This window comes from Leptotrichia wadei (assembly GCF_007990545.2).
GTDB lineage: Bacteria > Fusobacteriota > Fusobacteriia > Fusobacteriales > Leptotrichiaceae > Leptotrichia > Leptotrichia wadei.
Genome location: NZ_AP019829.2, coordinates 2,076,172 through 2,191,514 on the forward strand (window position 1 = coordinate 2,076,172; position 115,343 = coordinate 2,191,514).

The 115,343-nt window shown below is 29.4% G+C and carries 116 protein-coding genes, 4 tRNA genes, 1 other RNA gene and 2 pseudogenes (1 of these 123 running past the window's edge); 31 read left to right on the forward strand and 92 right to left on the reverse strand.

The window, feature by feature from the left end; genetic code table 11:
* Positions 1-52: 52 nt before the first annotated feature.
* The 10 genes from FVE73_RS09460 to FVE73_RS09505 all read left to right on the forward strand — a co-directional run bounded on the left by FVE73_RS09460 (position 53) and on the right by FVE73_RS09505 (position 5,566).
* Positions 53-226 carry a hypothetical protein gene (locus FVE73_RS09460; protein ID WP_018498213.1) on the forward strand — a complete coding sequence of 58 codons (174 nt, stop codon included), beginning with the start codon at positions 53-55 and terminating at the stop codon, positions 224-226.
* 504 nt (positions 227-730) lie between these two features.
* Entirely contained in the window at positions 731-1,066 is a 336-nt protein-coding gene (locus FVE73_RS09465) for a hypothetical protein (protein ID WP_018498215.1), read from the forward strand.
* Between the two features lie 12 nt (positions 1,067-1,078).
* Positions 1,079-1,300, forward strand: a complete 222-nt coding sequence (locus FVE73_RS09470; RefSeq protein ID WP_018498216.1) for a hypothetical protein — start codon at positions 1,079-1,081, stop codon at positions 1,298-1,300.
* Positions 1,301-1,396: 96 nt separating this feature from the next.
* Entirely contained in the window at positions 1,397-2,305 is a 909-nt protein-coding gene (locus FVE73_RS09475) for a hypothetical protein (RefSeq protein WP_018498217.1), read from the forward strand.
* A complete protein-coding gene (locus FVE73_RS09480) occupies positions 2,295-2,447 on the forward strand; it encodes a hypothetical protein (RefSeq protein ID WP_018498218.1) in 153 nt (50 codons plus the stop codon). Before FVE73_RS09475 ends, FVE73_RS09480 begins: the two co-directional genes overlap by 11 nt.
* The gene (locus FVE73_RS09485) at positions 2,419-2,619 is read left to right on the forward strand and encodes a hypothetical protein (RefSeq protein ID WP_232058512.1); all 201 of its coding nucleotides are present in this window, start codon (positions 2,419-2,421) and stop codon (positions 2,617-2,619) included. The genes FVE73_RS09480 and FVE73_RS09485 overlap by 29 nt, the downstream gene beginning before the upstream one ends.
* Positions 2,620-2,641: 22 nt before the next feature.
* Complete coding sequence (locus tag FVE73_RS09490) at positions 2,642-2,824, forward strand: hypothetical protein (RefSeq protein ID WP_018498220.1); 183 nt, start codon at positions 2,642-2,644, stop codon at positions 2,822-2,824.
* Between the two features lie 127 nt (positions 2,825-2,951).
* Positions 2,952-3,104: a hypothetical protein gene (locus tag FVE73_RS09495; protein WP_018498221.1), complete on the forward strand. Its 153-nt coding sequence runs from the start codon at positions 2,952-2,954 to the stop codon at positions 3,102-3,104.
* 522 nt (positions 3,105-3,626) lie between these two features.
* On the forward strand, positions 3,627-4,379 hold the full coding sequence (locus FVE73_RS09500; RefSeq protein ID WP_018498222.1) for a protein rep: 753 nt from the start codon (positions 3,627-3,629) through the stop codon (positions 4,377-4,379).
* Positions 4,380-4,495: 116 nt separating this feature from the next.
* The gene (locus tag FVE73_RS09505) at positions 4,496-5,566 is read left to right on the forward strand and encodes a tyrosine-type recombinase/integrase (protein ID WP_018498223.1); all 1,071 of its coding nucleotides are present in this window, start codon (positions 4,496-4,498) and stop codon (positions 5,564-5,566) included.
* Positions 5,567-5,950: 384 nt separating this feature from the next.
* Here FVE73_RS09505 and FVE73_RS09510 read toward each other — a convergent pair whose 3' ends face one another.
* The 12 genes from FVE73_RS09510 to yqeK form a co-directional block, all read right to left on the reverse strand.
* Positions 5,951-6,121: a FeoB-associated Cys-rich membrane protein gene (locus tag FVE73_RS09510; protein WP_018498224.1), complete on the reverse strand. Its 171-nt coding sequence runs from the start codon at positions 6,119-6,121 to the stop codon at positions 5,951-5,953.
* A 34-nt stretch (positions 6,122-6,155) separates the two neighbouring features.
* Positions 6,156-8,351 (reverse strand): ferrous iron transport protein B, encoded by a 2,196-nt coding sequence (gene feoB / locus FVE73_RS09515; protein ID WP_018498225.1) that lies wholly within the window; start codon positions 8,349-8,351, stop codon positions 6,156-6,158.
* Positions 8,348-8,566, reverse strand: a complete 219-nt coding sequence (locus FVE73_RS09520; protein ID WP_018498226.1) for a FeoA family protein — start codon at positions 8,564-8,566, stop codon at positions 8,348-8,350. The genes feoB and FVE73_RS09520 overlap by 4 nt, the downstream gene beginning before the upstream one ends.
* 296 nt (positions 8,567-8,862) lie before the next feature.
* Positions 8,863-9,147 (reverse strand): chorismate mutase, encoded by a 285-nt coding sequence (locus FVE73_RS09525; protein ID WP_018498227.1) that lies wholly within the window; start codon positions 9,145-9,147, stop codon positions 8,863-8,865.
* Between the two features lie 25 nt (positions 9,148-9,172).
* Positions 9,173-10,408 (reverse strand): aminopeptidase, encoded by a 1,236-nt coding sequence (locus FVE73_RS09530; RefSeq protein WP_018498228.1) that lies wholly within the window; start codon positions 10,406-10,408, stop codon positions 9,173-9,175.
* Positions 10,409-10,437: 29 nt separating this feature from the next.
* On the reverse strand, positions 10,438-11,040 hold the full coding sequence (locus FVE73_RS09535) for a hypothetical protein (protein WP_018498229.1): 603 nt from the start codon (positions 11,038-11,040) through the stop codon (positions 10,438-10,440).
* 64 nt (positions 11,041-11,104) lie between these two features.
* A complete protein-coding gene (locus FVE73_RS09540) occupies positions 11,105-11,707 on the reverse strand; it encodes a hypothetical protein (RefSeq protein WP_018498230.1) in 603 nt (200 codons plus the stop codon).
* Between the two features lie 143 nt (positions 11,708-11,850).
* Entirely contained in the window at positions 11,851-12,876 is a 1,026-nt protein-coding gene (gene galE / locus FVE73_RS09545) for a UDP-glucose 4-epimerase GalE (protein WP_018498231.1), read from the reverse strand.
* Between the two features lie 80 nt (positions 12,877-12,956).
* Positions 12,957-13,274 carry a thioredoxin family protein gene (locus FVE73_RS09550; RefSeq protein ID WP_018498232.1) on the reverse strand — a complete coding sequence of 106 codons (318 nt, stop codon included), beginning with the start codon at positions 13,272-13,274 and terminating at the stop codon, positions 12,957-12,959.
* Positions 13,275-13,410: 136 nt separating this feature from the next.
* Positions 13,411-13,860, reverse strand: a complete 450-nt coding sequence (gene smpB, locus FVE73_RS09555; RefSeq protein WP_018498233.1) for an SsrA-binding protein SmpB — start codon at positions 13,858-13,860, stop codon at positions 13,411-13,413.
* Positions 13,861-13,887: 27 nt separating this feature from the next.
* Positions 13,888-16,164, reverse strand: coding sequence for a ribonuclease R (gene rnr, locus FVE73_RS09560; RefSeq protein WP_018498234.1), 2,277 nt, complete (start codon positions 16,162-16,164; stop codon positions 13,888-13,890).
* Between the two features lie 22 nt (positions 16,165-16,186).
* Positions 16,187-16,762 carry a bis(5'-nucleosyl)-tetraphosphatase (symmetrical) YqeK gene (gene yqeK, locus FVE73_RS09565; protein ID WP_018498235.1) on the reverse strand — a complete coding sequence of 192 codons (576 nt, stop codon included), beginning with the start codon at positions 16,760-16,762 and terminating at the stop codon, positions 16,187-16,189.
* A 223-nt stretch (positions 16,763-16,985) separates the two neighbouring features.
* Here yqeK and FVE73_RS09570 point away from each other — a divergent pair, with 223 nt between their 5' ends.
* A complete protein-coding gene (locus FVE73_RS09570; RefSeq protein WP_018498236.1) occupies positions 16,986-17,639 on the forward strand; it encodes a Crp/Fnr family transcriptional regulator in 654 nt (217 codons plus the stop codon).
* A 213-nt stretch (positions 17,640-17,852) separates the two neighbouring features.
* On the opposite strand, the gene FVE73_RS09575 is transcribed toward FVE73_RS09570, so the two are convergent.
* The 6 genes from FVE73_RS09575 to hemW form a co-directional block, all read right to left on the reverse strand.
* Positions 17,853-18,524, reverse strand: coding sequence for a DUF1269 domain-containing protein (locus tag FVE73_RS09575; RefSeq protein ID WP_146997895.1), 672 nt, complete (start codon positions 18,522-18,524; stop codon positions 17,853-17,855).
* 72 nt (positions 18,525-18,596) lie between these two features.
* Positions 18,597-20,240: an ABC1 kinase family protein gene (locus tag FVE73_RS09580; protein ID WP_018498238.1), complete on the reverse strand. Its 1,644-nt coding sequence runs from the start codon at positions 20,238-20,240 to the stop codon at positions 18,597-18,599.
* Positions 20,241-20,267: 27 nt separating this feature from the next.
* Positions 20,268-21,455 carry a M50 family metallopeptidase gene (locus tag FVE73_RS09585; RefSeq protein ID WP_018498239.1) on the reverse strand — a complete coding sequence of 396 codons (1,188 nt, stop codon included), beginning with the start codon at positions 21,453-21,455 and terminating at the stop codon, positions 20,268-20,270.
* Positions 21,456-21,568: 113 nt separating this feature from the next.
* Entirely contained in the window at positions 21,569-22,111 is a 543-nt protein-coding gene (locus FVE73_RS09590) for a cell division protein SepF (RefSeq protein ID WP_018498240.1), read from the reverse strand.
* A 6-nt stretch (positions 22,112-22,117) separates the two neighbouring features.
* Positions 22,118-22,801, reverse strand: coding sequence for a YggS family pyridoxal phosphate-dependent enzyme (locus FVE73_RS09595; protein ID WP_018498241.1), 684 nt, complete (start codon positions 22,799-22,801; stop codon positions 22,118-22,120).
* A 126-nt stretch (positions 22,802-22,927) separates the two neighbouring features.
* Positions 22,928-24,193 (reverse strand): radical SAM family heme chaperone HemW, encoded by a 1,266-nt coding sequence (hemW, locus tag FVE73_RS09600; RefSeq protein WP_018498242.1) that lies wholly within the window; start codon positions 24,191-24,193, stop codon positions 22,928-22,930.
* Between the two features lie 201 nt (positions 24,194-24,394).
* On the opposite strand from hemW, the gene ssrS reads away from it, so the two are divergent.
* Positions 24,395-24,597, forward strand: a non-coding RNA gene (ssrS, locus tag FVE73_RS09605) — 6S RNA.
* Between the two features lie 139 nt (positions 24,598-24,736).
* On the opposite strand, the gene tgt is transcribed toward ssrS, so the two are convergent.
* The 7 genes from tgt to nadN all read right to left on the reverse strand — a co-directional run bounded on the left by tgt (position 24,737) and on the right by nadN (position 33,269).
* Complete coding sequence (tgt, locus tag FVE73_RS09610; RefSeq protein WP_018498243.1) at positions 24,737-25,918, reverse strand: tRNA guanosine(34) transglycosylase Tgt; 1,182 nt, start codon at positions 25,916-25,918, stop codon at positions 24,737-24,739.
* Between the two features lie 102 nt (positions 25,919-26,020).
* Positions 26,021-27,688, reverse strand: a complete 1,668-nt coding sequence (locus FVE73_RS09615; RefSeq protein WP_018498244.1) for a bifunctional metallophosphatase/5'-nucleotidase — start codon at positions 27,686-27,688, stop codon at positions 26,021-26,023.
* 5 nt (positions 27,689-27,693) lie between these two features.
* Entirely contained in the window at positions 27,694-28,113 is a 420-nt protein-coding gene (locus FVE73_RS09620; RefSeq protein WP_018498245.1) for a MazG nucleotide pyrophosphohydrolase domain-containing protein, read from the reverse strand.
* Between the two features lie 22 nt (positions 28,114-28,135).
* A complete protein-coding gene (nadC, locus tag FVE73_RS09625; RefSeq protein ID WP_018498246.1) occupies positions 28,136-28,990 on the reverse strand; it encodes a carboxylating nicotinate-nucleotide diphosphorylase in 855 nt (284 codons plus the stop codon).
* Positions 28,968-30,269: an L-aspartate oxidase gene (locus FVE73_RS09630; RefSeq protein ID WP_018498247.1), complete on the reverse strand. Its 1,302-nt coding sequence runs from the start codon at positions 30,267-30,269 to the stop codon at positions 28,968-28,970. The genes nadC and FVE73_RS09630 overlap by 23 nt, the downstream gene beginning before the upstream one ends.
* A gap of 1 nt (position 30,270) precedes the next feature.
* A complete protein-coding gene (gene nadA / locus FVE73_RS09635; protein ID WP_018498248.1) occupies positions 30,271-31,167 on the reverse strand; it encodes a quinolinate synthase NadA in 897 nt (298 codons plus the stop codon).
* Positions 31,168-31,478: 311 nt separating this feature from the next.
* Positions 31,479-33,269 carry an NAD nucleotidase gene (gene nadN, locus FVE73_RS09640; protein WP_018498250.1) on the reverse strand — a complete coding sequence of 597 codons (1,791 nt, stop codon included), beginning with the start codon at positions 33,267-33,269 and terminating at the stop codon, positions 31,479-31,481.
* Positions 33,270-33,489: 220 nt separating this feature from the next.
* Between nadN and FVE73_RS09645 the strand changes: the two genes are divergently transcribed.
* The 5 genes from FVE73_RS09645 to FVE73_RS09665 all read left to right on the forward strand — a co-directional run bounded on the left by FVE73_RS09645 (position 33,490) and on the right by FVE73_RS09665 (position 36,185).
* Positions 33,490-33,750 (forward strand): hypothetical protein, encoded by a 261-nt coding sequence (locus FVE73_RS09645; protein ID WP_018498251.1) that lies wholly within the window; start codon positions 33,490-33,492, stop codon positions 33,748-33,750.
* A gap of 50 nt (positions 33,751-33,800) precedes the next feature.
* Complete coding sequence (locus FVE73_RS09650; RefSeq protein ID WP_018498252.1) at positions 33,801-33,968, forward strand: hypothetical protein; 168 nt, start codon at positions 33,801-33,803, stop codon at positions 33,966-33,968.
* Positions 33,969-34,087: 119 nt separating this feature from the next.
* The gene (locus FVE73_RS09655; protein WP_018498253.1) at positions 34,088-34,717 is read left to right on the forward strand and encodes an adenylate kinase; all 630 of its coding nucleotides are present in this window, start codon (positions 34,088-34,090) and stop codon (positions 34,715-34,717) included.
* Between the two features lie 279 nt (positions 34,718-34,996).
* Positions 34,997-35,770, forward strand: a complete 774-nt coding sequence (gene map / locus FVE73_RS09660; RefSeq protein ID WP_018498254.1) for a type I methionyl aminopeptidase — start codon at positions 34,997-34,999, stop codon at positions 35,768-35,770.
* 37 nt (positions 35,771-35,807) lie between these two features.
* Positions 35,808-36,185, forward strand: a complete 378-nt coding sequence (locus tag FVE73_RS09665) for a DUF1304 domain-containing protein (RefSeq protein WP_018498255.1) — start codon at positions 35,808-35,810, stop codon at positions 36,183-36,185.
* Between the two features lie 113 nt (positions 36,186-36,298).
* Here FVE73_RS09665 and FVE73_RS09670 read toward each other — a convergent pair whose 3' ends face one another.
* From FVE73_RS09670 to glmS, 5 genes are all read right to left on the reverse strand, one after another.
* On the reverse strand, positions 36,299-37,468 hold the full coding sequence (locus FVE73_RS09670) for a hypothetical protein (RefSeq protein WP_018498256.1): 1,170 nt from the start codon (positions 37,466-37,468) through the stop codon (positions 36,299-36,301).
* A gap of 88 nt (positions 37,469-37,556) precedes the next feature.
* Positions 37,557-38,438, reverse strand: coding sequence for a hypothetical protein (locus FVE73_RS09675; protein WP_018498257.1), 882 nt, complete (start codon positions 38,436-38,438; stop codon positions 37,557-37,559).
* Positions 38,439-38,823: 385 nt separating this feature from the next.
* Entirely contained in the window at positions 38,824-39,588 is a 765-nt protein-coding gene (locus FVE73_RS09680) for a site-2 protease family protein (RefSeq protein WP_018498258.1), read from the reverse strand.
* Positions 39,589-40,137: 549 nt separating this feature from the next.
* Positions 40,138-40,449: a hypothetical protein gene (locus FVE73_RS09685; RefSeq protein ID WP_015770275.1), complete on the reverse strand. Its 312-nt coding sequence runs from the start codon at positions 40,447-40,449 to the stop codon at positions 40,138-40,140.
* Between the two features lie 50 nt (positions 40,450-40,499).
* Positions 40,500-42,329 carry a glutamine--fructose-6-phosphate transaminase (isomerizing) gene (glmS, locus tag FVE73_RS09690; protein WP_018498260.1) on the reverse strand — a complete coding sequence of 610 codons (1,830 nt, stop codon included), beginning with the start codon at positions 42,327-42,329 and terminating at the stop codon, positions 40,500-40,502.
* Positions 42,330-42,730: 401 nt separating this feature from the next.
* Between glmS and FVE73_RS09695 the strand changes: the two genes are divergently transcribed.
* The 5 genes from FVE73_RS09695 to FVE73_RS09715 all read left to right on the forward strand — a co-directional run bounded on the left by FVE73_RS09695 (position 42,731) and on the right by FVE73_RS09715 (position 47,878).
* On the forward strand, positions 42,731-43,609 hold the full coding sequence (locus FVE73_RS09695) for a peptidyl-prolyl cis-trans isomerase (protein ID WP_018498261.1): 879 nt from the start codon (positions 42,731-42,733) through the stop codon (positions 43,607-43,609).
* 181 nt (positions 43,610-43,790) lie between these two features.
* Positions 43,791-45,344, forward strand: coding sequence for a hypothetical protein (locus tag FVE73_RS09700; RefSeq protein ID WP_018498262.1), 1,554 nt, complete (start codon positions 43,791-43,793; stop codon positions 45,342-45,344).
* 96 nt (positions 45,345-45,440) lie between these two features.
* Positions 45,441-46,190, forward strand: a complete 750-nt coding sequence (gene phnC / locus FVE73_RS09705; protein WP_018498263.1) for a phosphonate ABC transporter ATP-binding protein — start codon at positions 45,441-45,443, stop codon at positions 46,188-46,190.
* A 12-nt stretch (positions 46,191-46,202) separates the two neighbouring features.
* Complete coding sequence (locus FVE73_RS09710; protein WP_018498264.1) at positions 46,203-46,997, forward strand: PhnE/PtxC family ABC transporter permease; 795 nt, start codon at positions 46,203-46,205, stop codon at positions 46,995-46,997.
* A 74-nt stretch (positions 46,998-47,071) separates the two neighbouring features.
* Positions 47,072-47,878 (forward strand): PhnE/PtxC family ABC transporter permease, encoded by an 807-nt coding sequence (locus tag FVE73_RS09715; RefSeq protein ID WP_232058513.1) that lies wholly within the window; start codon positions 47,072-47,074, stop codon positions 47,876-47,878.
* Positions 47,879-47,970: 92 nt separating this feature from the next.
* Here the strand turns inward: FVE73_RS09715 and secY are convergent, their stop codons facing one another.
* From secY to FVE73_RS09850, 27 genes are all read right to left on the reverse strand, one after another.
* Positions 47,971-49,278 carry a preprotein translocase subunit SecY gene (gene secY / locus FVE73_RS09720; protein WP_018498266.1) on the reverse strand — a complete coding sequence of 436 codons (1,308 nt, stop codon included), beginning with the start codon at positions 49,276-49,278 and terminating at the stop codon, positions 47,971-47,973.
* A gap of 46 nt (positions 49,279-49,324) precedes the next feature.
* Complete coding sequence (gene rplO / locus FVE73_RS09725; protein WP_018498267.1) at positions 49,325-49,939, reverse strand: 50S ribosomal protein L15; 615 nt, start codon at positions 49,937-49,939, stop codon at positions 49,325-49,327.
* A 6-nt stretch (positions 49,940-49,945) separates the two neighbouring features.
* Complete coding sequence (gene rpmD / locus FVE73_RS09730; RefSeq protein WP_006806072.1) at positions 49,946-50,125, reverse strand: 50S ribosomal protein L30; 180 nt, start codon at positions 50,123-50,125, stop codon at positions 49,946-49,948.
* Positions 50,126-50,145: 20 nt separating this feature from the next.
* Entirely contained in the window at positions 50,146-50,655 is a 510-nt protein-coding gene (rpsE, locus tag FVE73_RS09735; RefSeq protein ID WP_018498268.1) for a 30S ribosomal protein S5, read from the reverse strand.
* A gap of 18 nt (positions 50,656-50,673) precedes the next feature.
* Positions 50,674-51,036 carry a 50S ribosomal protein L18 gene (gene rplR / locus FVE73_RS09740; protein WP_018498269.1) on the reverse strand — a complete coding sequence of 121 codons (363 nt, stop codon included), beginning with the start codon at positions 51,034-51,036 and terminating at the stop codon, positions 50,674-50,676.
* Positions 51,037-51,049: 13 nt separating this feature from the next.
* The gene (rplF, locus tag FVE73_RS09745) at positions 51,050-51,583 is read right to left on the reverse strand and encodes a 50S ribosomal protein L6 (protein ID WP_018498270.1); all 534 of its coding nucleotides are present in this window, start codon (positions 51,581-51,583) and stop codon (positions 51,050-51,052) included.
* 32 nt (positions 51,584-51,615) lie between these two features.
* The gene (gene rpsH / locus FVE73_RS09750; RefSeq protein WP_018451269.1) at positions 51,616-52,011 is read right to left on the reverse strand and encodes a 30S ribosomal protein S8; all 396 of its coding nucleotides are present in this window, start codon (positions 52,009-52,011) and stop codon (positions 51,616-51,618) included.
* A 21-nt stretch (positions 52,012-52,032) separates the two neighbouring features.
* Positions 52,033-52,320, reverse strand: a complete 288-nt coding sequence (rpsN, locus tag FVE73_RS09755) for a 30S ribosomal protein S14 (protein WP_018498271.1) — start codon at positions 52,318-52,320, stop codon at positions 52,033-52,035.
* Between the two features lie 30 nt (positions 52,321-52,350).
* Positions 52,351-52,905: a 50S ribosomal protein L5 gene (rplE, locus tag FVE73_RS09760; RefSeq protein ID WP_018498272.1), complete on the reverse strand. Its 555-nt coding sequence runs from the start codon at positions 52,903-52,905 to the stop codon at positions 52,351-52,353.
* 25 nt (positions 52,906-52,930) lie between these two features.
* Positions 52,931-53,314 carry a 50S ribosomal protein L24 gene (gene rplX / locus FVE73_RS09765; RefSeq protein ID WP_018498273.1) on the reverse strand — a complete coding sequence of 128 codons (384 nt, stop codon included), beginning with the start codon at positions 53,312-53,314 and terminating at the stop codon, positions 52,931-52,933.
* Between the two features lie 16 nt (positions 53,315-53,330).
* Positions 53,331-53,699 carry a 50S ribosomal protein L14 gene (gene rplN, locus FVE73_RS09770; protein ID WP_006806080.1) on the reverse strand — a complete coding sequence of 123 codons (369 nt, stop codon included), beginning with the start codon at positions 53,697-53,699 and terminating at the stop codon, positions 53,331-53,333.
* 98 nt (positions 53,700-53,797) lie between these two features.
* Complete coding sequence (rpsQ, locus tag FVE73_RS09775; RefSeq protein WP_018498274.1) at positions 53,798-54,058, reverse strand: 30S ribosomal protein S17; 261 nt, start codon at positions 54,056-54,058, stop codon at positions 53,798-53,800.
* Between the two features lie 11 nt (positions 54,059-54,069).
* A complete protein-coding gene (gene rpmC, locus FVE73_RS09780; RefSeq protein ID WP_006806082.1) occupies positions 54,070-54,261 on the reverse strand; it encodes a 50S ribosomal protein L29 in 192 nt (63 codons plus the stop codon).
* Positions 54,261-54,686, reverse strand: coding sequence for a 50S ribosomal protein L16 (gene rplP, locus FVE73_RS09785; RefSeq protein WP_018498275.1), 426 nt, complete (start codon positions 54,684-54,686; stop codon positions 54,261-54,263). The genes rpmC and rplP overlap by 1 nt, the downstream gene beginning before the upstream one ends.
* A gap of 1 nt (position 54,687) precedes the next feature.
* Positions 54,688-55,344 carry a 30S ribosomal protein S3 gene (gene rpsC / locus FVE73_RS09790; protein ID WP_018498276.1) on the reverse strand — a complete coding sequence of 219 codons (657 nt, stop codon included), beginning with the start codon at positions 55,342-55,344 and terminating at the stop codon, positions 54,688-54,690.
* Between the two features lie 25 nt (positions 55,345-55,369).
* Positions 55,370-55,708, reverse strand: coding sequence for a 50S ribosomal protein L22 (gene rplV / locus FVE73_RS09795; RefSeq protein ID WP_018498277.1), 339 nt, complete (start codon positions 55,706-55,708; stop codon positions 55,370-55,372).
* A gap of 64 nt (positions 55,709-55,772) precedes the next feature.
* Positions 55,773-56,042 carry a 30S ribosomal protein S19 gene (gene rpsS / locus FVE73_RS09800; protein ID WP_018498278.1) on the reverse strand — a complete coding sequence of 90 codons (270 nt, stop codon included), beginning with the start codon at positions 56,040-56,042 and terminating at the stop codon, positions 55,773-55,775.
* A gap of 199 nt (positions 56,043-56,241) precedes the next feature.
* The gene (gene rplB / locus FVE73_RS09805; RefSeq protein ID WP_018498280.1) at positions 56,242-57,069 is read right to left on the reverse strand and encodes a 50S ribosomal protein L2; all 828 of its coding nucleotides are present in this window, start codon (positions 57,067-57,069) and stop codon (positions 56,242-56,244) included.
* A 191-nt stretch (positions 57,070-57,260) separates the two neighbouring features.
* Positions 57,261-57,545, reverse strand: coding sequence for a 50S ribosomal protein L23 (gene rplW, locus FVE73_RS09810; protein WP_018498281.1), 285 nt, complete (start codon positions 57,543-57,545; stop codon positions 57,261-57,263).
* Positions 57,545-58,189: a 50S ribosomal protein L4 gene (gene rplD, locus FVE73_RS09815; protein ID WP_018498282.1), complete on the reverse strand. Its 645-nt coding sequence runs from the start codon at positions 58,187-58,189 to the stop codon at positions 57,545-57,547. Before rplD ends, rplW begins: the two co-directional genes overlap by 1 nt.
* A 22-nt stretch (positions 58,190-58,211) precedes the next feature.
* Entirely contained in the window at positions 58,212-58,838 is a 627-nt protein-coding gene (gene rplC, locus FVE73_RS09820; RefSeq protein ID WP_018498283.1) for a 50S ribosomal protein L3, read from the reverse strand.
* A 59-nt stretch (positions 58,839-58,897) separates the two neighbouring features.
* Entirely contained in the window at positions 58,898-59,203 is a 306-nt protein-coding gene (gene rpsJ / locus FVE73_RS09825; protein WP_018498284.1) for a 30S ribosomal protein S10, read from the reverse strand.
* A gap of 182 nt (positions 59,204-59,385) precedes the next feature.
* Complete coding sequence (gene tuf, locus FVE73_RS09830) at positions 59,386-60,570, reverse strand: elongation factor Tu (protein ID WP_060917639.1); 1,185 nt, start codon at positions 60,568-60,570, stop codon at positions 59,386-59,388.
* Between the two features lie 55 nt (positions 60,571-60,625).
* The gene (gene fusA, locus FVE73_RS09835; protein WP_018498506.1) at positions 60,626-62,710 is read right to left on the reverse strand and encodes an elongation factor G; all 2,085 of its coding nucleotides are present in this window, start codon (positions 62,708-62,710) and stop codon (positions 60,626-60,628) included.
* 240 nt (positions 62,711-62,950) lie between these two features.
* Positions 62,951-63,421: a 30S ribosomal protein S7 gene (rpsG, locus tag FVE73_RS09840; protein ID WP_018451569.1), complete on the reverse strand. Its 471-nt coding sequence runs from the start codon at positions 63,419-63,421 to the stop codon at positions 62,951-62,953.
* Positions 63,422-63,453: 32 nt separating this feature from the next.
* Positions 63,454-63,822 (reverse strand): 30S ribosomal protein S12, encoded by a 369-nt coding sequence (gene rpsL, locus FVE73_RS09845; protein WP_006806098.1) that lies wholly within the window; start codon positions 63,820-63,822, stop codon positions 63,454-63,456.
* A 393-nt stretch (positions 63,823-64,215) separates the two neighbouring features.
* A complete protein-coding gene (locus FVE73_RS09850; protein WP_018498507.1) occupies positions 64,216-65,727 on the reverse strand; it encodes a UDP-N-acetylmuramoyl-L-alanyl-D-glutamate--2,6-diaminopimelate ligase in 1,512 nt (503 codons plus the stop codon).
* A 344-nt stretch (positions 65,728-66,071) separates the two neighbouring features.
* On the opposite strand from FVE73_RS09850, the gene FVE73_RS09855 reads away from it, so the two are divergent.
* The 5 genes from FVE73_RS09855 (at position 66,072) to tsaD (ending at position 69,117) form a co-directional block, all read left to right on the forward strand.
* Positions 66,072-66,159: transfer RNA gene (locus tag FVE73_RS09855), tRNA-Leu, on the forward strand.
* 21 nt (positions 66,160-66,180) lie between these two features.
* Positions 66,181-66,257 (forward strand) — tRNA-Met (locus FVE73_RS09860).
* A 3-nt stretch (positions 66,258-66,260) separates the two neighbouring features.
* Positions 66,261-66,337, forward strand: a tRNA-Met gene (locus FVE73_RS09865).
* A gap of 436 nt (positions 66,338-66,773) precedes the next feature.
* Complete coding sequence (locus FVE73_RS09870; RefSeq protein ID WP_018498508.1) at positions 66,774-67,814, forward strand: glycosyltransferase family 9 protein; 1,041 nt, start codon at positions 66,774-66,776, stop codon at positions 67,812-67,814.
* 274 nt (positions 67,815-68,088) lie between these two features.
* On the forward strand, positions 68,089-69,117 hold the full coding sequence (tsaD, locus tag FVE73_RS09875) for a tRNA (adenosine(37)-N6)-threonylcarbamoyltransferase complex transferase subunit TsaD (protein ID WP_018498509.1): 1,029 nt from the start codon (positions 68,089-68,091) through the stop codon (positions 69,115-69,117).
* 277 nt (positions 69,118-69,394) lie between these two features.
* Here the strand turns inward: tsaD and FVE73_RS09880 are convergent, their stop codons facing one another.
* From FVE73_RS09880 to FVE73_RS09895, 4 genes are all read right to left on the reverse strand, one after another.
* Positions 69,395-70,219, reverse strand: a complete 825-nt coding sequence (locus FVE73_RS09880; RefSeq protein ID WP_018498510.1) for an HAD family hydrolase — start codon at positions 70,217-70,219, stop codon at positions 69,395-69,397.
* 51 nt (positions 70,220-70,270) lie between these two features.
* Positions 70,271-71,083, reverse strand: a complete 813-nt coding sequence (locus FVE73_RS09885; protein ID WP_018498511.1) for an HAD family hydrolase — start codon at positions 71,081-71,083, stop codon at positions 70,271-70,273.
* A gap of 160 nt (positions 71,084-71,243) precedes the next feature.
* Positions 71,244-71,606, reverse strand: coding sequence for a response regulator (locus FVE73_RS09890; protein ID WP_018498512.1), 363 nt, complete (start codon positions 71,604-71,606; stop codon positions 71,244-71,246).
* 240 nt (positions 71,607-71,846) lie between these two features.
* Positions 71,847-72,653, reverse strand: coding sequence for a Cof-type HAD-IIB family hydrolase (locus tag FVE73_RS09895; RefSeq protein ID WP_018498513.1), 807 nt, complete (start codon positions 72,651-72,653; stop codon positions 71,847-71,849).
* Between the two features lie 131 nt (positions 72,654-72,784).
* Between FVE73_RS09895 and FVE73_RS09900 the strand changes: the two genes are divergently transcribed.
* Positions 72,785-73,261 (forward strand): thioredoxin family protein, encoded by a 477-nt coding sequence (locus FVE73_RS09900; protein ID WP_018498514.1) that lies wholly within the window; start codon positions 72,785-72,787, stop codon positions 73,259-73,261.
* A 128-nt stretch (positions 73,262-73,389) separates the two neighbouring features.
* Here FVE73_RS09900 and FVE73_RS09905 read toward each other — a convergent pair whose 3' ends face one another.
* The 3 genes from FVE73_RS09905 to FVE73_RS09915 form a co-directional block, all read right to left on the reverse strand.
* Positions 73,390-74,169: a TraX family protein gene (locus tag FVE73_RS09905; protein ID WP_018498515.1), complete on the reverse strand. Its 780-nt coding sequence runs from the start codon at positions 74,167-74,169 to the stop codon at positions 73,390-73,392.
* Positions 74,170-74,378: 209 nt separating this feature from the next.
* A complete protein-coding gene (locus tag FVE73_RS09910; protein WP_018498516.1) occupies positions 74,379-75,323 on the reverse strand; it encodes a GNAT family N-acetyltransferase in 945 nt (314 codons plus the stop codon).
* Positions 75,304-76,044, reverse strand: a complete 741-nt coding sequence (locus FVE73_RS09915) for an MBL fold metallo-hydrolase (protein ID WP_018498517.1) — start codon at positions 76,042-76,044, stop codon at positions 75,304-75,306. Before FVE73_RS09915 ends, FVE73_RS09910 begins: the two co-directional genes overlap by 20 nt.
* Positions 76,045-76,465: 421 nt before the next feature.
* On the opposite strand from FVE73_RS09915, the pseudogene FVE73_RS09920 reads away from it, so the two are divergent.
* Positions 76,466-77,332 (forward strand): annotated as a pseudogene (locus FVE73_RS09920) (lysophospholipid acyltransferase family protein).
* A gap of 188 nt (positions 77,333-77,520) precedes the next feature.
* Entirely contained in the window at positions 77,521-78,861 is a 1,341-nt protein-coding gene (locus FVE73_RS09925) for an autotransporter outer membrane beta-barrel domain-containing protein (RefSeq protein ID WP_018498519.1), read from the forward strand.
* Between the two features lie 177 nt (positions 78,862-79,038).
* Here FVE73_RS09925 and FVE73_RS09930 read toward each other — a convergent pair whose 3' ends face one another.
* From FVE73_RS09930 to FVE73_RS09965, 8 genes are all read right to left on the reverse strand, one after another.
* On the reverse strand, positions 79,039-80,106 hold the full coding sequence (locus FVE73_RS09930) for a hypothetical protein (RefSeq protein WP_018498520.1): 1,068 nt from the start codon (positions 80,104-80,106) through the stop codon (positions 79,039-79,041).
* A gap of 290 nt (positions 80,107-80,396) precedes the next feature.
* A complete protein-coding gene (locus FVE73_RS09935) occupies positions 80,397-81,056 on the reverse strand; it encodes a methyltransferase (RefSeq protein ID WP_018498521.1) in 660 nt (219 codons plus the stop codon).
* Between the two features lie 252 nt (positions 81,057-81,308).
* Entirely contained in the window at positions 81,309-83,138 is a 1,830-nt protein-coding gene (locus FVE73_RS09940; protein ID WP_018498522.1) for a peptidylprolyl isomerase, read from the reverse strand.
* A 230-nt stretch (positions 83,139-83,368) separates the two neighbouring features.
* A complete protein-coding gene (locus FVE73_RS09945) occupies positions 83,369-83,914 on the reverse strand; it encodes a GerMN domain-containing protein (protein ID WP_018498523.1) in 546 nt (181 codons plus the stop codon).
* A gap of 45 nt (positions 83,915-83,959) precedes the next feature.
* Positions 83,960-85,087, reverse strand: coding sequence for an N-acetylmuramoyl-L-alanine amidase family protein (locus tag FVE73_RS09950; RefSeq protein WP_018498524.1), 1,128 nt, complete (start codon positions 85,085-85,087; stop codon positions 83,960-83,962).
* 324 nt (positions 85,088-85,411) lie between these two features.
* Positions 85,412-85,678, reverse strand: coding sequence for a preprotein translocase subunit YajC (yajC, locus tag FVE73_RS09955; protein WP_018498525.1), 267 nt, complete (start codon positions 85,676-85,678; stop codon positions 85,412-85,414).
* Between the two features lie 250 nt (positions 85,679-85,928).
* Positions 85,929-87,131 (reverse strand): phosphoglycerate kinase, encoded by a 1,203-nt coding sequence (locus FVE73_RS09960; protein WP_018498526.1) that lies wholly within the window; start codon positions 87,129-87,131, stop codon positions 85,929-85,931.
* Positions 87,132-87,321: 190 nt separating this feature from the next.
* Entirely contained in the window at positions 87,322-87,909 is a 588-nt protein-coding gene (locus FVE73_RS09965; protein ID WP_018498527.1) for a GNAT family N-acetyltransferase, read from the reverse strand.
* Positions 87,910-88,117: 208 nt separating this feature from the next.
* On the opposite strand from FVE73_RS09965, the gene FVE73_RS09970 reads away from it, so the two are divergent.
* A complete protein-coding gene (locus tag FVE73_RS09970) occupies positions 88,118-88,864 on the forward strand; it encodes an acid phosphatase (protein ID WP_018498528.1) in 747 nt (248 codons plus the stop codon).
* 307 nt (positions 88,865-89,171) lie between these two features.
* Here the strand turns inward: FVE73_RS09970 and FVE73_RS09975 are convergent.
* The 20 genes and pseudogenes from FVE73_RS09975 to FVE73_RS10065 form a co-directional block, all read right to left on the reverse strand.
* Positions 89,172-89,248, reverse strand: a tRNA-Arg gene (locus FVE73_RS09975).
* A gap of 22 nt (positions 89,249-89,270) precedes the next feature.
* Positions 89,271-89,528, reverse strand: coding sequence for a 50S ribosomal protein L28 (gene rpmB / locus FVE73_RS09980; RefSeq protein WP_018498529.1), 258 nt, complete (start codon positions 89,526-89,528; stop codon positions 89,271-89,273).
* Positions 89,529-89,744: 216 nt separating this feature from the next.
* The gene (locus FVE73_RS09985) at positions 89,745-90,131 is read right to left on the reverse strand and encodes a pyrophosphohydrolase domain-containing protein (protein WP_018498530.1); all 387 of its coding nucleotides are present in this window, start codon (positions 90,129-90,131) and stop codon (positions 89,745-89,747) included.
* A 24-nt stretch (positions 90,132-90,155) separates the two neighbouring features.
* A complete protein-coding gene (locus FVE73_RS09990; protein ID WP_018498531.1) occupies positions 90,156-90,740 on the reverse strand; it encodes a hypothetical protein in 585 nt (194 codons plus the stop codon).
* A gap of 93 nt (positions 90,741-90,833) precedes the next feature.
* On the reverse strand, positions 90,834-91,601 hold the full coding sequence (locus FVE73_RS09995) for a Bax inhibitor-1/YccA family protein (protein WP_018498532.1): 768 nt from the start codon (positions 91,599-91,601) through the stop codon (positions 90,834-90,836).
* Between the two features lie 232 nt (positions 91,602-91,833).
* The gene (thrS, locus tag FVE73_RS10000; protein ID WP_018498533.1) at positions 91,834-93,744 is read right to left on the reverse strand and encodes a threonine--tRNA ligase; all 1,911 of its coding nucleotides are present in this window, start codon (positions 93,742-93,744) and stop codon (positions 91,834-91,836) included.
* 260 nt (positions 93,745-94,004) lie between these two features.
* Entirely contained in the window at positions 94,005-96,098 is a 2,094-nt protein-coding gene (gene brxL, locus FVE73_RS10005) for a protease Lon-related BREX system protein BrxL (RefSeq protein ID WP_018498534.1), read from the reverse strand.
* Positions 96,099-96,144: 46 nt separating this feature from the next.
* Complete coding sequence (gene pglZ, locus FVE73_RS10010; protein ID WP_018498535.1) at positions 96,145-98,673, reverse strand: BREX-1 system phosphatase PglZ type A; 2,529 nt, start codon at positions 98,671-98,673, stop codon at positions 96,145-96,147.
* Between the two features lie 156 nt (positions 98,674-98,829).
* Positions 98,830-98,952 carry a hypothetical protein gene (locus tag FVE73_RS11075; RefSeq protein ID WP_018498536.1) on the reverse strand — a complete coding sequence of 41 codons (123 nt, stop codon included), beginning with the start codon at positions 98,950-98,952 and terminating at the stop codon, positions 98,830-98,832.
* Positions 98,942-99,121 (reverse strand): hypothetical protein, encoded by a 180-nt coding sequence (locus tag FVE73_RS10015; protein ID WP_018498537.1) that lies wholly within the window; start codon positions 99,119-99,121, stop codon positions 98,942-98,944. Before FVE73_RS10015 ends, FVE73_RS11075 begins: the two co-directional genes overlap by 11 nt.
* An 86-nt stretch (positions 99,122-99,207) precedes the next feature.
* Positions 99,208-99,467, reverse strand: a pseudogene (locus FVE73_RS10020) (Txe/YoeB family addiction module toxin).
* 4 nt (positions 99,468-99,471) lie between these two features.
* Positions 99,472-99,732 carry a type II toxin-antitoxin system RelB/DinJ family antitoxin gene (locus tag FVE73_RS10025; RefSeq protein ID WP_018498538.1) on the reverse strand — a complete coding sequence of 87 codons (261 nt, stop codon included), beginning with the start codon at positions 99,730-99,732 and terminating at the stop codon, positions 99,472-99,474.
* 122 nt (positions 99,733-99,854) lie between these two features.
* Entirely contained in the window at positions 99,855-100,256 is a 402-nt protein-coding gene (locus tag FVE73_RS10030) for a hypothetical protein (protein WP_018499193.1), read from the reverse strand.
* A 115-nt stretch (positions 100,257-100,371) separates the two neighbouring features.
* Entirely contained in the window at positions 100,372-104,091 is a 3,720-nt protein-coding gene (gene pglX, locus FVE73_RS10035) for a BREX-1 system adenine-specific DNA-methyltransferase PglX (protein ID WP_018499192.1), read from the reverse strand.
* Between the two features lie 300 nt (positions 104,092-104,391).
* Complete coding sequence (gene brxC / locus FVE73_RS10040) at positions 104,392-107,970, reverse strand: BREX system P-loop protein BrxC (protein WP_018499190.1); 3,579 nt, start codon at positions 107,968-107,970, stop codon at positions 104,392-104,394.
* A 93-nt stretch (positions 107,971-108,063) separates the two neighbouring features.
* Positions 108,064-108,642, reverse strand: coding sequence for a DUF1788 domain-containing protein (locus FVE73_RS10045; RefSeq protein WP_018499189.1), 579 nt, complete (start codon positions 108,640-108,642; stop codon positions 108,064-108,066).
* Complete coding sequence (locus tag FVE73_RS10050; protein WP_018499188.1) at positions 108,642-109,244, reverse strand: DUF1819 family protein; 603 nt, start codon at positions 109,242-109,244, stop codon at positions 108,642-108,644. The genes FVE73_RS10045 and FVE73_RS10050 overlap by 1 nt, the downstream gene beginning before the upstream one ends.
* Before the next feature lie 471 nt (positions 109,245-109,715).
* Positions 109,716-112,769, reverse strand: coding sequence for an alpha-amylase family glycosyl hydrolase (locus FVE73_RS10055; protein WP_018499187.1), 3,054 nt, complete (start codon positions 112,767-112,769; stop codon positions 109,716-109,718).
* 24 nt (positions 112,770-112,793) lie between these two features.
* Complete coding sequence (locus FVE73_RS10060) at positions 112,794-114,167, reverse strand: aminopeptidase (protein WP_018499186.1); 1,374 nt, start codon at positions 114,165-114,167, stop codon at positions 112,794-112,796.
* A 246-nt stretch (positions 114,168-114,413) separates the two neighbouring features.
* Positions 114,414-115,343 carry the 3' portion of a glucose-6-phosphate isomerase gene (locus tag FVE73_RS10065; protein ID WP_018499185.1) on the reverse strand. The gene runs 426 nt beyond the window's last position, so only the last 930 of its 1,356 coding nucleotides appear in the window; the start codon falls outside the window, past its right edge — the gene reads right to left on this strand; its stop codon occupies positions 114,414-114,416.

Here is a 115,343-nt window from a genome sequence, read left to right on the forward strand (position 1 = left end):
ACCTTACATAGTATAATTATAACGTAAGGACTTAACAGGAAAGGAAATAATTATGAAAACGGTAAGAAATGCGAAAGTTATTTTTAGCAAAATGGGAAATGGCAAAGGTGTAAGGCTGAACCTATCCGTACCGCTGTTAAAATCGTTAGGGATTGATGAAAATAATCGAGATGTAACGGTTGAATATGATGACGAAACAAAAACAGTTATCATAAAAAAATCATAAAAAAAACGTCCTTTATATCCTTACGAACACAAAGAACGTTGTAGTATAAACTACGTCGCAAATAGATTATACTACAAACTTCGCAAAAATGCAAAAAGAGTTTTGTAGTATTTTTTTATACCTAAATTTTAGAATAAGCAATTATAACACATATCAAAAAACAAATAAATAGGCATATTCAATATACTTCAGGCAATAAGAAAATACACTAATATTTGATTGTAGGTTAAGCGATGGGCTTAATAATTTTAAGATACAACGTGAACGGTGCTACGTAATGCTAGAACGGTTAAATTTAAATATTGAAATGGAGTGGTGGAAAATGAAACACAAATTTGAAGCATTGGAAATGGTAAACAAAAATAGCGAAAAGGCTAGAGAAAAAGAGGCTAAGAAAATCATTAACAGGCTAAAAAGAATGATTAAAGGCATTAATTAAGTTGATCCGAAGTTTTTGGGCGGATTTAATAAGCAAAATAAATTAAGATTAGGAGAGTGTTAGAGATGAAAATGAATGAAAGAAAAGAATTTTTTGAAGATGTTGTAATGGAAGTTACAGATGAAATATTAGAAAGTGGAACACACGGAGAAAGTGAAAGCCGTTTACTAAAAAAAGATGAAAAGATTAAAGATAAATTGGCTGAATTATTTACCTATGTAAAAATAGCAATAAACGAAATGAGAGATGAAACAAGCCGGAAAAGTGAAAAAGAAATATATGAAAAATACAGAAAAAATATTGAGAAAATGTATGTTGATGAAGTTTTGTGTAACAGTGTTATAGCTGTTGATATACTGGAAAAAGCAGAAAAAATAACAAAAAAGGCATTTAATAAATAGGAGTGATAGGGAATGGAAGCAAAAGCGGAAGGAATGGAAGAAAGTATAATAGAATGGGCAAGTTTTGAATTTGAAGTAGAGAACAAAGAAAAATTGGACATCATTTTTAATGAACTAAAAAGCAATAAAAAGGCAAGTGATTTATTGGTACATTTGATTAATGGCGTGCAAGATACGTTCTTTGAACTAGGGAAACAAGTGGCTAAAATAGAAAATATGAAAATGAGGGGATAAAAATAGAGTTATTAGAAATACTAGAAGCAGAACTATTGGAAATACCTGAAACAGAATTAATAGAACTAGAAAATATAGAAATAGGAGTGAATGAAAATGAAAGCGATCCAGAAAAATAAAACGATAACAAGCCTAGAATTATTAAAGAAAATCAATGAGTTAAGGGAAAAGGAATATTTAGAAAAGGCAAAGGCTGGAACATTAACTGAAGCTGAAAGAAAAAAAGGGAAAGCAGTTAAATTAAAACATAAAAGTTTTTTAAATGTGATAAGAGATGAATTTGAAAACGAAATCACTGGGCAAAATATTTTGCTTAGTGAAAACTTAGAAAGTAATAATGAAAAAACAGGTCTCCAAAATATTTTGGAGACCTCACAGCAAAAATTATTATCAGTAAATAAAAAAATCACTAACGTTAAAATTTACGTGAGTAAATACAAAGATAAAAGCGGAAAAGAAAATGAAATGTTTGTATTGGCACTTAATCAAGCCAAACAAGTGCTAATGAGGGAAAGCAAATATGTGAGAAAAGCCGTAATTGGATATATAGACTACCTAGAGAACCAAAACAGACAATTAGAGGAACTTGCAAGGCTTCAGGCAAGGGAATTGGCTAAAGCGACTAGGAACATTGAAACGTTGAATATAAAGGCCCTTTTATATTACGGCAAGGTAAGCAAACCTAAACAAAAGTTTCACTATATCCATTATACAAATTTAGCCAGAGATATAGCAGGAATACCGAAAGGGCTTAAAAGAGATGAATTGACACAAGGGCAACTAGGAATATTACAGCAAGTTGAATTAATAATGAGCGCTGTTATAAACGAATGTATAAACGAACAAATACCATTTACACTTATATATCAGGAAGTTAGAGAACGTACCGAAATCAAAGCCAGAGTGCTGTTAAAGGCATTGCAAAAGATTGAAAGTGTAGACAATGGGCCTGTATGGAGTTTGGAATATTCAGAAAATAAGGGGGGAAATAGTTATGAACAGTAATGAAAGAGCGAAAGTTATAATTGAAGGATTTAAAAAATTAACTTTGGAACAAATGGAACAAATGCTAATCAAATTAGGAATACCAACAGATAGGAAAATAGGGAGTGATGAAAATGGTGGAAAAGAATATGCAAAGCGTTAAAAGAAGTGTTAAAAGAATAATGGATCATAAAAATTACAACGAGGATATACAAGCCGTATTAGATAAACTTAACGAGGAAATAGACGATTATAGGCTATATGAACGGCATTTAAGAAGTGTTTACGAACTAATGGAACTAGGTATCAGAATAACAGTGGCGGCATATAATTAAAGCAGGATCGGAGAAATAAAAAATGATAGAATTTGAAATATTAAAAGAAGTTACATTGGCAATTAACCAGGATAGAGAAAAGAAAAAGGCAGAAAAGATTAAAGAATGGAAAGCACGGGCTAATAATGTGTCAGAGTATATATGCAGTCTGCCTATATCACACAGCCAAAGAAATCAATTAGTGGATAAAATACCGATTTATTAGATGTTGCATTGGACTGGAAAGCATTAGAAGCGGTAATAAACGAAAGTAATGCAATTATGAAAATATTTGATGAGGACAACGAAGACAATGGAGAAAAATTATCATAGTATAATGGGGGTGAATAAAGGTGAAAGAAGTACATTGTAAGCACTGCGGAGCATTTTTATTTGGAATTGAAAGCGATTGTAAATATTATGTTACAAAGTGTAAAAAATGCGGTGTAATAAACCGTGGAAGCACTTCGCAGGTATTTAAGCCAAAGAAAAAGAATGAAAAATAAAAAAATGGCTTGTTATAACAACGTAGAGGGGAGTTATAGCAAGCGATTCTAATAAGATTGGTGTGTAATTTTACATATCAATTATACCATATCACAGCAATTAAAACAATAAAAAGCCCCTATTTTTAAAAATGATAACAAATAAAAAATATTAAATACCATAACAAATTTTATAATTTTTGAATAAAAGGAAGTATATAAAAATGTAAGATTAATAAAATATTAAATAAAAATATATAAATAGAATTGGGTAAAATTTTTTTGTTTTCTTTATATAGTTATAATGGGATTGAATTTTACATTTTTAATCATTTTTCATTCAAAGATATAGCCTATATAGCATAAATAAAGGCTTTGAATATGAAATAAACTATATAATTCTAAGGAAAAGGCTAATAAAAAGATGATAATGTTGATGTTTTATTGTTGAAAAAAATAAGAGATAATTTATTCAGGAAAATGATTGGGAGAATGCACGACAAATTTAACATTTTGATAAAGATTGGGTAGGAAGTGAAAAGAATGGAAAAAAAGGGGAATTATCCTAAGCGTTACAGATACACAGAAGCGGAAACAGATAGGATAATAGAGATATTAGAAATCATAGAAGAATACAGAAAAACAAATGAAGTTGATGAAATAATGGAATGTATAAACAATGAACTTTTATACGGTTCAGGGGAAATAAATTATGTTACGAGATGTAAACGGCAAACGTGTCCATTATGCAGGGAAAACAGAAAATATAAGACATATTTAAAATTAAAAGAAAAGGTAGCCAAACAAAATGGAATCCGCTATATATTGATGACATTTAACGGCAGGGAAATAGGAGATTTAACAAAACTAAGTGATGAAGTTGGGGAAAATAATAGCATAGTGGCACGGATTGTGAGAAAAAAGAGCATACAAGCGATAATGTTGGGGTATATAAAGATAGTTGAAATATCGTACAACAAATATTCAAAGCGATTATTGCCACATGTACATTTATTGTTAGCAGTTAAAGAGGACTTTAAAGAACATTGGATCAGAAAAAAAGAGATAGACAAACTAGAAAAGACTTGGAAAAAATGGAAAAAGGAAACCATAACAAACGCTATTGATGTAAAAATAGTGAAAGATACTGAAAAAGATATTGATACAGTATTAAAGTACATAACGATAGTAAACAAAAAGCGTATAATGAATCTAAATGATATGGAAATAAGGGCCTTTTTTGAAATGATAAACGAAAGAAAAAGGCTTTTTACAACTTCAGGGATATTCAAATAAAAATAAACATAAGATATTACAAGTGATAAAAAATATATTGATTTATTAAAAGAATGATATTAAAATACAAAGGCAAGTAGTGCCTAATTAGTTAGATTTTTGGATTGGTGGGAAATATGAAAAGAAAAAAGAAAGCAAATAGGCAAGGGAGTGTAACAAAGACAAAGAAAAACAAGCCGTATTGGGTAAGGGTTACCGATCCAGCCACAGGGAAACGAAAATCGCTTGGAATGTATGCGACAAGGACAGAGGCACAGGAAATATTAAATAATTATTTGGTAAATCCTTATGAGATAGACAACAGCAAGATTATATTTAGCGAACTGTATAAACTGTTTATCAGCAACCAAAGGGAAATGGTAAAAAAAGCAACCCTTGACAGTTATAAGAACAGCTACAAAAGATGTGAGCCGTTACATAGCCTAGTATTCAGGGAAATAAAAGGCCCGCAAATGCAACAGGCTATAAACAACTTGAATACAAGTTCAGCGACAAAGCAAATAACGAAGAACTTTTTAACAACGTTATTTAACTATGGAATGGAACTTGAAATAATAACCGTAAATAGAGCCAAGTACATCAAAATACCTAAAGAATCAGTACAAAAGGAAAAAAATATATTTAGCAGTTATGAAATACAGAAACTATGGAATAATATTAGCACACAATGGGTTGACTATATTCTAATTATGATTTACACAGGAATGAGGATTGGGGAACTTGCTGGGCTAAAAAAAGAAAACGTTGACCTATTGCAAGGCTTCATAAATGGCGGGAACAAGACAGAGAAAGGAAAACACCGACAAATACCGATACACAAGGATATTTTCCAATTAATTAAAGGCTTGTATGAGAAAAGCCCAACAGATTATTTGCTATACAACCAAAATTGGGTTTTTAAGAAAAAGGAAAAGGAAAATAAGCCGTTACGGATTAATTTTTTCCGTGAACATTTTTACAAAACATTGGAATCTCTAGGAATGAACCACAAGCCACACGATTGCCGAAAGACCCTGAGCACTCTAATGAGCCGACAGCAATTAACAACAACAGCCATAACGAATATATTAGGACACGAAAACATTGAAACCACGAACAAGTTTTATATTAAGACAGATAAGGAAAACTTAAAAGCTGAAATGAACAATATAAAATTTTATTCGGATGAAAGCAATATGACAAATTAACAGACTTGAAAAGGTAACCAACGGGTAACCAACGGAAATAATATAAAAAGTTTACCCCGCATAAACACTACGTTTAATAATTGGGTAATTGAAATGAGATAAACAAAGTGGAAACCGCTTCAAAGCACCGTAAATACTAAAAAAAATACGCCACCCTTGTGATGACGTATTTAAAAAGGAGTTTTGAAGAAAAAAGTTTTCACTTTTTCTATTGGTCAAGTATTATTATACAGGAATATTCTTATAACAAAATTTTTATTTTCTTTGTTTTTTATTTGTATAATAAAAATAATAAAAATTAATTAAGCCCCATAAATACTAGAGTCATATGACTAAATATTACTGGGGCTTGAAAAAAATTATAAAATTTTTTGAATTTTTTTGCTACTTAGCGTGATTTTCTTTATGTGGACTGCAAGTTGAACCAGTTGAACAATGACAGCAGTCTGTTCCACAAAGATTTTTATTTTTTTTATAGTCCTTGTATATTTTTCTAAATACTGCAAATACGATTGCAGCTGCAATTATAGCGATTATAACTGTTTTTATTATCATTTTCTGCACTTCCTTTCAAAATTTTATTTCATATCTATATAAATAGCCTTGCGATATTGAAGAATAAGGTTGATACTACATAAGGCAGAATTAACAGCATTGACACTTGAAATGCTAATAATTTCCATCCAAATTCTTGTTTTAAAGCTCCCATTGCTACGGCACATGGCACTACCAAAAGGACATACAGCATAAATGAGTATGCTCTTAGCTGACCATATTTGTCATTCCACAAGCTTCTAATTGCTGGAATGATGTTTCCACCTGCATCTTGGTCAAGCTCCTCCTGACTTTTCATTTCCAATGTCGCAATTTTGAAGGTTGCAATATGTCCTAATGATTTTACTGACTCTACTGCTGCTCCTCCCAATCCAACTACTTGATCTTTTAAATCTGATACAAAATTATATTCTTTTTTATCATCATCTCCTTGAGATAATAAAATTTGTCCTAAAAATCCAACTACTGTTTCTTTTGCAATAATACTTGGCACAATAGAAGCTACAGGTTCCCATCTGTCACCAAAACCAGTTGGCTTGAATACAGGCTGAACAACTTTTGCTGCTTGACCTATATATGAACTTTCAGCATCTCCTTTATTTGGGAAATATTGGAAGAACCAGATAATTAACAGGATTCCTAAAACTATTGTAGTTGCTTTTTTTATGTAAGAAAAAGTTCTTGATCTCATATTGCTCCAGACAGCTTTTGCGCTTGGAAGTCTGTATGGCGGCAATTCTATAAGCAGCTCCGTATTATTTCCTTTAAAGTATTTAAATCTTTTTAATACAAAAGCTACTAAAAGGGCCATAAATACACCAAAAACATAGATTGAAACTACTACTAAAGCTGCATTTTTACTGAAAAACGCCGCTGCAAGCAATGAATAAACTGGCAGTCTTGCTCCACATGACATGAATGTTGCGATAACCCCTGTCAATCTTCTTGTTTTTTCATCTTCCAATGTTCTTGTTGAATAAATTGCTGGAACTGTACATCCAAATCCGATTAGCATTGGGATGAATGCTTTTCCTGAAAGTCCAACTTTTGTCATCATTTTATTTAAAATAAATGCAACACGAGCCATATATCCGCTTTCTTCAAGAATTGCCATAAAGAAGTAAATAAAGAACATAAGTGGAACGAATGTCAATACTGAACCTACACCAGCCAAAATTCCATCAAGTATAAAGCTGCTTAACCAATCTGGCACTCCTTCGATGGCGTGACCTACATATTTTATGACAAAGTCACTGAAGAAACCATCAATCCAGTCGATGAACGGTGAACTTCCATCAAATACAATTACGAAGACAGCATAAATTATAGCAAGAAATGCTATCCCACCGAAAAACTTATTCAAAAGAATTTTGTCAATTTTATCAGTTAATGCAAATTTATCTCCAGTCCCTCTTTTTAGGTTCATTGAGATAATTCCACGCACTATTCCGTATCTTTCTCTTGCCAAAGCATCTTGAGGTTCAAGTCCATAACGATTCTCAATATTTTTCTTTTCAGTTTCTCCAATATTTGAAACACTTACTCCAAATTCAGTTTTCACTCTTGCCGCTACATTAGTGTCATCTTCCAAGATTTTAATTGCTAACCATTCTACTGGATATTTTTCCAAAACTTTTTCATAAGATTTATCATTTTCCAATTTATCCTTCAAACTTTTAATATTATCTTCGATTTCCTTTTCAAATGGCAATCTATGCTGTATTTTTTTATCTGAAGAATTTTTTTTGTAAAGTTCTACAGCTTTTTCCATAAGTTTGTCTACTCCAGCTCCAGATCTTCCACTTGTGAAAATAACTGGCACTCCCAATTGCTTTTCAAATTTTTCTATATCCAATTGATAGCCAATTCTTTTAAATTCATCTTCAAAGTTAAGTGCCATCACAACTGGAATATCAAGTTCCTTTAATAAAGCTGTCAAATAAATATTTTTTTCAAGCGATGTGGAATCTAGTACATTAATTATCACATCAACTTCTTCATCCAGCAAAAAATCTCTTGAAACTCTTTCTTCTGCCGTACTTATTGATAAATTGTAAATTCCTGGCAAATCAATTAATTTTACATCTTCATCTCCGACCTTAAAAAATACTTCTTTTTTTTCAATTGTTACTCCTGGCCAGTTCCCCATTTTTAAACTTGCATGTGAAATTTGATTAATTAAAGCGGTTTTCCCAACATTAGGATTTCCGACAAATGCCACATTTATCATTTTACCACCTCAATTTGAATGTGATTTGCTAAATTTGTACTAATGACAATTTTAGTTTCAACTGTCTTTATAAGAACATTCCCATTTGCAATATTTTCAATTGTACATGCATCTCCTCTACAAACTCCTAGACTTAATAATCGTGTGTCCAATTTTTTTTGATCAATGTCCTTTAACAAAAATTTGTCTCCGACTTTTCCTTCTACTAACGTCATGTCAGAACATCTCCTTCCATTTTATGCTTTATGCAATATTTATTTATTTTCGATTTACAAATAACACTTTTATACCCAAACTAATAAAGAAATTTTCTTTATAATAAAGCACTTTATAATAATTACAAAAATGTAACAAATATTATGTTAATCGAATATTTTAATTATCAAATTAATTTTATACCATTTTTAAAAATTATGCAAGTTTTTTTTCTAAATAATAAATTAAATATTAAAATTAATTTTAGTAAAATAAAAAAGAAACCCTTAAATTAAAGTAGTTTCTTTTTTATTAACTATTTATTTTTTTCAAAAATTTTCATTTCTTCACCAATGAAATAATTTATCATATTCCTATAAATCAATTCCACAACATCTGGACTGCAATCATAAATTTTAGCCTTTTCCCTGACTTTTTTTATTATTTTCTCAATTCTATCAGCTGCTTTTACATCTGTTTTTGACTTTTTAAAATAAGCAGCCTGTTTTACATAATCTGAACGCTGTGCAATTAATTTTATAATTTTATCATCTATGCTATCAATATTTTCTCTTACTTCTTCCAAATTATTACATTTCATAATATTATCCCCAAAATTTTAAAATTTAAAACGCCCAATTTCCTTTTCTAAATACAGGAATTCTTGTTCCGTCCTCTAAAATTCCGTCAATATCCATTTCAGCGTCACCAATCATAAAGTCAACATGTGAAATTGATTGATTGATATGAGCTTCTTTTAATTCTTCTTCTGTCATTTTTGTTCCATCTTTTATTGTAGTTGGATATGCTGCCCCCAATGCTAAGTGATTTGAAGCATTTTCATCAAATAAAGTCTGATAATAAAGAAGTCCTGAATTTGAAATAGGTGAATCATTTGGCACAAGAGCAACTTCTCCTATTCTTCTTGAACCTTCATCAGTGTCAAGCAACTGTTTCAAAATGTCGTAACCTTCTTCTGCTTCAAAATCTACAACTTTTCCATCTTTAAAAGTCAATTTGAAATTATCAATAATATTTCCTTGATACGAAAGTGGTTTTTTGTTAGAAACATAACCATCTACACGATCTCTATCTCCAGCTGTAAACACTTCCTCTGTCGGCATATTAGGTAAGAAATCATCCCCTTTCGCATTCACGCTTCCAGCCGCTACCCAAATATGATTTTCAGGAAGTCCAACTGTCAAATCAGTTCCTTTTGAAGTATAATGAAGTGCCACGAAATTTTTGCTATTCAAAAATTCAGCTTTTTCATTCAAATTATTTCTATGTTCTTCCCAAGCCTTAACTGGATCAGCTTTATCAACTCTTACAGTTTTCAATATTGCATCAAGCAATTTTTCCTGTGCAATATCAGTATCTGTTTCATCTGGAAATACAAGTTTTGCCCAGTCTGCCGAAGGATAACTTGCAATTGTCCAAGAGTTTACATCTGTCATGATGCAAGTTCTGTAATACTTGTAGGCTTCCCCTGCATTTTTTGTCAATGCTCCCAGTTTTTCAGCATCAATTCCTGCGAATAAGTTTGGAGAGCTGCTTAAAATGTGTATAAATACAACATTATTGTCAAGATAGTCATTTCTTTCGTCAATTGCCCATTGCGGGATATGTGAATAAACTTCTTTTGACTGATATTCAGCATGCAGTCTTGATAATTTGTCATCAGTCAATTTTACGTGAACATCACTTGCCCCAACTTGATAAGCTAATTCTGTAACATTGTAAACCAACGGCAAAGCATCAGTTGTACAATTTACCCAGACTTTCTGTCCTTTCTGTACATTTGCCCCAATTTTTACAATTACTTCTGCATACTTATTTAATTTTTCTTCAAAGTTGTTCATTTTTATTTGTTCCTTTCAAATTAAAATTTTTAATCTTTATAATTAGGTTGATATCCAAATTCTAATGAGACCGTTCCATCTGTAAACTTGCTTTTATATTTTTTAGCAGGACTGTAGTATTCTCTTTTCAATTTTGGTGTTGTGGCAACATTTAATCCAAATGAAAATCTGTTTTTTTGAACTCCAATTCCCAAAGCAGCATATCCATTTAACGGCATAGCTTTTATTCTTCCGCTTCCACCATTTTTATCAGTCCATTTTACACTTCCGCCTGCAAGTGATGCACCAAACGAAAGTTTAGAATAGATTCCATTATCTGTTCCTGTTCCTATCATAAAATAAACTGGAATTGAAACTAAACTTCCTGAATTACTGTTTATATCTTTCCCTTTAACTTTTAAAGAATTGTATGTCAATCCCATTCCAAGCCCCATTACAACATCATCATCAACTCCACCTTTTCCTTCAAGCGAGATTTTAATTCCGCTTCCTGTAACACCTTTGACAGGAGCATTTTTATCATTATTGTTTTTTTGCTTACCATAAATAGGGCTTATGATAATTTCATTTCTTTCTCCATATGCCATAGTGAATGGTGTTAGCAACATAAACATTAAAAATAATTTTTTCATTTTAAATTCTCCTTATTGTATAAATATTTAGTTTTTGAAAATTCCTAATTTTATAATTTTTTTATTATTCGTACTTAAGAGCATATCCAAAATCTAGCGATATTGCAGCACCACTTAGCATAATGTTATCTCTGTAATGTTTAGTAGGGCTGGAGTATGTTCTTTTTGCTTTTGTTGATGTGCTGGCACTTACTCCAATTGAAAATCTGTCTTTTCTGACTCCGATACCAAAAGCGGCATATCCAGTTAGCGGTCTAGCCTTTATTTCCCCAAAACCTCCACTATTGTCAGTCCATTTTACACTTCCGTTTCTAACGGCAAGACCGGCTGAAATTTTTGTGTATATTCCATTATTTGTTCCTATTCCAAATATCAAATAAAGTGGAACTGAAACTAAATTTCCTGAATCACTCTTTACGCCATTTCCTTTAACTTTCAAAGAATTATATGAAACTCCTATTCCTGCCCCTATTACAGTATTACTTCCATCACCAAATGAAGCTATTTCTTCTTTTGAAACTTTAACACCACTTCCAAGTGCATATTTCCCAACTTTAGAGCCATTCTCTTTTTTTTGGGTAACGTAAGTTGGACTTACAACAATTTCCGATCTATCTCCATATGTTAATGGTGTTAATAACATAAATACTAAAAATAATTTTTTCATAAAATACTCCTTTAATAAATTTTTTATACAATATATATTTTAACTAAAAGTTGGAATTCTTTATTTTATATTACACCTAAACCCTATAAAAGTCAAATTAAGTAAGCTCTAAACCCAAATAATATCAACCAAGTGTATTATTTTTAATCCTTAAATCCATTTGGATTTTTCTTTTGCCAATTCCAAGAATCACGGCACATATCTTCAATTGTATATTTTGCTTCCCAATTCAATAATTTTTTAGCTTTTGAAGCATCTGCATAACAAACTGCAATATCTCCAGCTCTTCTTCCGTCAATTACATAAGGAATTTCTTTTCCAACAGCTTTTTCAAAATTGCTTAAAATTTCAAGAACGCTGTAACCTTTTTCACTTCCTAAATTTATCGCATCAAAACCAAGATTTTCATTATTGAATAAATAATTTAATGCTGCTGAATGTCCTGCCGCTAAATCATTTACATGAATGAAATCTCTTATGCAAGTTCCATCTGGAGTGTCGTAATTATTTCCAAAAATATGTAATTTTTCCAATTTTCCTACTGCAACTTGAGTTATGTAAGGTGAAAGATTGTTTGGAATTCCGTTTGGATCTTCTCCAATTCTTCCACTTTCATGAGCACCTAATGGATTAAAATATCTAAGAGCAATGATATTCCAAGTATTGTCAGATTTTGCCAAATCCATTAAAATATGTTCAATTATTACTTTTGTACGCCCATAAGGATTTGTAACTTCTCCCATCGGATCAGTTTCTACAAAAGGAACCTTTTCAGAAACACCGTAAACAGTAGCTGACGAACTAAATACGATATTTTTCACATTAAATTCTTTCATTACTTCAAGCAAAGTAATCATTCCAAATAAATTATTTTCATAATACATAAGCGGTTTTTCTACAGATTCTCCAACAGCTTTAAATCCAGCAAAATTAATAACAGCATCAATTTTATTTTCACTAAAAATTTTTCTTAAACCTTCTTTATTTTTTATATCTAACTCATAAAAATTTATTTTTTCTCCAGAAAGTTCTTCTAAAATTGTAATAACTTTTTTGCTAGAATTACTAAAGTCATCTACAATAATAGGATTAAAACCTTTTTTTATCAAATCTAAAACTGTGTGAGAGCCAATATACCCAGCTCCTCCTGGCACTAAAATAGTTTTCATTAAAACATCACTTCCTTCTAAAATTTTCTATTTTCAGAATTTTTTTATTTTTCTATATCAATCAAATTTTAAAATATAAATTAATTATGTAAATTAATTTTTTCCATAATTTCATCAAAAGTTTGAAAACCTTTCAAAGTTTCCACAATTTGTCCATCTTTAAAAAGCAAAAGCAAGGGTAGTCCTCTTATTTTAAACTTCGCTCCAAACTCTGGATAATCATCAACATCAATTTTGACAATTTTACATTCTGAATTATTAGCTACCTCCACCAAAACCTTTTCCAACATTTGGCAAGGCCCGCACCAGATGGCAAAAAAATCAACAAGTGTAAGCCCATTTTGCAAAATTATTTCATTATCAAAATCTTCTCCGGCATAATTTATGATTCTACTCATAATTTCACTCCCTCTATAATTTATATTTTCTTTTATTTTATATCTTTTGAAATATTCAAATTGTTTTGTTAAATTTTAAATTCAAATAGTTTTTGAATATGTCTATTATACTAATTCTAATTAATTTATGCAATTTTTATCTTCCAAAATTTTTCTGCAATTTTTTCATATCTCTTTCAATATCTTTTCTTTTCAACCATTCCCTTTTATCATGCATTTTCTTCCCTTTTGCAAGTCCTATTTCCATTTTTACAAGTCTTTGCTTCGTGTAAACTGAAATTGGAACAATGGTATAACCCTGCTCTTTAATTTTTTCACTCCACTTTTTTATTTCACGCCTATTCAAAAGCAATTTTCTTACACGAGATTCTGCCACATTGTTAATATTCCCAAATTCATAAGGCGTAATATGCATATTCATCACAAAAATTTCATTCCGTATAATTCTTATAAAACTTTCTTTTATGCTGATTTTTCCAGCCTTTACCGACTTCACTTCCGTTCCCACAAGCTCAATCCCCGCTTCCAGCTTATCTTCTATAAAGTAATCATGAAAAGCCTTTTTGTTTCTAGCTAATACTGGCATTTTCCCTCCTTCCAATGTTTTTTTCTTTTATTCTTCTTCAACTTCATCAATTTTTACTTTCTCTTCCACATAAGGTATAACCTCAATTTCCATCTTAGCATAACTTGCACTTACAATACTCACTTTCATTGTGCTTCCCATAGTGTAGGACTCATTATTTCTTTTATCCACAATTTTAAAGTTTTCCTCATCGTAAATGAAGTTATCACGTGCTGTTGTAACATTATAAACCACTTCTACGTGATTTTCCAGCTCCATAAATATTTTATTCTTATTCATTCCGCTAAGTCTGGCAACATAGACCTGTCCAATTTTATCCTGCATATACTCAATTAACTTGATTTTTACGCTATCTTCTTCCAGTTTATCCGCCACTCTTTCAGTTCTTGAAATACTTGAGGCAATCGCTTCAAAATTAGCTCCATATTTTGCCTTTTCCTTTTCACTCATAAATTTTTCAATCGAACGTCCCAGCATTCTGTGAACAATTAAGTCAGAATATCGACGGATTGGTGACGTAAAGTGCAGATAATATTTGGAAGCTAGTCCAAAATGTCCTAGATTTTTGTTAGCATATCTTGCACGCTGCATTGCCCGTAAAATTAATTTGTGAATCAAATACCCTTCTGGCAGTCCTGTCGTTCTTTCAATAATATTCTGGAATTTTCCAGGATGAATTTCCTCCAATCCCTTCAGAGAATATCCAAATTTTATCAAAGTTTCATTTAATGCCTGAACTTTCGCCTTGTCAGGATCTTCGTGAACCCTGTAAATTGCAGGAATTTCCTCCCAGAAAAGTTTTTCTGCCACAGTTTCGTTTGCAATAACCATAAAGTCTTCAATGATTCTTTCTGCTTCCCCTCTAGAACGCAATACGATGTCCTTCACGGCCTTGTTTTCATCCAAGACTACCTTTATCTCAGGCAATTCAAAATCAATGCTCCCACGTCTTTTTTTATTGCTTCTAATAATTTTAGAAAGTTCCAGCATGTTTTTTAACATATCATCAATTTTTCTATATTTGTCATAAAGATTTCTGTATTCTTCTGATTCTTCATTTTTTTCCAGAATTGTATTTACATTTTCGTAAGTCATTCTGTATTTTGATTTTATAACTGATTTATAAAAATCATTTTTTATAACTTTACCCCTTTTATCTAAATCCATTTCCACAGTAAAAGTCAGCTTATCTTCATTTGGATTAAGTGAACAAAGATTGTTTGACAATTTTCGTGGAAGCATAGGAATTACCCTGTCTACAAGATAAATTGAATTTCCACGTTTTAATGCTTCTATATCAAGTTCGGTATTTTCCCGCACGTAGTAAGAAACATCGGCAATGCTCACAAATAGTTTATATCCGTCTTCCGTTTTTTCCACATAAACTGCATCATCCAAATCCTTTGCATCAGAGCCATCAATTGTGATAATGTCAAGATGCCGTAAATCCTTACGATTTTCAAGTTCATCTGAAAAATCCTCATCTATTTTATCCAATTCCTGCAAAACTTCATTTGGAAATTTCTCCTCAATTCCCTCATTTAAAAGCAACGATGAAATAAGTGCTTCTGTATCTTTAGGACTTCCTAGAATACTCACAATTCCGCCTTCAGGCTTTCTTTCCTCATCTCCCCAGAAATCCACTTTTACAGCCACTAAATCTCCAGTTTTAGCACCTTTTATTAATTTTTTTGGAATATAGATATCCTTTGGAGAATTTCTTGGACGTACAAATCCAAAACTCAAGTTATGTTCAAAAACTCCGACAATAACATCCCGATTTCTTTTTATAACTTTATAAACTTCACCTTCCCGCTTTTTATTGTCTGAACTTTCCTTTAAAATACGAACTAAAACAGTATCTCCATTCATAGCTGTATTTAAATAAGCTCCAGGAATAAAGACACTAGCCTGCCCATTAATATCAAGAAATCCAAAATTCCCGCTGGAAATGGAAATTTCCCCCTTTACAAAGCCTTCTTTTTCGGGCAAAGTATATTTCCCATTTCTTTTCAAATAAATTTCTCCGCTTTCTTCCCAAGCATTTAAAAGCTGCTTATACATTTTTCGCTTTTTCTGGCTCCATTCCAAAAGCTGCAATATTTCCTGAAAAGTAAATTCATATTCTGACAGAACTTGCTTTAAATATTTCAATTCCCGTTCTTCTTTAAGTTCCATTTTGGGAGTTTTCTGATTTTCCTTTTTAGGATTATAATTTTTTTTGCCAAATCTTTTTTCCTTGTGAAAATCTTTATTATTATTTTCAATATTTCTATGTCTTTCTTTCTTTTTTTTATTTCCCATATTTTACCTCTATTTTTTTATTCTAAATTTTATTAGCTATTATCGAATTTCTAAATTTTATAACATTTGGATGAATGATAGAATCCTTCGCAAGCAAATATTTTAATTTTTCCTCAATTTCAAATTTTATTGCCTCATCTAAATCTGTTTTTGCCAATTCTCTAGCCTTTTCCACACCTTCCCAGCTTCTCTTTTCCTCTATCGCATCAGCAAGATAAACAATTTTTGCAAGTGTATTCATATTTTCGCATCCAATCGTATGATATTTAATCCCATCCAGAATTTCCTCATCATCAATTCCAAATAATTCATAATTTTGCCGTACAAATTCAGCCCCTGCAAAGCCGTGCAGCACAGCTGTTGATTGGGACATTTTATCTGCTACTTCAGGATATTTTCCCTTTGTCAAGTCAATCATAACAGACAAGTTAAAAAATTTTGCCACATCGTGAAGCCAGGCTGAAGCTTCCACTTTTTCCACAGGAACTCCATAAATTTTTGCCAGTTCCACAGCACATTTTGCCACTCTTTTCACGTGTTCATATCTTTTTTCATCTAAAAAATTTCTTACATCTGCTTTAATTACTTCCATATTCATTTTAATTTCCCCTTTACATAAATAATATTTTCAAAAATTATTCAATTTAATTAATTCAAATATACTATAATTTATATTTCGTTTATATGTTACCATAAAAATAAAACCCAGACAACTTATTTTTTATTGAAATTTTCCTTGAAATCATAAATTAAAAATGATAATATATACAAAATATTTTGTATGCAAACTAAAAAAAACTTAAAATAATAGAAGGTAAAAAATGAAAATAGAAGATCTATCACTTTTTTTAACAAAAGTTTCGCTATTTAAAGGATTAAATCCCAATGAAATCTTAAAATGTCTAACAAAAGTTGATTTTAAAATAAAAGAATATAAAAAAAATGAAATTGTATTTTTTCGCGGAGATATTTTAAAAAAAATTATTATTATTATAAAAGGTACAGCACATGGAGAAATGCAGAAATTTAATGGAGATACAATTGTTATAAATCAAATGAAGGCTGGGGAAGTGCTGGCTTCTGCATTTTTATTTGGTAAAGATAATGTTTTTCCTGTTGATTTGATAACTTTGGAAAATTCTGAATTTCTTTTTCTGGATAAGGAAAAATATCTGGATTTGATTCAGTTAGATAAAAGGCTTCTACTTAACTTTATAAGTGAAATTTCAAACAAAAGCCAATATTTATCAAAACGTATCTGGTTTAATTTTACACATAAGACGATTGAGGAAAAGGTTCTTAGCTATATAAAAGAAAATGCTCAAGATGATAAAATAAAGTTTTTGCCTAGTATTTCAGCCTTAGCAAAAAAATTTGAAGTAACAAGACCTGCCTTATCAAGAGAAATTTCAGATTTATGCAAAAAAAAAGTTTTAAAAAAAATAGGAAATAACGTATATCTTATAAATTTTTGACATATTGTCAAATCAAATATAACAAAATATAAAAAAAATATTTTAAAAGAAAGCAATTCAACTCCCACTTGTAGAAAGCCTACAACTTCTTGCTATCTTTTGTTAAAAGTTTTAGTCATATCTTTTTGATTAATTTAAATTAATTAAGTTTAAGTAATTTATAATTTTTATTTAAAACAAGGGGAGATTAAATCCCCTCGTTAAATTGAAATACTATTTTTTTAATTTATTTTTTAAATCCAGTACAAATTTTGTCAAATCTTCTGTAAATGCTTCTGCATTAACTTTTACTTTTTCAGAAAAATCATTTAAATTATTTTTTATTTCTTTAGATTTATTTTCAAACTTTTCCTTTAATTCCTTATATTCGATATCTGTTTTCAATTTTCTTTCATATTCCTCAGCCAATTCCAAATCTTTTCTTACAACAGCCGCATCTTTTCTTAAAATAGTTTCTGTTTCATATTTATTCAAAAAGTTATCAAGTTCAGAAGTGTTTGATTCAGATGTTAGCAGAATTAAGGCATAATAGTCATTTACCAAGTGTTTTGACACATCTTCAAAGATACCAACTACTTTTTTATCAGCCTTTTCTCCATGGCTTCCGCCTATTAAAGCTCCAATAGTTCCCCCAAAAATAACACCCAATGGTCCTCCAATTATTCCGATGAAGCTTCCAAGCAAACCACCATTTAAAAATCCAATATTTCCATTTTTATTTACTTCAAATCCATCTTTAAAAGATAATTTATCACTTTCTTTTTTTACAACAGCCGCCTGTGTAATTATATAATTTTCCCCAACATATTTTTCTTTTATATCCGCCAATGCTTCAAATGCGCTTAACTGATTCTTAAATGTCGCAAGTAATACATTATTTTCCATAATTATCAATCCTTTCATATCTTGATTTTATACATTTTACTCCTTTTAAAATAGTTTTTATTGTGCTGTCACTTATTTTTTACTTTTCAAAAATAAATTTATTCCCATAATTCCAGCAATAATAAATCCCAATAATCCTAAACCAGAAATCCCAAAAATTTTTGGTGGGATATTTGCCAAAGCCAGTATTGATGAGCCAACAAACAGTGATGAGATGATAATCGCCAAAACTAGTTCCTCAAAAGTTTTTTGAAATTTCTCAAATCCAATTATTTCATGCCTATGTTTTAGTTCATTTTTTTGAATTTTTTCCAAAATTGTTTTTAAATCTGTCGGCAAAGTTAGCCAGTTTTCAGAAAAAGTTTCCAGTTTTCTTGTTTCCTTTTTAAAAATATTAATCGGATTTATTCTCTCCTTTGCAATTTTGTCCATATATGGCTGCATAACTTCATTAATATTAAGATTTGGATCTAAATGCCGTCCAATTCCTTCAATTTGCCCAATTCCCTTTATCAGCAAATAAATATCTTCTGAAAGTAAAATTTGATTATTACTGAATATTTTTCTCGCTTTTTCAAAAATCGTAACAATATCTATATTTTCTAGTGAATTTTCATCAATCATTTCGATTATCTCATAAAGTTCCCTCTCAAATTTCCTTTCATCTGGCACTTCAAATTTAATTGCTAATTCCTGTATTGCTTCTACCATTTTTTTTACATCTTTTTTTAGTGAATAAATAATCAAATTAATTAAAAATTCCCGCTCATTTGGATAAAGTTTTCCCATTGCCCCAAAATCAATAAATACAATTTGCCCATTTTCCTTTAAAAAAATATTTCCAGGATGAGGATCAGCATGAAAAAATCCATACTTCAAAAATTGCGTTAAATAAAGGTCAAGTCCAATTCTAGCTATTTTTTTAGGATCTTGCCCTATTTCTATTATTTTTTCCTTGTCGGTAATTTTAAAGCCTTCTATCATTTCCATTGTGAGAATACGATCGTTGGAAAGCTGCTTGTACACAGTTGGCACATGAATTCTGTCATCCTCTTTAAAGTTATTTGCAAATCGCTGCATATTACGAAGTTCATTATTTAAGGAAAGTTCCTCATTCAGCACTTTCTCAAAACTTTCCACAATATTTCCAATATTCATTTTTTTTATATCTTCATAATAATTTTCCAAAGTTTTTGCAAGGTTTTTCATAATTTCCAAATCAATTTCCACAACAGGCTTTATATTTTCCCTCTGTATTTTTACAACGACCTTTTCCCCATTTTTTAATCTGCCTTTAAATACTTGTCCAATTGAAGCTGATGCTATCGGTTCTTCTTCTATTTCCTCAAAATAGTCATCTATTTCAATCCCAAGTTCCAAATTCATTTTATTTTTTACATCAACTTTTTCAACTTCTACATTATCCTGCAATTTTTGAAGCTCTATGATCATTTCTTCAGGCAAAATATCCTTTCTATTGCTCAACATTTGTCCAAATTTTACATACACAGGACCCATCTCTTCAATTGCCATTCTTATTCGCTCATAAAAAGTACAGGAATTTATTTCATCAATTTTATCACTATATTTTCGTTTTACATTTTTAGGAATATATCTTTCCAGTTCCCCTCTTTTAAACAATTCATCAAACCCATATTTGGCAATTACAGAGGAAAGTTTCATAAGTCTTCTTGTTTTTTGCATAAAATCCACCATTTATTTTACTTCTCCTTTTTCACTTTTTTAAAAGTATTTTGTAACATCGAAAAATACAATAATAAGCATTAATACAAGCAAAAATATCATTCCAATAAAATGAATCTTTTCTTCAATTTTTTTATTAATTTTAATTCCAAAAAATTCAGGAATTATAAAAATCAATCTTCCTCCATCAAGAGCTGGAATTGGCAGCAAGTTCATAATTCCAATATTTATGGAAATTAATATAAATACACCAAGCATAGCAAACAGCCCTCCTTGCCCATAAGCTTCTCCAATGACCTTAGGAAGCCCTACAGGACCTGTCATCTCCTTCATTGCTACTTTCCCTGTCACAAGCATTTTAACACCATTAAGAGTCATCTTAAAGTAATCTCCAAACATAAGAAAACTTATTTTTATTCTTTCACCAAATGTTGATTTTTGGCTTAATAAATGTATTCCAAGAATATTTCCTTTAGTTTTTTCACTGTAAGTCAATTTTATATTTTCAGTAATTTCTTTATTGTTTCTCAATATTTTTAAAATAACGTCTTCATTTTTATAATTTTGACTAATTTCTCCAATTTTTTTTGTCATTTCACTCCAGTTTGCTACATTTTTACTATTAACTGCCAAAATCTTGTCATTTACTTTTAATTTTCCGTTTGCTTTTGAACTTTGCTCAACTTCTCCAACTATTGCCTGTGAATATTGAGGAGGCACAATTCCTGCAATAGAAAGCATTATGTATAAAGCAATCAAAGCAGAAATAAAATTCATTGCAACTCCTGCAATTAAGACAATAAATCTGCTAAATGGAGATTTTGTAAAAAATCCATTTTTCTGAATATTTTCTTGCCTTTTCAATTCTTGCTTCACGGCAGTATCCAATCTTTTTTCCACTTCACTAATAAATTCTTCATCTTTAATTTCATTCTCATTATTTTTTTCATCTTTCAATTCTTCAATAATTTCATCCATCTTTTCCTTCTTAAATGCTTTCAAATCAAACTTTTCAGGCTGCATTCCTTCAATATTAACAAATCCTCCCAATGGTAAAATTCTAATTGAGTAAACAGTTTCCTTCTTTTTTACTGAAAAGATCCTTGGTCCCATTCCAATTGCAAATTCTGTAACAGGCATTCCAAAATATTTAGCCGTAGCAAAATGCCCTAGTTCATGTATAAATACTATTATTCCTAAAATTATTATTGTAAAAATTATTCCCATTATTCACTCTCCATTTTTTATATTTATATTTTTAAATTATTAAAAAATACTGCTTTAAATGAGAAAATCTCAAAAAAAGCAGTTAAATTCCAAAACTTAACTTTTAAATTTGATTATAAGTAAGTACCATCTCCTTCATCTTCTCCTAACGAAGCATCAATATCTTCATAATCAATTTCCATCGGAATAGAAGTTAAAACTTTATCTGTAACTTTTGACAAATGTGCACTCATTGCATAAGCAGCTCCGCTTACAAAATCTATTACTCTTTGTCCCACTTCATATTCTAAAAATTCCAAACTAAATGTTACAATTTTATTTTCTTTTATTGCATCAGCAATTAATCTCGAATCTTCAAAAACTTTTGGTCTAATAATCGAGACATTCACTTTAGATGTTGGCATTTTTGTAATTTCCTCCTTTTTTCCTACGCCAAAAAGACTTCCTATTCCTTTTTTTTCTTCTGGCTGTTTTTCTGATTCTACACGAGTTGTTGTTTTGTGTTGAACTTTAGACTGCTGGTTTTGTTGTGACTGTTCTGTTGTCACTTCTTTTTTTTCATTCTCTGACATTTCTTCAGATAATTCATCTTCATCCTCATCTTCGATATCATCGCCAAAAAATTCCATTAATTTCCTTTTAAGTCCCAAAAGCATAACCTCCTACTTAAATAATTTGCTTCCTATTCTAATTATAGTTGCACCATTTTTTAGTGCTTCCACATAATCATTCGACATTCCCATAGAAAGAGTTGTAACATAATCATATTTTTTTTGATATTCTTCCTTTAGATCTCTCATATTTGAAAAATAACTATTTATCTCTGCTTCACTTGCCTCAAATGGAGCCATTGTCATAAACCCTATTATTTTTACATTACTCATAGAAAAATATTTTTCACTATCCTTTTTAAAATCTTCAATATAAACTCCTGTTTTAGATTCTTCCTTTGAAACATTGATTTCAATTAATCCATTTATAATTTTGTTATTTTCAATAGCTTTTTTATTTATTTCTTCTAAAAGTTCATAGGAATCAATCGAATGTATTAAATTAACACTACTAATTATATACTTTATTTTATTTTTTTGCAACCTTCCAATAAAATCCCATTTAATATTTTTGTATTTTTCACCTGAAAATTCATTTAGCTTGTCTCGATAAAGCTGAGCTCGATTTTCACCAAAGTAATCATAGCCCATTTCAATTAAAGTTCTATGTTCTTCAACATTAAGATATTTACTTACAAATAGAATTTTAACTTTCTCAGGATATGGAGAATATTTTTTTATATCTTCCATAATTTTTCTATAATTTTGTTGAATTTTTACATCATTTAATTCCATTTCTGCTCCTTACTGTTTTGATTTGTTGTATTTGAGATATATTTGGAAATCTTTCATGTAATTATGTATGATTTTCTATAAGAACAAATATGATATTTTTACAATTATATTATTATAACCTTTTTTTTAAATAAATTCAACAAATACATTATTTGCTAGCAACATTCCTTTTTTTGTTAAACGAATTCTTGTTTCATAAAAATTTTTTGCTAAGTTTTTATCAAAACATTCATTTTTTTCAAATTCTTTATTTTTTTTATTAATAAAATTATCTTTTTCTATAATAAATTTTTCAAGTAACCCATTTTCTATAAGTTTCTCAATTTTCTCATCTTCAAAATACTCAATTCCTTCTTGAATGAGCCGAAGTCCCAACATTTTTTTTAACTTCTCACTTTCAACTTCATCCACAATCTCAATCGTATTTTCATCAATCGGCAAATTTTTTTCATCAATCAAATTATAGTACTTTTCAAAAGTCCGTATATTACTATAGCGATTGTTATCAAAATAACTAGCTGCACTCATTCCAACACCAACAAACTTCTGATTTTGCCAATATTTTAAATTATGTCTTCCAGCATTTTTCTGCAATTTTTTTAAATCTTCAAAATTTGTCATTTCATAAATTTCGACATCTTTGTCATCAATTCTTGCAAAATTAGAGATTTCATACTGACAATATCCATTTTTCTCAAAAAAATCAATAATTTTTTCATACATTAAAGCTTCTAAATCCTGATCAATCTCAGATAAAATACCCTTTTGCAATTTACTCCAAAAGACGGTCCCTTCTTCCCAGATAAGCGAATAAATTGACACATTTTCAGGCTTTAATTCCTGTAAAATATTAAGATCCCTTTGCAAATCCTCAATACTTTGATTAGGAATCCCAAACATCAAATCTACTGTAATATTTAAAAACCCAGCTTTTCTTGCCATTTTATAAATATTTACTGCATCTTTAGAACTGTGCTGCCTTCCAATAAATTTTAAAACATGATCCTGAAAACTCTGAATCCCAATACTTAACCTATTTATCCCAATTTTTCGAAATTTTTTCAGCTTTTCAAAAGTCATATCCGTTGGATTTAATTCTAGTGTAATTTCAGCATTTTCAGACCAATCAAGTTCATTCAATATTTCATTTATCATTTCAGTAGGTAATAGCGAAGGCGTTCCTCCGCCAAAATAAATTGTATCATATTTAATTTTTGGATACATTCTAATCTCTTTAATCAAATAATCCGTATATTTTCTATATTCCTTTTCCATTCTTATAAATGTGCAAAAGTCACAATATTCACATTTTTTACTACAAAATGGAATATGAATATATATTGCATCAACATTTTTTCCTTTTGATGCTTTAATATTTTTTGTTTCAATCATTATTTTTTACCTTTTTTTAAATTGCTCACTATATTTTACCACATAAAAGATGTGATTTCAAACTTTTTATTGTACTTAATTATACAATACACTCCTAAAATTTTTCCAACTTTTTTAAAAGAATATTTGACATTTTTTCATATAACAGTTATAATATTTAAGAAGCAAAAGTACAAATCAAATAAATATTGAATATATAATAAATTTCTGGTCTATACGCCACTAACATCGAATTTTTGGGCTTTACTCTTTTTTTATGGGGTTATCCCTTTGTAAATTGTCTCAGGAAAATCACGACTACTTCAAGTTTTGTACGGATTCTGTACGATTTATAAATATGACTACCACCTGTAACATTTTGCAGGCAACCAAAAATTAAGTTAGAACGGTAGATCGGATTTTTTTTATTTAAAATGTTAAAGTTATTGCGAGCGAAATATTGGTTATGCCTTCTACTCTTTCAAATTATTTCATAAAAATCTCTTTATTCCATATAAAATTTTAAAAAAATTGCAAGGTTATTATTCCCTGCATTTTTTTATTTTATATCGATTTTGGCTTTATCCATTCACTTTCTTTCCCCATGGCATAGTTTTTCAGCAGTTCTTCTTTATATTCCTTAAATCTTCCGTCAATGATTGCCTCACGTGCATTATCCATAAGTTTTAGCAAAAAATGCAAATTATGATATGTTGCAAGCCTTTGTCCCAAAATTTCTCCAGCCTTGAATAAATGTCTTATATATGCTCTTGTATAATTTTTACAGGCATAACAGTCACAACCTTCATCAAGTGGTCTGTCGTCTCTTGAATAAATCGCATTTTTTATAACAAGACGTCCATACTTCGTAAATACAGTACCGTGTCTACCAATTCTTGTAGGCTGAACACAATCCATCATATCAATTCCATGTTCCACAGCCTCAAGCATATCCGCTGGCTCTCCAACTCCCATTAAATATCGCGGCTTATTCTCAGGCAATTTGGGCGTAATATATTTTAAAATTCTATACATATCCTCACGTGGCTCTCCAACTGCAAGCCCCCCTAAAGCATACCCTGCAAATCCATAGTCAGCCTCATACAATTCCTCAAGGCTTTTATCCCGCAAATCCTCATAAATTCCACCTTGCACAATTGCAAAAAGCCCCTGTCTATCCTTATTTCTATTTGCTTCAATACAACGTTTTGCCCATCTTGAGGTTCTTTCAATAGATGGAATCAAATATTCACGTGTTGATAATCCTGGCGGGCATTCATCCAGCACCATCATAATGTCGCTCCCCAGATTATTTTGAATTGAAATAGATTTTTCAGGCGATAAAAAGTGCTTTGATCCATCCAGATGCGAACGGAAATAAACACCTTCTTCCTTTATTTTTCTCAAATCTCCCAGACTGAATACCTGAAATCCACCACTATCAGTTAATATCGGTCTATCCCATCTCATAAATCCATGAAGTCCGCCAAAATCATTTACTAATTCATCTCCTGGACGTAAATACAAATGATATGTATTCCCAAGAATAATTTGAGAATTAATTTCTTCCAGTTCTTCCTTGGTCATAGCCTTTACTGTTGCCTGTGTTCCAACTGGCATAAATACTGGAGTTTTTATTTCTCCATGTGGAGTTGTTATAACTCCCGCACGTGCATTTCCATCACTTTTTTCCAATTTATATTTTATTGGATTGTTAAAATCCTGATTTTCCTTTTCGATACTCATTATTTCTTTTCTCTCCTAAATTTATTTTTTATTAATTTGAAAAGTTTATAAAATACAATTTAATACAGTATTTTTTTAATGCATAACTTTAAAAAAAATTTGTTATAATCCTACAATTTCCCAATTATTATGACTTTTCCCTTCTATCACCCCATTTTTTACATTTCGTATATAGTCAATCATCATATTTTGAATAGTTCCATCAATTTCTCCAATTTTTTCCTTAGATGCCCATAATACTGGGATTTTCTGCCCATCAAAAATTCCGCCCTTTCTTGCCAGCTGCTCAAATCTGTAAGCATTCATTCCAACTTTCAGTTCCATTTCAGAAGTTATCTCTTTTCCATTTACAAGCATTAAATTGGTAATTTTATTGCCTTTTTCATTTCTCAAGTCAATTTTATACTTCACTCCACCAAAAATATCAAAAGTCACATATTTTCTTCCAGCACGTTCACTATTATACCGATATTTCGTATCTCCAGGCTGTATCGTGTCAAAATAGTCAGCAGCCCATTCCATATAATCTTTCAGTTGCTTTCCTGTCATTTTATATATTGTAACATCTCCGCCCGCATATCTGTAATTGTAAACTATGTCCTTTCTCCTGATTTCCCCCTTATTAAGCCTTACATTTTCATAATTATATGCAAATGAAACCACATCTGCTCCGCTATAATAAAGTTCTACATCCGTTATAAACGAAGACAGCCCAGTATCTTTGGCAAAAGCTGCCGACACACCGTGAAATTTCCCTTTTGGCACCATATCATTTAAAGTTTCGCCCACTTTTTCATTTGCAATTTTACAAAGTCTGTTATGAAAAGGCTTGTAAATTTTTTCTATTTCTGGATCAGGCTCCTCATCTTTTACAGGAACAGTTGTCGAATCCTTGCTTATTAAACTGATTTTCCCATTTTCAATTTCAAATTTTAAATCGACTTCTGAAACAAAAGTGCCGTATCTATGCGGCTCTGTAATTAAAACACCGTTAATTATTTCCTTTGGAACATTCTGATGCATGTGCCCCGCAACAATTACATCTATTTCAGGTACAGCATTTGCCAAATCTCTCACTCCAGTTTCTGGAATGTTATTTTCATTTTCAATTCCCATGTGAGCAACTACGACAATCGCATTTGCCCCTTCAGATTTTAATTTTTCTATTTGCCTTCTAGTTTCATTTATAGGCGATACAAAGTAAAAATCCTTCAAGTAGCCTGTATCTTCTTCAAACTGTGCCGACATTGGAGTTGACAATCCAATAACTCCTATTTTTATGCCATCTCTTTCAATGATTACAGAAGCATTTAAATATCTTTTTTTATTTTTTGAAAAATTAGTGTCATTTTCGGCATTTTCATTGTAATATAAATTAGCTGCCAATTTATTAAATTTCATATCCCTTAAAATATTTGACAAAGTTGGCATTCCAAAGTTAAATTCGTGATTTCCAGGTACAAAGACATCATATCCCACGTAATTTAAAATTTGTGGTACAGGATGCTTTGGAACCATCGCAAATTTTTCTATCCAGTTATCCTGTATCGCATCCCCAACTTCCACTAAAATCACATTTTTATTTTCTTTCCTAATTTTTTTTATCAATGTTGAAATCTGCGCATAAGAGCCTGACCTGTCCTCCTCATCTGCCCCATAGTTCCAAGCCAGTACTCTTCCATGTACATCACTTGTTCCAAGTATTTTTATATTCACTTCCCTTTTATTTTCTTTTTTTTCTAAGCAAGCATCAATATTTTTCATTGACATAATTTCTATTTTCCCTCTTCTTTTTTATTTTTTTTATTTTCCATTATATTTTTCCATTTTTCCCGAGCTTCATAAATTGAAAATTCCCTTCCATATTTCACTTTATTCAATTCATCCTTTATGTAAAAGATTTTTTCCAAATCAATCCCATAGTCATTCGCAATCGCAATAACATAATAAAAAACATCAAACACTTCCTCCTCAATCGTTCCCTTTATATTTTTCCCATCAAATCTCACATTTTTCCTAATATTTTCAGCCAGTTCCCCAAACTCCTCAATTAATTTTAAAACTAATCTTTGTCCATTTTCTCTTTTTTGCTGCGATTTTTCCTTATCTCTACTTTCATCTAAAGTCCCTTTTTCTATTCTTTTAATCAGATATTGGACTTCCTTAAGTGTCATATCTTCAGCATTACTTTTCATAAAAATTTATCCCCTTTCTTTCTTATTCTATATACCTCAAATTTTTTAGACTTAAATCTAAAATTTTAGCTGAATGTGTTATAGCTCCACTTGAAACATAGTCAATCTCCAATCCTTTAAAGCGATTTATATTATTAATGTCTATATTTCCAGAACATTCTATTATAGCTTTCTTTCCTATAACTTTTATGGCCTTTTTGATAGTTTCTATACCCATATTGTCAAGCATAATTATATCTGCCCCAGCTCTAACTGCCTCTTCCACCCCTTCTAAATCTTCAACTTCTATTTCAATTTTTTTAATAAAAGGAGAATATTCTCTAGCAAGTTTTATAGCTTTTGTTATTGAACCAGCGGCACTTATATGATTGTCTTTTAGCATTATCGCATCAGAAAGATTATATCTGTGGTTATACCCTCCACCAGCTACAACTGCGTACTTTTCAAATATTCTCATATTCGGAACAGTTTTTCTTGTATCTAGTAAACATATGTTCTTATCGTCCAGTGCTTCTATCATTTTTTTTGTATAAGTTGCAATTCCACTCATTCTTTGCAAATAATTTAAAGCTACTCTTTCAGAAGAAAGCAATGCTTTTACATCATCTCTTATCTTTAGTATCAGATCTTTTTTAAAAACTTCATCCCCATCCTTTTTATATTCAGTAAAAACAGGAGAACCATTTAACTCAAAAACTCTTTTAAATACATCAAGTCCCGCTAAAATACCTTCTCCCTTGGAATATAAAGAAATTTCCGCCAGTCTATCATCCTTATAAATTGCATTTGTACTTACATCTTCTGAAGTAATATCCTCTTTTAATGCTAATTTGATTGAATTATCCATTTGAAATTTATCTATTTTTCTCAAACTCATCTTCTTTTATCCTTTGCTCTATAATATTTTTATTTTCTTTTATTTTATTTTCTATTTCAAAAACTTCTTTTTCAATATTTTTAAATGCATTATCTGCTGTCACATTATTATAATTAGAGACGTTATTTTCAGCATTAATCGAATGGGCTGCTCTTTTTCCAAACACAACACTTTCTAATAATGAATTGCTTGCAAGCCTGTTTTGCCCATGAACACCCGTACAGGCAACTTCACCAACAGCATACAAATTTTTCATTGAAGTTTTTGAATCCATATTAACCTTGATTCCTCCCATTGTATAATGCTGAGCAGGAACTACTGGAACTTTATCTTTCAATACATTTATATCTTTTTTTATTAATTGTTTATAAATATTTGGAAATCTTTTTTCAATATCTAATTTTATTGTGCTAAAATCCAACCATTCATATTCAGATTTGTCTTTTTTCATTTCTTCCAGTATTGCTCTCGTAACTTCATCCCTAGGTTTTAACTCATCTGTAAATCTTTGAAATTTCTGATTTAAAAGCACCGCTCCTTCCCCTCTTACTGATTCCGAAATCAAAAATTTCCTTTCATTATCTTTTGTATAAAATGTCGTTGGATGTATTTGAACATATGAAATATCCTTTAATTCTATATTATGTCTGATAGCTGCCGCTATCCCATCTCCTCTTATATGAGAAAAATTTGTAGTATTCTTATATATTCCGCCTATCCCTCCTGTTGCTAAAACTGTGAATTTAGATTTTATGGAAAATATCTCTTTATTTTTGACTACAATACCAAAACAATTATTATTTTCTTCAATTATATCTAAAAATTCGCAATTTTCTATTATTTTTATGTTCTTTTTTTCCAAAACTTTTTTTATAAGGCTTTCCATTATGTACTTACCAGTTCGATCTTCACAATATAAAATTCTAAATTTTCTATGTCCTCCTTCTCTTGTATAAAAAAGACCTTTTTTATCACCTGTAAATTTTACTCCCATTTCAATCAAAGTCTTTACAGCTTCTTCTGATTCATCAACTAATATTTCGACTGCTTTTCTGTCATTTTTATAATGACCTGCAATTAAAGTATCTTCAATATAGTCTTCTCTATCCTCTTTTCCCCTGCAAACAGATATTCCACCCTGTGCAAGATAAGAATTACTGTCTTTAAGCTCCTTTTTTGTTATTAAGCATATATTTATACTGTCATCTAATGTCAAAGCACAAATCAATGCTGCAACTCCAGAACCAATTATAACCACATCGTAATTTTCAGCTTTCATTTCAATCCCCTGCCAATTCTAACATTCTTTCCAAAGGAATTAGAGCTTTTTTAGCTATTTCATCATCAACTTTCAGTTCATCTCCACCTTCCGTCAAAATTTTTTCAATTTTCTCCAAGGTATTTTTCTTCATACTTCTGCATATCAAAGTATCTGCAAAATGCAATTTCTTATTAGGAGCTTTCTTATATATTTCAAATCTAATTCCTCTTTCAGTTACAATTATAAATTCATCTCCCTCTTTTAAAGCCTCGGCGATTATCCCGCTTGTACTCCCGATATAGTCTGCTAATTTTAAAATTTCTTCCTTGCATTCTGGATGAGCCAAAACTTTTGCATTGGGATATTCTTCTTTTAATTTCTTTACATTTTCCAAATGCACTAAATTATGTACACAACAATAACCTTCATTTAAAATAATATTTTTATTTTTTACTTGTTTTGCAATATATGAGGCTAAATTTCCATCAGGAACTATGAAGATATTTTTTTCTTTTAATTTACTTACAATTTTAAGTGCATTGGATGAAGTTATACAGACATCACAATGTGCTTTAATTTCAGCTGTTGAATTTATATAGCATACTACCGACAAATCGCTGTACTTTTCTCTCATTTCCTTTATTTTTTTTATAGTTATCATATGTGCCATAGGACAGTCAGCATAAATATCAACCATATACACTGTTTTTTCTGGATTTAAAATTTTTATACTTTCACCCATAAAATATACTCCTGCCATTATTATTGTCTTATTTTTCAGCTTTGTCGCAGTCTTAGCTAAATAAAAAGAATCTCCAACATAGTCAGCAATCTCCTGTACATCTCCATCTACATAATAATGAGCTAAAATCGCCACATCTTTTTCTTTTTGTAATTTTTTTATTCTCTCTTTCATTGCTCTTGCTACCAAAAATGTGTCAAAATATAGTCAACACACTAGAATATTACTGCTTCATCGAGCATACTTTTGATCAAAACATACTTTTTTGCTCTCCACAGTCGTAAATTCCCGACTAGCTATCGGTACATATAATATATTCTCTTTTGCTATTAATCTATATAGTAGCATTTCTCCTTTTTTTATTTAGAATATATTATTTATGCTAAAACAGTATAATTTTTAAGATTAAAGCTCCTAAAATATTTCATAAAATTTTTTAATACTGTCAACCCCCTCTGCTTAAAAAGCTAAATTATTCAGAAGTTTTAATATTTAAAAATTACATTTGTAGATTTTGGTTTTCCAAGCTCTTTTTTCTCCTTCAAATAATCAATAAACATCTTTGTATCGCTTAAATGAGTATCGTTTCCTCTTTTTTGCGCCGTAATTTTCCCTAATGTTGTATATCCGTCTTTTCCTTTGGCAATATATGAATTTACAGCTAACATATAAGTTTTTTTAGCATCAATTGGTATCCATTTATTTGCTTTAAAGTCAAATACTTCTATTTTTTTAACTCTTGTTCCAAGAGTCCCTTCCTTTGTTGCTTCGTATCTAATTCCCGCACCATAAGGGAAAGCTCCTGTTGATCCGCCATTTAATACATAATCAATCGCATCTTCCAAAATTTGCTTTACTTCTGCACCTGTAACATCTGTTATAAATACTGTATTTGAAGTAAATGGCAATAATGAATATGCCAAATCGTATGAAAAATCTCCAGGATTTAGCGTAATTCTTACATTTCCTGCATTCCCAATTACAAAATCAACATTTCCAGTTCCTGTATTTCTCAATTTATACAAAACAGATTCTGCCACAAGAGTTGTTGCGAATGAACCGTCTTTATTATGTTCGCTTGGCACTCTGTTATCTGAACCCCCTGGAATTTCTTCAGTAATTTTACCAATTTTACGTTTTCCAAGTTCTGTTTTTTCCTTTTGGTATCTTTCTAAAAGTTTTGCTAAGGCTGGATCATTTTTTATAGCAACTATATTTTTATTATTTTTTATTGAATTTAAAATCTTGCTTTTTTCCTTTTCGTCAAGCTGAACAGCTTTACCATCAGCACCTTTCACTTCAAAAAAGTCATCTCCAATTAGCAGTTTTGGTGCAGGAGTTAATTCTGTAATCACTCCATTCTTATCAAATTTTGCCTTCATTTCACCAAGCAAATATGAATAATTCCACGCTTCTGCAATGTAGACAGGATTTCCATTAGGCGAATTTACTTTTTTAGGATAACTGTCAGCTTCAGGAACTAATCCGAACTGCTCAAATTCCTTTCCTAGCAAGTAATGCGTATCTCCTGATATAATCAAGTCAATTCCATCAACTTTTTGCCCAATTTCCACATTTTTTTCATATCCTGCGTGAGATAACAGCACTATTTTATTTATTCCCTTATCTTGAAGTTCCTTTGCATATTTTCTGGCTGTTTCAACTTCATCTAAAAATTTAATATCTTCTCCTGGACTAGAAGACTCCTTCGTTTTTTTCACAACATCTATCCCAATAATTCCTACATTTTGTCCGCCAATATTTTTTATAATATAAGGCTTCCATTTCCCTTCCAGTATGCTTCCCTTGTCAGGCACTACATTAGATGAAACTACTGGTATTTTCAAAACGTCTAGAAATGCTCCTAAAACTTTATTCCCATCATCAAATTCATGATTTCCCAGAGTATAGGCATCAAAATTAATCGCATTCATAAGTTCAGCATCCGCTTTTCCCTCAAATAACGTATAATAAAGAGTCCCTGTTACCGCATCACCTGCATGAACCACAAGAGTATTTTTATTATTTTTTCTAAAATTCTTGATTTCTTGTCCCACTCTAGGCAATCCCCCAATATGCACCGTAACTGTTTTTCCATCCAGCTTAATTGGCATTTTTTCTTCTTCCAGATGTGAGTGATGGTCATTAATATGAGCAACATTTAACTCAAATGTACTTTGAGAATTTTTCCCAGCTGCTTTTTTAATAGTTTTTGCTTCTACATTTGCCACTGGCAGTAATGCCAATACTAAACCTAACAAAAGTAACTTTTTCATAATTTTTACCTCCTGCATTATATAATTTCTATTTTTCAAATTTTATATTTCCAGTTTAATTATAACTTGATTTTCAAAAAAAATCACTAAAAAAAATAATTTTTTTTAAACATAGATTTCAAATAAATTTGACAATATTTTTTAATAAATATGTGCTATAATTCAAAAAACAATTTTTTTATTGTTAAAAAATAATTTTTAAAGAAGGGAAGATGGTATAATGAATATCAGAAATCTTATAAAAAAAATGATTCTAATTTTTGGAGTTATTGGAATCTCACTCACATCTTTTGCAGCACCTAGAAGAAATAACAGAGTAGTATATGTAAAAAAAGAACCTACACGTAAAGTAATAATAAGAAGAAGATATATTTTCGTGAAAGTTCCTAGAAGAAGAAATTCAAAAGTAGTATATGTAAAAAAAGAACCTACACGTAGACAAAGAGCTGCCGCTAGAGCGAGAGCTGCCAGAAGAAGATAATTTAACAAAAAATAGCAATAAATCTCTGACTTTTACAAGCGGGAGATGAATTGCTTTTTTTTATAAATGCTATGTTTGTTGAGGCTTTGAATATAAAAGAAAGAAAAAGAAAATGGTTAAAAGAAAAAGTAGAAAAAATATTATCAAAAATAAGTGAAATAAAAAATAATATAATCGTTGTTGTAAAAGACAGCAGTTATTTTTTATTTCAAAGTTAAATTCATTATTTTTTAAAAAAAATGAAAAAGAAAATTGAAAAATAACTATTAAAATGTTAAAATTAAGTATAGATAAATAATTTAGAAAGGAGCGATATTTAAAATATCGGATAGTAATTATGAATATAGTGTTATTTGGAGCACCTGGAGCAGGGAAAGGGACTCAAGCAAAAGAATTAATTAAAAAATATGAAATTCCTCAAATTTCAACTGGAGACATTTTAAGAGCGGCAATCGCTAATAAAACTCCACTTGGACTGGAAGCAAAAAAATTGATGGATGAAGGAAAATTGGTTTCAGACGACATCGTAAATGGACTTGTAGAAGCAAGACTTAAAGAAGATGACTGTAAAAAAGGGTTCATTTTGGATGGATTTCCAAGAACTGTGGCTCAGGCCAAAGAACTTGATAAAATTTTAGCAAAATCAAATAGAGAAATTGAAAAAGTAATTGCACTTGAAGTAAGTGATGAAGAAATTATTGAAAGAATTACAGGAAGAAGAGTTTCTAAAAAAACTGGTAAAATCTACCACATAAAATATAATCCGCCAGTTGACGAAAATCCAGAAGACTTGGAACAAAGAGCAGATGATAACGAAGAAACAGTTAAAAAAAGATTGGCAGTTTATAACGAACAAACAGCACCAGTATTGGATTTTTACAAAAATCAAAATAAAGTTTATAGCGTAGACGGTGCAAAAAAACTGGAAGAAATTACAAAAGATATAATTGATATTTTGGAAAAATAAAATATAGCCTTATTCAAGAACTATAAATTATAAAGCAAGGCAGCTTGATTCCTTGTTCAAATAAAATATATGTTGTTGAACATATCTAATAGAATTAATTTTAATACTAAATCTCATTTAAAAATAGAAGTTATATTTTATATTATTTGCTAACAAAAGAGCTTGACCTTGACCCCTTGTAAAGAAATTTAGAATTAGTTTACTGTTTAAAATGGGAAATAGTATAAATTGTTATCAATATTTAAATTAAAAAAAGAAATTTAGAAAGAAGAAGAAAAAATGATAATTTACAAAACATTAGATGAAATAAAAAAAATAAAAAAAGCTAATGAAATAATCGCAAGACTTTTTGAAGATGTATTGCCAAAATATGTAAAAGCTGGAATAAGCACTTATGAACTTGATCAAATAGCAGAAGATTACATTAGAAGCCAAGGGGCAATCCCAGGGACAAAAGGGTATGACATAGGAAGTCCATATCCTCCATATCCAGCTGCAACTTGTATTTCTGTAAATGAAGTTGTAGTACATGGTATTCCTAGCAAAAAGCAAATTTTAAAAGAAGGGGATATTTTGACAATTGACACAGTAACAGTGCTTGATGGATATTTTGGAGATTCTGCAATTACTTATGCTGTTGGAGAAATTGATGAAACTTCTAAAAAATTGATGGAAGTTACTGAAAAGGCAAGAGCTATTGGAATTGAAGCTGCACATGCTGGAAATAGAATTGGCGACATTGGACATGCTATTCAAGAATATGTGGAAAGTTTTGGATTCTCACTTGTAAGGGATTTTGCAGGGCACGGAGTTGGAAAGGAAATGCACGAAGATCCAATTATCCCAAATTATGGAAAAGCTGGAACTGGAGCTAAAATTGAAGACGGAATGGTAATTACAGTTGAACCAATGGTAAACGTCGGAACTTATAAAGTAAAAATATTGCCTGATATGTGGACTGCCGTTACAAAAGATGGAAAACGTTCAGCCCAATATGAACACAGTTTTGCCATTATTGATGGAAAGCCTGTAATTTTAAGTGTAAGAGATTAATAAAAAATTAAAAATATAATGAAGGGAGAGAATTAGATTGAGCATACTGGCATTCATATTAATATTATTCGTGGCAATAGAGCATTATTACATATTAATTCTTGAAATGTACCTGAACGAAAGCAAATCCATCCAAAAAAACTTTGGATTGGAACTAGACTTTCTAAAAGATGAACATGTAAAAAAAATGCTGGCAAATCAAGGACTATACAACGGTTTTCTTGCCTCAGGATTAATGTGGAGTTTAACCGAAAGCGGAGAATTTCAATTTCAAATTGCAATTTTCTTCCTGATTTGTATTATCTGTGCAGCAATCTATGGTTCTGTAACAGTTTCTAAAAAAATCTTTTTATTGCAGGGAATACCTGCATTAATGGCTTTTATTTTATTGTTATTGCCATTGATAATTTCATAATTTTATAAATGCACCTGAAATGAAGAAAAGTTTTAGGTGTATTTTTTGTAAATAATAACAAGGGGTCAATAACCCCCTGCTACAAGTTTATTCGCAAAATCTAATTTTAAAAATTAACCTTTTATATGTTTTTTACTATTTTTATCAGGATTTTCAATTTTATCCTTCTCTTTTTTTCTTTCATTTTTTAGAACTTCATCCAACAGTTTAATTACTCTTGTATTTTCAAAATCCTTTCTATATTTGTTTACTACACTTTCATCAGCAACTGCAAGCATTTGGGCAACAGCTAGATAAAGTTCCAGTTCTGACTGCTCGTTAAAGTATACATCTTCATAACTTACATCCTTTGTTGAAACGTTGTCTAAATAATATTTTACTGCACTTCCCACTCCATAATTCATCATATTTTTAGCTATCTCTATTTCTGCGATTTTTAACTCAAATCCTCTTACATAATCATTTGGAATACCAAATTCCTTTTGATTTTTATCAATTTTAAAATAATCTACTATTCGTTTATATTTGCTGGTTTCCTCTTTTTGACTTTTTATAGTGTCTTTTCCATCGTCAAGGATTTCCTTTATACTTTCAGAATAAGTTTTACTATCTTCTTCAGTATCTTCTGCTTCATCCAAATCATCACTTTCATCTTCATTTTTATTTTGTATAATTCCATTTTTTTCATCGTATAAAAATCCATCTGGAAGATCATTCGCTTCATTATTTGTACTGTTATCTTCTTCATTTAAATAATCTCCCAATGTATTAATAAATGAAATCATCTCCAAATTATCATTTAATATTTCAACCAAATCCATAACTGGAGTTCCTTTATAGCTTCGCTTTAAAAGATTATAATATTTTTTAGCAATTTTTTCATCACCTTTTAGTTTGTAATAGCTCCATTCATTTGACAATCTATCAAATTTTGACGAGTATTTTGAAATTTTGTCCATATATTGTCTTGCTTTTTTAAAATCCTTTTGGTCTCCAATCATATATGCACCAGCAATAGTTGCTCCCAATGTTTCGTTTCTCTCATCTTTTTCATAAATTTCCTTCAGTTTTAGAAAATCATCATTTTCTTTTCCATCTTCTGTAAAAAAATTTTTTTCATCTTTAATATCATATTGAAATTTTATAGTTTCATCAATAATATCCTGTTTTATCCCAATTTTAGAAAGCCTATCCTGTATAAGCTCTGCCCGTGTATATGCCAGTGATTTTGAATTTAAACTAAAAAACAATGGCAACGACAATAATATAAACAATTTTTTCATAAATTTCCTCCTGTTTTTATATAAATTTTATTTAAATATATTTTGTTTATTTACTGGAAAGGAACTATTATTTCCTTATTAAGCAGTATTAATTTACCATTTTTGCCAAGAAATCCTTATCTTTTTCAGTTTCTTCTTGAATTTTCTTAGCAATCCAAGTATCTTCTAATTTTGCTCCATTACTTATTTTAAGCATAATTTCCCGTATTTCTTCATTCATTATTACAACGTTAAAATAAAGTATAACTTCAGCACGAAGATTATAATTCCGTATTTCATCACTAACATTATCATTCACAACATTATCCAAATACTCTGCAACAGCCTGCTTCACTTCTCTCTTATCAAATAATCCACGAATTTTATTCAAATAATAAGTCAATTTCATCAGATGATATTCCTCATCAGAAACTCCTATTTTTTTTCTTTCGCTTTCATCCTTTAACAATTTCAAAACTTTTTCTGTCAACATCTGTTTTTCCTCAGGATTTTTTGCCACAAAAATTTTTGATAGTGCTATTATCGAAGGATCACTATATTTTTTAGGAATTTCATCCATGTATTTTTCAAATTCAGGCATATTTCCTTGTTCCAAAGCATACATCATTTTTGAAAAAGTTTTTGTATATTCATAGGGTGTATATTTTTCAAATAAATCCAAATATTTTTTATAATCTCCACTTATTTTTGATTCAAAAATAGTAATCAATGCCTGTGCGGCTATATAATTCCTCTTATCCTTTTGAAGCAATTTTTCCAGCTTTGCGACCCGTTCTCGTATGATTTTCTCATCTTCCTCAAAATATTGCGTATCACGTATTTCATAATCCAATGCAATCGTTTCATCAATCAATTCTTGCTTAACTCCAAGTTTTGACAATGTTTCCTGAATCTTTTCCTTTTGTGTAAATCCATATATTTCAAAATTTATCATTAAAAATATTCCTAAAATCAAGAATAATTTTCTCATCTTTACCACATCCTTAAAATTTTGATAAAAACATCTCCTTTAATATTCATTGTACAGTCATTTGCAAAAGTTTAAAACTTTCAACAAACATAGTATTTTTTATGCTTTAATTTCTTATTTTTTCCATTTTCTGACAAGGAGTCTTGACCCTTGTAATTATAAATACTGTTGTCATTCAGTCTTCATCGCTTTTACTTTTATACTCAAACCCATTTAAAATTGAACTATTAAAAATTACATAAACCTAAGGTTGGGATAAAATAGTCATAACTTTTGAGTTCGTCTTTAAATCATTTGTACTATACAATCGCCTATATTTTTTATACATTATAGTATATCCCACATTTTTGATTTTTAAAAATTTTTTCTTGATTTTTTTTGAAATTTAAAACATCAAATTAAAATTAATTCCCGCTAATTTTAAAAGGAACTCCACAATTACTATAAATCCATTCATTAGAATTCGACTTCCAAAGTAAACTATGGCAAATATAATTAAAATTCCATATTTTTCAATTTTATCATAAAATTTTCTTACTCTCTTACCAGAAAAAGAATAAATTATCCTTCCACCATCCAAAGGTGTTATTGGTATTAAATTAAACATACCAAGCAACAAATTTATTAGATATGTATAAAGCAGAACTGTCATAAAAATATTTTCAATATCCAAGTATTTCCCAAGATATTTTAATAAAAGAAGTGAAACTGCAGCAATAATAAAATTTACAGTTATTCCAGCTATCGCAACACAAAATAACCCAAGCCGATGTGGTCTTAGATTATCAAAATTCACTGGAACAGGCTTTGCCCAGCCTACCAAAAACTTAAATCCGCTCAAAAGTATTAAAATAGGCAAAATTATCCCTGTCAAGTCAATATGCTTTAGGGGATTCAAGGTTATCCTTCCATTCATTTTTGCCGTATTATCCCCAAATTTATAAGCCACATATCCATGTGCCACCTCATGAAAAGTCATTGATATTACAAAAACCGCAAGTGAAATTATCATATCCCTTGAAATTTCCACCACAAAAAAAATTCTTGCAATAAAATAAGCAATAACTGCAACAATAATCCCCAATTTTATTCCCGAATACCGTGGATTCAAACTCTTAAACCTGTCATAATAGTCTTTTAATTTTTTCACAAAATTTCCTTTCTAAATTTGACTTTACATAATATTTTTTATTCATTACTCAAATTCATCACCCAAAATCCAATTCCTATTGCATAAATTATATCAAATTTTCCCAAAAATAACAAAACATTTTAAAAATTTGATGGATTAAAGTATTTAAATCTTTTTTTACAAATAAAAAAAACAACCTTATGTAAAAGTTGTTGTTTTTAACGAATAATTTAACCCTTGTTTTGATGGATACTCTACTTTAACCCGTACTTTTGAGAAAATTCTTTATTTATCGGTGTTACAGAGATTTTTTCAGACATTAAAATCGCATTTTTTTGACTAATTTTTGTTATTTTTTGCTGTTTTTTTGGCATTTTCCGTAACTCCTAGCCTGCATTTTTACTGGCTTTCAATAGATTTTTCCTTGATTTTTTTAATTTTGGTAATGGTAGGAATTTTTACTACAAACTTATTTTACCACATTTTTTTGATTTTTCAAAATTTTTTTTAAAAAATGGAGTACCAAAACTGATACTCCAAGTAACTTCTTTTTACTACATTTTTGCACTATTTTTTAAACATTCCAGTAACTTTGCCGGCCAAGTCCTTTGCTCCTTCTACAGTTTTATCTACTGCTTTTTCAGCACCTTTTTCCACATCTTTAACAATTTTGTTATTTGCTGCTTTATTAGCCAAGTCTTTTGCACCTTCCACAGTTTTTTCAAAAACTTCTTCAGTTCCTTTTTTAATATTTTGAGCAACTTCGCTTCCAGCAATTTCCTTTGTTTTGTCAGCAGCTTTGTCAGCCAAGTCTTTTGCTCCATCTACAGTTTTTTTCAATGCATCTTCTGCACCTTTTTTTAAATCGTCAAATTTCATAATTTTTTCCTCCATTTTTTTTATTTATAATTATTAAATAACTATCTTTTTTATTCTACAGTTACTGATTTTGCCAAGTTTCTAGGCTTATCAACATCATTTCCCTTTAATTTTGATAAATAGTATGCCAATAACTGATGAATTACGATTGTAGGGAATCCTGCGTAATCATCTTCCACATTTGGAATATAGAATACTTCATCTGCCACTTCTTCCACAACTGTATTTCCTTCTTTTGCAACTGCAATGACATAAGCTCCCCTTGATGTGACTTCCTTTATGTTTGATACTGATTTTTCAAATAAGTCAGATTGTGTAGCATTTACAACAACTGGTACTCCATCTGTAATTAATGCTATAGTTCCGTGTTTCAATTCCCCTGAAGCAAAGGCTTCTGAATGAATATACGAGATTTCTTTAGATTTTAGGGCACCTTCCACAGCGATTACATAATCAAGTCCACGCCCAAGATAGAACATGCTTTCGCTATCCTTGATTTTATCAGCAACATCTTTGATTTTTTCATCGTATTCCAGCATTCTTTGAATACTTTGTTCTACTTCATACAATTTTTTAATATTCTCAGCTGCTTCATCTTTTGTAATTTTTCCAAATTTATATGCAAAATCAATTGCCATTAAGTTTAAAATTACCATTTGAGTAGTGTATGCTTTTGTAGAGGCAACGGCAATTTCAGGTCCTGCCCAAGTGTAAATAACATGATCTGCTTCTCTTGCTACCGAAGATCCTACCACATTTGTAATTGCAACAACTCTTGCACCATGTCTTTTAGCTTCCTTCATAGCTTCAAGCGTATCCAAAGTTTCTCCAGACTGGCTTAACACAATAACCAATGTTTTATCATCAATTACAGGATTTCTATATCTAAATTCAGAAGCAATGTCAACATCTACACGTATTCTAGTTTTTTTCTCAATAATATGCTTTCCGGCAAGCCCTGCATGATAAGCAGTTCCACAAGCCACAATATAAATATCGTTAATTCCACTCAAATATTCCTTTGTAAGCCCCGCATTATCAAAATTAATGTTGTAATTTCCATCAACTCTGCTGTTTAATGTTTTTACAAGTACTTCAGGCTGTTCAAAAATTTCCTTTTCCATAAAATATTCATATCCACCTTTAGAAGCGGCTTCCAAATCCCATTCAATATGAGTTATTTCTCTTTTTTTCTCATTTCCGTCAGCATCCATAATTTTTACAGAATCTTTTTTTATTTCCACAATTTCATTATTTTCAATTAAATAAACATCTCTCGTATATTTTAAAATAGCAGGAATATCAGACGCAATAAAGTTTTCTCCCTTTCCAATTCCAACTATTAACGGACTTTCCTTTCTAGCCGCAATAATTCTATCAGGCTCCTTAACAGACATGATTCCAAGCGCATAGGCACCCTTTATAACTTTTAGCAATTTTTTTACTGTTTCAAGAATATCTCCTGTATAAAGTTCGTCCAATAAATGTGCCACAACTTCTGTATCAGTTTCTGATTTAAATTCATATCCTTTTGCAATTAAATCTCTTTTCAACTCTAAATAATTTTCAATAATTCCATTATGAACAACAACTAATGTTTTATCCTTATTAAAATGGGGATGCGAATTTTCATCAGATGGCTTTCCGTGAGTTGCCCATCTTGTATGCCCAATCGCAACTGTCCCTTTAAGCGGATGTTTTTCCAGTTCATCAGCCAAATTTTTCAATCTTCCCACTTTTTTCACAATCTCAAACTTTTCACTTCCAGTATTAACAGCAATCCCAGCTGAATCATACCCTCTGTACTCTAACTTTTCCAACCCGTCAATAACAAAATCTTGAGCATTTTTTGCTCCAATGTAACCTACAATTCCACACATAGTATCTTCTCCTTTAATAATATAAAATTACTAGAAAATGTTACTATAATAATTTTGTAATTCCAATTACTTGAAATTTTTGTATATTATTGAGGCTGTAACCACCTAAAGAGCATCCGCCGATATTTCGATGACTCTTTTCCTCGTCTTCTTTATACATAAATTTTATATTTTCAAAATTACTCCTAAAGAACTGGCGCTTTTTTATATTTTTATTTCCTAGTTTAAATGATTATATCAAATTTTCCGTATTTTTTCAATATATATACAAATTTTTTAAATAAAATAAAAAAAATTATTCTACTTTTATTTAATTAATTTGAAATGTTTGCAATGTTGTGATATACTAGAGCTATAAATTTAGAAATTTAAATAAACAAATTAAATTGGAGGATTCTAAGATGAACAATAAATTAAAAATGGGTATTATAACAACATTATGCATATTTGCATTATCTTGTGGAAATGGACAAAATGGAAAAGTACTATTTGAATCAGCAGATAAAAAAATAAAAGTATACGAAAATGAAGTTGATATTGAATTACAAAAAAATTTATTTTCTAACGGTTTGACACAAAAGGATCTTACACCTGACCAAATTAAGCAAATGAAACAATCTATTATTAAAAATATCGCTTTAAATAGAGCACTTGCAATAAAAGGTAAAGAAGAAAAACTTGACAAAGATAAAAAATATACGGAAAATCAAAATGTTATAAAAGAACAATTATTAGCAAGCTTAACTTTAGTTAATGAAGTTAATGGTAAAGTTAATGTTACTGACGAAGAAGCTAAAAAATATTATGATGCAAACCCTGCTGCATTCACTCTTCAAGAAGATTCTGCAAAATTACAAATTATAGCCTTCAAAGCTGCTGACTCTGCAACAGCAAACCAAGTATTAAAGGATGTTCTTGCAAATCCTAATAATTTTACTACGTATGCACGTAAATACAATGCAAATATTCCTGGAGTTCCTGAAAATGGAGAAACCCCTGAAATTCCAGAAAGTCGTTTAGGTGCATTAGGTGCAGCTATTAAAAATGTACCAGCTGGACAAATTGTTAATAGCGTAGTTAAGGTTGACAATGCTTTATATATTGTAAGAGTATTGGAAAAGAACTCTAAAGGTGTAATTCCTTTTGAAAAAGTTAAAGAAGCTATCAAAACTCAAGTTAAAAATCAAAAAAGACAAATTGAACAACAAAATTATTTAAAATCTGTATCTGATGAATTTAAACTTTCAAATATGGATGATGCAATAAAAAATATTAAATAATTTAATTGATTATAGTAATGTTTAGGCGTTATAAAAATCCGTTAACAGTAGTACTTCATAAAACAAGGGGAAAATTTCCCCTTATTAAAAAATATAAAAAATTAAAATAAAAAAATGCTATATTAACAGAATTTTATTTACCTCTATAAATAATAAAAATCACATTAAAGGAGGGTTTTTTGTGAAAATTTTAAAATACTTGTTAAGTGCTGTATTGCTAGTATTAGTCATATTTCTTTTTGGTATTATGTTTTCAAGTAATATCGTTTCATTTATGGCAAGATCCAAACATTCTGAATTTGAAAATGTAAAATATTCTGTAAAAAATAGTCGGATGGTTTTTGATAATTTTGTAGTTAATGGAAAAAATCTTGGAAAAGGACATGCCACAGTTGGAATAGTACGAACTGGACTGTTTAAACTTGTGCCAAAATTGACAATTTCTAACCTGAAGTTGGAAGATGTAAATTTAGATAGCATTTATAAGGAAAAAAATTCTCAAATTGATACTTTTACAGAAAAAATAAATTCTCTTAGTGCTCAAGAAAAGGCAGATAAAACAACTGCTGATTTCATTAAAGAAACGACAGATAAAGTTGCAACTTTAACAACTAATACTGATAGCCTTATTAATAGCAAATGGAGAGAAAATATTGAAAAAATCAATGTTTTGAAAAAAAATTATGCAGAACTTACAGATTTAAAGAGTAAAGCTCAAAAAATTGTAGAATTAAATAATGAAATTAAACCACTTGTGAAGTCTATAAATTCTGAAAAGGAAAATATTGAAAAAAATATTTCTGAAATCGAGCTGGAAAGGGATATTGCACTTGCAAACGTTTCTGATAATTTGACTAAACTTGAAAAAGAAATTTCATTAAATGACTTTAACAATAATTCTAATAGTAATGTTCAAAATATGAATTTATACATATTCCTAGATAAAGGGAAAGATTTAGAGACATCACTAAACACAGCTTTAAAAGCTACTGCTCTTATAAAGGAAATAAAAGATTTAAATATTAGAATTTCAGATATAGATATTAACGAAGGAAAAATTGTGGCTAAAGGGTTAAATGGAGATATTTCCCAAGTAAGTGGCGAAGTTTTATTGCAAAATAATTCAAAGGCTTTGATAAAAGGTCAAAATAATGGCTATGAGATTACTTATAACAAAGATAACTTTACTTCTAAAACTTTATTTTCAATTAATAAAATAGGTTCACTTATTGAATATTCCAAAAATGATCTAATTGAAGGAAAAACTATAAAACTTTCTTCAGAACTTGTTATGGAAAATGATAATTTTAAAAACTTGAATCATACTGTCTTGACTGATGAAGAAAAAACATTGCTAACTCAAAAAATTGAAAACTTGAGAAATAACAATTATCAGCAAATTATGACAAAATATGAGGAAGACAATAAAAATATTGAAACATTAATTGATACTGTTTATGCTCAAAAGGACAAGCTTGACAAGTTACAAAGGGATTTACTGTCACTTGGAACTATTATTGCAGTTGAACAGCCTGCCGTAATTAATAATGAAAACACTCCACAAAATAACAGTTCAGCAATCAATATCTTAAATAATAATGCAAGCTCCAGCAATACTAACAATAATAACAGTAATAACAATAATACCGATAGCAGCAGTAATAATGCAAATAATAATGCAGAAAAGCAAAATGGCAATCAAAATACTAATAAAATTAATATTGGAAACAGATAAATCTTATAATAGGCATACCGATACTGATATGCCTTATTTTTTAAAATATTATTTGTATAGTAAAACTAAACTTGAATTTTAGAAAGGAATTTTTTTATGTTATTAAGTGTAAAAAATATTTTAAAGGAATATAACAATGGAACAACTGCCTTAAAAAATGTCTCATTTGAAGTGGAAAAAGGTGAATTTATCTCCATCATTGGACCGTCGGGTTCTGGAAAATCGACATTGCTTAGAAGTATTAATAAAATGATTGATATTTCCCAAGGTTCGATTTTATTTAAAAATAGGAATATTGAAAAATTGAAGAAAAAAGAAATCGAGCTTGTAAGGCGTGAAATTGGTATGATTTTTCAAAATTATAATCTTGTGGAAAGACTGACTGTTATTGAAAATGTGCTTCATGGGCGGCTTGGATATAAGTCGGTATTTGCTGGAATACTTGGGATTTATTCAGAAGAGGAAAAAAAAGAGGCTTTTAAATTTTTAGAAAAGGTAAACATGACTAAATATGCCTATCAGAAATGTAACGAACTTTCAGGTGGGCAAAAACAGCGTGTGGGAATTGCAAGAGCGATAATGCAAAAGCCAAAACTGCTTCTCTGTGATGAGCCAATCGCTTCACTTGACCCCAAAACTGCCGAAAATATAATGGATTATTTAAAAAAAATTGTTACAGAACTGAAAATTACGTGCATTGTCAATCTTCATCAAGTTGATATTGCAAAAAAATATTCAAACAGAATTATTGCCTTAAATAAAGGTGAGAAAATTTTTGATGATAAACCAGAGCATCTTACAGATGATATGATTGAATTTATTTATAAAGATGAAGAATTGGATTAACAGGAGGATTTTATGAATTTAAACGAAAAAGATATTTTTAAACAGAGATTTCATTCTAAAATTGTATTTATATTAATAATTATTTCACTTTACGTAATATCCTCTATTATTTCAGGCTTTCAAAATGGAACGGCATTTTCCTCAATTCCAGCTGGAATTTTTTGGCTACTTCAAAAATTTATCCCCACACAAAATGCCCTTCAATATTTTCCTGAAATAATAAATTCTGCTTTAAAAACAGTTTTACTTGCCATAACTTCCACAATAATTTCAGCAATATTTGCCTCATTTTTAGCAATCATCGGTTCAAATTCAACTGGAATCAATATTTTTACAAAAATTATAACAAAAGTAATCGCTTCATTTTTTAGAAATATGCCAATTGTAGCCTGGTCATTAATACTTGTATTTTCCTTTAAGCAAAGCCAATTTACAGGCTTTCTGGCGTTATTTCTAATAACATTTGGATATTTGACACGTGCCTTTTCTGAAACAATAGATGATGTTGCAGGTGATGTAATTGAAGCATTAAAATCAGTAGGAGCTTCATACTTTCAAATAATATTTTGTGGAGTTATTCCAAGTATATCTTCCCAGCTTTTATCCTGGCTTCTATTTTTCATAGAAACTGGAGTTAGAGAATCAACATTAGTTGGAATTTTAACAGGAACTGGAATTGGATTTACATTTAGCTTATATTACAAAAGTTTCCGTTACGATGCCGCTGGGCTTGTAATTTTAGTCGTTACAGTGATTGTAGTTGGTGTAGAAATGCTTTCAAACAAACTTAGAAGTGAATTAATGTAAAATATTTGAATAATTCTCTTTATTATAAAAATAAAAAGAAGAAAAATAAAATAAAAAAGAAGGTGAATATTCTTTTGGAAAAAATAAAAATAAAAAAACTTACAAAATCAAGAATTTATTTATACACAACCTTATCAGTATTATCAGTTATTACCGTTTATACTTTAGCCACAATGGATTTTGGCGGTGTCAATATCATTGAAGCAACTAGACATTTTTTCAAGGACTTAAAAACAATGTTTTTTTCTCCAAGTTTATCTGACAGATACACTTATGCCCAAGTGTTTCAAAGCCTTGCAGTAACAATCGCCCTAGCAGTCCTTACAACAATAATTGGCTCATTTATAGCATTATTTTTATCTTTTTTTGCAGCCCAAAATCTTTCCAATAAACATTTATCAAAAACTATAAAATTAGGTTTATCCTTTATTCGAGCAATCCCAACAATATTATGGGTTATGGTCTTTTCAGTCGTCGCAAATGTTGGAGTAGAAGCTGCAATTATAGGAATGACCTTCCACAGTATCGCCTACCTCGTAAAAGCCTATTCTGAAAGCATCGAAGAGATAGACAGCGGAATTATCGAAGCTTTGAGAGCAACAGGAGCTTCATTTTGGAAAATTATCTTTCAAGGAGTTTTACCAAGCACTGTAACTTCCATTTTATCCTGGACTTTTATCCGTTTTGAAATAAACTTTACAAATGCAGTTTTAGTTGGAGCTGCTGCTGGAGCTGGTGGAATTGGATACGATATGTTTATGTCTGGAACAATGTATTTTGATATACGTGAAATTGGAGTATTTGTATACTTAATATTTGGTGTAGCAATTATATTGGAATTTATTTCATATTTATTGAGAAAAAAATATTTGAAAAATTAAAATTTTTATTATATAAATAAATAAAAAAATCTCTAAAAAGAATTTTACCTAGTTAGAGATTTTTTATTTTATATAAATTCTAAATTTTAATATTAACGATGTCTTCTATTTACAAAGCTCTTCATATGTTTAACTGCCAAGAATGAGTCTATTTGCAATAATATTTCTACAGCAGTCCCAACTAAAATTAGTAAACTTGTTCCTCCAAGCATTACTGGAAGATTTAAAATATATCCAAACCAAATATTTGGCATAATTCCCAATAATGATAAAAATATTGCACTCCCAAATGTTACTCTCGTTGCAACTTTTTCCAAATAATCAGCAGTTTCCTTTCCAGCTCTTATTGTTGGAATTGTTCCTCCACTTTGCTTCAAATCATCTGCTACCTTATCTGGATCAAAAGCAATTGTAAGTGTATAGAAAAATGAAAATACTGTAATTAATATTGCAAATAAAAGTAAGTAAAAAACTCCTTTCGGCTCAAATTGAGCTGCTAAAAAGTTTTTTAAATTTCCAGATTTCATCATTGATACTAAAAATGAAGGTGCTGCCATCAAAACTGATGCAAAGATTATTGGCATTACTCCAGACATATTTATTTTTAATGGCAAGTATGTTCTTTTTCCAACAGTACTTTGCCCACCGCCAAATCCAAGACTTCCTTTTCCAGCATATTGGATAGGAATTCTTCTTTCAGCCAATTGAACAATTACCATTAATGCAATAAATATTATAAATACTATTACTGATAATCCCAATAAAACTTTTCCCATTCCACTAGGCAATCCAGCATACATATTACTAATAACAGATGGCAATCCTGCAACAATATTTAAGAAAATCAACATTGATGTCCCATTTCCAATACCTCTTATTGAGATTCTTTCAGAGATCCACATTAAAAATGAAGTTCCACCTGTAATTAAAACTACTGTACTAAGTACAAATTTTGGACCTGGTTCTAATACTAACCCTTGATTTTGCATTAATATTGCAATTCCAAAAGATTGAATTATTGCAAGTACAATTGTTACATATCTTGACCACTGAGTTATTTTATCTCTTTCTTTTCCACCTTCCTTTTGCATTTCATCAATTTTAGGAAAAATAACTCCTAATAATTGAAATACAATGGAAGCATTAATGTAAGGGACAATTCCCAATGCAAAAATTGAAGCTCTTTCAACAGCTCCACCTGAAAATAAATTTAAAAATTGAGCAATCGCATTTCCTTGCTGGAAATTTTTAAAAGCTTCTGTATTAATTCCAGGAACTGCTATGTGAATTCCAACTCTTGCAACCATTATCATAAGTAATGTAAATGTTACTCTTTTTTCTAACTCAGGTATATTAAAAATAGCTTTTACCCTACTTGATACTGCTTCAGCTAGAGTCAATTCTATCACTCCTTTAGTGTATGAAGAAAAAGCAAGATATTAAATCTTACTTATCTCCATCTTCTTTTTTATTATTTCCTGCTTTAGCTGAATATGATTTGATTTCTAATAATTCTACACTTCCTCCAGCTTTTTCGATTAATTCTTTAGCTGCTTTTGAGATTCTGTGTGCTTTTACAGTTAATTTTTTATTAACTTCTGTATTCCCTATAATTTTTAATAAGCTAGTAAATTCCTTTTCTTTTACATAAGCCTCAATATTTGAGTTTAAGTATTCTTTTACAGCTCTTCTTCCTTTTATATTTCTTAACACTTCATCAGAATATTTTTTTATAAATTTAGGGTTTTTAACTATTCCATTTTCAACTAATGTTTCTAAGCTAACTACATCTCCATCATTAAATTTTTCAACAATATCAGACAATGTAATTGCTATAATATCTTTTTTAAATGGTGCATTAGAAAATCCTCTTTTAGGGATTCTTCTAATAATAGGCATTTGTCCACCTTCAAATATTGGTGATACATAAGAACCTGATCTTTGTTTTTGTCCATTATGACCTTTACCAGCTGTTTTACCCCAACCAGTTCCGTGTCCTCTTCCTACTCTTCTTCTTTCTCTTTTCGATCCAGCAGCAGGTCTTAATTCATTAAGATTCATTTATCTTTAAACCTCCTCTACTTTAAGTAAATAAGAAACTAATTTAATTTTTCCTTCTATATCAGCAGTTTTGTTATGAACTGCGCTTTGACTGATTTTTCTTAATCCAAGTGATTTTACAGTCGCAACATGATTAGGTTTTCTTCCATTAATTCCTTTTACAAGTGTTACTTTTACTTTAGACATTAATTTTACCTCCTAACCTATTATCCTAAAATTTCTTCAACTGATTTTCCTCTAAGTCTTGCCACGTCTTCAAGAGAACGTAATTGTTTAAGACCTTCTAAAGTTGCTCTTGCAACGTTATCTTTAGTTTTTGAACCTCTAATTTTTGTAAGCACGTCAGTTACACCTGCTAACTCAAGCAATTCCCTAGTTGCTGAACCAGCAATAACTCCTGTCCCTTTTGAAGCTGGTTTTAATAATACGCTAGTTGCATTATATTTACCAATTTGCTCATGTGGTAATGTTCCACCCTTTAATGAAACATTTACTAGGTTTTTCTTAGCGTTTGCAATAGCTTTTTTAATTGCATCAGGTACACCGTTAGCTTTTCCTAAACCGATACCTACTTTTCCTTTTTCATCTCCAACAGCTGCCAATACTGAGAATGAAATTCTTCTTCCTCCTTTAACAGTTTTAGAAACTCTGCTTATTCTTAAAAGTCTTTCTTTATATTCACTTTCTCTTTCTCTGTTATCTCTATCTCTAGCCAAAATAAATCCTCCTTATCTTTAGAATTTTAATCCTGCTTCTCTAGCAGCATCTGCCACAGCTTTAATTCTTCCTGTGTAAATATATCCACCTCTGTCGAATACAACAGCAGTAATTCCTTTATCTAATGCTTTTTTAGCAATTCTTTCTCCAACTTGTTTAGCTGCTTCAATATTTGAACCTTTTTCAATTTTAGCACCTTTTTCAATAGTTGATGCAGAAACTAAAGTGTTTCCTGTTGTATCATCAATTACTTGAACGAAGATATTTTGTAAACTTCTATACACAGCAAGTCTAGGTCTTTCAGCAGTTCCAACGATTTTTTTTCTAATACTTCTATGTTTTTTTTGTCTTAATTTATTTCTATCAAATTTTTTTACCATTAAAATCTACCTCCTATCCTTTCTTACCTTCTTTTCTTCTAATTACTTCGTCAGCATATTTAACTCCTTTTCCTTTGTAAGGTTCAGGCGCTCTCTTAGCTCTGATGTTTGCAGCAACTTGTCCAACTAATTGCTTGTCAATTCCTTCAACAGAAATTTTAGTATTTCCTTCAACTTTAAAAGTAATTCCATCTACTGCTTCAATTTCAACTGGATGTGAATATCCTAAAGATAAAGTCAATCCTTTTCCACTAGCCTGTACTCTATATCCTACTCCGACTAATTCCAATCCTTTAGAAAATCCTTCACTTACTCCAACAATCATATTGTTTAAATTTGCTCTTGTAGTCCCATGAAGAGCTCTAATACTTGGTAAATCATTTGGTCTTTCAAATGTAATTTCATTACCATCAATATTTACTTTAATTTCACTGCTTAATTCTCTTACTAATTGCCCTTTTGGCCCTTTTACAGTAAAAGTATGACCATCCTGCTTAACTTCAACACCAGCAGGTATAGTTATAGGTTTGTTACCTATTCTTGACATTGTTTATCCTCCTAATTTATAAAATGCGTAAATTACCACACGTAGCAAAGAACTTCTCCACCAACATTATGCTTTCTGCATTCCTTGTCTGTAATAACACCTTGTGGTGTTGAGACAATGGCAATTCCTAATCCACCTAATACTTTAGGTAAACTTTCTACTGATGTGTAAACTCTTCTTCCAGGTTTTGATATTCTCTTTAACCCTTTAATTACAGCTTCTCCATCTACAGTTTTTAAAGAAACAACTATATTTTTTATAGCTCCTTCTTCTTTAATTTCGTAACCGTTTATATATCCTTCATTTTTTAATATATTTGCTATACTTTCTTTAATTCTTGAAAATGGTACTGCAACTTGTGCATGTTTAGCCATGTTTCCGTTTCTGATTCTAGTAAGCATATCAGCAATAGGATCTGTTAAATACATTAATTCTTCCTCCTCTCAAAATTACCAACTTGATTTTTTTACTCCTGGGATAACTCCCTCTCCTGCTAATTGTCTGAACATAACTCTTGAAATACCAAATTCTCTCATGTAACCTCTTGGTCTTCCGTTAATTTGACATCTATTTCTAACTCTTGTAGGCGAAGCATTTCTAGGCAATTTAGATAACTCTAAAACTGCTTCTCTGTCACCTTTTTTAGCTCTTGCTTTTAATTCAGCCCTTTTAGCTGCATATTTATCAACTGTTTTTTGTCTTTTTAAGTTTCTTTCAACCATTGCTTTTTTAGCCATTGATTAAATTACACCTCCTTCAAAATAATACTATTTTGCAAACGGCATTCCGAATGCTTTTAATAAAGCTCTTCCTTGCTCATCATTTTCTGCTGTAGATACAATTGTGATTCCTAATCCAAAGATTTTATCTACTTTATCAATCTCGATTTCAGGGAATACGATTTGTTCTCTTAACCCTAATGTATAATTCCCTCTTCCGTCAAATCCTTTAGGTGAAACACCTTCAAAATCTCTTACTCTTGGTAAAGTAATACTGATTAATCTATCAAGAAATTCATACATTTTTTCTTTTCTTAATGTAACTTTCGCTCCAATTTTTTGTCCTTCTCTTAATTTAAATCCAGCTTCTGATTTTCTAGCTGCTCTTGCTACAGGCTGCTGTCCTGTAATTTGTGCCAATTCAGTGATAGCCGCATCTATTAATTTAGGATTGCTTACTGCTTCTCCAATCCCCATATTAACTACTATTTTATTAAGTTTAGGTACTTGCATAACGTTAGATAAATTTAGTTCTTTCATTAATGACGAAACGATTTCATCTTTATATAATTTTTGTAATCTTGGAATATATTTTTGGTCCACTTATGACATCCTCCTCTCTAAAATATTATATTTCATTACCAGATACAACTGATATTCTTACTTTTTTTCCATCTCTTATTTCTTTTCTTACTCTTGTAGGTTTTCCTGCCGTTTCATCCCAAAGCATTACTTTAGATGAGAAAATTGGCATTTCTCTTTCTACAACTTCGCCTTGTGGGTTCATTGCATTAGGTTTGATGTGTCTTTTTTTAATATTTACACCCTCAACAATTATTTTTCCAGTTTTAGGGAAAACTTTTAATACTTTTCCAATTTTTCCTTTATCTCCAGTTTGTGTACTGTTTTCATTACGTAACAAATCTTTTGATCTGCCACTAATTACAATAACTGTATCTCCAGTTTTAACATGTAATTTTCTAGGTACTGATTTTAAGTTTGGTTTAGCCACGTTTAAACTCTCCTTCCTATAATACTTCTGGTGCTAGAGAAACTATTTTCATAAAGTTTTTAGCTCTTAATTCTCTTGCTACAGGTCCAAAGATTCTTGTCCCTCTTACTTCTAATGCAGTATTTAAAATAACTGCCGCATTATCATCAAATTTTATATATGAACCATCTGCTCTTTTTAATTCTTTTCTTGTTCTAACGATTACAGCTTTAACTACATCACCTTTTTTAACGTTTCCGTTTGGTATAGCTTCTTTCACAGTTGCTACTACGATGTCTCCTATTTTACCGAATCTTCTTCTTGATCCACCTAATACTCTAATAACCATGATTTTTTTAGCTCCAGTGTTATCAGCGACATTAAGCATCGTTTGTTGTTGAACCATTTAAAATTTCCTCCTCTCAAATATTAACTCACGCTATTTGCTTTTTTTTAATATTGAAAATAAAATATTATTTTTTTTATTTTATTGATAAAATAGAACTATTTAGCTCTTTCTAAGATTGTAACAACTCTCCATCTTTTATCTTTACTTAATGGTCTAGTTTCCATGATTTGCACTCTATCTCCGATTCCACATTCATTGTTTTCATCGTGTGCTTTATATTTTTTAGAAGTTTTTACTCTTTTTTTATAAAGTTTGTGTAATTTCATTGTTTCCTCAAGAACAACTACAGTTTTATCCATTTTATTTGAAACAACGATTCCTTCTCTTACTTTTCTTTCGTTTCTTTTATTTTCCACTCTTGATCCTCCTATTTACCAGTTTTTTCAGTTACAACAGTTTTTAATCTTGCTATTGTTCTTTTAACATCTCGTATTTTAGCAGTGTTTTGTAATTGTCCAAGAGTTTTTTGAAATTTTAAATTAAATAATTCTTGTTTCAATTCATTTACTTTAACTTCCAATTCTTCCAATGATAATTCTCTAATTTCGTTAATTGTCATTACTTATCACCACCTACTTCTTCTTTTCTAACAAATTTAACTTTTATAGGTAGTTTATGTCCAGCTTTTCTTAATGCTTCTTTGGCTTTTTCTTCAGATACTCCGCCAACTTCAAACATTACTTTATCTTTTTTAACTACTGCTACCCAACCTTCTGCATTACCTTTACCTTTACCCATTCTTGTTCCTTCAGGTCTTTTAGTATAAGGTTTATCAGGGAATATTCTAATCCAAATTTTACCTTCTCTTTTAAACGTTCTGTTGATTGTTACCCTACAAGCCTCAATTTGTCTTGAAGTAATCCAACCAAATTCTTTAGCGGCAAGTCCAAATTCACCAAAATCAACTTTGTTTCCTTTAGTTGCTACACCACCCATTTTTCCTCTGAACTGTTTTCTATATTTCGTTCTTTTAGGTATTAACATATTATTCGTTTTCTCCTTCCTTTGTAGTAGAAAGAACTTCACCATTAAATATCCATACTTTTAATCCTAAAGCACCGTATGTAGTGTGTGCAGTAGCTGTTGCATAATCAACATCTGCTCTTAAAGTATGTAGTGGTACTCTTCCTGAAAGTGTCCATTCACTTCTCGCAATTTCGGCACCATTCAATCTTCCCGATACCATAACTTTAATTCCTTTAATCCCAGCTTTTTCTGCTCTTTGAATAGCTTGTTGAACTGCTCTTTTATAAGCAACCCTTTTTTCAATTGCTGTTGCAATGCTTTCTGCTACTAATTGAGCATCCTTATTAGGATTTTTGATTTCTTGTACTTTAATTTGAACTCTTTTACCAGTCAATTTTTCCAATTTTACTTTTAAAGCTTCGATTTCTTGACCTTTTCTACCAATTAAAATTCCAGCTTTTCCAGTTTCTATAATAACTGCTACTTCTGTAGGCGATGTTCTTTCTATCTGAATAGAAGAAATCCCTGCATGGTAATAGTTTTTCTTAATATATTTTTTTATTTTTAAATCTTCATGAAAATTATCTACGTATTCTTTCCCCTCAGCGAACCATTTTGAATCCCAAGTTCTTGTGATTCCTAATCTTATCCCCCTAGGATCTACTTTTTGTCCCACAGACTTACCTCCTTATTTGTCTAAATTAATCTACTTTTTCATCAACTTCTACTGTGATGTGAGCTGTTGGTTTTCTGATAATATCAGCTCTTCCCATTGCTCTTGGGCTGATTCTCTTTAATACTGGTCCTTTATCAATTAATATTTTTGAAACAAATAATTTATCAGGATCCATATTATTATTGTGTTCAGCATTTGCAATTGCTGATCTTAATGTTTTTTCTATATATAATGCTGCTTTTTTGTTTGTAAATTTCAGTATATTCAATGCTTGTAATGCGTTTTTCCCTCTTACAATATCAGCAACTAATCTTGCTTTTTGAGGGCTTAATCTTTGGTATTTCAATTTAGCTACAACTGCCATTCAAAGTCCTCTCCTTTCCAATGTATATCTATTAATTCCTTAATATTAAATATTAAATTTTTAATTATTTAGCCTTTTTAGCATCTTTTCCATGTCCATAGAAAGTTCTAGTTGGTGCAAATTCGCCTAATTTATGTCCAACCATTTCCTCAGTTATATATACAGGTATATGTTTTTTACCGTTATATACAGCAAAAGTATGCCCAATAAATTCAGGGAATATAGTTGATCTTCTAGACCATGTTTTGATAACTTGTTTTTTACCTCCCAATGCTTCTATTTTTTCTAATAAATATGCATCGACGAAAGGTCCTTTTTTTAATGAACGAGCCATTCTTTCCTCCTTATTTCATTTTTTAAATCGAGAAATGTTACTCAATACATTTCATTTATTTAATTCCATGTATCAAGCAATATTTTTATATTCAGCCAAACTTCTATTCAGATATTTTGACTGGCACAGTCCATTTCTACGTTTTTTATTTAAAAACTTTAACAATATATTTTTAAATATTAAATCAATTTTTAAACAATTATTTTTTTCTTCCTCTAACAATGAATTTATCACTAGGTTTTTTACCTCTAGTTTTCTTACCGAGTGTAGGTTTACCCCAAGGTGTAACTGGTGATTTTCTACCTATTGGAGATCTTCCTTCTCCTCCTCCGTGTGGGTGATCCACAGGGTTCATTACAGATCCTCTAACGTGAGGTTTTCTTCCTAAGTGTCTATTTCTTCCAGCTTTTCCTAATGATACTAATGAATGTTCAGAATTTCCTACTGCTCCAACTGTTGCCATACATTCTTTGTGAATCAGTCTTAATTCTCCAGATGGTAATTCCACGTGGCAGTAAGTTCCTTCTTTTGCGACAAGTCTTGCAGCTGTTCCTGCAGATCTTGCCAACTGTCCACCTTTACCAGGCATAAGTTCTACATTGTGAATAACTGTCCCTACTGGCAAGTCTTTTAATTTCAATGCATTTCCAGGTTTAATGTCCGCACCTTCTCCTGCTAATACAACATCACCTTTTTTAAGTCCATTTGGAGCCAAGATATATCTTTTTTCTCCATCAACATAATGTAACAATGCGATGTTTGCAGTTCTATTTGGATCATATTCAAGAGTTGCAACTTTTGCTGGCACTCCAATTTTATTTCTTTTCCAGTCGATTACTCTATATAATCTTTTGTGTCCTTTATGTCTGTTTCTACCTGTTCTATGTCCATAGTTGTCAATCCCATAAGATGAACTTAATGGCTCAACTAAAGATTTCTCAGGTCTTACTTTATCTAAGTCCTTATTAACTAATATCGACATATGCCGTGTCCCACTAGTCATCGGTTTTAATTTTTTTATTGGCATAACTTACGTTCCCTCTCTTCCTATTTCTCATTTTTATTTTCTTAAATCATTCAAAAACACTGAATAATTTCTATAATTTTACATAACTTATCTATTATATCATTTTTATTAAATAATTTCCACAAAAAAAATTATTTATTTTACTTTTTTTAAAATTAAATTTCAAAATCAAAATAAATTTTATATATTAATTATCCTTCATAAGCTGTAATTGATTCTCCAGCCTTTAATTTAACAATTGCTTTTTTGATAGCAGATGTTTTATACATTGACATTCTGAATCTTTTGTTTTTTGGTTTGATGTTTAAAGTATTTACACCTTGAACTTTTACATTGAACAATTTTTCAACCGCATCTTTAATTTGAAGTTTATTTGCTCTTTTATCTACAATGAAAACATATTCATTATTTTCTAGTAAAATTCTAGCTTTTTCTGTATTAATTACAGGTTTTTTGATAATATCAGTAATATGCATTATGCCAACACCTCCTCGATAGTTGCAAGAGCTTCTTTAGTTAAGACTACTTTATCTTGTTTGATTAACCAGTAAACGCTTAAATCTCTTGTATTAATTGCTGCAACTTTTTCAATATTTCTAGTAGATAAGTATAAGAAGTAATCTCTATCTACAGTATCAGTATCGTCATTTGTTATATATAATTGTTTCGCTCCATTAAAATTTAATGTTTTTGCAAACTCAACAAATGTTTTTGTTTTTGGTGTTTCTAAAGCAAAATCATCTAATACGATTACATTTCCTTCACTAATTTTTTGAGCTAAAGCTGATCTTAAAGCTAATATTCTAACTTTTTTATTTACTTTTTTAGCATAATTTCTAGGTTTTGGTCCGTGAACAACTCCTCCACCTACCATGTGTGGCGCTCTTGTAGAACCTTGTCTTGCTCTACCTGTTCCTTTTTGTCTAAAAGGTTTTCTTCCTCCACCTCTTACTTCTGCTCTTGTTTTTGTTGAAGCTGATCCTTGTCTTGCTTCAGCTAATTCTGCTACTAAAACTTCGTGCATTACGTGTTTATTTGGTTCAATTCCAAAAATTTCGTTATTTACTTCCACAGTTCCTGCTTGTGAACCGTCTAATTTATATATATTTAAAACTGGCATGTTATCCTCCTCTCTTTCCTATTTAATATTTTTTTACCGATTTTTTGATTACTAAGAACCCATTTTTTGGTCCTGGAACAGCACCTTTTACTAACAAAAGACTGTTTTCTACATCAAATTTAATAACTTGCAAGTTTTGAACTGTTACTTTTTCAGCTCCCAATCTTCCAGCCATTTTTTTACCTTTAGGTACATTACTGTTTGATGCAGCTCCTCCTGCGTTAGAACCTCCAAGTCTATGGTTTCTTGAAACCCCGTGTGAAGCTCTGTTTCCACCAAAGTTATGTCTTTTCATAACTCCTGCAGTCCCTTTACCTTTTGAAGTCCCAGAAATATCAACGAATTCGATACCTTCTAATACATCTACTTTAATTTCTTGTCCCAATGTAAAGTCAGCTGGATTAGCTACTTTAAATTCCTTAAGAAATCTTTTTGGAGTAACTCCTGCTTTTTTAAATACACCTAATAGTGGTTTAGTAGTATTTTTTTCTTTTTTATCTCCATAAGCTAATGTGATAGCGTTATATCCTTCTTTTTCTTCTGTTTTAATTTGTGTAATGAAGTTAGTTCCTGCTTCGATTACTGTAACTGGAATTAATTTTTCATCTTCAAAAATTTGTGTCATTCCGATTTTTTTACCTAATATCATTTTTTATTTTTCCTCCTTAATATATTGGTTGACAATCTTTTGCCAACTTGTACTAAGCCTTACGATTGCTTAATTTCAACTCCCACACCTGATGGTAAGTTTAATGATGCTAATGCATTTACGATTTGTTGACTAGAATTTTTAATTTCTACAAATCTTCTGTGAATTCTCATTTCAAATTGTTCTCTTGAATCTTTATTTACGTGAACTGATCTTAAAACTGTATATTTTTTAATTTTTGTAGGTAATGGAAGTGGTCCTGCTAATTCTGAACCATTTTTCTTAGCTACTTCTGCAATTTTTTTAGCAGATTGATCTAACAATTTATGATCATAAGATTGTAAATATATTCTTATTTTATCCAAAGTCTTTCCTCCTGTTTATTTTACCTTGTTTTTTTTATAATTAGAGAAATTAGATTATCAAAATCTAATCTCTCCTTTTATTTAACTTGAACTATTTCCTATTACATTTCTAAATATTATAACAAATATTTTGATTATCTGCAATATTTTTTTCCACATTTTAAGAAATTTACTGTTTAAAACTATTTAGTAATAGTTGCAACTACTCCTGAAGCTACTGTTCTTCCACCTTCTCTTATCGCAAATCTTAATCCTTCTTCCATTGCAATTGGGTGAATCAGTTCTACTGTCATTTCAATGTTATCTCCAGGCATTACCATTTCTACACCTTCTGGCAAGTTTACTTCTCCTGTAATGTCAGTTGTTCTGAAATAGAATTGTGGCTTGTATCCTGTAAAGAATGGAGTATGTCTTCCTCCTTCATCTTTTGTAAGTACGTATACTTCTGACTTGAATCCTGTATGTGGAGTGATTGTTCCTGGTTTTGCAAGTACTTGCCCTCTTTCCACTTCTTCTTTCTTAGTTCCTCTTAACAATGCTCCTATATTATCTCCAGCTTGTCCTGAATCCAATAATTTTCTGAACATTTCTACTCCTGTTACTGTTGTTTTTGAAGTCGGCTTGATTCCTACGATTTCTACTTCTTCCCCAACTTTTACTACTCCTCTTTCTACTCTTCCTGTTACTACTGTTCCTCTTCCTGTAATTGTGAACACATCTTCAATTGGCATAAGGAATGGTTGGTCAATTGGTCTTTCTGGTGTTGGAATATATTCATCCACTGCATCCATCAGTTCTACAATTGCATCTATCCATTTTTGTTCTCCATTTAATGCTCCTAATGAAGATCCTTTGATTACTGGTACGTCATCTCCCGGGAATCCGTATTCGTTTAATAATTCTCTTACTTCCATTTCTACTAATTCTAATAATTCTTCGTCATCTACCATGTCTACTTTGTTCAAGTATACTACGATGTAAGGTACTCCTACTTGTCTTGCAAGCAAGATGTGTTCCCTTGTTTGAGGCATTGGACCGTCAGCTGCTGATACTACTAGGATTGCTCCATCCATTTGAGCTGCTCCTGTAATCATATTTTTTACATAGTCAGCATGTCCTGGACAGTCTACGTGAGCGTAGTGTCTTTTTTCTGTTTCATACTCAATGTGAGCTGTGTTAATTGTAATCCCTCTTTCTCTTTCTTCAGGAGCTTGGTCGATGTTTTCAAAATCAACTTTTTCAGCTAGCCCTTTTTCAGACAATACTTTTGAAATTGCTGCTGTTGTTGTTGTCTTTCCATGGTCAACGTGACCAATTGTTCCTATGTTTACGTGTGGTTTACTTCTCTCGAATTTAGCTTTTGCCATTTTAATTTTTCCTCCATTTTATTTTAAATTTTTTAAGATTCTATTTTATTTTTTACTATTTCCCTTGTCTTTCATCAATTACTTGTTGAGCAATATTTTTTGGAACTTCTACATATTTTTCAAATTCCATTGAATAAGATGCTCTTCCTTGTGTTTTTGATCTCAAGTCAGTTGCATAACCGAACATTTGTGATAAAGGTACTTCTGCATCAATAATTTTTGCATTATTTCTGTCAGTCATTCCTGAAACTTGTCCTCTTCTTGAGTTTAAGTCACCAATAACATCTCCCATGTATTCTTCTGGAGTAGTAACTTCTACTTTGAAGATTGGTTCCAATAATACTGGGTTAGCAGCTCTAAGTCCTTTTTTGATTGCCATAGATCCTGCAATTTTAAATGCCATTTCTGATGAATCTACTTCATGGTAAGATCCATCATATAATGTAACTTTTATATCTTGAACTGGGTATCCTGCAACAACCCCAGCTTCTAACGCTTCTTGTATTCCTTTATCTACTGCTGGAATATATTCTCTTGGAATAGCTCCTCCAGTAATTTCATTAATAAATTCATATCCTTTTCCATGGTTAGCTTCAACTTTCATCTTAACATGTCCATATTGTCCACGTCCTCCAGATTGTTTAGCATATTTTTCTTCAACATCTGTTGCGCCATTAATTGTTTCTCTATAAGCAACTTGTGGTTTACCAACGTTTGCTTCTACTTTAAATTCACGTTTCATTCTATCTACGATGATTTCCAAATGTAATTCTCCCATTCCTGAAATCAATGTTTGACCAGTTTCTTGGTTAGTTGTAACTTTAAATGTTGGATCTTCTTCAGCAAGTTTTGAAAGTGCTGTCCCCATTTTTTCTTGGTCAGCTTTTGTTTTAGGTTCAACAGCTATTTGAATAACTGTATCAGGAAATTCCATTTTTTCTAGGATAATTGGAGCATTTTCAGCACACAATGTATCTCCAGTTGTAGTATCTTTTAATCCAACTGCAGCTGCAATATCTCCAGAATAAACTATATCAAGTTCTTCTCTCTTGTTAGCGTGCATTTGAAGCAATCTTCCCATTCTTTCTTTTTTACCTTTAGTTGAGTTTAATACATAAGATCCTTTTTCCAATACTCCTGAATAAACTCTAAAGAATGATAATCTTCCAACGAATGGATCTGTGATGATTTTAAATGCCAATGCTGAGAATGGCTCATCATCTGAAATTGTTCTTTGGATAGGTTCTTCAGTTTTAGGATCAGTACCATTTACTTTTCCTCCATTAATATCTACTGGTGACGGCATGTAGGCAACTACTGCATCAAGTAATGGTTGAATTCCTTTATTTTTGAATGCTGTTCCACACAATACGGGTACAACAGTTCCTGCAATTGTAGCAACTCTTAATGCTCTTTTAATTTCATCTTCAGTAATTTCTTCTCCACCAAAGTATTTTTCCATCAATTCATCATCAGTTTCAACTACAGATTCAATCATATGTTCTCTAGCTTCTTGAGCAGCATCAGCTAATTCAGCTCTTATATCAACTACTTCATAGTCAGCTCCCATAGTTTCATCTTTAAATAAATATTCCTTCATTGTTACTAGATCGATAATTCCTTCAAAATTATCTTCTGCACCAATTGGTAATTGAATTGGTACACCATTTCCACCTAATTTTTCTTTAATATCGTTTACACACATATCAAAGTCTGCACCGACTCTATCCATTTTGTTTAAAAATGCCATTCTTGGTACGTTATATTTATCTGCTTGTCTCCAAACAGTTTCTGATTGCGGTTGAACCCCGTCAACTGCCGAGAATACAGCAACAGATCCATCTAATACTCTTAACGATCTTTCTACTTCAACTGTAAAGTCAACGTGGCCTGGTGTATCTATTATATTAATTCTATGTCCGTTCCAGAATGCTGTTGTTGCAGCTGATGTAATTGTGATTCCTCTTTCTTGTTCTTGTTCCATGTAATCCATCGTAGCAGCTCCTTCGTGAACTTCTCCAATTTTATGGTTTACTCCTGTATAAAACAAGATTCTTTCAGTAGTAGTTGTTTTTCCAGCATCTATATGTGCCATGATACCAATATTTCTAGTATCCTTCAAAGCAACTTTTCTTGCCATTTAATTTTTCCTCCTTATATTGTAAACTTCTTTTTTAAAAGAATTATATGTAACCTGCTCTAACTTCTAAAAATCAGAGCTTCTTGGAAAATATATTTATATATATTTACCAAGCTCTTTGGATAGTTCCTACCCTGATTATTATATTTTTTATAAATTCAATTCTGAAAAAATGAATTTTTTAAAAATATAAATACTAAATATTTCTGAATACTTAATATTTATCAAGCAAACTTAAGATTACCATTTATAATGTGCGAACGCTCTATTTGCTTCAGCCATTTTATATGTATCTTCTTTTTTCTTAATTGATCCACCTTCGTTATTGGCAGCAGCAATTAATTCTTTTTTTAGTTTAGCAACCATTCCGTATTCTTTTCTTTCTCTTGTATATCTAACTAGCCATCTGATTGCTAAAGTTTGTTGTCTTTCTTTTCTTACTTCAACTGGTACTTGATAAGTTGCCCCTCCGATTCTTCTAGATCTTACTTCTAATTGAGGTCTTACGTTTTCCATTGCTCTTCTGAACACTTCAATTCCTTCTTCTTGAGTTTCTTCAGTTATTTGTTGTAATGCTGAATAAAAAATATGCTCAGCTAATGATTTTTTTCCGTCTTTCATTAATCCATTAATGAATTTAGTTACTACTTTATCGTTAAATTGAGAATCTGGTAATACATCTCTTCTTTCCGCTCTTCTTCTTCTTGACACTTAATTGTCCTCCTTACTTTTTTAAAAATTAATTACCCTTTTTTCGCTCCGTATCTTGATCTACCTTGTTTTCTGTTTACAACTCCTGCTGTATCTAATGCTCCTCTGATTATTTTATATCTAACCCCTGGCAAATCTTTTGTTCTTCCTCCTCTTAAAAGAACGATACTATGTTCTTGCAAGTTGTGTCCGATTCCTGGAATATAAGCAGTAACTTCGATTCCATTTACTAATTTAACCCTTGCTACCTTTCTTAAGGCCGAATTAGGCTTTTTAGGTGTAGTTGTATATACTCTTACACAAACCCCTCTTTTTTGTGGATTACCTTTCAATGCAGGTGATTTTTTCTTTTTCTCAGTTGTACTTCTACCAAATCTTACTAATTGATTAATAGTAGGCATCTGTTTTCCTCCTCTCAAATTTCTTTGATTTATATATTTATTCTTGCGTTATTTTTCAAAACTAAAACTTTTTATAAAGCTCATTTCTTCAATCTACATTTGATAAAGCCCAATTTGACAAAGTCTCCATTCCTTTTTCTTGCTTTTCCTGCAAGCTACTTTATCAAACATAAGTGCATACCCATTTTAAGTATGTCGATTTACTCTAAAATTCACTTCAAATATATTATTTTTTAAAAAAATATATTTTCAAAATTTAGTTATGAGTTCTAACCTAAATATTCTATACTAAAATAGCCCTTTTGTCAAGGGCTATAAAAGATTTTTATTTAATATTTTTTAGGTATGTTAAATTTAGTTATAAGTACAGTTTTATTTTGTTTATTATTTTTTTTATTTCCCAGCCAAAATTTTTCTTACTACTTCCCTATCATCAAAATGTGTTTTTTCAGTTCCGATTATTTGATAAGTTTCATGTCCTTTTCCTGCGATTAAAAGACTATCTCCCTTTTTAAGAAGTCTCATTCCGTATCTTATTGCCTTTTCCCTGTCGGCGATAATTATATATTTATCAAATGGATATTTTTCTGCAATAAGCCCTTTTTCTATATCTGCTAAAATTTTTATGGGATTTTCTGTACGAGGATTATCTGATGTTAAAATGATGTAATCACTAAATTTTGTTGCTGCTTTTGCCATTTTTGGACGCTTATCATGATCTCTGTCGCCACCTGCACCAAATATTGTTATTACTTGATTATCTGTAATTTGCTTTAAAGTTTTTCCAATATTTAAAAGTCCATCATCTGTATGTGCAAAATCTATTACGATTCTTGCCTCCAAATCGTTTTTTATTGTTTCAAATCTTCCTGGAACTGAAGGCATTTCTTGTAATTTTTTTACAATAAAATCTATTTTTACTCCAAGTGACAATGCACTGGCAGCACAGCCAAGGACATTATATAAATTATATTCTCCCACTAATTCTATTTCAAATTTGTATTCTTCTTCATCTTTATTTTTTACAAGATTTCTTCTTTCAAAATAATTATCCAAGTTTATTTTTATTTTCATTCCATGATTTGTATAATTTAAAATATCTCCCCATACGTCAGCTTCTTCATTTTTTATACTTATGGAAATATAATCGTTATTTCCACCTTTTTTTTCAGAATAAATTTTTTCCCCGTATTTATCGTCAATATTAACTATTCCTGCACCATTATTTCTCAGCATTGAAAATATTTTTTTCTTGGCATTAAAATAATTCTCCATAGTTTTGTGAAAATCAAGGTGGTCTTGTGTCAAGTTAGTAAATATTGCAGAATCAAATTTAAGCATATCCACACGTCCAATTTGAAGGGCATGGGAACTTACTTCCATTATAAAGTAATCTACACCTTTTTTTACACTTTTATCTATTAATTTTATTAATTCTAATGATTCTGGAGTTGTATTAACTGTTTCAAACTCTTCATCTAAAATACGATTTCCAGTAGTTCCTATTCTAGCTGTTTTTTCCAAAATATTTTCCAAAATAAAACTTGATGTAGTTTTGCCATTTGTTCCTGTAATTCCAACTATTTTTATTTTATTTTGTGGATAATCATAATAATTTGAAGCAATTATTCCTAATTTTTTACGTATATCCTCCACTTGAACAAAAGTTACAAAATTAGCATTTCTATACTCTTTTGCATTTACATCCCTTTCACAAATAATCATTTTAGCCCCGCTGTCAATAGCCTTTTGAATAAAATCATGCCCATCCACAGCACTTCCTGTCATTGCCACAAATACAAAATCCTTTTCGATTTTTCGTGAATCATACTCAATACCCCTAATTTCAAAGTTTTCTCCCTCTTGAAGCAACTTGTAACTTACATCTTTAAATATTTTATACATTTTCACATACTCTCCCTTTTCCAAAAATCCCGTAATTCTAAAATTTTCATTTATATATACTCGAATCTCCTTAAAACCAAACTAATAAAAATTGAGTAAAACTAGGATTTGAGTAAAATTATCATAACTTTAAACTTAGTTTTAAAGTAATCTTTATAAGCAGGCTGAAGTTTAAGTTCATTAAATTTATTTAGCTTTTATTAATTTAATTTTTGAGAGATCTAAAAATATCTTATAATGTATTTTACCACTTTAACCAAAAAAAATCTAGAAAAAAAGTTGTTGACAAATCTAAAAAAATACTGTATAATCTTATACGTAAGTTTACTTTTTAGGTAAAATATGCCTTGGTGGCGAAATCGGTAGACGCACAGGACTTAAAATCCTGTGGGAATTTATCCCGTGCCGGTTCAAGTCCGGCCCGAGGCACCACTTATAAAAAACTTTCATTGTCGCGGGATAGAGCAGTATGGTAGCTCGTCGGGCTCATAACCCGAAGGTCGTTGGTTCAAATCCAGCTCCCGCCACCAAATGCCTAGATAGCTCAGTTGGCTAGAGCATACGGTTCATACCCGTAGGGTCGGAAGTTCGAATCTTCTTCTAGGCACCATTATATTAATTAAGTCGTACTTGCAATTAATGTAGGTATTTTTTTTATAAAATGTAGTTAGATGGCTACATTTTTTATTTTATAACATAAAATATAATTTCTATTTTTTAAATAGAGTTTAGTATCAAAATATACTCAAATATTCAAAATCAAACTATTAAAAATCATATAAACTTAAGGTTTGAGTAAAATAGTCATAGTTTTTGAGTTAAATTTCAAATCAGTTTTACTATATAATTTTTGATTTGACCTAAATATTTTATTCTATTTTTAGAAAGAAAAACACTTGACTAATAATAGTTTTAAATTATAAAATAACATGAAACAACATAAATCAAAATTTAAAATTTATAGATATTTTGCATGAATCTTTGCTTAATTTATTTTGGTATTAAAAAAATCAAGTAAAATATTAGACTTTAGAAGAGGAAAAAATATGAAAATATTAATAATAAGATTTAGCTCATTTGGGGATGTAGTGCTTACAACGCCAGTAATAAGGGCAATTAAAGAAAAATGTCCAAAAGCTGTAATAGATTTTGCAGTTTACAATACTTTTTCTGAAGCAATTTCCTTGAATCCTGAAATTAGGAATTTGATAATTTTTGAGAAAAAGAAAAGTAAGGACCGAAAATATATAAAAGACATGATAAATAGACTAAAAACAGAAAATTATGACTGTGTCATTGATCTTCATTCTAAATTTTTATCTAGAATTATTGGAAAAAGTCTTGAAAACAGGCATACTCAATATTGCCGATACAAAAAAAGAAAATGGTGGAAAACTATTCTTGTAAAGTTAAAACTTATAACTTATAATGCAGATTGCACAATTGTTGAAAGTTACTTTACAGCTTTAAAAAAATTGGGAATAAATTTTTCGGATGAAAACATAAAAAATGGACTTGGGGATAATTTAGAATTTTATATTGATAAAAAAATGGAAGAAGAGTTTGTAAAAAAATATGATTTGGAAAATGGAAATTATTTTGTGTTAGCTCCTGGAGCTTCTAAATTTACGAAAAAATGGCCTTATTATGATGAATTGGCAAAAAAAATTTTGAAAAATAAAAATAAATTTGTAAATAATGAGGAAAAATTAAGAATTTTTGTGATTGGCGGAAAAGAAGATGCAAATGTTGTAAAAACTGATGAAGATGAACAAATTATTGATTTGTGCGGGAAAATTTCCTTTAAGGAAAGCGGAATATTGTTGAAATATGCAAAAGCGGCTGTTGCAAATGATTCAGGCCCGTTTCATATAGCCAGAGCTGTAAAAGCCAAGACTTTTGTATTTTTTGGACCGACTGATCCGAAATTATTTTCCTTTGAAAAAAATACTTTTTTACTGAATAATCCAAGTTGTCCGCCACATTCACTTTACGGAGACAATAAATTTCCAAAAAAATACGCAGATTGTATGACTGGAATCTCAGTAGAAACTGTATTTAATAAAATTGTTAAAGAATACAATTAACAGACTTGTTCTATAATAAAAATTTTATTTAAAAAAAAGAAATTATATTTTATTTATTCAAGATTCTAATATTAAAAGATTTTATAAAAAATAACATTTTACAAATGATAACATAGTTTGCAAATTATAAATTATCAAATAATTCTATATAAAAAAGAAAGTGTAACCTTTTTTGTGTAAATAAACTAAAAAAAACTTATATCACTAGGTTTGTTATATATTTATACAAATTATATACACTCTCAAATAATAAAAAAAGAAAGAGAGAAAAATTATGAAAATACTTGCATTTGAATCATCTTGTGATGAAACTTCTGTTGCAGTTGTTGAGGATGGGAAAAAGATTTTAAGCAATATTATTTCCACACAAATTGATATTCACAAAGAATTTGGCGGTGTAGTGCCTGAAATTGCTTCACGGCACCATATAGAAAATATTTTACCAGTATTTACCGAAGCTCTGGAAAAAGCAAATTGTGAATTAAGCGACATTGATTATATCGCAGTAACAAATACTCCTGGACTTATCGGCTCTTTACTTGTAGGCCTAATGTTTGCAAAATCCCTAAGCTATGCCAATAACATTCCATTAATTCCAGTAAATCATATTAACGGACATATTTTCTCAAGTTTCATTGACAATGATGTAAAATTGCCTGCAATATCACTAGTTGTATCAGGTGGGCATACAAATTTGTATTATATTTATGAAGAAAATGGAAAAATAATTACTGATTTACTTGGTGAAACATTAGATGATGCGGTCGGAGAAACTTATGACAAAATTGCCAGAATATTGGGACTGGAATATCCTGGAGGTCCACATATTGACAGACTATCAGTAAATGGTGAAGATATTTTAAAAATAAAAAAACCAAAAGTTGATGGCTACAATTTTAGTTTTAGTGGGATAAAAACTTTTATAACTAATTATGTAAATAGCCAAAATATGAAAGGTAATCCATTTTCAAAAGAAGATATTGCAAAATCTCTTCAGGAAATTATTGTAAATGTGCTATATGATAAAATTTTGATGGCTGTGAAAGAAAAAGATGTGAAAACGATACTTGTTGCAGGCGGCGTTTCTGCAAATAGACGGCTTCGTGAAAAATTTTCAGAATTTACAAATTTAAAGACTGATGAAAATGAGCAAATTCAAGTTCATTTTCCTAAACTGGAATATTGTACAGACAATGCAGCTATGATAGGAGTTGCGGCTTATTATGATTTAAAAAATAATTCTCAAATTAATTTGGAAAAACAGTATGATGTGGATGCGATTTCTACAAAATTAGAAAAATAATAATAAAATAACCAACAAAAAAATATTACTTTGGTTATGCTGCAATAAATCAAATAAAAAAATAACCGCTGTTATTTATAAGAACGGTTATTTTTTAATTACATTAATTTTTACAAATATCTCTTCTATATCCAACAGTTAATGTTGAAATTATCAACTTATTATCTCCGATATTATTTTAAAATAGAACTGCTAAAAATTATATAAATCTAGGGTTTGAGTAAAATAGCCATAATTTTTGAGTTCAGTTTTACTATACAAATAACCAAAATTATAATTAAATATTCTTTGCTCTTTCCAAAAACAATTCCTGCAATTTCACAGCTTCTCCATCTTCTGTATTTGCTCCAACAAATTCAAAATCCGTTGGCAGCAGTTTTCTTAATCTGTCTATGGAATTTCCCATCGCATAACCTTTCCCAACCATTGTAAGCATTTCAAAATCGTTTTCACCATCACCAAAAGCTACCGCATCCTTCAGTTCCAAGCCTTCTCTTTCTAACAGGAATTTTGCCGCTGCACCCTTATTGGCTCCTTTTGCCATAATTTCCATACAATAATCGGTAACAAAAATAACATTTACATCATTTCTTATTTTCAAGATGGCTTTTTCCAAGTTTATAAGCTGCTCATGTTCTCCAATGTAGAATATTTTTAAAATATCCAAGTTTTTCAATTCATTCTTTGGGACTTCCTTAAAGTCAACTTTTACATCCCTCGAAATTCTGTCATACACTTTTTGAGCCGTTCCCTTTGTAATAATCCAGTCGTTTCCTGAAAAAATATTTAAATGTGAACCTTCAGCTATGCTTTCATAATCCAGCCCCAAGATTGCCTCTGCCGCTTCTTTTGGCAAGCCTTTTTCATAAATCATATTTCCATCTGCATCAAAGATTCTTGCACCATTTGCAGCTATAATAGGAATTTTTACCTCAAGCTGCTCAGTTATATACCCAATCTGGTCATAACTTCTACCTGAAGCAATATAAAAGTTTATTCCTTTTTTTATTATTTCCTTTGTTATATCTTTAGTAAATTTTGTAACATGATGCCCTCTGCTTAGTAAAGTTCCATCCAAATCACTGATAACTGCTTTATACATAAACTCCCCTTTCCTATTTCTTTAATTTAGTTATTCTCAAATTTTAATTTTCTATAAATTAAATAATTCCCTTAATTTTTTTGCCATCCCATCTTCAGCATTACTTTCAATAACTTCAGTATCTGAAAGTTTTTCAAGCAGCAAATAAATTGAATTTCCCATCGCAAATCCAAGCCCAGTTTCTGTTATCAATTCATAGTCATTCAATCCGTCACCAAATGAAATTGCATCTTTTAATGTAAGTCCGTCTCTTTCTAGTAGTACTTCAGCCGCTTTTGCCTTATTGCAGTTTGCTGAAAAAACTTCCAAACTTCCTTCGTTCGCAAATAAAAGACTTACATTTCCATCTCCAACCACTTTTCTTATTTCATTTTCAAGTCCCAGCAATTCATCGTGATCTTCCCCAAGAAAAAATATTTTTGTAAAATTATGCTTTTTAAATTCTTCAGGAGTAATTTGCTCTGGATATCTAGTTCTATCAGGCTTTTTATTGTAAAAATATTCTCGTAAATCTTCAGTAACAAACCAATTTGGTCCAGAATATCCAGTTATAATTATATCTTTCCCAAACGACTTGTAATCAATATTCAAGACTTTATCCAAATATTCTCGCTTCAAATTATTTGAAAAAATTTCATTCCCATTTTCATCAAAAGCGACAGATCCGTGTGAAGTAATAAGCGGAACTTTCACGCCAAGTTCATCCATCGCTTCTTTTGCTCCTAAATAATTTCTTCCAGTCGCAATATAAAATTTTATTCCTTTTTTCAATAATAATTCTACTGTTTCCCTAGTAAATTCACTCACTTTATGTTCTGCATTCAAAAGTGTACCGTCCAAATCACTTACAACAGCTTTAAACATTTATTCTCTCCTTCTTTTATTATGTAAAAATCTATAAGAAATTATACTTTATTTAGTTTTTTTATCCATCGTAAAGAAAATTTATAGCAAATCTGCTATTATAAACGAAGAATAGTATAAAACCTCATTAATACAGCTATTTTTTCAATTCTTTATATTTTTATAAAAATAATTTTGAAAACTCATTCATAAATTCCTCTTCATTAAAAGGTTTTGACAAAAATGCCTTTGCTCCAGCTTCTTTCCCCATTTTCATATAATTAGGAAACATAACCATTGTACTGCAAATCATGATTCTAGCTTCCTTATCCAAATCCGTAATAACTTGTGCAGCTTTTAATCCGTGCATTCTTGGCATATTTATATCCATTGTTACAACAGATGGGTTTACCTTTTTATACATTTCCACAGCTTCCAGCCCATCGCTTGCTTCATACACTTTATATCCCTGTTCTTCAAGAATATCCTTTATGTCCTCTCTAATATATGATGTATCATCTACAACCAATGCAATTTTATTCATTTTTTCCCTTCTCTCTTTATTTATTTACTATTTTAAAACTAAATTTATTTAATAATAAAATATTTTAATTCTCTGTAAATTTATTATTTAGATCTGTTCGATAACTTAATTTTTTTATTTAACAAAGGGTCAAGCTCTCTTGCTTCAGAACATTTATTTTATTAAATTCTGAACAAATATAATTTCCGAACAAGTCTATTATTTAAATAAAAAATAGAATATTTAAATTTTATATTTTTACTAAATCTTAAATATTTCCCTTACTTTCCTTGCCATCCCATCTTCAGCATTGCTTCCAATAACTTCTGTATCTGTTAATTTTTCAAGCAGTCTATAAATTGAATTTTTCATTGCAAATCCAAGTCCAGTTTGAGTTATTAAATCATAATCATTAAATCCATCTCCAAATGAAACTGCATCTTTTAACAACAGTCCATCCCTTTGAAGCAAAAATCCAGCTGCCACAGCCTTATCGCAGTCACTTGAAAAGATCTCCAAACTTTTTTCGTTTACAAATACGATATTAACTTCATTATTCGTTACTTTTCTTACTTCCTTTTCTATTTCCAGCAGTTTTTTATGCTCGCCTAGAAAAAATATTTTTGTAAAAGCAAGTTTTTTAAAGTTATCCCACTCAATTTGCTCTGGATACTGCTTCCTATTTGGCTTTTGAGCATAAAAATAATCTCTGGCATCTTCCGTAACGTACCAATGATTACCTGAGAATCCATTTAAAATTATTCCTTTATCAAACGATTTATAGTCAATCGAAAAAATTTTGTCCACATATTTTTGTTCAATATTATTCACGTAAATTTCTCTTCCATTTTCATCTACAATCCTAGCGCCATTTGACGTAATCAAAGGAATTTTCAGTCCAATTTCATCCATAATTTCCTTTGCTCCGACATATCCACGTCCAGTTGCAATATAAAACTTTATCCCTTTTTCCAGCAGCAATTCAATTGTTTCCTTTGTGAATGGACTAACTTTATGCTCTTCATTTAAAAGCGTCCCGTCCAGATCACTTACAACAGCCTTATACATAAAATTTCCTCCTACAATGATTTTAGCACATTACCCCCAAAATTTGAATTAAAAATTTTTTAAACTTGCAAAAACTTGCCTAATAATGATACAATATCAAAAAGAGAAATAAAATTTATGAGGTGAAAGCAATGGGAACATTTGAAGATTATTTAAAATTTGAAGTGACTGAAGCACAAGAAGACAAAAAGCAGCTAAGAATTATAGAAAAAATTTCTTTATCAGAAGAAACTGAAAAGGCTATAAAAGGTATAGATAAGGATATTACAATTATCGCCGTGGCACAAGTTTACTGTCCAGATTGCCGTGCAACTGTCCCTTTCCTAAAAAAATTCAGCGACTTGAATAATAAAATAAAAATCGACTACCGTTCAAGAGAAACTGCCAAAGAATTTTTTCCAAATACAGATGAAAAAATAAAAATACCTACTTTAATTTCGTATGTTGACGGAAAATACAATATTTTTTGGAATGAATTTCCAGCTGTAGTAAAAAATGAAATGGATAAAAATCCAGAAAATTTTGAAGACATTAAGTACAATTTCAGAATTGGAAAATTTAATGCACAAATTGAAAAGGAACTGGTTGACTACTTGACTTCTTTATAAAATAAAAAAATAAAAAGCAGGGAATAAGAATTTTTTACATTTTTTTCCTTGCTTTATTTTATAGACTTCCCCTTTTTCAAAGTCAAGCCGATAAAAGCTAAATAAATAAAAATTATTGTAACTTAACTTTAACTTCTTATTTTCAAAAAGAATGCAAGAATATTCAAAATCCAAAATTGCAAAGGGTAAAAAATATAGAAAAACCATTTGTGAATTGGTGCCTTGCTTCCTTTTTTTCCATTGTACAAAAATATGAATGGTAAAAATAAAAATGTTAAACCGTCGCTGTTATAGCAAAAACTGTCAAACCATGCTCTTGAATTAGGGTATTTAGCAGGATTTAACGATGGCGTAAATAATGGAATATATAACATATTCAAAATTAAAAATGTTATTACCTGCTTTTTTCTATTTCCATAAAATGCCCAAAAACTAATCATTGTAAACAAAGTCTGTATTCCACCTTCAAGTCCCATGATATAATTTCCAATCACAATAGGAACAAAAGAAAATACCAATCCCAAAATAAAAAGAAAAATTCCTAAAATATTATAAATTACTTTTTTACTACTTCTCCCTTTTTGCAAGAAATAAATTATTGTAAATCCAATCGCAAGACTTAAAAAAATATTATCTATTATTTGATATCTTTCTCCTAGTATAATAAATGAAATTACATTTCCAAATTGCATCAAAATAGCGGCTATCCACAATCTTGCCATATATTTTTTACGATTTCTTGTATGATAAAAGCCTTCCACTGTAAAAAATGCAAATAATGGTGCCACAAATCTTGTGATTAAATGAATCCAAGATGGTAAAAATCCTGAAAATACAAAAAATACTGAGTCTAAAAACATAAAAAACAAAGCAATATATTTCAACTGATTTGTATTTAATTTTTTCATAAAATCCTCCTTAAATATTATTTTTGTAAAAAATTATAACACTTTTATCAGATAAATTTATAATATTTTATATAAAATAATCTTTATTATTAAAAATAAATAAAATATTTTTAAAAATTGAACTAATAAATATAAAATTTTTATATTTGAAAAAATAAGCACATTATTTTAATATATTTAGGTGTTGCACTTTGATTATAAAATCCATATTATAAATTCCAAAGTAAAAATTCCAAATCCTCATCTTTAGTTTCTTCATTATTTTCACAATTACAATTTTTCTCATAAAAAACCCTATACATCTTGCTCTTGTACTTAAAAACCTTCATTTTATTCAAATTCTTCTCCAAAAACGAGTTTTCATAACTTCCAATCATAAAAAAATCACAATTATAACCTTTATTTTGAATAGATTTTACAGCTTTTCTAAACTCTTTTTTATTTTTTTCCATATCTACATTTTTATCCTTTAAAACAAAAGTTGCATACAAAAAATTTGAAATTTTATTAATTTCAGGCATTTCTGGATATCCAAAAAATGCTATCACTTTTCTAAATTTATACAAAAATTTATAAATTTTTTTATAGTCCATCACAACATATTTTTTATTAGCCTTATTTTTCAAGTGAATTTCAAAATTTCCATAATTTAAAATTTCCTCATCGTTTACTGCCAAATCACCTTTTCTACTATTTTTCAAACTAAAAAATACAATATTTTTGTAAAACTCATAAATTGGCATACTTTTTCGCCTTTTTGTCAAAATTTTTTGTGTTATTTTATTTTCTTCAAGAATAGTCGTAATTACGGTTTTTACTCCACATTTTTTGGCTTCTGTTATTAACATCTTGTAAGCCTTGCCAAAATTAACTTTATTTCTATATTCTTTTTTTATTCTAAATGAATTTAAATACCCGATATTATTTTTAAAAATAGAACAAGCCCCAACACCCACAAGATTGTCATTTTCAGTATCAATTCCTACCACGATAATCGGTGTCTTTTCACTATCTTTTTGCAATGATTCAAATAAATTCGGCACTTTCTCATATTTTACCTGTACAAGCGATTCCATTTCCTCTTCATCCAGAATATTTCTTATTTCATCGCTGTAATCATTATTTTGAATAATTTTAAATTCTATTTTTTTCATCTTTCCCCAATCTCCTAATCAAATCTCGTGCCGTAATCTCTTTCCCTGTCGCAGGAAAAATTTTATCATAGCCATTCAGGATAATCTTTTTCCAACTTTCAATCAATTCTTCCTTATTTTCCCCAAATAATGGAATTAACGGAAATTTAAAACATAAGTTCTGAACCATATCCCCACAAAACAAATATTTCTCATTATTTTTTTCATCAAAAACTGCAAGAGAAATCGAATCATCTGAATGTCCCTTTGTTTCAATAATTTCCATATTCCCAAAACCATATTTTGAAAGCAAAATCCTTTCCTGTTGTAAAAAATTAATAAAAATTACTTTTTCCATATCAATTTTCTCCAATTTTGGAAAGATATTTTTAGTAAAATTCTTTTTACTTTTCAATTTTTTAGAAATCTTTTCTGTAAATGGATAAAATCCATTTGGAATAACACTTTTTCCTGTTTCTAATATATTTTCAGAATTTTTATGTGCAATAACTCTAACATCTCCAATTGCATCAATGAGTATTTTCAAATTTCCCACATGATCAGTGTGAGAATGGCTTAGAACTATCACTTTTATCTTTTTTGCCTCTCCAATTTTCTGAATTATTCTCTTCAAAATTTTTTTCTTTTTTACATGTACCCCCGTATCTATCAATAAATATTCATCATTTTTATTTTTAAATAAATACAAATTATTTAACCCAATTTTTATTTTTTCTATCATTTTTAGAAAGCTCCTTGATATTTTAATGAAAAACTTGCCAGTCCAGTAAATAGAACTGACAGGCATAAGGTGGGAAGAACAATGGGATTTACTTAATTATTTTTGACTACTAAAGAATAAAAAAGCAGCAATTGTAACTGCTAAAACAGTCAAATCCCAGTTCATCATTGAGACCACCTCCCAACATATCGAACATAACATCAAGGTTTGTGAAGCCTTGACAAATGATTATAACATAAAAAAAATCCCATTCAATAATGAACAAGACTTTTTTCTCACAATTTGTTATATTCAACTTGTTGGTTTTTTTACTCAAAAATATTATAACACTTCTAAAGATAAATTTCAATACTAAAAAATTAATTTTTTTTATTTTCTGTGGTATAATTTATTAAATAGATTATATTTAAAGGAGCATTTTATGAAAACAACCATAGATTTTATAATATTCTCAATTTTTTATATTTTTATAAAAATCTTTAACTTTTTTCCACCGAAAATTCGTCTAAAAATATCTGAATTTATTGGTGTTTTGCTTTTTTATCTCATTCCAAAAGGAAGAAAATTGTCGTATCGTAACTTAAATTTGATTTTAAATGAACAAAATAGTTTTAATTATTCAAAGAAAAAAATTAAGGAAATTGCGATAAAATCTTATAAAAATACAGCAAAGTCGTTTTTACTGCCTTTTTGGATATATGAATATTTTGAGAATTTCCCGCCAAAAACATATAATTCCAAATTACTGGAAAAATTAAAGAGTGAAAATGAACGAATTATTCTTGTTACTTCACATTTTGGATTTTTTCATGCAAGTCTTTTTCCAACGGGAAATGATAGAATGTTTATCCCAATTAGAATTATTCCAAATAAATTTATTGAATCCTATATGGATAAAATTCGTTTTAGAAACAATATGACTTATTTTCCGGAGCAAAATTACAAGTCCTTTTTGAAAAATAAAAATTCAAAGGGCATTTTTGTGCTTTTAAGTGATGTAAGAAAACCAGGTGGCGATAAAATCACATTTTTTTGATTACCTACCACTAATTCAGGCTTTCCTGCCTATTTTTCCAAGAAAGAGAATATTCCGATTGTTATTATTCACAATGAAGTTGATAAAAACAATATTTGCCACATTTTTATAGACAAAGTCATCCATCCTGAAAATTACAAAAATAGACACCAAATAATGAAATCTATTTTAACTGAATACGAAAAAATTATACTAAAACTGCCAGAGCAATGGTTCTGGTTTCAGGAAAGATGGAAAGAATTAGAGAAATAATAGTATATTTTTAGTTTTATTATTCATTTATTTTTTGCTATAAGACGTTATTTTGTATTAGTATAGTTTTTTATTTATCAAATATTTTATCAACTTGACAAAAAAAATTAAGTATGTTACTATTAAAAAGCAGATATACTTTTCAGAAAATAGTGTTAAAAAATGTATAATATGGAGGTAATTCTAAAATGAAAAAAATATTATTATTACTAGGAGTATTAGTTATTAGTGCAAATTCATTTTCTGCCGCTTCAATCGTCGGTGGAGGACTTAATATACATGCAGGAACTAGCATATCAGGTTCATCAAATTATAATTTAGGCACTGGGTCAAACACAGTTACAGCTACTGGTTCAAGTACAATATCAGCTGGAACTAAATTTACTGTACCAGCAGGGGGAACTTTAGATATAGTAACAGATTCAGGAACAATACAGACTTACACAGGACCAACAGTTGTAACATTAACTTCACCATTAAGTGGAAGTGTTACACCAGCAACAGTGGGTTCAGTAATTAGTTCATCGGGATCAACACCAAGTACACCTGCAACTCCGTCAACACCAAGCACACCAGCGGCACCAACTACGCCTACAACACCGTCTACTCCGTCAACACCGGCTGCACCAACACCAAGTACACCGACAGGATCTGTACCTACATTTCAAGGTGCTAGATCAAGAGTAAACTATGACTTGGCAAAAACTATAACAGCAAACGGATTTAAAGATTTAGAACAAGCTAAGAAAGAAAATGGAGCTAACCTTAATTTACAATATCTTGGTGGAGTAAATTCTTATGATTATGATTCAAGATATAGTTCTAAAACTAATGGGGTAGTTTTATCAGGAACAAAGAATTTTGGTAACTTTACAATGGGAGCAGGATTTGGATATGAAAAAACTAATGTAAAATATAAAAATTCATTTGACGGCGTGAGAGAAAAACTAGATTCATATCAAGCATCATTAAGTGGAAAATATGATTTTACAGATAATTTAGATGTGGCTTCAGTATTAACTTATGGAAGTAACAAACATAAATACAAAAATTATAATAATGTAAAATTTGATTCAGATGTACTTGATTTCCAAACTAGATTAGGATATAAATTTAGAGATGATTCAGATGAAAACACTTATGTAAAACCTTATGTTGGATTAGGAGTAACAAGTGTTAAAGAAGATTCATTCACTGTTGGAAATGTAAACTTTGGAAAAGCTAAGAGAAGCAGTGGAAATGCTACAGCAGGAGTTTATGGACAAACAAGAGTTGGAGCTGTAGATTTGTATGGAAATATTGAATATGAACAAAGATTTAGCAGAAAATCATACAATGGTGAAAGAAGTATTTCTACAAATGGTGTAGAAGTTGCTAAGTTAGCTGCATTAGATTATGATCAAGGTGTATTTAATTTAGGACTTGGAGCAAAATATAATGTTTCAGATAACTTTAACATGTCAGCAGGATATGAATTATATGATACAAAAAATAGCATATTCAAAGTAGGATTAGGATTAGAATTCTAATAACTCAAAATACAAAAATTGTTTTTTTTCCTAATATTTATATTAATAGAAAAACACTCAAGATAAAAGTATCCTGAGTGTTTTTAAATTTCTTACTAAAATTTATAAGAGCAATAGGACAATTATCAAAAATAATATTTATTTAATTAATTATATATCAAATCAAGTTAATTTTTATTAATTTACAGAATATCCCACTGATAATCCGAATCTTACTTCTTCTGTTTCAGTAGTCTTTCTATTTGATCCAGATTTCTTATAAGAATCTCTATAATATGGACGATATTTCACAAAAGGATTTACCGAAACTTTGCCTTCTCCTGCTTCAAATGATTTTTTATATCCAGCTTCTGTAATTACACCAAACATATTTTCCCAATAATATCTTGGGTATCTTTCAAATTCGTTTTCTAGGACAACTTTCCCGTAAATTCCCGCAACTGACGGTGTCGTATATGATAAGTTTGCATAATAATCTTGATAAACTGATGGTTTAGCCTTTTTCCCATTTTTTTGTGTCTTATTTGTGTCTCTGTAATGATTCGTGAAATAAGTATAATAATCTAAACTTCCCCATTCTCCCTTTTTAATATTATTACTTACTTCAAGATCTGCATTAAGTCCCCAACCATTAACTTTTGACCCTTTAAAGTCATTTCCGCTCAAATAATACTCTCCTCTTCTATTCCCTTTAAATCTAAAATAAATACCTTCTACAGCCAATGTTACATTTTGTCCCCATATTTTTTTATTAAACGTCGGTCCTATCGCAAATTCATTCCCAATTCCTGTTGTAGAAATTTCTTTTGTAACTAAATCTTTATTTCTATAAATATCATTTTGCCATCTAATTTTCAATTTAACATCATCTGATAATTTCTTCTCTAACCCTAATTTACTATAAATTCTATCATTTTTTCTAAAAGTTCCATACTGAGTAATTGTTTGTCCATTAAATCTATTTCTATTTTGATCCTTATCCCATCTTGTCCAAAATGTCAAATCCCAGTCTCCTTCATCAATTAATCCAATCTTCCCAGAAAAAATACTTCTTACCCGTGTTCTCCCACGATTATCCTTCTTAAATCCAGCAAATCCAATTCCATTCACATCATCTCCAGTTTTATCCTGATAATTCTGCCTGTATTCAGTAGAAATATTAATATTCTTCAACACATCTTGATCCGCTTTAGCAAACCCAGAAATTACCAAAGTTAATGCCAACAATCCTAATAATTTTTTCATAAATCATTTCCTTCCTCTCATCTGTTTTTTACTTATTTATCACCATATAATTTCAAAATTATAGCTAAATAGTACCAGTATTTAACAAATATTAAGTATCCCATATTGTTGGAAAAATTATATAATTATTCTTTTTATTATGTGATAAACTTATCTAACTTTATACTAAATTTAATTATCAAATTATTTGTATATCAAATCATAACTTATATTAACATTTTTTCTACTTAATTGTCAATAAACTAATTATATATCTTTTATATATTTCTATATATTTTGTTAATGATTAATTACTTAATTTCAATCTCTGAATTTATCTTACCACCTTTTTTTCCATGTACAACGACTAAATCTATCTTCTTATACTTATTTACTTTAACCGACAATATATTTAATCTATTCTCATAAATATATCGAAACACATCATTTAACCTACTATCTGGCACAACTAAAAAAAATTCTCCATAATTTTTTAAAAGCCTTCTTATTTCTAAAATTATTTCTTCCAATGTAAGTAAAACTTCATATTTACTAATTTGTTCTGTCTTATTTTTAGGCATTTTCCCAGAATTAATTTTTTTATATGGCGGATTTGAAAAAATAAAATCATATTCTCCATTTATACTTTTTATATTTTTATTAATCGGAATTATTTTTTCATTTAAATCATTTATCTCTATATTTTTTTTTAAAGTAGAAAAAACTTCCTTTTGAATTTCCACAGCAAAAATTTTTGAAATAACATCAAGTTCCGAAAGTAATAATGAAATTATTCCTTGTCCCGCCCCAATTTCTAAAAATGATTTTTTCTCTTTCAAATTCTTACATTTTCTACTAAAATATTCTTGCATAAATTTTGAGAGCAAAATAGCATCTTCTGTTATTTTTAGCCCTTTTTCCTCCACAATCATCTTTTTCCCGACACTTTCTAAATTTTCAATATAACTCATTTTAACTCCTGATCTTCAATAAAATTATACCATTTCCCATTTAAACAGAATTTCTTTGTAAAAGGTCAAGGTCTCTTGCTAGCAAATGACATAAAATATAACCTCTATCTTTAAACGAGATTTAGTATTAATATAAAAAACTGTCTTAAATATTTTTAGTATTTAAAACAGTTCTTTTTAGTATCTTGTACTTCTTCTATTTGACAACAAAAGAATCCTTGATGAATCAAATTTAACTATTTAAACAGAAAACTATTTTGTAATTCCCAATTGCTTGTCTGCATATTCGTGTGCGAGTTCCAATCTTACACGTTCTTTTGAATTTTCAAATGTTGCTTGTGTAAATGGTATTTCTGATGTTTTTGCAATTAAATAATATCCAGTTGCATCATTTCTTTCTAAGAATCCATTTACCTGCAATGCAAATATTTGATCCATTAATTCTTTATTTATTCCAATTCCTGGAATTGCATCAGTTTTAACTAACTTTTTGAATCTTTCTTTTATGCTAAAGTTATATTTATCTTGTTTTTCCACAGTACTCCAAGTAACTTTCTTACTTTCAATTTCAGCTTTTAAATCTTGAATTTTCTTAATAACTTTTTGTTTTGAAGCTTCAGAAATAGTTGGAGTTATTAAAATATGGCTAATTTTCGCTACATTTTCATTTTTTGGATCTTTACTTTGAATGTAAATAATGTGATAACCAAACTGTGTTTTTATTGGTCCTACAATATCTCCAGCCTTACCATTCTTAACCGCATTTGCAAATTCTGGAACAAGTTTTGATAAATCTGCTGTTTCTCCCAAACTTCCGCCATTTTTAGCCGAACCAGGATCTTTTGAAAATTCTCTAGCTTTTTCTGCAAAATTATCTTTATTTGTAGTTTTCATAATTTCTTCAGCTTGCTTTTTAGCCACAGCAAAATCATTTTCTCCAGCTTGATATTCCTCTCCAATCACATAACCACCTATACTATTTTTAGTATCATAGCTATCTCTTTTAGAATCAAATCTTGCTTGTAATGTTGCATTATCAGGCTTATAAGTATCAATTAAATAATTATAATATTTTTGAGAATAATCTCTTAACTGATCTACACCTACTAAATCAGCATCTGCCTTTATTCCAGCCGCTTTAGCCTTATTTGCAATTTGTATAAATTTACCTAAATTTATTTTTAACATACCTTTTAAATCATTTACCATTTTTGGTGAATAACCTTCTTGAGTTTGTGAAACAGCATTTACAATTTGTTCATTTACGTCTGCATTTGTATATTTATATTCTCCACTTTGTGCCACAGGCGTTGTTATATTGGTATACATTTTTTTAAATTCTTCATCTTTAAACTCAATTTTAGCTTTTTGTTTAGCTTTTGCAATAAATGAATTTAAAATCATAATATCCTTATCTTGTTTCATATTTTCTTTAATTTGGTCTTTTACATCTTCAAATTCTTGATTTTCAAAAGCTTGAGTATACTTATTTCTTTCATAAGCTTTTTTTACTTCTTCATCGGTAACTTTATCATCTGCAAATAATTTTTCTCTCATTTTATCAACAGTTTTTTGATCTTTTATCATTTTTTTAAATGAAGTAACATTATACCCAACTGATCTTAAATATTGAGAAAATTCATCTTTCCCTAATTTTGATTGTTTTTGATAAGCTTTAAATTCCTTATTAACAGTTGATCCACTTACTCTTATTCCCAAATTCTTAGCTGATGAAATCAATATTTCCTTATTTATTAAAAGCTGTAAAACATATTGATTTACAATTTCATCAGGAATATTTTTTATATTATCAGTATTTACTCCCGCTTGTGCCAATTGCTGCATTTTTTGCTGATTTATCTCATTTAGCTGATTTTTTAACGAATAAGTCTCCCTTTCAAAATCATCACGATAAATTTTTATCCCATTAACCGTCGCAATTACTTCTCTATTACCTTTTGAAGCTTCGAAAATATTATTCTTCAAAAATAATATTCCAGTAATAAGCATTGCTATTCCAAACATCCCCATCATAACTGCTGATGCGATCTGGATACCTCTTTTGTGACTTCTGAATCCCATTGTCTATCTTCCTTTCTCTCTTCTCTCACTTTAGTCATTTTATTATTATACCATATAATCCTTTATTTTTCTATCGTTTTTTTTTACTATTTGTAATTTATTCTTTTAAAAAAATTTAACTTATTTTATAATAAATCTAATTTGCAAAATAAAAAACTGCTTTGACATTAAAAACTTTCTATTAATATCAAAACAGTCTAAATTAATCTTTCCCTTGAATACTTTACTTTCTATTGAGTATTTGTCTCACCATCTATTTGAATAATAACACTTTGAATATTGGGAAAGTTTTTTAAAATCGTATTTGTTACAGCTTGAGAAAATCCATTAAATAATTCAGGATTTTTTTTCAAATTTGCAAATGCTGCATTTAATTTTACAACTGTTGTATTTACATTGTCAATTCTAAGGTTGTAGGCACTTCTAAATTTCATATCATCTGTAATATAATTTGAATTTCTGATAATTCCATTTATAAAATCCCCTTCAATTAAGTTCACTTGACGCGGAATTACGATTTCTCGCTCATAAATTGTTCTTGTACCAGGATCAAATACAAATATAGAAATTTTATTTTGAGTTTCCTCATTTTGCGCTGTTTCCTTTACTAAATTCTTATCAACAGTTACATGTATTTCTTCACTGTTATCCCTGTCATATATATTCGTTGCAACTACAGCAGCCGTTATTAAAATAAGCAATATTATAAAAAATACGCTGCTAAAAAATCCTTTTTTCTTTTTAGGTTCTTCTTTTGATTCTTCTTTTTTTGGCATAAAATTCTCCTAATTTGGATAATATTTCCATTATTTAAAATGAAATTATCTAAAATAACTTCTTATTGCACTTCCAATAGCATTTGCTGCTCTTTCTTGACCATCTGGTGTTAAATATTGCGATAAATCAGAATAATTATTCATAAATCCTAATTCTACAAGTATTGATGGTGAATTACTTCCACGAAGTACTGCAAAATTTGCTCCAAAAACTCCTCTTCTTCTAAGCCCTGTTGTATTTATAAGATTATTTAATACAGATTCTGCTATAGCTTGACTTGTCTTTTGATTTTTTCTATAAAAAATATCATTTAAAATAAAGTCTGAAAATGGCACATCTCCATAGCTTCCATCAACTTTATTTTCAAATTTGGCTACTTGTGTAGCGTAACTTCCCTGATCTTTTTTACTAAAGTAGAATACTTCTGTTCCATTTGCCGATGAACTTGAACCTGAATTTAAATGAATACTTATAAAGAAATCTGCATTTGCATCATTTCCAATTTTAGCTCTTGTATCTAATGGTACAAAGAAATCCGAATCTCTAGTCATTATAACATTGTAATCCTGTCTTAAATTATTAGCTAGCCTTGTTGCTACTTGTAATGCTATATCTTTTTCATTATATCCATTTCCTCTTGCTCCTGAATCACGCCCACCATGTCCAGGATCTACAACTATTGTATATTTTTTATTTCCTCTTGAAGTATTACCTGACTGGCTTTGTGACTGAGTCTGTGTTATTCTTGTATTGTTGCTGTTATTATTCTGTCTTTGTGGTGCATTATATGATTTTTGAACTGTTGCAGCTTTACCTCCATCTAATGTTACTTGAAATTCTCCACTTCTGCTAGTAACTTGATAAGTAACAGATGGTTTTAAATACACATACACTACTACCATTCCATTGTTTTCAACTGTATAAATCTTACTTATATACTGATCATTTTTGTTAATAAATGCTGGAACGCCACTTTCAATTTTACTATCTGAGAAACTTAACATTAGCAGGTCTTCGCCCCCTAATTTTGTGACAGAAGCATTTGGAATAATCTGTTTATTTTCCCTAAATGTTCCGATGACCTTTCCATTATTATATGAAACATTTTTTAAAGTATCGGAAAATGTGATTGCACTTATAAAAAGTAACAAAAATAATAATATCCTTTTCATTTTTTCCTCCTATTTTTTATTAATCATTTTATTATTTTTTAAGTTCATAAACTTTAATAAACATAATATCACTAAATTTTTATTTTTTCTATTTCCAGACAAAAAAATCCCTATCTCTTAATTATATAGATACTATGCAGCTTTTACTCTTACAATTGTCTATAAATACTATAACTATTCAATTTTTATAACTTTTAATTTTACAATTATAAGTAAAACTGGTTTAAAACTGAACTCAAAAGCTGCAACTATTTTACTCAAATCCTGAGTTTATATAATTTTAGCAGTTCAATTTTAAATGAGTTCGAGTATAATTTATAAAATTTATTTTGTTTCAATTCTTTCAACTGCAGATTTAAGAACAGTCATTCTTGCATTTTTATCAATTTTCATTTCCACAGTATCTGTAAAAACATTTGTAATAGTTCCTTGGATTCCTCCAACTGTAATTATTCTAGCTCCCACTTTTAAATTTTCCATTAACTCAGCCTTTTGTTTTTTCTTTTTTTTATTTGCAAAATACGTTGGTAAAATTAATACTGCCAAAAATACTACATAAATTATTATTACCCCTATTGAATTATTATTCATAATTATCTATTTCTTCCTCCTTCTTAAATTCTAAAATCCTTTTTAATTATACCACAATTTAGAATATGTTTCAATTTTAAAAAAAATTATTTTTAATTCATAAATTGTATAATATATTGCGACAAATTATTTACATTAACTTAAAATAAAAATGACTATCTCAAAAAATTAATTTCAAGACAGCCATTTCGTGATTAAAATGAAAAAATTATTTTTAGTTAACTAAATTAATAGTTATTCAAGTTAGTTATTATTTTTCTGAAATTGCATCTACTCCTGGTAATACTTTTCCTTCCAAGTATTCAAGTGATGCTCCTCCTCCAGTTGAGATATGTGAGAATTTATCAGCAAATCCTAATTGGATAGCTGCTGCTGCTGAATCTCCACCACCGATGATTGTTTTAGCATCAGATAATTCTGCAATTGCTTTACATACACCAATTGTTCCTTTAGCGAAGTTTTCCATTTCAAATACTCCCATTGGTCCATTCCATACTACAGTTTTAGCACCTTCTAAAGCTTTTTTAAATAATTCTACAGATTTTTCACCTATATCTAATCCCATCCATCCATCTTCAATGTCATCTACAGAAACTGTTTTAAATTCTGTATCATTTTTGAATTCTTTAGCTACAACTGTATCAATTGGCAACAATAATTCAACATTTTTTTCTTTAGCTTTTTTGATTAATGAAGCGGCTAATTCTACCTTGTCAGCTTCTAGCAATGAAGAACCTGTATTTTTACCTTCAGCTTTTAAGAAAGTAAACATCATTCCTCCACCAATAATTACTTTATCAGCTTTGTCTAATAAATTTTCAATTACACCAATTTTATCAGAAACTTTTGCTCCACCTAAAATGGCAACCAATGGTCTTTCAGGATTGTCAACTGCTCCACCGATAAATTTGATTTCTTTTTCTACTAAGAATCCTACTGCTGATTCTTTGATATTTGAAGCAATTCCTACATTTGAAGCATGGGCTCTATGAGCAGTTCCGAATGCATCGTTTACAAATACATCTCCAAGTGATGCCCAGTATTTTCCTAATTCAGGATCATTTTTAGATTCTTTTTTACCATCTAAGTCTTCAAATCTAGTGTTTTCAAACATTAGGATTTCTCCATCTTTTAGTTCAGAAACTGCTTTTTCTAATTCTGCTCCTCTAGTTTCAGGAACAAATTTAACTGGTTTTCCTAAAAGTTCTTCCAATCTTTTTGCAACTGGGGCTAAAGTTTTTGAGGCTTTGTCAGCTTCTTCCTTAACTTTTCCTAAATGAGAAAATGCGATTACTCTTCCGCCATTTTCCAAAATATATTTTAAAGTTGGAAGTGCAGCTGTAATTCTATTATCATTTGTAATAACTCCATCTTTTATTGGTACATTGAAATCAACTCTTACTAATACTTTTTTACCTTTTACATCTAAGTCTTTTAAAGTTTTTTTAGCCATTCCGTTATAACCTCCTAAAATTTATTAATAAAATCTCTATTTTTCCACTTGAATTATACCACTCTTTAATCTGATTTTCAAGTGATTTAATATATAATCTCAAAACATTTTTAATATCTGAAGAAATAAGCTATTTTATGCCTATAGAATCAATATTTAACAATAGAATACTATAAAAACTTTATATTTTTTACAATTCTAAAGTTTGTCTCAATTTAATTTTATCAATCTCTGATATTTTTTTTAACGGTTTTGGATTTTTAGAATGCTCAGAAATAGCTTTTTCAAACCAAGTAACGCCAATCCATTTTCCAAATTTATATCCTGATTTTTCAAAAACTGCAATTTTTTTAAATCCAAAATAATTATGCATTTTTTCACTATTTTCATTAGGATAAGTTATAAGTGCGTAAACATTCACAACATTTTGTAACTTCAATATTTCAATTAAAATTTTATATAATTTTTTCCCAATTCCATTTCCCGCATAATTTCCATCTGTATAAACTGAAAGCTCCACATCCCACTGATAAGCAGCTCTGCTCCAAATCCTATGTGCATAGGCATATCCAATAATTTTCCCATCATACGTACAAACAATATAGGGATATTTCTCCAAAGTCTCCCTAATTCTTTCCCTAAATTCCTCAACTGCAGGAACTTCATACTCAAAAGTTATTGTTGTATTTTCAATATATGGCTTATAAATTCCTAAAATTTCTTCAGCATCTCCTTCAGTTGCAAATCTAAAAATTAAATTTTCTTTTTTTAATTTCATTTCCAGCACCTCAATACTTTTAGTTTTTTCTTTATTGAACTTTATCTTTAAGTTTCTTAATTAATGATGACTTTTAAATTTACATAAGACATACTAACACTTTTTCAGATGAATTTCAATAGAATAGATTTTTTATTTACTCTTGACATCCATAAAAAACACGGTATAACTTTATTAAGAAATATTATTAAGAAAAGGATGGTTCGACATGAAAAAAACATTTTTAATTGGTGCATTTTTATTTGCAAGTTTAGTTTCATTTTCTGCGGGAAAAGGAAATGATGTAACAACAAAACCAGATGTCTACTTTTTGAAAAGCTCGCAAGTTGTAAGCAGTTATGACTTATTGCCAGCTCCACCAGCAGTTGACAGTATCGCTTTTTTAAATGACAAGGCTCAGTATGAAAAGGGAAAATTACTTAGAAATACTGAAAGAGGAAAACAGGCATACAACGATGCACGTGTAGAAGGAGATGGAGTACCTCGTGCTTTTTCAGAGGCTTTTGGATACACAATCTCAGCACAGACAACACCTGAAATTTTTAAGTTAGTTACAAAATTACGTGAAGATGCGGGAGATTTAGCAACAAGATCTGCAAAACAGACATACATGAGAATACGTCCGTTTGCATATTTTAAAGAATCAACTTGCCGTCCAGAAGATGAAGCGAGCCTTTCAACAAACGGTTCTTATCCATCAGGACATACTTCAATCGGTTGGGCTACTGCATTAGTTTTAGCTGAAATAAATCCAGCAAGACAAAGTGAAATTATAAAACGTGGTTATGAAATGGGGCAAAGCCGTGTAATCTGTGGTTATCACTGGCAAAGTGACGTCGATGCAGCCCGTGTGGTAGCAAGTACAGTTGTTGCAACACTGCATTCAAACAGCGAATTTAATGCTCAATTAGCTAAGGCAAAAGCAGAATTTCAAAGACTTAGCAGAAAAAAATAATAAATATTAATTCAAAAAAACAGCTTTATTTCAAATTTATTTCAAATTCTGAAGATAAAAACTGTCTTTAGTATATTTATTAAAAAAATTATTAGGTTCTAGCCTTTTAAATAAATTATTTTAGACTTTTTCTTAATTTACAAATACATTCTATCATAAAAATATATTTTTAAAATGAATTCAAACTGAATAAAAAACTATAATTATTTTAAAATTAAGCTAATTTTACCTGTTAATTTAAAAAAATGGGGCATCAATTGTAATGCCCTTATATTTTTTATTTAGTTAAATATTTTTTATAAAAAAATGGCGTACCCGTGAGGAATCGAACCCCAAGCCTTCTGATCCGAAGTCAGACGCTCTATCCAGTTGAGCTACGAGTACACAAAAAGTAAGTTTTAATAACTTACTTTGCCAATACTTTTAATATTTTAGGGCTTAATGTTTCTTTATTTTTTAGTAAGATTTTTTTAACTTGATCGTTATTTTTCCCTTTTAATGTTTTCATTGCCTTTGTACAAACTCTTACTCTAACTTCTTCATTGTTAATAGTTAAAAGCATTGTTTGCAAATTTGGTCTCCAAATTCTTTTGGTAGCTTTGTGAGAGTGACTTACTCTGTTTCCATGACTTACTGTTTTTCCAAAAACTTCACATCTTTGCATTTTATTCACCTCTACTAAATATTTTAGTAGTTCTCCTTTCATCTTTATTTTTTAAGCAGTCCTTACTGCTTTTATCATAATATATTAACTTAACTTTTTATAAAAAAATCGTTATTTAGTTAAAATTATTTTTATATATCGAATTTTATTTTATCATATTTTTAGAACTTTTACAAGTTATTATGATATTTTTTTACTTTATTTCAAAATTTTTCTTTATTTTTCAAAAAATTTCTTTAAATTTGGTGGAAAATAATTCGGTCCTTTTATAACTTTCCCATCTTCCCGATAAATCGGATCTCCATTTTCATCCAATTTGCTAAGGTTGCTTCTGTGGATTTCTTCAAAAACATCATCAATTACATTTTGCATTCCATGCTCAATAATTGTTCCACAAAGGATGTAGAGCATATCTCCAAGTGCGTCTGCCACTTCTACAACATTCCCTTTTTTAGCCGCTTCCAAATATTCTCCATTTTCTTCAGCCATCAAGTCAAATCTCAATTTTTCCAATCCATCCTTTAATTTTCCAATCGGCTTTTTAGAATTTCCAAGTTTATAGATTCTATGAAATTCTTCTACACTCTCTATCTTTCTTTTCATATATTTTTTATTTCCCTTTCAAATTTATATTAAAATCATTGTGCTTATTATAAGCAAAATCAGTATTTTTACAATATCCGTATATAAAACTGCCGCCACATAAAATCTTATTTTCTTCAAAAATTCAGTTTCATTATTTTCTAAAACTTTTATTTTTATCATTTTTTTTATTTTTTTTGAATCAAAAATTATTAAAATTATTACTAAAAATAACGATATTATTAGCAATATTACAGGTAAAATTCCAATATTTTTCTGAAACAAAACTTTTATTACTGAAGAAAAAATTGATAAATTTAATCCAGTTAAAAGCGAATAAATTATAAAACTTAACTTTATAACTTTTTTACTTCTATTCACTATTATTTTATACAAAAAAAATGTCAAAAAAATTTCTAAAACAATTATTCCAATAAATAAAAACGATATTTTATCCAAAACTTGCTTCATTTTAAAAATATACATAATTTTATACATTTCAGCATGTAAATTTAATATCTGCGATAACAGAACTGAAATTAATATTCCACAAAATACCCAAATTTTACTGTTTGTAATTTCATCGTTAATAAATTTTTCCACATCGTCACTTAATTTATTATCCTGCAAAATTTCCCTGCTTTCTAAAAAAAGTAAAATTGCTTTAAAATCAGAAAAACTCCGAATTTAAAGCATTTTCACATTAATATTTTAAATATAATTTTATTTTCTTCTTCCTAAAAGTCTTAAAATATAAATAAACAAGTTTACAAAATCTAAATATAAATTTAATGCGCCAACTATTTCTATTTTATTTAAAATTTCTGAATCTTCTTGAGCCGCATAAGCAACAATGTTGTTTCTTATTCTATTTACATCAACTGCAATAAAAATTGTAAATATAATTACTCCAATTATTGATATAAACAAGTCAACTCCACTATTTTGCAAAAAGATATTTATTATGCTTACTAAAATAATTGCAATTAATCCAGCAACTAAAATTGGTGTAAACTTTGTCAAATTTTCTCTAGTCAAGTATCCATAAACAGCCAAAACCGCAAATAACACAAATGTTCCTAAAAATGCCGAAACTATTATTTCAGGGGCATAAACCATTCCAAGAACTGAAAATGTCAATCCATTTAAAAATGAATATGCAAGAAACATAAGTCTCAATGTACTTGAATTAGCCTTATAAACTAACGCAGTAAACCCAAATACCACAGCTATTTCCAAAATAGCAAACAGCCAATACATTTTCAAAATTCCATATGCAATCGGATTACCTGATACTAATCCTGTATATACCATATAACCTGTAATTCCTGTCACAAGAAGTCCCAACACCATCCAAAGCATACTTCCACGAACTTTTGAACTTACAATTCTGTCTAAATCATCATAAGTCATTCTAACTTGTCCACCATATTCATTATAACCATCGTTATTATGATTATAAGTTTCAAGTTCATCATAATCTTTTTTCATAAAAATCACCTCTTATTTATAAACTTTTTTAATAAATTTCATTGTTTACAAATTTATTAAATCAATTAATTTTCATAAGACTTTCACTACTAATTCATCCTATCGAATAAATTAGTGACAATATAAAGCTCATACTTATTATATCACATTTAATAAAATTTATAAAATATGTTTTTTTAAATTATAAATATATAAGCTTTTTTTGCGAACTATTGCAATTTAAAATCCAAACTTACTTTTTAAACGGAACTTTTGATTCTTCCAACAAAATATTAACAATTTCATCAACTGAAATATTTTTACTTTCTTGTGAACCAAATCTTCTCATATTTACTTCATTATTCGTAGCTTCATTTTTACCAATAATCAACTGAACTGGTATTTTTTGTTCTCCGTTTGCTTCTCTGATTTTGTAGCCGATTTTTTCAGCTCTTGTGTCAATTTCCACTCTTATTCCAGCATTTTGTAATTTTTCAAACACTTCATTTGCAAATGGCACCTGCTCATCAGAAATTGTAAGAATTCTCACTTGTGTCGGTGCAAGCCAGAATGGAAAAGCTCCTGCATAATGTTCGATTAAAATTCCAAGGAATCTTTCTAAACTTCCGTACATCGCACGGTGAATCATTACTGGTTCATGTTTTTCTCCATCTGCACCGATATAACTCATTTCAAATCTTTGAGGCAAGTTGAAGTCAAGCTGAATTGTTCCACATTGCCAAATTCTTCCGATTGAATCTTTCATCTTAAAGTCAATTTTTGGACCGTAAAATGCTCCATCTCCAGGATTTAACTTGTAATCAATTCCTTTGTGTTCCAAGGCTGATTTTAAATTAGCTTCTGCCATTTCCCAAATTTCGTCTGAACCAATTGCTTTATCAGGTTTTGTTGATAATTCAATGTGATATTCAAATCCGAATAAAGTATAGAATTTATCGTATAAATCAATAATTTCGATAATTTGTTCTTCAATTTGCTCTTTCGTACAGAAAACATGGGCATCATCCTGTGTGAATGCTCTAACTCTCATAAGTCCATGCAAAGCTCCACTAAATTCGTGTCTGTGAACAAGTCCCATTTCTCCATATTTTAATGGCAAATCTTTGTATGAATGCAAGTTATTTTTATATGCTATTATTGAACCTGGACAATTCATTGGTTTTATTGCATAAATTTTTTCATCAATTGTCGATGTATACATATTTTCTCTGTAATTAAACCAGTGTCCAGAAATTTCCCAAAGTTCTCTATCCAGCATAATTGGAGTTTTTATTTCCTGATAACCTCTTTTTTTATGCTCAACTCTCCACATTTCTTGAAGTTTGTTAAAAATTTCCACACCTTTTGGCATAAAGAACGGAAAACCTGGTCCATGTTCATCCAAGAAAAATAAGTTAAGCTGTTTTCCTAATTTTCTGTGATCTCTTCTTTCAGCTTCTTCCATCATTGTCAAATAGTCATCCAGCTCTTTTTTAGTCGCAAAAGCTACTCCATAAATTCTTTGAAGCATTTTATTATTTGAATCTCCACGCCAGTAAGCTCCAGCAGTTGACATTAATTTAAATGCTTTTAAATATCCAGTTGACGGAACATGTGTTCCACGGCATAAATCCACAAATTCTCCCTGTTTATAAATACTGACTTTATCAACTCCCAAGTCATCAATTATTTCAACTTTATAAGTTTCACCTTTTTCAGCAAAGAATTTTTTAGCTTCTTCGGCACTCATTTCACTTCTTTCAAAAGGATAATTTTCTTTTACTATTTTTTTCATTTCTTCTTCGATTTTTGTTAAATCTTCTTCAGTAAAAGGTCTTTCAGGATCAAAGTCATAGAAAAATCCATTTTCCACAACAGGCCCTATTGTAACTTTTGTATTTGGAAATAATCTTTGCACAGCTTGAGCCATTATGTGAGCCGCACTGTGTCTTATAATTTCAATTCCTTTTTCACTTGTATTAGTAATTATTTCAATTTCTCCAGATTTATCAATAATATAAGATGGATCAACTTGCACACCGTCAATTATCGCCCCAACGGTTGCCTTCCCAAGACTGCTCCCAATACTTTTTGCAAATTCCACAACAGTCATCGGATTTTCCAACTGTCTTTTACTGCCATCAGGCAAAATCATTTCTATCATTTCCATACCTTCTTTCTTTTATCATATAAATTAAGGCTTACTAAGCCTAGTTATATAGTTAGTTATAATTATTTATTATAGTATAATTCCTGCTTTTTTTCAACCTAAAAATACATAAAAAATTAAATAACATTTAAATATGTACTGTATAATCAAATGCAACAAAAAATGTATAATGAGGTTTAATATAAAAAAGTCAAATATAAAATTGTTTTTATTACTAATAATGAAGTTACCTTCCTCTTTCAATAATTAGTATTCTATTCCACCCCTAAAGCTTTAAATACAGCATCTTCAGCTGTAGAATAAAAAATTAAGTTAAATGCACCTATTAAATCTGGTGGTACCGTCGCCAAATCAGAAGCCGAAGTCATTGGCAATAATACTTTTTTTGCCCCTGAATCTAAACACACTTGTAACACATTTGCGAGTTCACTTACTTTTATTATTGTTCCACCGATACTCAAATCTCCTAAAATTACCGCACTTGAAATAATAGGTTTATTTAATGCAGCTGAACAAATAGCGATGTATGTAGACAAAGTTAAATTTGAAGCCATTCCAATACCTTTTAAGTCTTGATAATTTACAACATAATCATTATTTTTTGTGCTGATTTCTCCACTTATTAATTTCCCATTAGCTCTTAAGTATTTAAATGCCATTTCAGCTGATTCCTTTGCTTCACGATTATTTCCTAATCCTGCTTTTTCAAATTTTCCTGTTCCTTTTGTCATCTGAGTTTCAATTTTAAACAATCCAATCATTCCACTTTTTATACTTGAAACAATATACAAATGACCTGGTTTCCCAATACCTTCTGGAATTAAACTTCTACTACTTTGCTCTGGAACAGGAACATATTCTTCATTAAATTTTTCATTATCGATATACGAAAAATTTACATCATAAAATTCCATCCCACCTATTTTTTTTAGTTGCTCTTTAACTCTTCTTCTCATTTCTAGTGAGAATCTTAATATCTTTTCAATTTTTTCTTTTGTAAATTTTCCATGTGGATAAATTATTTTTACCATTCCAGAAACAGTTTTTTTGACTGCAATCACATCTCTTTGATTTAATTGATTTCCTAATTTAAAATACTTATCATATGCATCTGCATAAGAAATTTTACGTAATTCTCTCATAATTTCCGCATAATAATCTGTTATAAAACCATAGTCATCAGTAAAAAACTCTGGTCTATATTTAGGAATTTCCCAACCAGGTAAATAACAGTGCATTCTATCTAAAAATGCCGTATCTCTCCCCATTACATGAGGAAATGGTTCAAATAAATTAGAAGTTTTTAAAACAACATCTACACTCTGATTAATATTTCCTATAAAAGCCATTCCAGCACTTGCATTTTTTTGTTCTTTCCCTCGTGCAAACGAACCTGATGCCATATAATCTTTCATAATTTGGACTCCATCTTGATCCTTAAACTTCATTCCTGCCACCTCATCAAAGGCTACACAGTCCCAAAGTCCTACAAGTCCCATTGTTCCTCTTCCCATATTATAAAAAAGATTAGCTACACTTGTTTGACCTCCTGATACAAGTATACTGTTAGGACTTATTTCCTTATAAATATGTGATTTCCCAGTTCCACGAGGCCCTAGCTCACAAAAATTATAATTATTTTCTAACAATGGTATCAATCTTGACAAATGAAGCCATTTAACTCTTTCGTCAAATTTACTAGATTCCATTCCTGTACTTCTTAAAACAATATCTATCCACTCTTCATCTGTAAATTTTTCTCTTAAATCTTTAAACTCTTCAAAATCAATTTCTGGCATTTGTACAGGTGTTAATTTTTTTATAATTACAGGATTTCCTTTTTTATCGTCTTCATCATAATAATATTCCAACTGAATAATACACCAAATACCTCCTCCTAACAATCTCTCGTATTTAGAAGGATAAACATCTGATACTGGAACACTTTTTAACGATAAATTAGAAAATTCAGCTTCATGTCTATTCTCCTTAAAATTTAACTTTACAGTAACCTTGTCAATTATTGTATAAGATCCATTTTCTCTTAATTTTGATTTTATTCTTTCGGCTTCATCAGGTCTTACATAATTTTGTGCTAAGATTCTTTTTACTGTTTTCATTCCTTCTTCTATATCTTCTTCATTTTCTGAAGAACAATACATTCCCAATAAATATTCAAGCACATATATAGGAACATTTGCCCCTTCCCTTATCTTTTTTGTCAAATCTTTTCTAACAACTTTTCCAGAAAAATATTTATTTAACTTTTCACTTAATGTTTCTTTGTCATTATTAGCCTCTTTTAAACAATCATTATCCTCAAAAATTTGACAATAATCTTTATTCACTTTTTCCTCCTTTAATATCTCTTGTTTCAAATAAAAAAATTATTTATCAAAATCCAAAATCATCTGAAAATAATATATCTATTATTATTTTTTTCCTTTCTTCAATTTTAGTTTCTATATTTTTTACAACCAAATAATACTCTTCATCTTTTTTATATTTTTTATTTATTAAAGTAAATCTTAGTTTTTTTATTCTTTTTACAGTTTCAGTTTCTTCACTATTTGCTTTATAATTTTCTATATTTGAAATTATACTCTCATTACTATCAATAAAATATATTTCAAATTCTGTAGGTTTTATAATATCTGTTACAGCACTTTTTTGAAGAAAATCAAGCGAGATTTTCAAATTAGTTATTTTGTTAATTTCTGATATTAAACCAACTTTTACCAATTCCGTGTCTACTGATCCTTTTGCAGTTTTTACTTTTATAACTGGAACAATTAATTCTTGTAACGAAATTCCACCATGATAATAATTTTGTCCACCACCACTAACCTTAAATACACTAGAAGTATTTGGTGAAATTACTTTTAAATTTTCATTTTTATTATTTAAAACATCTGACATATTTATTTCATTTGTACCAATTTCGCCATATTCATTTTCCGTTACTATGTATCTCCTATTCACAACATCATTTTTACTCGAAAAGTTTTCTATTTTATCACTTTCATCTATTTTTCTTCTTTTGTAAATAAATCCGTGATCTGCTGTTACTATTATATTATTAATAGATTCCACTCTAAGTTTTTTTATCAAATTCATAATTTCTTCTATCGCTTTTTGACACGCCTCAAATACTTCATTTTCAGTATTTGACTTATCTCCTATCGAATCAATTTGATTATGATAAATATAAAGTTTTTTCTTATTTCTAAATACCTCTCTTAATTCGTTTTTTGAACATCTAAATACTTCATCAAAATCTAAAGCTACTGAATTTTCATCATAACTTTTTAAAATTTTTTCTCTTTTTACTCTGTCATTGCAAGCTTTTCCATCAATAAGTACTGAAAAATCACCATTTTCGACCTCTATTTCTATTTTGTCATGCGGAAGCAATGCTGCCATACCTAATTTTGTGACAGAAGGTATAATCCCTAACTGATATTCTATTTCAGCATCTACAGTTTCATCTCTACTCATCTTATAAAATAATTCTCTCCCCGTTTCATACCTCAAAGCATCAGAAATTATTACTACAATTCTATTTTTATTAATTTCAACATAATTTTTGTAAAAATCCTTTTGTAAATTTATTTTCTTAGGAAGCTCTCTATAATTAAGTAGGTCATTAAATTTTATATTTGCAGGATTTAAAAATTTATCAGTATATTTGGTTTCTAATAATTCTAACAACCTACTGTACTTTTCACTATTTTCTGTTAATTGATCATAGTAATAACAAAATTTCCTATAATATGTATCAATCATATAATCTTTTTGAGCATATTTTTCTATTATTTCTAATAAATCACTACAAGTTTCAAAATTTGTATTTTTTATTCCTTTGTAAGCATATTCCAATATTTTATACTCTATCTTTAATTTTAAATTATCAATATTTTTCTCTCTTCGTAATTCTATTATCTCTTCTATAGATTTATCTTGCAACTTTGCTGAAAAATTCTCATCAACAATTCTTTCAACTATCCATTTCGTTATTTTTTCATCAGGAAAATCAAATATATCAAGTTCCAAAAGATATTCAGGTAAAATATTTTTAAAATATTTATTTCCATCTATAATAGAATAAACTTCTGAAACAAGATTTTTAAAAATTTCTCTATATTCAGAAATCTGTCGCAACCTATTTAAAAATACCATAACGGTACTTCTTATACTTAGTTCCTTAAATCTAACAGGAATTTCTCTTGTTATTTTTTCAGAAGCATAAGTTAAAAATATTCCAATAAGTAACTTAGTTAAACTCGGATCATCATCAACATATCCAAATTTTAATCTACATAATTCCCAAAATTTCTCTTCAAGATTATATTTATTAAACTCTACAAGATATCTACTTTCTTTTCTGTTTTTATCAGTAATTAAAATTCTTACTACATCATCAAAACCCTTAAATATTTCAGCTTTTGAATTAGTAATAATTCTCATCATTATAATTTCAATATCTTCTTTTTTATTAACTCCCTTCTCTTCTACCAATTTTTCAAATTTTTCTCTTCGATCTTTTGCTGCAAAAAACTTTCTATGTCTTTCCATAACTTCTTTAAACTCATCATTTAAATTTAAATTTTGAGCTATTATTGAAATTGGATCTGGTGAAAATAATTTCGAATACATTATAGTATCAGCAAGATGATTATCCCTGTCTTCACTTCTCTTAAAAGGAGCATAAATCAAATAATTACTCTCCTTATCCTCTCTTTCAAGACGTAATTTTGTCTTAAATAACTCGTCTTGTTTCAATCTCAATAACTTAACATTTTCCAATTTCAATTCTTCTATCTCTGACAGAAATTCTTGCTTTTCATCATACCAAAAAACAATTCTTCTTCCTTCTTTCTTAAATTCACTATTAAGTACTTTTGTAATTTGTTCTAAATTCAATTTTCTCACTCCATGATTTTCTATATTTTTAAATAAAAAAGCCTCATTTATTTCTTTTTAAATAAAAGAGACTCATAAAATCTTTATTTTTAAAAATTATCTAACCTTAGTATCATTGTTCTTAATTTATTTTCTGAACTAAATTCTTTCATCAGATTAAATCCATAAGCTGTTTCTATCTCTACTTCTAAATTGCTTCAATATTTTCCCTTTAATATACTCTTCATCTTTTATATCTGCTATTATATCCTGTAATGAAATAACTCTATTATTCTTCATCCTTTGAAGAATATCCAAACATTTTTCTTATTTTTTCCAGGTCATCTATAATTTCAAAATCAACATCAAGTTTTTTAACTTTCTTTTTACTTTCCATTGCTTCCAGTACTTCATCCGTATATCTTACAGGAATTCTCAAAGCATCAAGTAATATACTTTCTGTAGCCATAATTACCACTCTCCTCTTTTTTAACTTTATTTTCATTTTTATGGTACCATATCTATTTTAGAGTGTCAATTGGATTTCAATTTATTCTATAACTCATAATGACCTTTACATGATGCTATTATAATCAAATCATTTTTTATTTTATAAACAACTCTATTTTTTTCGTCAATTCTTCTGCTCCACCAGCCACTCAAATTATTTTTTAATGCTTCAGGTTTCCAATACCTGTATACCAATTTCTTTGTATATCTTTTATTATACTGTTTACTTTTTTCAGAATTTTCTTATCTTCCTACTGCCATTGGCAGTAATCACCCCAAGCTTTTTCCTCCCACAATATTTTCACGTTATCACTCCTCAATCAAATCATGTTCTACTAATTTTGCTTTTCCTGATTCAATATCTGCAATAACTTTTTCTAAATATTTCATATTACTTTCAGAATAAAACGGATCCGCAGTAATTTCAAAAGGTATTCTTTTTTCTTTAGTAACTTTAGTCGCAAATATCGTAAATGCAGTTGTCATTGACATTCCCATTTCACGGCATATTTTTTCCATTTCTTTTTTAATTTTTTCGTCAATACGAAAATTAATCATTGCCTGTGCCATATTAATCACTCTCCTTAATTGCAAGTATACTCTATAATTTTAATTTTGTCAATCATTTTCTTTACAAAAAACATACAATATATATATATATATATATATATATTGTGTTAAAGCCATTTCTTTTATTTAATGCATTTATACACAACAATATTAATAATACAAACTATTGCTAATACTGAATAAAGTAAAAATCTATTTTTATCAAAAAATTTTGTATCTACACCTGTTTTCTTCATATTTTCTAGCATTCCAATTTTAGAAAATTCAAAATAAATCCAACTACCTAATGTTGACCAATAAAAAGAAATAATTCCTTCCGATTCAAGCATTATGTAAAACCAAAACTGATATACCATATAAATTATTAAACCTAAAATAATGAACAATAACTCATTTTCTTTTCCTGTATTCTCTTTTGTTTTCTTTCTAAAGTATTCCATAATAAAAATTATGCCTAAACCCAGACCACCTGTAAGAAATGCAGAAGCCATTAAAATTAATGCCATAATTAAATTTATAATCATTTTTAATTTCCCTTTCTTTAATAATGGTTTTATGTCTCTTTATTTAATTGTTATTGTCCTTTTGCCCCAAATTTTATATAATTTTCGAGACAGTTTACAAATAATATTTTTATATTTATTTTACCTTCCCCAATATCTCATATTTCTTCCCATCACGTCCAGTCTGCACTTTTTCATAATTAACTTTCACTCCGTCATCCAAATCAATCGAAATATATTCTGAAGACAAGTGATTCATCTTCTCATCAAATTGTTTACATTCTTCAAGCTGTAATTTTATCTTTTTCAGTTCCTGCTCAGCTTTTTTCCTGTTATTATTACTTTCAATTTCATCTTTCAGAAAACTTGCCCTTCTTTCATAATGTTTCTGTAGCTCATGCAAATATCCAATTCTAACTTTTGCTGTAGTCTGTTCATTATAGCGATGCATATAAATCAGTGCTTTAAATCCATTTTTCTTTCCAGCGTCATAAAGCCAATAAATCGGTCTTTTTTTGTATCTTTTTACGTGGTCTTTATAAAAATCTTTCAAGAAATACTCTCTTATAATTTCTTTTGGAGCATTATTCTTGTCAGACAAGGCTTGTGCGATAAATTTAAGATTTTCTTCAAGTATTTCTTCTCCATATACTGTTTTTACAAATTCTACAAATCTTGTAACAATATCATCACTAAAATATTTACTGTCCGTAATTGGAATACAGTTATCTTCATCAGGGATAAATTTGCTATATTTATTTTTTTCAAATTCTCCTCCTGCAAATGCAAGACCTTCCTCATCAAGTGAATAACGCCCGAACATACATCCAACAGCATAAGAAATAAATTGTTTTACAACATCTGCTTTTGTTAGAACATAGTTATTCCCTTTAATTTCATCATTTATTTCATCATCTGTATCAAATATTTTAGCTATTGTTATATCTTTATCACTTACATCTGAAGTCAGTTCATCCTGCAACCCATAAATATCAATAAAAATTCTATTTAATTCCTCTTCATTTTCCTTCAATTTTAAAAACTGATTATTTGTAAATTCTTTATATTGACTATATGCTTCTTCTATTAATGTTATTTGTGTTTTATCAATTTTCTTATTTTCAACATTCCCATTTTCTCCTATTTTTACATTCTCAAATTCTTCCACATATCTTTCAATATTAACCAATGGGCTTACTTTAAAATCCCATGCCGTCTCAAATGTATTCCAGTCATATTTTGAGATTTTGATACAGTCATCAACTATTGATATTACTTTTGGTTTTATTTGTTCGTTTTCTATAACTGGAAAATTATTAAAATCTCCTACTTGTAAATTCACAGTTGGATTTAACATATTAAAAATAAAATTAGATATTTTAGTTCCCATTATACCTAAAATGTATTTTAATCTTAATTTATTTTCAGAAAATGCTGACATTCCTGAAACATCATGTATACTGCCTAATTCTCTATATCTTATACTATATCCTCCACTTGTTATCAATGGCCAAGTTATTGCTTCTTTAAAATAATAAGAAATATTTTTTATAGTTCTACTATAATTTTTATACAATTTACTAGCATATTCTTTTATTTCTTTTCCATTATTTTCCCAATTTACTACATAATCATAGTTTCCGTACCATTGTCGTCTTCCACCACCTTTATTATATGTATACCATTTATATCCATTACCTTCTGTTTCTTCTATTGATTTTGTATTGTAACTTATTTTCTCTTCTTCCACTTCATACCATTGTCTTAAAAAGAGATTGTTATCTGACGATGCTAATCCTTGCTTTGGCTCTATTAGTTCAGAAGTTTTTATTCCTTTTTCAAAATCTTCCAACAAATTTTCACTAGCCCAATATCCTATTGGCATTCCTGGTATTTTTTCAAAATTTTCTTTTACTTTCCTAAAATAATATTTTTTATCTTTATTTTCTACCGTTTCTAAAAACTTATTTCTTTTATTTTTTTCTCCTGGAAAATCAACTAACCTTATATAGCTTCCCTTAAAGTTACTTATTTTATTTTTTCTTTGAATCCATACAGTCGTTTGTACTACTTCACCACCTATTTCATCAAAAGCCCTTGTTCCTAGATGTACCATATTCAGTATTTCTATTAATGTCATTTTTTCTCTTAATTTTTCATAACTAGATAAAAACATCCATGCATGCATTGTAATCATTGAACAGAATCCATTTTCAGCTGTCAAACTGTTACATTTTTCTATAAACACAGCAAACATATCCGACTTACTATCTGGATAATTCTTTTTTGTATATTTTGACAATTTAGAATCCATCATTGAACTTCCCATATATGGTGGATTTGTTGCAACTACTTCATATTTTTTTGATAGTATTTCTGATGTTTTTATTACATAATAAAATTTATTTTTTATTTCTTCTTTTTTTAATTCATCAAATAAATTATAGAAATCTGTATTTTCTATTTCTAATAATCTATTTTTTATTTTGTTATAATCTATTTTTGGTACTTCTATCAAACTTCCATATTCCTTTGCATCTAAAAACGAATTATAAATCAAATCAAGTTCGTCTTTTATTTTATTATTTCCATTTGAGATAAAATCTATTACTTCTTTATTAATATCATTACTCTCTCTTGTATAACAGATATTTAACTCCAATTTTTTAGAAAAAATTCTTTTATAATATTCTCTTGCCTTCATCATTAAAGCAAAATATGCCAACTGATATGCTCTTTTATCTATATCAAGACCATAAATATTATTTTCCAGTATTGACTGAACTGCATCTCTGTTGGAATAACCTAAATTTGAATAAATATCCATTAATACATCAAAAGCGTAGACAAGTATATGTCCACTTCCCATACATGGATCTATTATTTTTATTTCTTCTACTTTCATTTCCTTATAATTTTCATTCAGTTTTTCCAGTTTACTTTCAATTTCTTCTTCCTGTTTTTCTCCCTTTACAAGAAATTTCCATTTTTCCTCTAAATTTTCATTTGGATGTCCTTCCATCCATAAATTCCCTAAACTGTTTTCCACCATATATTTTACTATCCATTTTGGTGTAAATAATTGTGTTTTCGCAGGTATGTCATCCTGTTCCACTTTTTTCCCTTTTTTTGTTTTTTTATCTACTTCCTTCTTCTTTTCTTCATTATAATACTGATAAAGCCACCCAATTACCTCAATCTGTCCTTCTTTTTTAATATCAAAGCTTTCTTTAGGCACTCCATCCACTAACTTTCTCAAAATACCTTCTTCATCATTTATCGAAATTGGTAGCAGTAATTCTGAATAATCTTCAGCTTCTTCAAATAATTCAGGCAATATTTCATTAAGTTTGTTACATTTTTTTATAAATAAAAATCTAAAAAGTTCTTCTGTTTTACTTTCTTCTTTTAAATTATAAACATAATTTTTCTCATCATCTGAAAATTCCAGATCTGTGTTAAATACTTCTCTAATTATTTGAGGTTCTCTATCATTTTCTCTTTCAGAAGACAAAATTCTTATCCTATCATTTAAATAATCATTTACTTCCATAAATCTAATAGCAATAATTCTATTAAACCAAGTATAAGCGATTTCCTCAATTAACTCATTTAAAGCATCTTGAAAATTCCCCTCTTTCACTTTTTCTTTTAATGTTTTTACCAATATTTCTCTTTGCTTGATTTCCCTTTTATTTAGTTCGACATTTCCTATTTTCAAATAATCATTTTCCGAAACTATTCCTTCTTCAATTTTATTTTCCGTAATTCCTATCAATTCCAATTTTCTTCTTACTTCTTTTTCCAGTTTTTCTTTCGCATTTACTGCAAAATTTCTTAATGCTACTTTGTCCATATTTGTATTGTAGTAAAAACTACAGTTCTCCTTTCTTTTATTAATATGTTAAATGAACTTAGGTTAGCAGAATAGTTTTTTCTATTATTAAATCAATGCTAGTTTCTAAAATTTTCTTTAAAATATTTTGTATGAATTTACACATACATATCACCTCTATTTTATGAAAAAAATACTCAAAAATTTCTATTATTAAAATCAATAATAATACGAATAAAAATACTATATCATTGTCTGCTATCCCTAGCTCTGCTAGCCTAAATTCATTTTTTTTAACCCCCACCTTTTACAATTTATTCTCTAAAATTCAACTTGCACTATCTCACTATCTTCTAATTCTTCTTCCAATCTTTTTTTCAATTTATCCAAATACTCTTTTATATCTTCTGAATTTCGTATTTCCCAAACTCTATCTTTATTAATTTCTGAAATTCCAATTCTTTTTGGTTTTTTTGCTTTTATTTCTTCTATATTTTCAGAAATCTCATTTGCTTTTTCTTTTTCTTCTAATATTTTTTCTTCTTTCTCAAAATTATTCAATAATTTATTTTTCAAGCTGATTGCTTCATTTTTATATGATTCAATATCTTTTATATTTTCACTTTTTTCAACTTTTTCTAAAATTTCACTAAATTGATTATTAATTTTTTTTATATATTGTTCTTTTAATTCAATATTTTCTGCATATTCTACTCTTTTCAAAGCAATTTCTTTTGTTTCATTTATACTATCAGTTATAGGCTTTCTTTTTTCATCCAAGATTTTATTGTATTTTTCATTAAATCTTCTATTTAATTCATTCAGATCTTTAATTCTGTTATATGGGTTATTATCATTTAGTATATTTTTTATATTCTTTGATATTTTTTCCAATTCATCATCTGAAAAATAATTTTTTGAATTAGTATACTTTTTATATAATTTAGTAGCTTCATCCCAAATATCTTTTTGATCTCCTTCAAAAAATTTCTCAATTGGTTCAAAATCTTCAGAAAAATCATAATAGTCATCTTCATGTCCAGAAATTTCATTGAATATTTCTCTAGCATCCTTTAATCCAAGTACTTTTCTAAAAAGTTTTTTCCCATTTGATAAAATTTCTTTCCCAGGATAATCTTTATTTTGACATTCTTTCTCAAAACTTTCTATTTTATTTATTTTTTCTGCCGATAATTCTTTAAACTCTTGGATCATCTTATCTGTATCGCTTATATCTAAAGTAACATCAAATAATTCTTTTGCAACATAATTCATTATTTTTACACTTCTATCATCAATTTTTTCCTTTATTCCCAGATAAATTCTTTCTGAATTATCTTTTTTTATAATACTATTAATAATATTTTCAGTAGTTTCATTTAATAATGTTAAACTAATCCTATTTTTTATAAGTTCAATTTTTCCATTCTTAAACGCTCTTGCAATAATCCATTCAATATCCTTTTCATTCCAACCATAAGGCGCTTTTGAAAACTTATCTTTTATTTCTTTTAAAGTTATTTTTAAATTTTTTTCTTTTATCATACGTACATGATTCACTATTTCACTTATCGCATTTTCATTATATTTTATACTTTCAACAGCAGTTAAAGTATTCCCTTTTTCCACAAAGATTTCCCTAATATCATCTTCACTCATAGGCTTTGTTATGTATTCTAATTTATGATATACATTATTCACTAATTTTTCCAATGCTTCATTGATTTTACTTTCATACTCTTTCGCATTAAGATTAAGTTTATTTCCACCTACATAATATTCTGCATTTTTAAGAACTTCTTTCAACAAACGATTTGAACGCTCTATATATTCTCTACGTTCAATAGTTTTATTCTCTTTAATCGAATTTCCTTTAGGCAATCCTTCTAATTCTCCCGATTTTAAAAATTTTTCTATTTTTATATCCATTTCTATTTCATTAATATACGAATTATTCTCACCTAAATCAATAAATACAGAATTTTCTTGAGAACTTTTCATTAAAAGCAAACTTTGATTTCCACTGTAATCTGAATTTGAAGTTACTATATTTACTGAAATGTCATGAGTAATATTTTCTTTTTGAAAATCATCAACTATTTTATTAAAAGGAAAAATATAATTTCCAAGTTTAGGATACTGATATTTCTTTTCTTTGTAAAAAACTTCAAATACTTTTTCAGATATTCTTTTAGCTATTTCACTTGTATCTACGTCAATTTTATCGATAATCTTTTCAACTTCCTGTTCTTCATTTGTTAAAAAAATATAGACATCCCCAGATTTTTGAACAAGTGTCTGTTTTATCAAAATATCCAATGCTTCTTTAACTTTTTCTTTTAAAGAGATTCTATCTTCATCAATATTTTCAACCATCAATGTTGTAATATTTTCCAAAGTCCCTTTTATTTCTTTAACATACTTAATCATAAATAACACTTTAAGAACATTCACATTAAAACAGTTTTCTTCTTTATCTGGATTAATATAACTATTTTCCATAGCTCTGGTAATAACTATAGAATGTGAATGATCTAAGAAACTCTGCAATCCATCATAAAATTTATCAAAAGGAATTAGTATTCCAACTTTACTATCTTTATACTTTTCTGCACTTTCTTTAAACATTGCAAGCATTGAACGTTCCCCTTCAGATAAATGTTTTCCACTTGAGCTATGTTCCCTAACAGATGTTAAAACATGAGAAAGAATTTGAAATTGATATGGAATAAATGGATAAACTTCTTGAAAATCTTTTTTATTTTCGTATATTTTTTTTTCTATCCCATCATCAAATATAATTAAATTTCTAACCACTGATTCTTTTTCATTGTATTTTAATGACAATTCCCTATTTGCATGCTCATTTTTATCTAAAATTCTCTTCTTAATAACTTCTGATACGTCTGTTGAAGTTAAATTAATTCTTGTTTTAAATCTTCCTTGTATTTTAGAAAAATCATTTCCTTTTACTTTTGTAATAGAATCTATCGCTTGTTGAGAAGTTACAACTACCCATGCTTTTCCTTTACATTGTACTCCTAAATCTTCTGTTACAGTTTGTAAATTCAACATTAAATCTGTATTTTCTCCAATATATTGTCCTACTTCATCAACACAAAATACAACATGATGATTATTTCCTTTTGATTTAATGTATTTATTTACCATTTTTGCAAAATCTTCTATTGAAATAGAATAATCTTTTTTTGAAATTTCTAACCAATCTTTAATTCCGGATTCACTCATAAATCCTATTTCTTCTATTGTTTGCGCAACTTTAGTTCTTATAAAATTAAATTTATGTCTTTCTTCGGTCCATACTTTTCCTGTTATCTCTTGAAATTTTCCTTTAAATTCTTCATATTTATTATTTTCTCTTAATTCTCTTTCTAAATCTGCCAAATGTGGAATTGAAGAAAATCCTTGCATTTCATTAAATACCTTCAAGAATACTTTTAGAATATCATCTTTCCCCTTATTTCCTGTACTATCACTTTTAGAATCAATATTAAACAATATAGAATCAGTTGAAGTCTGACACGCTATTTTCATATCTGCAATAACCATTTCATCTTTTATTTTATTATCTTCCAAAAAATAATCTATTGCCTTTTTCCCATTTATTTCTTTATTTGAAAGTAAATATGATAATATTTTTAATAAATGTGATTTCCCACTTCCAAAAAAACCACTTATCCAAACTCCCATATCATCTGTATTTCCATTAATTCCTTTACTATATGCTGAAAAAAAATCTCTAAAGTGTTTCTGTAATTCATTCGTTACAACATACTCTTCCAATTCTTGCTTCATATTTTCTTCTTCTTTTTGTCCTACTTTTATTACCCCTTTAATATCTCTGTCAATAGGTTTTCTAAACATATCTTTTAATTTCATAAATTTATTTGCATGATTTTATGATTAAAATCACACTCTCCTTTCTCAATTTTAAATATTATTATGATTTTTCACCCCACCTATTAAAGAATACTATTTTAACAATTTAAACGCTCTATAATAATTATCATCTTTAAATTCCTCAAATAACTGTAATGACTGTCCGTCATACTTTCCTGGATAAAACATAACTACTGGTGCTCTATCAAAAACTTGATGTAAATTATTTAATATTTTATGTGAACGCACAAAAGGAAATATCTTTCCTATACCAACTAGAAAAACAATTGATTTTTCAGGAGTATTCTCTTCAATATATTTTGCAAAATAATTATCATCCTCATTCATTTTCAATAAACTATTTACTGATTCAATCAAATAATCCATTCCATCATTTTTTTCCATCTCAATACAATTTTCCAAAAATTCTGATTCTTCTAAGAGATCTATCATAATATCGTAAACATCGTAAATTACAATTTTATAACCATCACCAATTTCTTTATCTCTTTTTTTTATATTTTCCAAATACTCTCTAACTATTAACTCATCTTTAGGAGAATAGTCAAAAATATAGTATGAAACCTCATTTCCTAGTCCTTTACTATTCAAAAAACTATCTTTCTTTATTTCATTTTCTATTTTCCCCAAATCTATTTCTGTTTTCGTCATTACACTTCTCCTTTTAAAGCCTTTATATACATTTCCATTTTATTCTCTCTCAATAAATTTTCTAATTCATAATCCAAATAAATTTTTCTATATAAAATTTTCCCTTTATTTTCTTCCAATAATCCTGCCTCTTTTAAATAATTTCCATACGAACCTCTCATTCGCTTTTTTGTATTTTCTGTAAATTTAGCAACTTCCTCATTTTGTAAAGATTTTTCATCCAAAAATTTTTTAACAGAATTTGGACTATATTCTTTAGTTCCTAGTAACATTTCGTTTCGATAAGAATTATAAACATATTCGAAAAATAATTTATCTGTTTGCATTACTGATAATAAATTTATTATTTTCATAGTTCCAACATCAACCTTAAAAAACAATATCTTTATATCTCCAGAAAGTACTTTTATTCTTTTATTAATTTCACTAAAAATTCTTTTACCATAATCTTTAGAAGGTGCAGAAAAAATATTTTCTTCTTCCTGCATTCTTCTTATCTCATTCTCATTTTTCCCATCTTTCAAAAACTCTAAAAATTTTTTAAATTCTAAAAACCAGAATCCTTTACTTACAATTCCAGCACTGTATTCTCTTTTTCCCATTTTCTACCCCTTAATTACATTAATTTTTGTTTATTTCTTATTAAATATTATATCATTACATTTTTATATTTTACAAGTAAAATTAATAACCTTTTTATTTCAAATCTTTTTTTAATGATAAGCAATTTTTATACTAAATTTCCATTTAAAAATCAAAAATTAATATAAAATCATAACAAATCTACTTTTATACTATTTCCCATTAGACTAATAGATTTATTATAAATTCTATTTAACAAGAGGTCTTTATCCCTTGCCATAAAATAAATAAATTTTTCAAACTGGATTTAGTATTACACATAAAAGAGAAAAAGGGGCTAATGCCTCTTTTAAAATTATCAAATATATTCAGTAAATACCTTAGAAAATATGAATTTAATTTCCTTATAAATAAACAAAAAAGGAACTACCCAAAATCATAGTCCCTTTTATCTCAACAAAAATTATATTTAATTTTTCAATCAATTATCTTTACTCATAATCCCCATCTATCCCCACTTTTCGTAAAATCATCCCTTCTTTCGCCTTTAGATCCAACTTTAATTTCCCATTTGAACCTGTTCTAAATGTTCTGCCTTCTGTTACCAGGTCAATAAATCTTTCATCCTGATAATTTGTTTCAAATTCTACATTCTCCCAATTGTTAAATGAATTGTTTATTACAACAATAATTGTATGATCTTCAATTACTCTTTCGTATACAATTATTTCCCTGTCATTATCAGCAAATATTTCCCTAAACTTACCATAAACAAGTGTTTTATTTTCCAATCTTATTCTTATTAACTTTTTGTACCATTCAAATAAATCGCTGTCGACTTTTTGTTCATAAACTTCATTCTGATTAATATGTGATGGATTTTTTTCATTATCATACAAAAATTCCTTCCATAACATTGGCTTTCTGCAGTATGGGTCTGTTGCTCCCCACATTCCAACTTCATCGCCGTAAAATAGCATTGGTGCTCCAATATAAGTCATTTGGAATATTGATATTAATTTTAATATATCTTTTGGCTTAATTGGGCTGTTTCGCCAATCTATTGTTGTATTTGGATGGTAATTTGAAGCTAGGTCAGGACGAATTCCATTGTATCCTTTTTCTAACTGCTTTCCTTCTTCCAGATTTCTTCCAATTACATCGTTTACAATTCTTGAATAAAGCCTGTCCGTATCGTGTGAACCGTTTAGATTCTGACTCGCCTGTAACGCCTGATACGGATACCAAGTTCTTTTTTCTCGAAGTTCATTGAAAAAGTCCTGTGCCTTTAACTTGTATCTTACTCCACCTTCACGGCTTTGATTTATGAAAAATCCGATAACTGTTTTTAGCCATTCATAGTTCATTACAGTGTCAAATTTATTTCCGCCATTAATATCTCCTGAAGCATTTCCCCAAAGTTCGGCAGTTATGTAGGAATCCTTCTTGCTGCCTTTTACAACTTCTCTCCATTCATTCCAGAAATTTTGATTTTCAAGGCAGTTTGGCACATCTAAACGCCATCCATCAATTCCGTCATCTTCCATCCAGTTTTCACTTTCTTTTCCATCAGGTCCACACATCCATTTTCTCGTAATATTAAAAATGTATTCTTTATATTCCTGATTAAAAGTGTTAAATTCAGGAAGCGAGTCAAATCCACCCCAAGCATTATAAATAGTTCTCTTTCTATTTGCAATTAATGTTTCAAATGCCTGTTCATCACTCATATCATCTGTAATCGGAACATGCTGTCCAAAATCTGTAAATTTGTACCAATCTTTATATTTAGAATTTTCACCGTCTGCAAGCACCATATTAAATGTCCAATGCTCACTGCTGCTATGATTGAAAACTCCGTCAAATATTACACGAATACCATTTTTATGAAATTCCTTTATCAAATCAACCATTATCAAGTCTGACTCTGTCCAAACCCAAGTAGCTGGATCTTCTGTTTCTCCATATCCATTTTTTCCTCTGCTTTCACCCTTTAAGTTCACTTCCAGAAGTTTTAGCTCACTACTTGTCGTAGCCTTGTTTCCAAGCACATCCACGTATGACTTATTCCCATATTTATTATTTCTATTAATTTCCACACCGTGAGTTGACCCGCTTGTCTTTATTGTCCCAAAATCTGGCGAAATATGTCTAAAGTCATTTGCTCCATACTTATGATTTTGATACGAGAAAAATACTGGATTTAGCCATACAGCATTAATTCCAAGCTCCTTCATATATGATATCTTTTCCTTAATTCCCTGTAAATCTCCACCATACATTCTGGCATATTTCAAGCTGTAGTCAATTTCACGCTCTCCCAGCTTTTCCCATATTACCTGTTCCTTAAAATCAGCCGTCCATCGGTTTCTATCAAAATGACTAATCACATTATTACTTTTTTCCCATTTATATTCTTCTACAAAATTCTGTTCATGAAGTCTGTTAGGCTTAAATGCCTCTGGTCCAAATTCATTGAAAATTGGATCATTGTAATGATTTCCATTATAAAATCTATCTGGAAAAATATTATACCAAATAGCTTCTTTTGCCCAGTTTGGTACGTTAAACAACTGTATGTCTTTAGAAGTTGTATTTACAACAAGTCTTTTAGGTTTGCTATAACTCAATGTTTTTCCATTAAAGTAAGCTCTTGAGCCGTTATCTTCCAAAATAAAATAATACAATAGTTTTGTTGCTTCTTTTCCAAAGTTTATAATTCTTTCAAAATAGTCAAATCCGTTTGTCTTATCTTGGTATCTTTCAAGTTCATAAATCATTTCATAATTATCTTCTTCATGTAAAACAATGCTTATGTAAGCCCGCTCCACATCATTCATCTGCGTTCTTATTTTAAATTCATACTCACTGTCAGACAATTTATTAAAATATTGCAAACTATCATAGTTATGAACAATCGCCTTTAAATTTGTATTTTTATCAATCGCTTCATAAACAAATTTTCCGGTTCCCAAATCTCCTTGTGCAAATAATGCTCCATTTTCCCCGATTATAAGTTTTTTATTTTCATTTCCAGGATACCATTTTCCGTCAATCAAGTATTTGTATTCATAAACTCCTTCAGGCGAAGCCAGTGTCACTTCGTAATTTGTCCCTTCAAAATGGTGAATTGGCTCAGTATCGGGCTTCCAGTTATTAAAGTTTCCCGCAATCTCAACTTTATCCGCCTTTTCCAATCCAAAATCAGCAATATTCAAGTTCATTCTGTAAAATTTCATCTTAGTCAATGAAAATGACTTTTTTGATGGAGAATATTCTACATAAATATCTATTCCCTTTTGAAATCCTGTTATTGATTTTGGTGGAAGATTTTCACCTACCACAGCTTCAAATTTTTTGGCAAATGGAGCTGTATGGCTATAAGTTACACCGCTTATTGTACCATTTTCTTCATCCTTTATTTCAAAGAAATAGCTTCCTGATTCAACGTTTCCCCATTTATATATAAAATTTTCCCATTTTTGCTTTAAATTCTCTTCTCTATAAAATTTATTATCTTTGTAAATTATTAATTTATAACCCATTTTCTTCTCCTAATTACCTGCTCCCTAATTTAGTTCAAAAAACACTCTATATGCCCTATATGTTTCATACAAGTCCGCTTTTGATGAAATTTCAAATAAAGAGTGCATTGATAAAAGCGCTGGTCCTGCATCTATCGTTCTAATTCCGTAGTAAGCCAAAAACTTCGCAACAGTTCCTCCTCCACCTTCATCAACTTTTCCAAATCCACCCGATTGATATTTAATTTCATTTTTATCAAATATCTGTCTTATTTCTTGAATAAACTCAGCATCAGCATCATTTGCCATAGATTTTCCACGGCTTCCAGTATATTTAGCAAATGCCAGTCCATAAGATAACCGTGCCACATTTTCAACATCATGGGCAGATTTAAACACTGGATTCATCGCAGCAGTAACATCTGACGACAAGGCTTTAGAATTCCACAAAGTTTCCCTTAATATCTGATCATTATAGTTTTTTTCTGTAAGTAAAAGCATTTTTCCTACAATATATTCAGGCAATGTTGATTTCAAACTTGTCGAACCTTCACTTCCAATTTCTTCCTTATCTGTCAAATAAATCATAACAGTTTTTTTAGTTTCCTTTATTTCAAGCAAAGCCCTAAGTGAAGTAAATGCACAAATTCTGTCATCTTGTCCATACCCTCCAATCATGCTCTGATCAAGCCCCACATCTCGCAATTTTCCAGCAGGCACAACTTCTAGCTCTGCAGTAAAAAAGTCATCTTCTTCTATTCCATAATCTTTTTTCAATTTATCAAGCACAAACTGTTTTATTTTTTTATTTACATTTTTATCATTTACAGGCATATTCCCAAATAACAATTTTAATTCTTCACCTTTTATTACATCCCTTGCCTTTCTTTCATCCTGCACATTATACGACAAATGCGGCAATATGTCAGGCACACTAAATACAGGCTCATCATCATGCTCTCCAATTGAAAGTGAAACTTTTTCTCCACTTTTTAGAAAAACAACGCCGTGCAATGCCAATGGAGTCGCAGCCCATTGATACTTTTTAATTCCACCATAATAATGTGTATTCAATAGTGCAAATTCTTCATCTTCCATTACTGGATTGGGCTTTAAATCCAGTCTTGGAGAATCCACGTGGGAAACAATCATATTAATCCCGTTTTTTATATCATTTCCGATAATTACCGCAATAATATTTTTATTTCTATTCTTAAAATAGATTTTATCCCCCTTTTTCAATTCACTTTTTTTATTAATATCAATAAATCCATTTTTTATAAGCTCTTTTTCTGTCAGATCCACAAATTCTCGCTCAGTTTTTGCCAAATCTAAATATTTTTTGTAGTCTTCAGCAAATTCAAATATTACTTTTTTTTGTTCATCTGTATAACTTTTCCACAAATTTTCCTTTGTCATTTTACTTCCTTTCCCAAAGTTTCAATTATAATAAAGACATAATAGATATATTCGACAACCTAAGCTTTTTTATTTTATTAAAATCTAATTTTGCGTGGTTATCGAACAGAGCTAATAAATCCAACATTTAAATAAAAAATAACAAAAAAAAACGGTGGCTTGAAAAAATATCCCGAATCAGCCACCTTCTTTCCAAACTAAATTAATTTTTCGATTTATTTAATTTTATTTATCTAAATATCAAATTTACTTAACTTCTTTTAATTTCTTTTCCAATTCTTTTCCAGCTTCTTCATATCCTGGTTTTCCTAATAATGCAAACATATTTTTCTTATATGCTTCTACTCCTGGCTGATCAAATGGATTTACACCTAAAAGGTATCCACTTACTCCACATGCTTTTTCAAAGAAATAGAATGTATACCCCAAATGATAAGGAGTTACTTCAGGAATATTTATCCCCAGGTTAGGTACATTTCCATCAACGTGTGCTAAAATTACTCCATCAGTTGCTTTTTTATTTACATAATCTAATGTTTTTCCAGCAATAAAGTTCAATCCATCAAGATTTTCCTTGTCGCTTTCAATAACAAATTCCACTTCAGGTTTTCCAATAGAAACTACTGTTTCAAAAAATAATCTTTGCCCTTGTTGAATATACTGACCTAATGAGTGTAAATCAGCTGAAAAATCTGCTGAAGTTGGATACAGTCCTTTCCCTTCTTTTCCTTCAGATTCTCCAAATAATTGTTTCCACCATTCTGCCAAATAGTGAACTCTTGGCTCATAATTTACCATTAATTCCAAGTCTTTTCCTTTTCTATGTAAAATATTTCTAACAGCTGCATATTGTAAAGCTTGATTTTCATCCATATTTTTGTTTGTAAAGTCATTCATCGCATCTTTTGCTCCAGCCATTAAGTCGTCAATATCAATTCCAGCCGCAGCAATTGGTAAAAGTCCTACTGCAGTTAATACAGAAAATCTTCCTCCAACATTGTCAGGTACAACAAAAGTTTCATATCCTTCAGCTGTAGCAAGTGTTTTTAATGCTCCCTTTGCTTTATCTGTTGTAGCATAAATTCTTTTTGCAGCTTCTTCTTTTCCATATTTTTCTTCCAGTATTTTTTTGAATACTCTGAATGCAATTGCAGGCTCAGTTGTAGTTCCAGATTT

Bases quoted from the DNA above. Each gene is read 5' to 3' on its own strand.
- FVE73_RS09460 (WP_018498213.1), top strand. From the start codon at position 53: ATGAAAACGGTAAGAAATGCGAAAGTTATTTTTAGCAAAATGGGAAAT.
- FVE73_RS09465 (WP_018498215.1), top strand. From the start codon at position 731: ATGAAAATGAATGAAAGAAAAGAATTTTTTGAAGATGTTGTAATGGAA.
- FVE73_RS09470 (WP_018498216.1), top strand. From the start codon at position 1,079: ATGGAAGCAAAAGCGGAAGGAATGGAAGAAAGTATAATAGAATGGGCA.
- FVE73_RS09475 (WP_018498217.1), top strand. From the start codon at position 1,397: ATGAAAGCGATCCAGAAAAATAAAACGATAACAAGCCTAGAATTATTA.
- FVE73_RS09480 (WP_018498218.1), top strand. From the start codon at position 2,295: ATGAACAGTAATGAAAGAGCGAAAGTTATAATTGAAGGATTTAAAAAA.
- FVE73_RS09485 (WP_232058512.1), top strand. From the start codon at position 2,419: ATGGTGGAAAAGAATATGCAAAGCGTTAAAAGAAGTGTTAAAAGAATA.
- FVE73_RS09490 (WP_018498220.1), top strand. From the start codon at position 2,642: ATGATAGAATTTGAAATATTAAAAGAAGTTACATTGGCAATTAACCAG.
- FVE73_RS09500 (WP_018498222.1), top strand. From the start codon at position 3,627: ATGGAAAAAAAGGGGAATTATCCTAAGCGTTACAGATACACAGAAGCG.
- FVE73_RS09505 (WP_018498223.1), top strand. From the start codon at position 4,496: ATGAAAAGAAAAAAGAAAGCAAATAGGCAAGGGAGTGTAACAAAGACA.
- FVE73_RS09510 (WP_018498224.1), bottom strand. From the start codon at position 6,121: ATGATAATAAAAACAGTTATAATCGCTATAATTGCAGCTGCAATCGTA.
- feoB (WP_018498225.1), bottom strand. From the start codon at position 8,351: ATGATAAATGTGGCATTTGTCGGAAATCCTAATGTTGGGAAAACCGCT.
- FVE73_RS09520 (WP_018498226.1), bottom strand. From the start codon at position 8,566: ATGACGTTAGTAGAAGGAAAAGTCGGAGACAAATTTTTGTTAAAGGAC.
- FVE73_RS09525 (WP_018498227.1), bottom strand. From the start codon at position 9,147: ATGAAATGTAATAATTTGGAAGAAGTAAGAGAAAATATTGATAGCATA.
- FVE73_RS09530 (WP_018498228.1), bottom strand. From the start codon at position 10,408: ATGAACAACTTTGAAGAAAAATTAAATAAGTATGCAGAAGTAATTGTA.
- FVE73_RS09535 (WP_018498229.1), bottom strand. From the start codon at position 11,040: ATGAAAAAATTATTTTTAATGTTTATGTTGCTAACACCATTCACTATG.
- FVE73_RS09540 (WP_018498230.1), bottom strand. From the start codon at position 11,707: ATGAAAAAATTATTTTTAGTATTTATGTTATTAACACCATTAACATAT.
- galE (WP_018498231.1), bottom strand. From the start codon at position 12,876: ATGAAAACTATTTTAGTGCCAGGAGGAGCTGGGTATATTGGCTCTCAC.
- FVE73_RS09550 (WP_018498232.1), bottom strand. From the start codon at position 13,274: ATGAGTAGAATCATAAATTATGCCGGAGAAGATTTTGATAATGAAATA.
- smpB (WP_018498233.1), bottom strand. From the start codon at position 13,860: ATGCCAGTATTAGCTAGAAACAAAAAGGCTTTTCATGATTACTTTATA.
- rnr (WP_018498234.1), bottom strand. From the start codon at position 16,164: ATGGGAAATAAAAAAAAGAAAGAAAGACATAGAAATATTGAAAATAAT.
- yqeK (WP_018498235.1), bottom strand. From the start codon at position 16,762: ATGAATATGGAAGTAATTAAAGCAGATGTAAGAAATTTTTTAGATGAA.
- FVE73_RS09570 (WP_018498236.1), top strand. From the start codon at position 16,986: ATGAAAATAGAAGATCTATCACTTTTTTTAACAAAAGTTTCGCTATTT.
- FVE73_RS09575 (WP_146997895.1), bottom strand. From the start codon at position 18,524: ATGGAAAATAATGTATTACTTGCGACATTTAAGAATCAGTTAAGCGCA.
- FVE73_RS09580 (WP_018498238.1), bottom strand. From the start codon at position 20,240: ATGGTGGATTTTATGCAAAAAACAAGAAGACTTATGAAACTTTCCTCT.
- FVE73_RS09585 (WP_018498239.1), bottom strand. From the start codon at position 21,455: ATGGGAATAATTTTTACAATAATAATTTTAGGAATAATAGTATTTATA.
- FVE73_RS09590 (WP_018498240.1), bottom strand. From the start codon at position 22,111: ATGCTTTTGGGACTTAAAAGGAAATTAATGGAATTTTTTGGCGATGAT.
- FVE73_RS09595 (WP_018498241.1), bottom strand. From the start codon at position 22,801: ATGGAATTAAATGATGTAAAAATTCAACAAAATTATAGAAAAATTATG.
- hemW (WP_018498242.1), bottom strand. From the start codon at position 24,193: ATGATTGAAACAAAAAATATTAAAGCATCAAAAGGAAAAAATGTTGAT.
- tgt (WP_018498243.1), bottom strand. From the start codon at position 25,918: ATGAGTATCGAAAAGGAAAATCAGGATTTTAACAATCCAATAAAATAT.
- FVE73_RS09615 (WP_018498244.1), bottom strand. From the start codon at position 27,688: ATGTCAATGAAAAATATTGATGCTTGCTTAGAAAAAAAAGAAAATAAA.
- FVE73_RS09620 (WP_018498245.1), bottom strand. From the start codon at position 28,113: ATGAAAAGTAATGCTGAAGATATGACACTTAAGGAAGTCCAATATCTG.
- nadC (WP_018498246.1), bottom strand. From the start codon at position 28,990: ATGAGTTTGAGAAAAATAGATAAATTTCAAATGGATAATTCAATCAAA.
- FVE73_RS09630 (WP_018498247.1), bottom strand. From the start codon at position 30,269: ATGAAAGCTGAAAATTACGATGTGGTTATAATTGGTTCTGGAGTTGCA.
- nadA (WP_018498248.1), bottom strand. From the start codon at position 31,167: ATGAAAGAGAGAATAAAAAAATTACAAAAAGAAAAAGATGTGGCGATT.
- nadN (WP_018498250.1), bottom strand. From the start codon at position 33,269: ATGAAAAAGTTACTTTTGTTAGGTTTAGTATTGGCATTACTGCCAGTG.
- FVE73_RS09645 (WP_018498251.1), top strand. From the start codon at position 33,490: ATGAATATCAGAAATCTTATAAAAAAAATGATTCTAATTTTTGGAGTT.
- FVE73_RS09655 (WP_018498253.1), top strand. From the start codon at position 34,088: ATGAATATAGTGTTATTTGGAGCACCTGGAGCAGGGAAAGGGACTCAA.
- map (WP_018498254.1), top strand. From the start codon at position 34,997: ATGATAATTTACAAAACATTAGATGAAATAAAAAAAATAAAAAAAGCT.
- FVE73_RS09670 (WP_018498256.1), bottom strand. From the start codon at position 37,468: ATGAAAAAATTGTTTATATTATTGTCGTTGCCATTGTTTTTTAGTTTA.
- FVE73_RS09675 (WP_018498257.1), bottom strand. From the start codon at position 38,438: ATGAGAAAATTATTCTTGATTTTAGGAATATTTTTAATGATAAATTTT.
- FVE73_RS09685 (WP_015770275.1), bottom strand. From the start codon at position 40,449: ATGAAATTTGACGATTTAAAAAAAGGTGCAGAAGATGCATTGAAAAAA.
- glmS (WP_018498260.1), bottom strand. From the start codon at position 42,329: ATGTGTGGAATTGTAGGTTACATTGGAGCAAAAAATGCTCAAGATTTT.
- FVE73_RS09695 (WP_018498261.1), top strand. From the start codon at position 42,731: ATGAACAATAAATTAAAAATGGGTATTATAACAACATTATGCATATTT.
- phnC (WP_018498263.1), top strand. From the start codon at position 45,441: ATGTTATTAAGTGTAAAAAATATTTTAAAGGAATATAACAATGGAACA.
- FVE73_RS09710 (WP_018498264.1), top strand. From the start codon at position 46,203: ATGAATTTAAACGAAAAAGATATTTTTAAACAGAGATTTCATTCTAAA.
- rplO (WP_018498267.1), bottom strand. From the start codon at position 49,939: ATGAATCTTAATGAATTAAGACCTGCTGCTGGATCGAAAAGAGAAAGA.
- rpmD (WP_006806072.1), bottom strand. From the start codon at position 50,125: ATGTCTAAAGTAAAAGTAACACTTGTAAAAGGAATTAATGGAAGAAAA.
- rplR (WP_018498269.1), bottom strand. From the start codon at position 51,036: ATGGTAAAAAAATTTGATAGAAATAAATTAAGACAAAAAAAACATAGA.
- rplF (WP_018498270.1), bottom strand. From the start codon at position 51,583: ATGTCAAGAATAGGTAACAAACCTATAACTATACCTGCTGGTGTTGAA.
- rpsH (WP_018451269.1), bottom strand. From the start codon at position 52,011: ATGTATTTAACAGATCCTATTGCTGATATGCTTACTAGAATCAGAAAC.
- rpsN (WP_018498271.1), bottom strand. From the start codon at position 52,320: ATGGCTAAAAAAGCAATGGTTGAAAGAAACTTAAAAAGACAAAAAACA.
- rplN (WP_006806080.1), bottom strand. From the start codon at position 53,699: ATGGTTCAACAACAAACGATGCTTAATGTCGCTGATAACACTGGAGCT.
- rpmC (WP_006806082.1), bottom strand. From the start codon at position 54,261: ATGACAATTAACGAAATTAGAGAATTATCATTGGAAGAATTGGAAGTT.
- rplP (WP_018498275.1), bottom strand. From the start codon at position 54,686: ATGTTAATACCTAAAAGAACGAAATATAGAAAACAGTTCAGAGGAAAA.
- rplV (WP_018498277.1), bottom strand. From the start codon at position 55,708: ATGGCAGTTGTAGCTAAATTGAAATACCAAAGATTAAGCCCTCAAAAA.
- rpsS (WP_018498278.1), bottom strand. From the start codon at position 56,042: ATGGCTCGTTCATTAAAAAAAGGACCTTTCGTCGATGCATATTTATTA.
- rplB (WP_018498280.1), bottom strand. From the start codon at position 57,069: ATGCCAATAAAAAAATTAAAACCGATGACTAGTGGGACACGGCATATG.
- rplW (WP_018498281.1), bottom strand. From the start codon at position 57,545: ATGCATATTACTGATATTATCAAAAAACCTGTAATTAATACAGAAAAA.
- rplD (WP_018498282.1), bottom strand. From the start codon at position 58,189: ATGCCAGTTTTAAATATATATAAATTAGACGGTTCACAAGCAGGAACT.
- rplC (WP_018498283.1), bottom strand. From the start codon at position 58,838: ATGATATTAGGTAAAAAAATCGGAATGACACAAATTTTTGAAGATGAA.
- tuf (WP_060917639.1), bottom strand. From the start codon at position 60,570: ATGGCAAAAGCTAAATTCGAGAGAAGTAAACCACACGTAAACATAGGA.
- fusA (WP_018498506.1), bottom strand. From the start codon at position 62,710: ATGGCAAGAAAAGTTGCTTTGAAGGATACTAGAAATATTGGTATCATG.
- rpsL (WP_006806098.1), bottom strand. From the start codon at position 63,822: ATGCCTACTATTAATCAATTAGTAAGATTTGGTAGAAGTACAACTGAG.
- FVE73_RS09850 (WP_018498507.1), bottom strand. From the start codon at position 65,727: ATGTATAAAATATTTAAAGATGTAAGTTACAAGTTGCTTCAAGAGGGA.
- FVE73_RS09870 (WP_018498508.1), top strand. From the start codon at position 66,774: ATGAAAATATTAATAATAAGATTTAGCTCATTTGGGGATGTAGTGCTT.
- tsaD (WP_018498509.1), top strand. From the start codon at position 68,089: ATGAAAATACTTGCATTTGAATCATCTTGTGATGAAACTTCTGTTGCA.
- FVE73_RS09880 (WP_018498510.1), bottom strand. From the start codon at position 70,219: ATGTATAAAGCAGTTATCAGTGATTTGGATGGAACTTTACTAAGCAGA.
- FVE73_RS09885 (WP_018498511.1), bottom strand. From the start codon at position 71,083: ATGTTTAAAGCTGTTGTAAGTGATTTGGACGGTACACTTTTGAATGCA.
- FVE73_RS09890 (WP_018498512.1), bottom strand. From the start codon at position 71,606: ATGAATAAAATTGCATTGGTTGTAGATGATACATCATATATTAGAGAG.
- FVE73_RS09895 (WP_018498513.1), bottom strand. From the start codon at position 72,653: ATGTATAAGGCTGTTGTAAGTGATCTGGACGGGACGCTTTTAAATGAA.
- FVE73_RS09900 (WP_018498514.1), top strand. From the start codon at position 72,785: ATGGGAACATTTGAAGATTATTTAAAATTTGAAGTGACTGAAGCACAA.
- FVE73_RS09905 (WP_018498515.1), bottom strand. From the start codon at position 74,169: ATGAAAAAATTAAATACAAATCAGTTGAAATATATTGCTTTGTTTTTT.
- FVE73_RS09910 (WP_018498516.1), bottom strand. From the start codon at position 75,323: ATGAAAAAAATAGAATTTAAAATTATTCAAAATAATGATTACAGCGAT.
- FVE73_RS09915 (WP_018498517.1), bottom strand. From the start codon at position 76,044: ATGATAGAAAAAATAAAAATTGGGTTAAATAATTTGTATTTATTTAAA.
- FVE73_RS09925 (WP_018498519.1), top strand. From the start codon at position 77,521: ATGAAAAAAATATTATTATTACTAGGAGTATTAGTTATTAGTGCAAAT.
- FVE73_RS09930 (WP_018498520.1), bottom strand. From the start codon at position 80,106: ATGAAAAAATTATTAGGATTGTTGGCATTAACTTTGGTAATTTCTGGG.
- FVE73_RS09935 (WP_018498521.1), bottom strand. From the start codon at position 81,056: ATGAGTTATATTGAAAATTTAGAAAGTGTCGGGAAAAAGATGATTGTG.
- FVE73_RS09940 (WP_018498522.1), bottom strand. From the start codon at position 83,138: ATGGGATTCAGAAGTCACAAAAGAGGTATCCAGATCGCATCAGCAGTT.
- FVE73_RS09945 (WP_018498523.1), bottom strand. From the start codon at position 83,914: ATGCCAAAAAAAGAAGAATCAAAAGAAGAACCTAAAAAGAAAAAAGGA.
- FVE73_RS09950 (WP_018498524.1), bottom strand. From the start codon at position 85,087: ATGAAAAGGATATTATTATTTTTGTTACTTTTTATAAGTGCAATCACA.
- yajC (WP_018498525.1), bottom strand. From the start codon at position 85,678: ATGAATAATAATTCAATAGGGGTAATAATAATTTATGTAGTATTTTTG.
- FVE73_RS09960 (WP_018498526.1), bottom strand. From the start codon at position 87,131: ATGGCTAAAAAAACTTTAAAAGACTTAGATGTAAAAGGTAAAAAAGTA.
- FVE73_RS09965 (WP_018498527.1), bottom strand. From the start codon at position 87,909: ATGAAATTAAAAAAAGAAAATTTAATTTTTAGATTTGCAACTGAAGGA.
- FVE73_RS09970 (WP_018498528.1), top strand. From the start codon at position 88,118: ATGAAAAAAACATTTTTAATTGGTGCATTTTTATTTGCAAGTTTAGTT.
- rpmB (WP_018498529.1), bottom strand. From the start codon at position 89,528: ATGCAAAGATGTGAAGTTTTTGGAAAAACAGTAAGTCATGGAAACAGA.
- FVE73_RS09985 (WP_018498530.1), bottom strand. From the start codon at position 90,131: ATGAAAAGAAAGATAGAGAGTGTAGAAGAATTTCATAGAATCTATAAA.
- FVE73_RS09995 (WP_018498532.1), bottom strand. From the start codon at position 91,601: ATGAAAAAAGATTATGATGAACTTGAAACTTATAATCATAATAACGAT.
- thrS (WP_018498533.1), bottom strand. From the start codon at position 93,744: ATGATAGAAATGATTTTGCCTGATGGCAGTAAAAGACAGTTGGAAAAT.
- FVE73_RS11075 (WP_018498536.1), bottom strand. From the start codon at position 98,952: ATGAAGAATAATAGAGTTATTTCATTACAGGATATAATAGCAGATATA.
- FVE73_RS10015 (WP_018498537.1), bottom strand. From the start codon at position 99,121: ATGGCTACAGAAAGTATATTACTTGATGCTTTGAGAATTCCTGTAAGA.
- FVE73_RS10025 (WP_018498538.1), bottom strand. From the start codon at position 99,732: ATGGCACAGGCAATGATTAATTTTCGTATTGACGAAAAAATTAAAAAA.
- FVE73_RS10030 (WP_018499193.1), bottom strand. From the start codon at position 100,256: ATGATTATAAATTTAATTATGGCATTAATTTTAATGGCTTCTGCATTT.
- pglX (WP_018499192.1), bottom strand. From the start codon at position 104,091: ATGGACAAAGTAGCATTAAGAAATTTTGCAGTAAATGCGAAAGAAAAA.
- brxC (WP_018499190.1), bottom strand. From the start codon at position 107,970: ATGAAATTAAAAGATATGTTTAGAAAACCTATTGACAGAGATATTAAA.
- FVE73_RS10045 (WP_018499189.1), bottom strand. From the start codon at position 108,642: ATGACGAAAACAGAAATAGATTTGGGGAAAATAGAAAATGAAATAAAG.
- FVE73_RS10050 (WP_018499188.1), bottom strand. From the start codon at position 109,244: ATGGGAAAAAGAGAATACAGTGCTGGAATTGTAAGTAAAGGATTCTGG.
- FVE73_RS10055 (WP_018499187.1), bottom strand. From the start codon at position 112,769: ATGGGTTATAAATTAATAATTTACAAAGATAATAAATTTTATAGAGAA.
- FVE73_RS10060 (WP_018499186.1), bottom strand. From the start codon at position 114,167: ATGACAAAGGAAAATTTGTGGAAAAGTTATACAGATGAACAAAAAAAA.